Annotated in this window: 72 protein-coding genes and 1 riboswitch; of the genes, 57 read left to right on the top strand and 15 right to left on the bottom strand. The window is 32.5% G+C overall.

Translation table 11 applies throughout. The features are described 5' to 3' along the window. A partial coding sequence (locus RDK80_RS08485) for a carboxypeptidase regulatory-like domain-containing protein (RefSeq protein WP_308524027.1) occupies nt 1–3774 on the top strand: 3774 nt, incomplete at its 5' end. 78 nt (nt 3775–3852) lie between these two features. Here the strand turns inward: RDK80_RS08485 and RDK80_RS08480 are convergent. Further along, nucleotides 3853–4449, bottom strand: a complete 597-nt coding sequence (locus RDK80_RS08480) for a TetR/AcrR family transcriptional regulator (protein ID WP_094899530.1) — start codon at nt 4447–4449, stop codon at nt 3853–3855. A 244-nt stretch (nt 4450–4693) separates the two neighbouring features. On the opposite strand from RDK80_RS08480, the gene RDK80_RS08475 reads away from it, so the two are divergent. The 18 genes from RDK80_RS08475 (at nt 4694) to RDK80_RS08390 (ending at nt 29770) form a co-directional block, all read left to right on the top strand. Next, nucleotides 4694–5656, top strand: a complete 963-nt coding sequence (locus tag RDK80_RS08475; protein WP_216558853.1) for an ABC transporter permease — start codon at nt 4694–4696, stop codon at nt 5654–5656. A gap of 12 nt (nt 5657–5668) precedes the next feature. Then, nucleotides 5669–6526 (top strand): ABC transporter permease, encoded by an 858-nt coding sequence (locus RDK80_RS08470; RefSeq protein WP_094899531.1) that lies wholly within the window; start codon nt 5669–5671, stop codon nt 6524–6526. Between the two features lie 2 nt (nt 6527–6528). Continuing rightward, complete coding sequence (locus RDK80_RS08465) at nt 6529–7497, top strand: ABC transporter ATP-binding protein (RefSeq protein ID WP_094899532.1); 969 nt, start codon at nt 6529–6531, stop codon at nt 7495–7497. After that, nucleotides 7498–8487, top strand: a complete 990-nt coding sequence (locus RDK80_RS08460) for an oligopeptide/dipeptide ABC transporter ATP-binding protein (protein WP_308524026.1) — start codon at nt 7498–7500, stop codon at nt 8485–8487. Between the two features lie 19 nt (nt 8488–8506). Then, nucleotides 8507–10105: an ABC transporter substrate-binding protein gene (locus RDK80_RS08455; RefSeq protein WP_308524025.1), complete on the top strand. Its 1599-nt coding sequence runs from the start codon at nt 8507–8509 to the stop codon at nt 10103–10105. A gap of 69 nt (nt 10106–10174) precedes the next feature. Further along, entirely contained in the window at nt 10175–11563 is a 1389-nt protein-coding gene (locus tag RDK80_RS08450) for a M14 family zinc carboxypeptidase (RefSeq protein WP_216558865.1), read from the top strand. A gap of 13 nt (nt 11564–11576) precedes the next feature. Continuing rightward, nucleotides 11577–12728, top strand: coding sequence for an amidohydrolase family protein (locus RDK80_RS08445; protein WP_308524024.1), 1152 nt, complete (start codon nt 11577–11579; stop codon nt 12726–12728). After that, on the top strand, nt 12719–13870 hold the full coding sequence (locus tag RDK80_RS08440) for an amidohydrolase family protein (RefSeq protein ID WP_308524023.1): 1152 nt from the start codon (nt 12719–12721) through the stop codon (nt 13868–13870). Before RDK80_RS08445 ends, RDK80_RS08440 begins: the two co-directional genes overlap by 10 nt. 147 nt (nt 13871–14017) lie before the next feature. Beyond that, a complete protein-coding gene (locus tag RDK80_RS08435; protein WP_308524022.1) occupies nt 14018–15928 on the top strand; it encodes a helix-turn-helix domain-containing protein in 1911 nt (636 codons plus the stop codon). Continuing rightward, the gene (locus tag RDK80_RS08430; protein ID WP_308524021.1) at nt 15925–16617 is read left to right on the top strand and encodes a hypothetical protein; all 693 of its coding nucleotides are present in this window, start codon (nt 15925–15927) and stop codon (nt 16615–16617) included. Before RDK80_RS08435 ends, RDK80_RS08430 begins: the two co-directional genes overlap by 4 nt. Nucleotides 16618–16783: 166 nt before the next feature. Beyond that, nucleotides 16784–17749, top strand: coding sequence for a PepSY domain-containing protein (locus RDK80_RS08425; protein ID WP_216558880.1), 966 nt, complete (start codon nt 16784–16786; stop codon nt 17747–17749). A 307-nt stretch (nt 17750–18056) separates the two neighbouring features. Beyond that, complete coding sequence (locus RDK80_RS08420; RefSeq protein WP_308524020.1) at nt 18057–19139, top strand: extracellular solute-binding protein; 1083 nt, start codon at nt 18057–18059, stop codon at nt 19137–19139. Beyond that, complete coding sequence (locus tag RDK80_RS08415; RefSeq protein ID WP_308524028.1) at nt 19129–20793, top strand: iron ABC transporter permease; 1665 nt, start codon at nt 19129–19131, stop codon at nt 20791–20793. The genes RDK80_RS08420 and RDK80_RS08415 overlap by 11 nt, the downstream gene beginning before the upstream one ends. Before the next feature lie 2 nt (nt 20794–20795). Beyond that, a complete protein-coding gene (locus RDK80_RS08410; protein ID WP_308524019.1) occupies nt 20796–21743 on the top strand; it encodes an ABC transporter ATP-binding protein in 948 nt (315 codons plus the stop codon). A gap of 32 nt (nt 21744–21775) precedes the next feature. Next, nucleotides 21776–22939, top strand: coding sequence for a MalY/PatB family protein (locus RDK80_RS08405; RefSeq protein WP_094899543.1), 1164 nt, complete (start codon nt 21776–21778; stop codon nt 22937–22939). Nucleotides 22940–23138: 199 nt separating this feature from the next. Further along, on the top strand, nt 23139–25142 hold the full coding sequence (locus RDK80_RS08400) for a methyl-accepting chemotaxis protein (RefSeq protein WP_308524018.1): 2004 nt from the start codon (nt 23139–23141) through the stop codon (nt 25140–25142). Nucleotides 25143–25459: 317 nt separating this feature from the next. After that, a complete protein-coding gene (locus RDK80_RS08395) occupies nt 25460–27520 on the top strand; it encodes a 5'-nucleotidase C-terminal domain-containing protein (RefSeq protein ID WP_308524017.1) in 2061 nt (686 codons plus the stop codon). A gap of 246 nt (nt 27521–27766) precedes the next feature. Then, nucleotides 27767–29770 (top strand): methyl-accepting chemotaxis protein, encoded by a 2004-nt coding sequence (locus RDK80_RS08390; protein ID WP_308524016.1) that lies wholly within the window; start codon nt 27767–27769, stop codon nt 29768–29770. A gap of 42 nt (nt 29771–29812) precedes the next feature. On the opposite strand, the gene RDK80_RS08385 is transcribed toward RDK80_RS08390, so the two are convergent. Next, nucleotides 29813–31537: a SpaA isopeptide-forming pilin-related protein gene (locus RDK80_RS08385; RefSeq protein WP_308524015.1), complete on the bottom strand. Its 1725-nt coding sequence runs from the start codon at nt 31535–31537 to the stop codon at nt 29813–29815. Nucleotides 31538–31690: 153 nt separating this feature from the next. Then, nucleotides 31691–31775: riboswitch (cyclic di-GMP riboswitch) on the bottom strand. 198 nt (nt 31776–31973) lie between these two features. Between RDK80_RS08385 and RDK80_RS08380 the strand changes: the two genes are divergently transcribed. The 4 genes from RDK80_RS08380 to RDK80_RS08365 all read left to right on the top strand — a co-directional run bounded on the left by RDK80_RS08380 (nt 31974) and on the right by RDK80_RS08365 (nt 38134). Continuing rightward, a complete protein-coding gene (locus RDK80_RS08380) occupies nt 31974–33800 on the top strand; it encodes a 5'-nucleotidase C-terminal domain-containing protein (protein WP_216558902.1) in 1827 nt (608 codons plus the stop codon). 144 nt (nt 33801–33944) lie between these two features. Then, nucleotides 33945–34796 (top strand): transposase, encoded by an 852-nt coding sequence (locus tag RDK80_RS08375; RefSeq protein ID WP_308524014.1) that lies wholly within the window; start codon nt 33945–33947, stop codon nt 34794–34796. Nucleotides 34797–34809: 13 nt separating this feature from the next. Continuing rightward, nucleotides 34810–36465 (top strand): M20/M25/M40 family metallo-hydrolase, encoded by a 1656-nt coding sequence (locus RDK80_RS08370; RefSeq protein ID WP_308524013.1) that lies wholly within the window; start codon nt 34810–34812, stop codon nt 36463–36465. Between the two features lie 13 nt (nt 36466–36478). Beyond that, entirely contained in the window at nt 36479–38134 is a 1656-nt protein-coding gene (locus tag RDK80_RS08365) for a PucR family transcriptional regulator ligand-binding domain-containing protein (protein ID WP_308524012.1), read from the top strand. Nucleotides 38135–38190: 56 nt separating this feature from the next. On the opposite strand, the gene allE is transcribed toward RDK80_RS08365, so the two are convergent. Then, on the bottom strand, nt 38191–38955 hold the full coding sequence (gene allE / locus RDK80_RS08360; protein ID WP_256311149.1) for a (S)-ureidoglycine aminohydrolase: 765 nt from the start codon (nt 38953–38955) through the stop codon (nt 38191–38193). Nucleotides 38956–39147: 192 nt separating this feature from the next. Between allE and RDK80_RS08355 the strand changes: the two genes are divergently transcribed. The 10 genes from RDK80_RS08355 (at nt 39148) to RDK80_RS08310 (ending at nt 53029) form a co-directional block, all read left to right on the top strand. Continuing rightward, nucleotides 39148–40386, top strand: a complete 1239-nt coding sequence (locus RDK80_RS08355; RefSeq protein WP_308524011.1) for a dicarboxylate/amino acid:cation symporter — start codon at nt 39148–39150, stop codon at nt 40384–40386. Between the two features lie 172 nt (nt 40387–40558). After that, complete coding sequence (locus RDK80_RS08350; RefSeq protein WP_094899553.1) at nt 40559–40906, top strand: cupin domain-containing protein; 348 nt, start codon at nt 40559–40561, stop codon at nt 40904–40906. A gap of 28 nt (nt 40907–40934) precedes the next feature. Continuing rightward, on the top strand, nt 40935–42074 hold the full coding sequence (locus RDK80_RS08345) for an alanine--glyoxylate aminotransferase family protein (RefSeq protein WP_308524010.1): 1140 nt from the start codon (nt 40935–40937) through the stop codon (nt 42072–42074). A 197-nt stretch (nt 42075–42271) separates the two neighbouring features. Beyond that, entirely contained in the window at nt 42272–43510 is a 1239-nt protein-coding gene (allC, locus tag RDK80_RS08340) for an allantoate deiminase (protein WP_308524009.1), read from the top strand. A 257-nt stretch (nt 43511–43767) separates the two neighbouring features. Beyond that, nucleotides 43768–45126 carry an allantoinase AllB gene (allB, locus tag RDK80_RS08335; protein ID WP_308524008.1) on the top strand — a complete coding sequence of 453 codons (1359 nt, stop codon included), beginning with the start codon at nt 43768–43770 and terminating at the stop codon, nt 45124–45126. 15 nt (nt 45127–45141) lie between these two features. Continuing rightward, nucleotides 45142–46506 carry an NCS1 family transporter gene (locus RDK80_RS08330; RefSeq protein WP_094899557.1) on the top strand — a complete coding sequence of 455 codons (1365 nt, stop codon included), beginning with the start codon at nt 45142–45144 and terminating at the stop codon, nt 46504–46506. 563 nt (nt 46507–47069) lie between these two features. Next, nucleotides 47070–48284: an alanine--glyoxylate aminotransferase family protein gene (locus tag RDK80_RS08325; protein ID WP_308524007.1), complete on the top strand. Its 1215-nt coding sequence runs from the start codon at nt 47070–47072 to the stop codon at nt 48282–48284. Between the two features lie 299 nt (nt 48285–48583). Continuing rightward, nucleotides 48584–49924 (top strand): NCS1 family transporter, encoded by a 1341-nt coding sequence (locus RDK80_RS08320; RefSeq protein WP_308524006.1) that lies wholly within the window; start codon nt 48584–48586, stop codon nt 49922–49924. Between the two features lie 38 nt (nt 49925–49962). Further along, nucleotides 49963–51309: an allantoinase AllB gene (gene allB / locus RDK80_RS08315; protein ID WP_308524005.1), complete on the top strand. Its 1347-nt coding sequence runs from the start codon at nt 49963–49965 to the stop codon at nt 51307–51309. A 91-nt stretch (nt 51310–51400) separates the two neighbouring features. Then, entirely contained in the window at nt 51401–53029 is a 1629-nt protein-coding gene (locus RDK80_RS08310) for an amidohydrolase (protein WP_201259664.1), read from the top strand. 109 nt (nt 53030–53138) lie between these two features. On the opposite strand, the gene RDK80_RS08305 is transcribed toward RDK80_RS08310, so the two are convergent. Continuing rightward, a complete protein-coding gene (locus RDK80_RS08305; protein WP_308524004.1) occupies nt 53139–55220 on the bottom strand; it encodes a methyl-accepting chemotaxis protein in 2082 nt (693 codons plus the stop codon). 401 nt (nt 55221–55621) lie between these two features. Between RDK80_RS08305 and RDK80_RS08300 the strand changes: the two genes are divergently transcribed. The 8 genes from RDK80_RS08300 (at nt 55622) to murJ (RDK80_RS08265) (ending at nt 65480) form a co-directional block, all read left to right on the top strand. Next, nucleotides 55622–56782, top strand: a complete 1161-nt coding sequence (locus RDK80_RS08300; RefSeq protein ID WP_094899561.1) for an ABC transporter substrate-binding protein — start codon at nt 55622–55624, stop codon at nt 56780–56782. Nucleotides 56783–56805: 23 nt separating this feature from the next. Further along, nucleotides 56806–57699, top strand: a complete 894-nt coding sequence (locus RDK80_RS08295; RefSeq protein WP_094899562.1) for a branched-chain amino acid ABC transporter permease — start codon at nt 56806–56808, stop codon at nt 57697–57699. Nucleotides 57700–57702: 3 nt separating this feature from the next. Next, entirely contained in the window at nt 57703–58767 is a 1065-nt protein-coding gene (locus tag RDK80_RS08290; protein ID WP_216558929.1) for a branched-chain amino acid ABC transporter permease, read from the top strand. Beyond that, complete coding sequence (locus RDK80_RS08285; RefSeq protein ID WP_308524003.1) at nt 58754–59521, top strand: ABC transporter ATP-binding protein; 768 nt, start codon at nt 58754–58756, stop codon at nt 59519–59521. Before RDK80_RS08290 ends, RDK80_RS08285 begins: the two co-directional genes overlap by 14 nt. Next, a complete protein-coding gene (locus RDK80_RS08280) occupies nt 59521–60231 on the top strand; it encodes an ABC transporter ATP-binding protein (protein WP_216558932.1) in 711 nt (236 codons plus the stop codon). The genes RDK80_RS08285 and RDK80_RS08280 overlap by 1 nt, the downstream gene beginning before the upstream one ends. A gap of 395 nt (nt 60232–60626) precedes the next feature. After that, entirely contained in the window at nt 60627–61499 is an 873-nt protein-coding gene (locus RDK80_RS08275) for a protease complex subunit PrcB family protein (protein WP_308524002.1), read from the top strand. A 422-nt stretch (nt 61500–61921) separates the two neighbouring features. Then, on the top strand, nt 61922–63958 hold the full coding sequence (locus tag RDK80_RS08270) for an EAL domain-containing protein (protein WP_308524001.1): 2037 nt from the start codon (nt 61922–61924) through the stop codon (nt 63956–63958). Beyond that, the gene (gene murJ, locus RDK80_RS08265) at nt 63951–65480 is read left to right on the top strand and encodes a murein biosynthesis integral membrane protein MurJ (RefSeq protein ID WP_216558941.1); all 1530 of its coding nucleotides are present in this window, start codon (nt 63951–63953) and stop codon (nt 65478–65480) included. Before RDK80_RS08270 ends, murJ (RDK80_RS08265) begins: the two co-directional genes overlap by 8 nt. Nucleotides 65481–65617: 137 nt before the next feature. On the opposite strand, the gene RDK80_RS08260 is transcribed toward murJ (RDK80_RS08265), so the two are convergent. From RDK80_RS08260 to RDK80_RS08225, 8 genes are all read right to left on the bottom strand, one after another. Further along, a complete protein-coding gene (locus RDK80_RS08260; protein ID WP_308524000.1) occupies nt 65618–66580 on the bottom strand; it encodes an oligopeptide/dipeptide ABC transporter ATP-binding protein in 963 nt (320 codons plus the stop codon). Then, complete coding sequence (locus tag RDK80_RS08255; protein WP_308523999.1) at nt 66580–67581, bottom strand: ABC transporter ATP-binding protein; 1002 nt, start codon at nt 67579–67581, stop codon at nt 66580–66582. The genes RDK80_RS08260 and RDK80_RS08255 overlap by 1 nt, the downstream gene beginning before the upstream one ends. Before the next feature lie 12 nt (nt 67582–67593). Beyond that, entirely contained in the window at nt 67594–68550 is a 957-nt protein-coding gene (locus RDK80_RS08250) for an ABC transporter permease (protein WP_094899570.1), read from the bottom strand. After that, nucleotides 68550–69479 (bottom strand): ABC transporter permease, encoded by a 930-nt coding sequence (locus RDK80_RS08245; protein ID WP_308523998.1) that lies wholly within the window; start codon nt 69477–69479, stop codon nt 68550–68552. The genes RDK80_RS08250 and RDK80_RS08245 overlap by 1 nt, the downstream gene beginning before the upstream one ends. A gap of 132 nt (nt 69480–69611) precedes the next feature. Further along, on the bottom strand, nt 69612–71246 hold the full coding sequence (locus RDK80_RS08240) for a peptide ABC transporter substrate-binding protein (RefSeq protein ID WP_308523997.1): 1635 nt from the start codon (nt 71244–71246) through the stop codon (nt 69612–69614). Nucleotides 71247–71488: 242 nt separating this feature from the next. Then, entirely contained in the window at nt 71489–72565 is a 1077-nt protein-coding gene (locus RDK80_RS08235; RefSeq protein WP_094899577.1) for an endospore germination permease, read from the bottom strand. Between the two features lie 30 nt (nt 72566–72595). Then, the gene (locus tag RDK80_RS08230) at nt 72596–73747 is read right to left on the bottom strand and encodes a Ger(x)C family spore germination protein (RefSeq protein WP_158220006.1); all 1152 of its coding nucleotides are present in this window, start codon (nt 73745–73747) and stop codon (nt 72596–72598) included. After that, on the bottom strand, nt 73740–75230 hold the full coding sequence (locus RDK80_RS08225; RefSeq protein WP_308523996.1) for a spore germination protein: 1491 nt from the start codon (nt 75228–75230) through the stop codon (nt 73740–73742). The genes RDK80_RS08230 and RDK80_RS08225 overlap by 8 nt, the downstream gene beginning before the upstream one ends. Before the next feature lie 122 nt (nt 75231–75352). Between RDK80_RS08225 and murJ (RDK80_RS08220) the strand changes: the two genes are divergently transcribed. The 10 genes from murJ (RDK80_RS08220) (at nt 75353) to RDK80_RS08175 (ending at nt 87781) form a co-directional block, all read left to right on the top strand. Continuing rightward, nucleotides 75353–76870, top strand: coding sequence for a murein biosynthesis integral membrane protein MurJ (murJ, locus tag RDK80_RS08220; protein ID WP_308523995.1), 1518 nt, complete (start codon nt 75353–75355; stop codon nt 76868–76870). 143 nt (nt 76871–77013) lie between these two features. Next, nucleotides 77014–78297, top strand: coding sequence for a hypothetical protein (locus RDK80_RS08215; RefSeq protein WP_094899581.1), 1284 nt, complete (start codon nt 77014–77016; stop codon nt 78295–78297). Nucleotides 78298–78737: 440 nt separating this feature from the next. Further along, nucleotides 78738–79448, top strand: a complete 711-nt coding sequence (locus tag RDK80_RS08210) for a DUF5058 family protein (RefSeq protein ID WP_094899582.1) — start codon at nt 78738–78740, stop codon at nt 79446–79448. 20 nt (nt 79449–79468) lie between these two features. Further along, nucleotides 79469–80137 (top strand): hypothetical protein, encoded by a 669-nt coding sequence (locus RDK80_RS08205; protein WP_216558972.1) that lies wholly within the window; start codon nt 79469–79471, stop codon nt 80135–80137. A 44-nt stretch (nt 80138–80181) separates the two neighbouring features. Next, nucleotides 80182–81309: a M20/M25/M40 family metallo-hydrolase gene (locus RDK80_RS08200; RefSeq protein WP_094899584.1), complete on the top strand. Its 1128-nt coding sequence runs from the start codon at nt 80182–80184 to the stop codon at nt 81307–81309. A gap of 1 nt (nt 81310) precedes the next feature. Beyond that, nucleotides 81311–82651: an amidohydrolase gene (locus RDK80_RS08195; protein WP_308523994.1), complete on the top strand. Its 1341-nt coding sequence runs from the start codon at nt 81311–81313 to the stop codon at nt 82649–82651. Nucleotides 82652–82770: 119 nt separating this feature from the next. Further along, nucleotides 82771–83352 carry a LysM peptidoglycan-binding domain-containing protein gene (locus RDK80_RS08190; protein WP_256311181.1) on the top strand — a complete coding sequence of 194 codons (582 nt, stop codon included), beginning with the start codon at nt 82771–82773 and terminating at the stop codon, nt 83350–83352. A 182-nt stretch (nt 83353–83534) separates the two neighbouring features. Then, a complete protein-coding gene (locus RDK80_RS08185) occupies nt 83535–85133 on the top strand; it encodes a CTP synthase (RefSeq protein ID WP_308523993.1) in 1599 nt (532 codons plus the stop codon). A gap of 108 nt (nt 85134–85241) precedes the next feature. Beyond that, a complete protein-coding gene (locus tag RDK80_RS08180; protein WP_308523992.1) occupies nt 85242–87170 on the top strand; it encodes an S-layer homology domain-containing protein in 1929 nt (642 codons plus the stop codon). Between the two features lie 266 nt (nt 87171–87436). Beyond that, nucleotides 87437–87781 (top strand): FMN-binding protein, encoded by a 345-nt coding sequence (locus RDK80_RS08175; protein ID WP_256311184.1) that lies wholly within the window; start codon nt 87437–87439, stop codon nt 87779–87781. Between the two features lie 78 nt (nt 87782–87859). Here RDK80_RS08175 and RDK80_RS08170 read toward each other — a convergent pair whose 3' ends face one another. From RDK80_RS08170 to RDK80_RS08160, 3 genes are read right to left on the bottom strand one after another with little or no spacing between them, the layout of a single operon-like run. Beyond that, nucleotides 87860–89158: an ABC transporter permease gene (locus RDK80_RS08170; protein ID WP_308523991.1), complete on the bottom strand. Its 1299-nt coding sequence runs from the start codon at nt 89156–89158 to the stop codon at nt 87860–87862. Further along, nucleotides 89151–91244, bottom strand: coding sequence for a CARDB domain-containing protein (locus RDK80_RS08165; protein WP_308523990.1), 2094 nt, complete (start codon nt 91242–91244; stop codon nt 89151–89153). Before RDK80_RS08165 ends, RDK80_RS08170 begins: the two co-directional genes overlap by 8 nt. Continuing rightward, on the bottom strand, nt 91245–91958 hold the full coding sequence (locus tag RDK80_RS08160) for an ABC transporter ATP-binding protein (RefSeq protein WP_256311187.1): 714 nt from the start codon (nt 91956–91958) through the stop codon (nt 91245–91247). A 237-nt stretch (nt 91959–92195) separates the two neighbouring features. Between RDK80_RS08160 and RDK80_RS08155 the strand changes: the two genes are divergently transcribed. The 6 genes from RDK80_RS08155 (at nt 92196) to RDK80_RS08130 (ending at nt 102525) form a co-directional block, all read left to right on the top strand. Continuing rightward, complete coding sequence (locus tag RDK80_RS08155) at nt 92196–94898, top strand: PD-(D/E)XK nuclease family protein (RefSeq protein ID WP_308523989.1); 2703 nt, start codon at nt 92196–92198, stop codon at nt 94896–94898. Continuing rightward, on the top strand, nt 94888–95961 hold the full coding sequence (locus tag RDK80_RS08150; RefSeq protein ID WP_308523988.1) for a UvrD-helicase domain-containing protein: 1074 nt from the start codon (nt 94888–94890) through the stop codon (nt 95959–95961). Before RDK80_RS08155 ends, RDK80_RS08150 begins: the two co-directional genes overlap by 11 nt. Before the next feature lie 710 nt (nt 95962–96671). Then, nucleotides 96672–98525 (top strand): group II intron reverse transcriptase/maturase, encoded by a 1854-nt coding sequence (gene ltrA, locus RDK80_RS08145; RefSeq protein WP_308523987.1) that lies wholly within the window; start codon nt 96672–96674, stop codon nt 98523–98525. Between the two features lie 30 nt (nt 98526–98555). Further along, nucleotides 98556–101093: a 3'-5' exonuclease gene (locus RDK80_RS08140; protein ID WP_308523986.1), complete on the top strand. Its 2538-nt coding sequence runs from the start codon at nt 98556–98558 to the stop codon at nt 101091–101093. A gap of 83 nt (nt 101094–101176) precedes the next feature. Next, entirely contained in the window at nt 101177–101560 is a 384-nt protein-coding gene (locus tag RDK80_RS08135) for a hotdog domain-containing protein (RefSeq protein ID WP_256311190.1), read from the top strand. Nucleotides 101561–101706: 146 nt separating this feature from the next. Further along, entirely contained in the window at nt 101707–102525 is an 819-nt protein-coding gene (locus RDK80_RS08130) for a 3-keto-5-aminohexanoate cleavage protein (protein WP_256311191.1), read from the top strand. The last annotated feature ends 278 nt before the right edge of the window (nt 102526–102803 follow it).

Genomic DNA, 102803 nt, shown 5'->3' with positions numbered 1-102803 from the left:
TATAATATTTATCGCTCAGAAACATCAGGTGAAGGATATGTTAAGATAGGAGAAACTACTAGCAATAATTATCAAGATACTGAAGGAACTGTTGGAACAACATATTACTATGTATTAAATGCAGTAGATTTTTCTGGTAATATAAGTGGTTATGCACAAGAGGTATCCGCTGTTCCAGTGGAAGCACAGATTCTCTTTGGTACGGATTTTGAAAATGATAATGGTGGATTTGTAACAGGTATTACAGCTGGAACTGCTAATCCATGGGCATGGGGAGTGCCAACATCTGGACCTAATGCAGCATATTCAGGTGAAAAACTATGGGCTACTAATCTTGCAGGAAATTATGACCATAGAACTGATGCCTATATAGAAACTCCATCTATAGTGATACCAGAAGATAAAGATGGTATATTAATATTCAATCACTGGGTTGATATGGAAGGAACAACAACTCTATGGGATTATGGTCAAGTACAAATCTCTAAAGATAATGGAGCTACTTGGACCAATATAACTCCAGCAGCAGGTGGGAAATATGGAAGAAGAGTCCAAGAATGGGCTAATGAGGAAATAGTCCTAACAGGATATAGTGGAGAAACCATAAAATTAAGATTCTTCTTCCACTCAGATACTTCAGGAGTATATACTGGGTGGTATATTGATGATATATATGTTATGGGTATAGACCATGTGGAACCAGAGCCAATTGAAGGCGAAGAATTAATTTATGATGATGGAACGGCGGAAGATGCATTAGTATTAAATGCAGCAGGAAATGGGTTGGCAGTAAGATTTACTCCATCACAATTTGGAAAAGTTCAAGCTGCTAATATTTATCTATGGGGTAATGATTGGCCGACACCTGGAGGAAATAGATTAGGATTTGTTATTTATGATTCAAATGGTAATCAAGTAGGAACGCCTATGTATTTGAATAATTTAGTTAGAGGTGGATGGAATCTAATAGATCTTTCTGGCTTTAATTTCTCAACAGGTAGTGATTTCTATATATCAACTATGCAAGATGCGATTGGTGATAATAGTCCAGGAACTGGTCTAGATGATAACTCTACATCAGATTGGACCAAATCTTATCTGAATATTGGAGGACAATTAAGTCCATTAGCAGATGCAGGTGCAGACTATGAGGTAGCTGTAATGATTAGAGCCATTATGGACTACGATAATGCTGAACCAACAGTTGATAATCCTTTAATTAGGCCAGTAGCAAGGAAGAAATCAATGGGTAATGTGGATGCTGGTATGATGAGATTAGGGGAATTAGAAGTTGAAAAAGATGAGATTGATAAAGTAGATTATGTAGAACCAACAGCACCTGAGTATAGCTTGAAAGCAGAAGAAATGCTTAGAGCTAATAACTTTGAAACAATAGAAGATATAGAAGTTCAAAATATGCCAATGGTATTTGCAGGAATCCCAATATCTGATGCTGTAGTAACAGTATTGGAAACGGGAAGAAGTGTTAAAGTTGACCCTGTTACAGGTAAATTCTTTATGAGATCTCCAATTGGTGAATATACTCTAGTAGCAGAAGCTTATGGATATTATTCTAAGGAAGCCAGAGTAAATGTAGTTGAGGACCAAACTGCAAAATCAAACTTCATATTAGAACCTAAACCACAAGGAACTATTACAGGCAGAGTATTTGACAGATATTATGAAACTCCGGCAGCTTATGCTGTAGTAAGAGTAGTAGAAGATCCAAGAGTAGCACCAGTTACAGCTGATGCAGAGGGATATTTCGTAATTCCTAATGTTCTAGAGGGAACATATACACTTAAGGTAGTAGCAGATGGATTTGAGCCAGGAGAAACTACAGTAGATGTAGTTGGAAATGAAACAGTAGATGTAAATATAGGATTAAAGAGATTTGTAGGTTATGAAGACAATATAATCTATGATGATGGAACAGCTGAAAATGCATTAGTACTAAATGCAGCACCTAATGGATTGGCAGTAAGATTTACACCAGATCAATTTGGTAAAGTAAAAGGTACAAATATTTACTTCTGGGATACTTCATGGCCAAGTCCGGGAGGAAACAGAATAGGATTTACAATATATGGAATAGATGCAAATGGAAAACCATATAAAGTTGGAGAACCAATATTCCAAGATGTAGTTAGAGGGGCATGGAACTATATAGACCTATCAAGCTTTGGCTTCTCAACAGATAAAGACTTCTATATCTCAACAATCCAAGACACAGCAGGTACTCAGTGTCCAGGAACAGGTATAGACCAAAATTCACTATATGCAGATAGATCATATATGAATGTTGACGGAGAATTTAAATTAATAAGCTCTGAAGATATTGAAGGCGGATTGATGATTAGAGCAAGAATGGAATATGCAATGGATGTTCCGGCAATAACTAATTTAGCTCCAGAAAGCTATACAAATCAAGATACAATAAGAGTAGAAGGAAAGGTTACAGCAGATGGTAAGGTAAATGTATATGTAAACGATGTAAAGGCAACCTCAATAGATTCTGAGAATAGAGTATTTGCAGTAGAAGTACCTATACCAGAAGAAAGAAATACAATTAAGGTAACAGCTGAGTTGAATGGAATAGAAACAGAACCATCAGCATCAGTAGTGGTAATAAAAGATAAATTAGCACCAGTTTTAACAGTAGAAAAACCGTTAGACAATGCTAAGATAAAAGAAGAATCAGTTCATGTAATAGGTACTGTAACCGACAATATTGGTTTAGCGAAATTAGAGATAAATGATAAAGAGATATTAGTAGATGAATCTAATAGTTTCCATGAAAGATTGATGCTAGACCAAGGTGAAAATACTATTACTGTAAAAGCAACTGATGGAGCAGGAAATGTAACTACAGTTGTAAGAACTGTATTAGTAGAGTTAGAGTCACCAACTATTACAAATATCCAGCCATCAGAAGATATAGAACTTGGAGCAGGGGATGTATTAAGAGTTAGCTTCAATGCACCTACAGGAGGGCAAGGATATTTTAGAATAATGGTTCCATTTGGGTTACAAAGCAATGAAATAGGAATACCAATGACAGAAGAAGATGGATTATATACTGGAACTTGGACGGTGCCAGAAGAAACAGGAGCAGAAAATTTATTGATTGAAGTAGTATATAGAAATGAATATGGATACGAAATAACACAAATGGCAGAAGGAAAAGTTAAGATAATAGCAGGTGAAGGACCTGTTGATCCAGAACCAGGAAGAATTACAAATCTCCAGCCAACTGAAAATACTGAGCTTAGAAGTGATGAAACCTTAGAAATAAGCTTTAATGCACCAGCAGGAGGTAAAGCATATTATAGAATAATGCTTCCATTTGGACCTTCAGCTAATAGGCTTGGAAATGAAATGACAGAGGTTGAGCCAGGATTATATAAAGCAACATATAGAGCACATGAGGGAGTAGTAGCGTCAAACTTGCAAATAGAAGTAATATTTACAGGTGAAGATGGAGCTACATTAACAGAAGTAGCCAAAGGAAAGATAACATTAGTAGGAGATATAGAAGACCTTCCAGTTAGTGCAGTTATTATAGGTGATGAGGCTTTTGATACAGATTACCTAAATAATAACCCAAGAGCACAAGCTAAGCTAGTAGAGTGGTATAACTCGAACAATCCAGTTTATATTAAGCTTAACAATAACACTTTTATCACTGAGGACGGTGAAAAAGTATCAGTTGATGTATTACCAGAATTGCTACAATACTTTGATACAACAGGTATTAAGTTATATGCAAAATAAAATATAGATTTATATGACAAAATAGGACTATAACAAAAAATGTAAAGTAAAACGGAGTAGAGGACAATTAATTGTTCTCTACTCCGTTTTTAAAATTCCTTTAAGAAATAGTTCAGTATAATAATTTATCTTCATTTTAAGTTTTTCATTTACATCCGTTATATTGTTATCACGAAAATATATTAATATATTAAACATTGAAGTTGCATAGATATGGAAAATAAAATCTATGTCTACAGAGTCTTTTAGCTTGCCAGAGTTTTTAAGTTCCACTAGCTCGTCCATTACATTGCTATTTAATTCTTTGCTGTACTTGCCAAAGTAAAATTTCATCATAACTTCTATGGGTGCTCTGTACCAGGTACGATTAAATTCTATTTCCTCTGGAGTACATATTTCTTCGATAGGAATAACTTCGCTATTCATTAGAAAATATCCTGTCTTTTCTTTTTCTTTAGCATATATTTTTTTTTCAATATTACTTAATAGATATAAATAAAGGTCATCTTTATCATCAAAATATTTATAAAAGCTACCTATTGAAATTTCAGCCTTACCTGTTATGCTCCTAATGCTCACCTTTTCATATTCTTCGTTAGTAAATATTTCATAAGCCGCAAGAGTTATTTTTTCTTTTTTATCAGAAGGTAAGTTAAAAAACGTTTGCTTAGGCATGTTTTCCTCCTTTAATAAATAAAACTTTATTGTTTAACTAACATTATAGCAAATTATTAGGAAAAAAAAAGTAAAATTACTAAATTCTTTAGGGAATCTAAAAACTTAGAAAAGAAAAAATTTTCAAAAAAATAATTGACATAAAGACTTTATTATGTTATTGTGTTAATAACATTTTAGAGGTGAACAGGTTCACCATTGAACATTAAAGCGTTACATTACAAAAGAAATGGGAGGGAGTTAGGTGAAAAAATACATAGGAAAGAGAATTTTGACGGGGCTACTAACGATTCTTATAGTTTTTTCTATTAATTTTATAATTATTAGATTAGCCCCTGGGGATCCTATAAAGACTCTTATGGGAAAAGAAACTGATGATCCGGCACTGCGAGCTGCATTAGAACAAAAATATGGGTTGGACAAGCCGTTACCTACTCAATTTGTTGTTTATTTAAAAACCGCTTTAACTGGTGATTTGGGAACATCTATTATTTACAACAGGCCCGTAACGGAAATGATTTCTGAAAAGCTTTCTGCAACTATTTTACTAGTTTTAACTTCAGGCATACTATCCCTTATAATAGGTACATTAATGGGGATTGTAGCAGCAAGAAAAGAGGGGTCAATTATTGATGTTATTTTTTCAGGTTTTTCTTATATACTAAATTCTATGCCTTCCTTTTGGCTAGGGCTAATGCTCATTATCATATTTTCATCTGTTTTAAAACTACTTCCTACCTATGGAATGACAGACCCTAGAGCTTCTTATACTGGAATGGCTTATGTGATGGATGTAATGAAACATATGATACTTCCTGTAGGTACACTTTTATTGGTTGAGATTCCTCTTTATTTTAGAATTGCAAAGTCTTCTATTTTACAGGTCACCAATGAGGATTTTATTCTTACCTTAAGGGCTACGGGTATGAGTGAGAAAAAGATATTTAATAAATATATTTTTAGAAATGCTATTTTACCTACCATTACAATTTTTGGTATATCTATGGCTTATCTAATTACTGGAGTAGCTCTCATAGAAACTGTTTTTGCATGGCCTGGCACTGGTAGATTGGTACTTACAGCTATTACCCAGAGAGACTATCCTACTCTAATGGGAATATATCTTGTAATGTCAATTTCAGTTGCAGTTGTAATGATGATTGTAGATATTGTATACGCAGTATTCGACCCAAGAATTAGGTACTAAGGAGGGTTCATGATGAATATAAAGAAGGTTATTGATAGAGCTAAGAAAGTTATTATAAATGATAAACAGCTTATGTTTGGAGTCTTAGGAATTATTTTCCTTTTAGTAATTGTTATATTTGCACCATTTATTTCAAGTCAGGATCCATATTATTTTGGAGGAGATATATTAAATAAAGTTGGAGAAAACGGTCATATACTCGGGACCAATAAAATGGGTCAAGATGTTTACAGTATGATTATATATGGGACCAGAACCTCCCTTAAAGTAGCTGTTATTTCAGCTCTTATTTCTGGAATACTAGGAATTTTAATTGGAGGGATTGCAGGTTTCTTTGGCGGGAAAATAGATCAGATTGTATCTGAGATTATAAATATATTTATGATGCTTCCTACATTCTTTTTAATACTCCTTATTATTGCTTTGTTTGGTAATAGTATTATCAATGTAATGATTGTAATAGGATTTACTACTTGGCCAAGTAATGCAAAGCTTATGAGAGCCCAGGCATTATCATTGAGAGAAAGAACTTTCGTTAAGGCTGCTACTGCCATGGGTGAGACTAAAAGCCAGATACTATTTAAATATATTATTCCAAATGGTATATTCCCTGTTATAGCTAATACAACAGTTGGAATGTCAAATGCTATATTAACAGAAGCAGGCCTTAGCTTTCTAGGGCTTGGAGATCCTAATACTATTAGTTGGGGACAAATGATATATGAAGGGAAACCTTATATTACCAGTGCATGGTGGGTGGCAACTTATGCTGGAGTAGCTATTGTAATTACAGTAACTATATTTTATCTCTTAGGAGATGGATTAAACCATGTACTTAATCCTAAGCATATGACTAAAAGGGGTGTTTAAGGATGGAAAGTATATTAGATTTAAAGAATTTTAACGTTACCTATGTAAATAAACATAAAAGTGTATATGCTGTAAAAGATATAAGTTTCAAGATTCATAAAGGGGATTCTTTAGGTATTGTTGGTGAATCGGGTTCAGGAAAGTCTACTTTAGCTATGGCTTTGCTTAGACTTTTGCCCGATAGAAGTACGAAGATTTCAGGAGTTGCTGAATTTATAGGACGTGATTTAACTAAATTATCTGAAGAGGAACTTAAAAAGATTAGATGGAATGAATTATCTGTAGTTTTTCAAAAATCTATGAATTCTCTATCACCAGTTCATAGAATAGGTACTCAAGTAGAGGATATTTATAAGGTTCACCATCCTAAGGCTACTAAAAAAGAGATATTCGATAGAATTTCCAGTTTGCTTGAATTAGTTAATTTATCTGGAAGAGTATATAATCTATATCCCCACGAATTATCGGGAGGTATGCTTCAAAGAGTTTCTATTGCCATAAGCCTTATTCATAATCCAAAGTTATTGGTAATGGATGAAGCTACTACTGCTCTAGATGTTGTAACTCAGGGGCAAATACTTGATGAAGTGCTAAAGATGGAGAAGGATTTAGATATGACTAGGATTATGATCACTCATGATATGTCTGTAGTGGCCACATCTTGCAATAAGGTAGCCATTATGTATGCCGGAGAACTCATGGAAATAGGATATGTAAAAGATGTTCTAAAGGAACCATTACATCCATATACCAAAGGTTTATTATCTTCTTTTCCTTCACTTAAGGGAGATAAACTAAAATTAGAGGGAATAGGTGGATTTTTACCAGATTTATCTAAATTATATGATGGATGCGTCTTTGCTCCACGTTGTAAATATGTAACGGATAAGTGCAGAAGGGACAAGCCTGCCAAGTTAGAAATGAAGGATGGAAGAAATTTAAGCTGTCATCTATATGGAGGTGAGGAATAGATGGAAAAGAAAAGTTCCTATATAAAAATTGATGATGTATCTATGTGGTATCCCCTAAAGAGAGGCTTTAAAGGAGGGGTAAAGGGAAAACAGTGGGTAAAGGCTGTTGATGGTGTGTCTTTGGAGCTAGAAAAGGGAGAGGTACTTGGAGTTATTGGAGAGTCTGGATGTGGAAAATCTACTTTAGGTAGAATTCTTGCTAGACTTGAAAACCCTACTAAAGGAGACGTACTCATTGATGATATATCAACAGGGGAACTTATGAAAAACAATCCCAAGGATTTTAGAAGATTGGTACAAATTGTATTTCAAAATCCCTATGACTCTTTTACGCCTAGAGATACTATTGAAAAGATTTTAATGAGGCCTTTAGATATCCATTCTATTGGAAAGACATTAGATGAAAGAAGAAAAATTTGTTTAGAAACTTTAGAGTCTGGAGGATTACGGCCTGCAGAGGATATTATGAAAAGATATCCCCATGAATTATCAGGAGGACAATTGCAAAGGATATCTATTTTACGTGCCATGCTTCTTAACCCTAAGTTTATAATAGCTGATGAACCTGTTTCTATGTTAGATGTATCTGTAAGATCTGAAATCATAAATATGCTGCTGAAGCTAAGTAAGGAGAAAAATGCTGCTGTTATTTTTATTAGCCATGATATTGCTTTAACTAGATATATTTCTGATAAGGTAGCAGTTATGTATTTGGGAAAAGTTGTTGAATATGGGGATAGTGATACTGTGGTTAAAGATCCAAGGCACCCATATACTCAAACTTTGATTTCAAACTGCGGCTCTATTGATCCAGAAGAGATTATGAATAAGATAAATATTGAAGGAGAGCCACCTACACCTGTTAATCCAGGACCAGGCTGTTATTTTGCACCAAGATGTTTTAAGGCTACTGATGAGTGTTTCAAAAAATATCCTTCTACCTATGAAGTTTGGCCAGGTCATATGGTAGCTTGTGATAGATTAGACTAATTTGACAAGGAGGGTTAATATGAAGAGAAAGTTATTTTTAACAATCATAGCTTTAGTTCTAGTCACTGTAATGGTAATAGGATGTACTCCTAAGACTACAACTAATACTCCGTCTGAAGGTGAAAAAGGTGGAGAAAGTAAGCCGGGAAAAGAAAAGGTATTAATAGTAAGAGCTTCTGGAGATCCAATGTCTTTTAACCCAGATACTTTACCAGATGACAATGCCTATCCTATTGTACAGAATATATATAATAGGCTTGTTAAGCTAGATGCTAGTAAACAAATTATACCTGATTTAGCTACTAAGTGGGATGTAAGTGAGGATGGAAAGGCAATTACTTTTTACTTAAGAAAAGATGTGAAATGGCATGATGGTGAAAATGTAACTAGCGAGGATGTGAAATATACCTTTGACACAATAAAAGCTAATGAATCCTATTATATGAGTTCAAGATTATCCATAGTTGATTCTATTGATACTCCAGACGATTATACTGTTGTGTTTAATATGAATCAGGCAGATGTTTCCTTCATTGCTGATTTAGGTTGGTATGCTACTTTCATATTACCAGAGCATGTATATAATAATGGACAACCATGGGAAGAGAACCCAGCCTCCAAGAATCCTATAGGTTCTGGACCATTTAAATTCTCAGAGTTCAAACAAGGGGAAAGTATTACTTTGATTCCCAACCCTAACTATCATGAAGGTGCTCCAAAGCTAGATAAGATAATATTTTCCATTATTCCTGATGATGCCACTGCTGTTCAAGCATTGTTAAACGGTGATATAGATGTGTATGAAAATGTGCCATCAGCAAATGTAGCAGAAATGGAGGCAAATGGCAATATTAGATTGGCCTTAAATGAATATCCATCTCCTATGAGGATTATATTTAATTTAAAGGATAAGACCTTACAGGATGTGAATTTAAGAAAAGCTATAGCAACTGCCATCAATAAAGAAGAGATATCTCAAAAAATCTATAACGGAGTACAAAAACCAGAATATAATATGTATCCTTCGTTAATTGAATGGGTTTCAAATAGTGAAGAAACATCTCCTAGATTCAATATTGAAGAAGCCATAAAGATTTTAGAAGATGCTGGATACAAAAAAGATGCCAATGGTTTCTATGTAAGAGGCCTTACTATAGATGTATTTGAAGGCTCAGGATATCCTGATGCGGCTAAGCTAATGGAATCAACTTTAGCTAAAGCTGGTATAGAATTAAAGGTTCAGGTTCATGAGTATAATGCTTGGTTTGATAAAGTTGGGACACAGAGGGATTTTATGCTTGAGTTACAAGGTGGATTTATGGGACCAGATCCAGCTGCTTTACAGAAACGTTTTGGTACAGGTGTAGGAAGCAACTATGGTGAATACAGTAATAAAGAATTTGATGATTTGTTAGTTCAAGGAGCCTCTACTGGTGATCAAGCTAAGAGAGCCGAATATTATAAAAAAGCTCAAGCAATACTTGCTGAAGATCTTCCTTATATTCCAATAGTAGCATTTGCTGGATATGATGCTAATAATGTTCAATTTATTAATCTACCAATAGATGGTGCTGGAAAATGGGGATGGGCAGAATATACATTTACTGACTTAAAATAGTCTATTAATTTAAAAGGCTAATTGCATATCTTAAAGATATGTAATTAGCCTCCATTAGGAGGTTAAACAATGAAAAAGATATTTGATGATGTAATAAATAATATACCTGAATATAAGGAATTTTTAACTGTAGAGGAGATGGATGCTAGTAGTAAAAAATTAGCTGAAGAATTTCCAGAGATAGTAGAATTATTTGAGATGGGTAGAACTAGAGATAACCATCCATTGTATTGTCTAAAAATAGGTAATGGCTCTAATAATGCTCTTATGTTTGGATGTCCTCATCCAAATGAACCTATAGGAGCAATGATGCTTGAATATTTTACAAGAGAACTTGCTGAAAACAAGGATCTAAGGGATGAACTAGACTATACTTGGTATATAGTTAAATCATGGGATGCAGATGGTACAAAACTTAATGAAAACTGGTTCAAAGGACCTTTTACTTTATATAATTATGCAAGAAACTTCTTTAGACCAGCAGGTCATCAGCAGGTTGATTGGACTTTCCCCATAGATTATAAGAACTTACATTTTCATGATACTATTCCTGAAACTAAGGCTATGATGGACCTGATTGATAAAATCAAACCAAAGTTCATATATTCCTTACACAATGCAGGCTTTGGAGGCGTTTACTGGTATATATCCAGAGAAACTAGAGAGATTTATGATGATATGAGAAATGCTGCTAAAAAACAGGGTATTCCTCTTAATTTAGGAGAACCAGAAGCTCCCTATTGTGTAGCCTTTGATCCTGCAATTTATCAAGATTTAGGTATTCGCCAAAACTATGATTATTTGGAGAAGTATGGTATTTCTAATCCTGAGAGTGTAATTAAGGTAGGAACCTGTAGTGCAGACTATGCTAAGGAAGTTTGCGGAGCTTTTACCCTTCTAACGGAGCTGCCATATTTTTATGATAAAAGAATAAATGATTTATCACCATCTGATATAACTAGAAAAGATGCAGTTTTGAAGAGCATGGAATTTAGTCAAGAAGCAGATATTTTTATTAAAGAAACGTTAAATAGTGGAATTCAGTATATGGATAAAAAAAATCCTTTTAGATTGGCATTGGAAGCTTTTACTGATAATGATGAAAGTAATGAAGCCACTAAGAAAATGGTCAATGAAAATCCAGATTTTGCTAAGATAGCTACTGTGGCTGAAAAATTCGATAATTTATTAATCTCTAAATTCTATAAAATGTTGTCCTATGGTTTATTAGTTAGGGCTAATGAAATTGAACTGTTAAAGATGGAAAAAGATAATGAAGATGATTCTGAAAAGAAATTAATTTTACAAAAAGCCTTTAACAATGCAGAAGAGAGATTAAAGGAACTAAGTGAATTATTAGAAAAAGAAATTGATTATGAGGTTGTACCTATTAAGAAACTTGTGAGTATTCAGCTTGAATGTGGTCTATTAGTAGCAGATTATTTAAACAGAAACTAAGGGGGATAAACTGATGATTCTTATTAGAGGTGGAACTGTTCATGACGGAAAGGGAAATATATTAGAAGATGTAGATATTTTAATAGATGGTAGCCATATCAAAGATATTAGACATTCAATTGAAGTTTCTAATGACATTGAAATATTTGATGCTAGAGGAAAGGTAATATTTCCAGGATTTATAGAATCTCTCAATATATGGGGATGTAAAGGGCCTGGATGGGGAGATGATGACTTAAAGGAAGCTTCAGACCCTATTACTCCAGATATGAATGTGGTTTATTCTTTTGATCAGGATAGCATGCTGTTTCAAAGAGTTTTTGAATATGGAGTAACTAGTGCAGCTATCACACCTTCTACTTCCAATGTTTTAGGAGGATATGCAGCAGTATTTAAGACTTATGGAAAAAATCCTTATGAAATGCTGGTGAAAGAAAAGATAGGAATGGTATCCTCTGTAGCTACAGAGACAAAAAAGGTATATGGTACTCGCAATACTTGTCCTATGACTAGGATGGGTGCCTTTGCACTTTTAAAACAAGCAATTATAAAGGCTTTGGATTATAGGAATAATGATAATAAAGATTATGATTCTAAGTCTGATGCTCTGCAAAAATTAATAAATAGAGAAGTTCCGTTATTTGTAAACTGTAATACTAAATCTGAAATGGATGCTGTGGAATTAGCATTAAAGGATTTTCCTATAGATATTGTTTTTACAGGTGCTTTTGGTGTAAATCAAAATACTGGAAATATTATTGGAAACAAATTTAGTGTGATTTTGGGAGATTTAACTAATGCTATGTCCTCCGTAAATAGTAAAGTAGATTTTGAAGGAATAAAAAAACTTATGGAAAATGGAGTAGATATTGCTATTAGCTCCTGTGGTGATAATGTTTCATCAGGGAAGGAATCCTTATTGTGGAATGCTATATTATGTTATAAGTATGGTTTAAAGAGTAATGATGTACTTAGGATGATTACTTCTATTCCGGCTAAGATTCTCGGTGTAGACGATAGAATAGGGTCTATAGAAATCGGTAAGGATGCGGATATTATTATATGGACAGAAAATCCTATAGAAACTTATACAGCTAGAGTTGAAGCTGCATTTATCAATGGAGAAAATATCCTAAATTCTAGGAGGGTTGAATCATGCTGGTAATAAGGAATGCTAAAATATATACTTCTGCCAATAGGGTTATTGAAAAGGGTTATATTGTGATAGAAGATGGAAAAATTGTTGATGTGGGAGAAAATTTAGAATGGGATGCAGAAGATGTAATAGATGCTGATGGTCTTGTTGTAACTCCTGGTATAGTAGATGCCCATAGTCATATAGGCGGATTTGGTACAGATATGAGCGATCAGGATTTGAATGAAATGACTAAGAATTCTACTCCTGAAGTTGAAGCAGTTTATTCTATAGATACAAAATCAAATATGTTTGAGAGGGCTGTTAGATCAGGAATTACTACTTCTGCTATTGCTCCTGGAAGTGGTAATGTAGTAGGTGGACTTGTGTGTGCTGTCAAATCCTATGGACATAGTATAGAAGATATGTGTATTAAAAATCCAATAGCTTTAAAAATGGCCCTTGGAGGAAACCCTAAAGGAGTCTATGGAAAAAGAAACCAAATGCCTATGACTCGTATGGGAATTGCTAATGTAATGAGAGAAACCTTAATTAAAGGTCAAGAATATATGAGGAAAAAAGAAACTGCAAAGGATGATAAGTCAAAGGAACCTCCTTTTGATTTAGGACTAGAAAATGTATGTAGGGTTCTTAGAAAAGAGATTCCATTAAAAGTCCATTGTGAGCAATTTGATATGTTGACTACTATAAGAGTTGCTAAGGAATTTAATATAGACTTTACCTTAGATCATGCATGGGGTGCTAGTGACTATTATGATGATATTGTAAATTCAGGTTGTAAAGGAGTCATTTACGGACCTATAGGAGTGTTGCTTTTACCTGGTGAATGTGGAAAAATTGATATATTCAGCCTTGTAGAATTAGATAAAAGAGGAGTTCTATGTGCAATAATGACAGATGGGCCTATATTAAATCCTGATGTAATCTTTATTCAAGCTGGAGAAGTAGTTAGATTTGGAGGAGATATAGAAAGAGTAATCAATATGCTTACTATAAATCCAGCTAAAATAATTGGAGTTGATGATAGAGTAGGGTCAATTGAAAAGGGTAAAGACGCCGATTTAGTTATCTTCAAAGGTACTCCAGCATTAGATACTAATGCTACTGTAGTATATACAATGATCAATGGGAAGGTTGTTTACAACCAATAGGAAAGTTCGAAACTGAAAATAAGCTTGTTATAATAGGATAATATATTTAAGCCAGAGGATTCCCCCGCCTCTGGCTTAAATATATTATTTGATTTACTTAATCATTAAGAATATAATTAAATCATCAATATTTTTAGGAAGTGCAATATGAATTTTAGAAAATTACTTACGAATAATAAATTGCTAGTTAGATTGATAATTTCATATTTAATAACCTCTATTTTACTTATAAGTATTCTAATGGCTGCTGTATCCTATTTTGTGTCCTCCAGAACTAAGGCTAAGATCAATGAATCCCAAAGAGATTTAATGAGGCAGTCCTACAATACTGCCTATTATGCTTTGACAAATATCTATGGAGATTTTTATGTCCTATGGTCTAGAGATGAAGATATAAGGAGGACTCTACAGGGAACAAATATATCTGAAGAAGATATTAAAATAGCATCTAAGATCATAGACAATGCTGCATTTAAAGAGGATTTGGTTGACTCTGTATATATAATAAATAAGAAGGCTAATTTAATTATATCTAATATCTATCCTCCTCAACCCATAGAGACTTTCTATGATAAATCTTCTGTAGAACTATTTAATGACTTTGAAAAGCATTATAATTCATATAAAAATGAAGTATTCTTTCCAAGAAAAACCTCCTATAGTATCTACGGGACTAAATATAGCAAGGATTATATTTCTATTGTATATGCAGCAAATGATGAAGATGGTAAACTTGATTCAGGGATAATAGTTAATATTGACCAAAATAAATTGTCTAGTTTATTGAATACGGCTAATATAAAGGAAATTATGCTGATTGCGAATAGCGGAGGTAAGATTATATCAGATTCTCAAGGTGCAGGTTTTGCTAAATCTTTACCTAGAGGTGATATTTACAGAAGTATAGCTAATAATCCAAATGATGAAGATGGATTCACGGGAGAATATCTAGGAGAAAAATCTTTTATAACCTTTAAAAAGGCTGAGAATATAGGATTTGTATTTATTAGTATAGTACCTTATTCTTTAATAAAGGCTGAAACTACCCAGATAAACAGAATAATTGCTTTATTCTTTGTTATTGCAATGTTTATTAGTCTATTGGTCAGTATTTTTTCAGCTAAGAGGATCTATGAGCCTTTGGATAAACTCATAAAAAATATGAGGGAAAATCCATCTATAGATGATGTAGTTGGTGTAGATGAATATACCTTCTTAGGAGAGACCTATAATAGTCTTATATTAAAGAATGTAAGGTCTCATGTATCTAGGATATTTAATGGAAACTATAGTGATTCTGCTGAAAAGATTCTAGGTTTTTCAAAAGAGAAATTTTTAACTTTAGCTATTATAGCTGATGATTCCAATTCTTCTTTAGACCTTTTAGAAAAAGTACTTGATATTATGGAGATAAATGTTAAATGGGTGGGAGCTATTACTTCTTCAAATTCCATAAGTTGTGTAATCAATGAAGATGATTTTGATGATGGTAAAATAGAGAATATTATGGAGGAATTGGTTAATTTACAGGGACTTATAGTAGAGGATTTAGATATAACGGTTTCCATAGGAATAGGAACTGTTGTCAATAGCCTTGATAGTATTAAATTTAGCCATAGGTATGCTATATTGGCGGTTCAATATGCTATGTCTATTGGTGAAAACCAAGTAATATTATATAGTGAAATAGAAAATAGTAAAGTTGCTGCTTCTGTAAATAAGGACTCTATTGCAGATAAAATAGAGGAGTATGTATTGAACAACTTTACTAGACAAGACTTTTCTGTAGATGAAATAGCTGAGGAAGTAAATTTATCATTAGGATATATTAGACAAATTTTTAGATCTGAAAAGGGAGTCACTCTAAATGATTATATTATTAGTTGCAGGATAGATAAGGCTAAGGAGTTGCTAATCAATACAGATAATACTGCCAAAGATATTTCTGAAGCAGTAGGGTATTATGATAACAGATATTTTTATACTTTGTTTAAGAAGAAGGTTGGAATGACTACTGAGGAATTTAGAAAGCTACGAAAGGAGGAGTTGTCCAATTGAAAACAGATAATATAGTAAAAATACTTATAATATTAGTAATAATTTTATCTATAGGTCTTATAGCCACTACAATCAAGCTGACAACAATGGATAAGAGCATTGTAAATCAAGACACTCCAACAGTAGTTGATAAAAACTCGGGAGATATAGTGAAAAAACCAGAAGAACAAGGTAAAGAATTAGGAGAAAATAAAGCTGAATCTATTGAAGAAGAACAGCTTGAAGAAATTGGAAGCAATAGTTCAGATGATAATTCAAAGGATGATCCAAAGAGTAAAACAGAAGTGGCAGATAATAATCCGCCAAAAGAAAATAAACCTTCAAAAGAAGAAAAGCCTAAGAGTGATAAATCAAGTGACAAGGACAAGCCATATAAAGATAAGCCTAATAAAGATAAAAAGGATAAAAAGGACAAAAAAGATAAGAAGGATAAGAAGGATAAAAAAGATAAATCAAAAGAAGAAAAAGCAATAGTGAATTCTAAATATATATCCACAGATGAGGCAACAAAGATTGGATTAGATAAAGTAGGATCAGGGGCAAAATTAATTAAAATAGAATCAGATCTTGATGACAATCCACCAAAATATAATCTAGAAATTGTGTTAGGAAATTATGAATACGAAATAGAAATTCATGCTATAACTGGTGCAGTAATAGATTTTGAAAAAGATGAGATTGACGATTGAAACGTTGCAAATACTAGATATACAAAAAACAAACACAAGGATTCTATACATGTTGGATATCTAAAAAAGAAGGTTTTTAATAGTATTTGAACTTGTTGATAGTCATGAAAAATCATAGAATGAAATTAAGAAATAGAATTAAGAAAAAGATAAGGAGATGATTTTCATGACAAAGAAAACAATTAAAAAAACATTGCCTATTTTAGCAGGAGCATTAATTATATCCTTAACAACTCCTATTATTCCATCTAATTTATTGGCAGAGGCAAGTAAGGGTGTTAAAGTTTCTACTACTAAGGCTTTAAATAACAAAGGAGTAGTTAAGAAAATTCAAGACAAGAAGATAGTAGATAAGAAAGCTGAAGATAAGGTGAAAAGTGAAAGATATATTGGTTTGGAAAAAGCCATAGAAATTGCAATGAAAAAAGTTGATAAGAAGAAATCAGAAGTTACAGATTATGAGATTGCATTAACTTATGATGACCCTCATTATCTTATTGAAATAACTACCATAAATAATCCTAAGATTTATAAAATATATAAGGTAAAAGTTCATGGAACTACTGGAGAGATTAAAGATGTTCATGTAGATAAGATTAAAGATAAAGAATATAAGATTAAAACCAATAATGGAAGATTTATTTCAAAATATGAAGCTAAAATGATTGCATTAAAAGAGGTAAAGGATGAAAAAGCATTTATAACAGGCTTTGAAATTGAATTAGAAAAGAAAGTTCCCCATTATTTAATAGAAGTTAAAACCTCTAAATATAAGTATTTAATGAAGATTAATGCAGAAACTAAAGAGGTATTTGATTTAACAAAGGAAATAAAAGATAAAGATGATAAAGATGAATATTGTGGGCATGAGTATAAAATAAAAGGAAACTCTGATAAAATAAATAAAGATAAAAAGCCAGTAGTCGATGTAAAGTATATTACAGAGAAAGAAGCAATAAAAATTGCTTTAGATAAAATTGGTAGAGATGCAAAAGTTGAAGATATTGAATTTGAGAAGGATGATAATCCGCCAAAATATGAAATTGAAATGTATAATAAGGATTATGAATATGAAATAGAGATTCATGCCACAACTGGAGCAATATTAAAATTTGAAAGAGATGGAAAATAATAAATACAATATTTGTTTGTGCAGAATTTTTGTATAAATTCCCCTAATAGAACCCCTAGAGGACTTAAATCCTCTAGGGGTATTTTTTATAACGAATGGAAATTTCTATTTTTTATCTTTATAAGATTTGATTGAGGTTTAACCCTTAATATATGAGTTAGTTAGGTTGACAAATAAATCTTATAGTTATCACATTGTATAAAATATATCTATAGCTAGATAGAGTCTTATAGATAAACCTAATTTGACTTCAATATACCAGAATGATAGACTAATTTTGACAAATTTTGTACAAGGGGGAAATACGATGAAGAGAATAATAGCAATGTTGTTAATACTTGCTATGGTTTTTACATTTACAGGCTGTTCTAAGAAAGAAGCTATAGAAGATCCTAATACAACTCCAGTAGTTGGTGAAGATACTGAGAAAAAAGATGATGAAGTTGTAAATGATAAACCATTTGAAGGAACTACTTTAGAAGTTTTAGTGGCTTATGGCGGTGCTGAAAATTCATTTGATGCTTTTACTGAAAAAACAGGTATAAAGATTGAATGGTTAAGTATGTCAACCGGTTCAGCTCTTGCAAAGCTGCAAGCAGAAAATGGAAAGACTACTGCTGATATTTGGTTTGGCGGTGGAGTCGATAGTTATTTAAATGCTAGAGATGCAGGATATTTAGAAGCATATAAATCACCAGAAGTATCTGCTATAAATCCTCAATATTGTGATAAAGATGGATATTTCTCTGGATTAGCATTAGTTCCAGCTGGATTTATTGTAAATAATGATCTTCTTAAAGAAAAAGGCCTTGAAGCTCCTAAGACTTGGGAAGATTTAGCTGATCCAAAATATAAAGATGAAGTAATGATGGCTAACCCTGCAATATCAGGGACTAACTATGCTATAGTCAGTGGACTTATTCAAGCTTGGGGAGAAGAAAAGGCTTGGGATTATTTCAAACGACTTGACGAAAATATTCAATTCTACGCAAAGGGTGGTGGAGAGCCGCTTGAAAAGGTAGCAGCTGGTGAATTTGCAATAGGTGTTGTTGCTATTACTGGTGGCACTTTTGCTGCTGGAGATACTAATCCAACTAGCGTAGTTTATCCAGAAGATTTAATTCCATGGACTCCTGCACCAATAGGAATATTTAAAGCTACAGAAAACCTAGAGGCTGCAAAGGTATGTATAGATTGGTACTTGTCACAAGAAGGACAAACAATACTTAGAGAAGCAGATGCTAGAATCATGGCCAGAGATGATGTAGATGCTCCAGAATTAATGAGTGGATTAGATAAGAGTAAACTTATAGATTTTGATTTAGAATTAATGGGCAAAGACAGAGATACAATTCTTGAAAGATGGGGAGCTCTAGTTGGTGATAAATAGTAAAGATAAAAAAGGAAGAGTTGAATTTTCAACTCTTTCTTTTGACTATATAATAGATAAATTAATTTTATTTGCAGTAATTATAAGTTTACTCGTCTTTATCTTATATCCAATTGTAATGGTTATATCAACATCTGTATATCGAAATGGAGTTTTCTCATTTAATAATTATAAAAATTTATTGAACACTCAAAATCTTAAATTAATAAGAAATAGCCTATTTGTCTCAACCTTATCTTCAATACTTGGGACTTTTTTTGCATTATGCATTGCGATCTATACTTTTTTACAAAGAGGAAAGTTGAAAAAGATAATCCATCGATCTTTGATAATTACTATGATATCTCCTCCATTTGTTTCTGCTTTGGCATTGATTATGCTCTTTGGTCGTAGAGGAATTATAACCCATAATTTACTAGGACTTAGTGTTAACCCCTATGGCTGGCAAGGAATTGTTTTGCTTCAAACTATAGGACAAATATCTCTTGCATCTATGATGCTTATTTCTACATTAAATTCAATTGATTTGAGACAAATACTAGCATCTAGAGATTTAGGTGCTACACCTATGGAAACTTTGTTACATGTGATTTTACCTAGTATTTTTCCTGGCATTATGTCTGTTTTATTTTTACAGTTTACTATGAATTTAGCTGATTTTGGTACTCCAATTATTATAGGAGGAAAGTATAAGGTATTGGCTACAGAAGCATATATGACTATATTTTCAGCAGCAGACTTAGGAAAAGGTGCAGCGATATCTGTGCTCCTTATACCACCAGCCGTAATTGCATTTTATTTTTATCGCAAAAATATGGCTAAATTAGACAATTTATCTGATGGAACTAAAGCTGTTGGAGGAGATAATTATGAATTTAGCTTACCAATTGGATTTAGGTTTATACTTGGCTTAGTAACAGGAGTATTTTTTATCTTAATGATTTTAAAATACGGTAATATATTTCTATCTGCTATATCTACAAATTCATCTGGTAAGTTGGTATTTACTTTAGCACATTTTGAAAAAGTCAGATTTATGTATTTGCCATCCTTATATAGGAGTATTGTTCTTTCTGTAACCTCTGGTATTATTTCTTCAATAATAGGGATTTTATTATCATACTATACCCATAGAAGAAATATTCCTATGATGAAAAATATAGAATTTATTTCATCTCTACCATATATTATTCCTGGAATATTTTTTGGACTAGGTTATATTGTGGCTTTCAATAAAGAACCTTTATTATTGACAGGCACTTTCGCTATAGTAATACTAAATTGTACCTTTAGACATATATCGGTTTCAAACAAAGCTGCCAATGCTGCTTTTACAACGATTGATAAAAAGATTGAAGATGCAGCTAGAGATTTAGGAGCATCAAGATTTAGAATATTTTTAAGTATTATACTGCCTTTATTAAAATCCACATTCCTTACTAGCTTTATCAATACATTTACAGCCTGCATGACTACAGTAGGAGCTATAATTTTCTTAGTGTCGCCAAGAAATGTTGTAGCTAGTATTGAGATGTTTAAGGATATTTCAAATGGTCAATATGGCTTAGGAGCAGTAATGGCTAGTCTACTAATCATTATAACTGTTTCAGTCAATTTAATTGCTATGAGACTATTAAGTAAGGAGAGAGTGTAGCTATGTTTTTACAATTGAAAAATTTAACTAAGCTTTTTGATAAAGAAAATGGAGTTAAGAATTTTAATTTAGATGTAAAAGAGGGAGAGTTTATAACTATATTGGGACCTTCAGGATGTGGTAAAACTACTACCTTGAATTTATTAGGGGGATTTTTAAAACCAGATAGTGGAGAAATCTTGTTAGATGGAGGAAATATTACTAATCTTCCACCAGAGAAAAGACCAATCTCTACTGTTTTTCAAAGCTATGCTCTTTTTCCTCATATGAATGTAATAGAAAATGTAGCCTATGGCATTAGATTTTATCGTAAGGAAAAAAAGAGAAAAGCAATGGAAATAGCTAAGGAGTATATAGATATAGTAGGACTTGCAGGATATGAGAATAGTAGAGTCGGAAATTTAAGTGGAGGACAGCAGCAAAGAGTTGCTCTTGCTAGATCTATGGCTACCAATCCTAAGATTCTTCTGCTAGATGAACCTCTAAGCAATTTAGATGCAAGTCTTAGGGTTAGAATGCGTGAAGAATTAAAAGAACTTCAAAGAAGGTTTAAAATCACAATGATATTTGTTACCCATGATCAGTCTGAGGCACTTTGCTTATCTGATAAGATAGTTGTCATGGATAAGGGTAATATAGTACAAGTAGGCACTTCGAGGGAAGTTTATTTTTATCCTGTTAGTGAATATGTAGCATCTTTTGTTGGAAAGTCTAATTTATTAAATGAAGATGGTAAGACTTATATCATTAGACCAGAAGATATTAAGATTACGAAAGATATTAATGGGGAATATATAGTTAAAGATAAAATTTTTATGGGACAGCATACAGAGTATAAAATTACTAATGATAGACACTCATTAGATGTGAATCTATCAGGAAAGGAAAGTAGCGATTTTCAGATTGGAGATTTAGTTGGCATAGAAATAGAACATAGAATTAGTATATAAAATTTGAGAGTTTATAGGTGAGGTGTATAAAAATGAGTAGATCAAAATATAATTTTGATGAGGTAATTGATAGAAAATCTAGTAATTCCATAAAGTGGTCAGGCAATGATGATTTATTACCTATGTGGATAGCAGACATGGATTTTAAAGTTGCAGATGAAATATTGGAAGCTATGAAAAAGACAATAGACCATGGTATTATAGGGTATGATGATAGACCGGACTCTTTCTATGAATCTATAATTCAATGGGTAAGGACAAGGTACAATTGGGAGATTAAGAAGGAATGGTTAGTATTTACTCCTGGAGTAGTATCGGGCCTCAGTATTTCAGTAAATGCTTTTTCTAAAGAAGGAGATAAGGTAATAATCCAACCTCCTGTATATCCTCCTTTTTATTCAGTTATAGAGAATAATAATAGAATAGTAGAAGAAAATTCATTAAAAAATAATGGGAATAGATATGAAATTGATATTACTGATTTAGAGAATAAGATAGATGAAAAGACTAAGATGGTAATTATTTGTAACCCTCATAATCCAGTTGGTAGAGTATGGCAAAGAGAGGAGCTTGAAGCTTTTGGAAATTTATGTATAAAAAATAACATCATAATGGTATCAGATGATATACACTGCGACCTTGCTTTCAAAGGACATAAATATACTCCTTTAGCATCTATATCTGATGAGTTTGCCAATAATACGATAACTTTCATGGCTCCAAGTAAAACCTTTAATATTGCAGGATTATTTGCTTCTGTAGCTATTATACCTAATGAAGATTTAAGGAAACTTTATAATGGGATTATTGAGAATATTGGAATAGGTCATACTAATGGACTTTCTATAGTTGGTTTTGAAGCTGCTTATAAATATGGAAGTAGCTGGTTTAGTGAAGTCCTTAAATATATTGAGGATAATGCCGATTTTGCAGTTGATTATATAAGTAAAAATATTCCTGAAGTAAAGGTATACAAGCCTGAGGGAACGTTTTTGATGTGGTTGGATTTTAGTTCTTTGGGAAAAACCTCAGAAGAAATAGATAAACTTCTAATAAACAAGGGTAAAGTTCAACTAAATGATGGTACAACCTTTGGTATAGGAGGAGAAGGATTTTTTAGATTAAATATAGGCTGCCCGAGAAAAGTTTTGGAAGATGGGCTAAAAAGAATAAGAAAAGCTGTTCAGCAAGTTTAATAAATATTAGTTTTAATAGGAACCTTCAATGAGATATCATTGGAGGTTTTTTAAAATATTAAGATGTTTATATTCGAAATTAAAAATCTAGTCATTTAGTATGATTTATAATTATTTGCAAATTTTTCTAAAAATAAAGAGGATTTTGAGGATTGATGTCGAATATACCTTATATCATAAGAGAGAAAGGAAAGATAAAATGAAAATTAAAACTAAATTAATTCTATTCACTTTAATGATTTCTATTATTAGCATAATTTCTGTATCTATAATAAATTATGCAGTTTCCATCAGAGAGCTAGAAAAGGTAGTTAATTCTAATACTAACAGCATAGCAGCATTAACTACTCAAAAGCTAAATCAATGGATAGCAATACAAAAAGATTCTCTGGATGAAACGCTTAATAGTATATTGTATAACAATAACTATGAGCAAGAGTATTTGTATAGGTTTCTAGAAAGTCAAACTGAAAATAATCCAGGAAATGCATATTATATTGGATTGCCAGATAAAAGATTCATATCAGGTTCTGGATGGATACCACCAGCAGATTATGATGCAACTCAAAGAACGTGGTATAAGGAAGCAATTGGAATGGATGGAATATATATATCAAAGCCAGATATTGATGCTAGAACCGGAGATATGGTCATAACAGTATCAAAGGCAATTAAAAAGAGCGGCAGGGTAATAGGCGTTGTGGGATCTGATATTGCAATAGACTATTTAGTAGAAGTAGTGTCAAATGTAGAACTAGGGAAAGATTCCTATGCTTTTTTAATGGATGATGAAGGAAATATTATAACTCATTTAAATGAAGAATATAAGCCAACAGCAGATAAAGGGTATATAAATATAAAAGATATATTAGGTGGCAAACTTATAGATATAATGGGAAACAAGGAATTGTCCTTAAGAGAGAAGAGAATCACTGATTTCGATAATATCAGAAGATTTTGCTTTTTCGATGAAATCGAAGAATCTAGCTGGATGGTTGGATTGGCAGTATCAGAGAAGGAAACTTTAAAGGTGGTTTCACATGCCATTAATTTAACTTTAATTACTGTTGTGCTGTTACTTGTGGTAACGAGTATTCTATCCTTAACTGTGGGCAGTTCTATATCTAAACCAATCATTAATTCATCGCAGATTGCTGAAGAAATAAGTAACTTAAATTTATCTACTGGTATAGAAGAAATAAAGCTGAAACGTAAAGATGAGATAGGACAAATGTATCAGTCATTTGATAATACCATCAGAAAGTTAAAAATATTTATGAAAGATATGGATGGATCTATTAGGATAAATCATGAGGTTAATGAACAAACCTTAGAAAAGATTCATTACTTATTAGGACAAGCAGAAGATACTTCAGCTACAACAGAAGAATTATCAGCAGGTATGGAAGAAACATCTGCTACCACTATATCTATCAATGAATCATCACAGGAAATAGAAAAGGCATTATCAGACTTTGCTCAAAAAGTAGAGGAAGGTGCGAATACATCTAATGAAATAAGTGTAAAGGCAGATAAGCTAAGTCATCAGTTCATTAATGCTAAGGATAAGTCAATGGAGATATATTCTAATGCAAGAGAAGAGATAGCAAAGGCCATAGTTTCATCTAAAGAAGTAGAAAAAATAAATGTATTGTCAAATGCAATACTACAGATATCAGAGCAGACATCTCTTTTATCCTTAAATGCGGCAATAGAGGCAGCAAGAGCTGGAGAATCAGGAAGGGGATTTGCAGTAGTAGCAGATGAAATAAGAAAATTAGCTGAAAATTCTAATTCAACAGTGGGTGAGATACAAACTGTAACAGAAAGTATAACAAAATCAGTAGGAGAGTTGATAGAAAGAATATCCCTTGTAATGGATTTCTTAGAAAAAGATGTAACTAAGGATTATGAGTTAATGGTAGATGCAGTAAGTCAATATAGAGAAGATGGATCTCACTTAAATAATATAATCTCAGATCTTAGTGCAACAGCAGAAGAACTTGCAGCAACTGTAAATGAAATATCTATAGCTATTAAGGAAGTCTCTATTACTGTAGAAGAGTCAACTGTAGCCACTACAAATATTGCTGAGAAGAATATGAATATTGTAGAGGCAATAAATGATATAAGCGGAATAATTGAGAAGAATAAGGAGATATCTGATAAATTAGAAGAAATAGTTTCTCAGGTTAAGTTTTAGAATAATCCCTAGATAAACTAAATAACTACACTTTTGATGGACTTTAATCCTTAATGTATAAATTAGCTGGAATTGGGACCAAAAAGTGTAGTTATTTAATATTGAAGTAGGAGGTTCATCAGATATAGGCAATGTGGATTATTCGTGCCCTGCATTTCATCCTATTTTATTGTTAGTCTCTAATATATATAGATGCTGAGTTGACAACGAAAAATATATCTATTATCAATTGTGAGAAAATTTTGGAAAAAAAGAAGGATTATTAAATTCTATATAGAATATATTATATAACTAAATAAATCTAAGGAGGTAGACCTATGTTTTTAAAGAGCAAAAAAATCTATAGTCTATTATTAGCATTATTTATGGTATTGGGTATTATTATTCCATCAACTGCATTTGCTGATACTGAGACTATCAAGATTACAGTTTTAGGAACCACGGACCTACATGCTAATATTTATAACTGGTCCTATGAGGATGGTAAGGAAACAGAAGACTTTGGAATGGCTAAAGTTTATTCTGTTGTTGAAAAGGTAAGAGAAGAAAATCCAAATACAATCCTTATAGACAACGGTGATACTATTCAAGGTACTATACTATCTGATGATTTGTATAATTTTAACCTAGAATTAAAGCATCCAGTAATTGATGTAATGAATTTTATGAAGTATGATTCTATGACATTAGGAAATCACGAGTTTAATTTTGGATTAGAAATGGTAAAAAAAATTCAAGAGGAAGCAGGATTTCCAATCTTGGCTGCAAATGCAAATTATAAAGCTGATAACTCATATTTAGCTAAGCCATATATAATTAAAGAAGTAGCAGGAGTAAAAGTTGGAATTTTAGGACTTACAAATCCAAATATCCCAAGATGGGATGGACCTAAGGTAGAGGAGTTAAAATTTGCATCACCATTAGAATCAGCAGAAAAACATATTAAAGAGATGAAAGAGGAAGGGGTAGATTTAATAATCCTATCTACTCATATGGGATATACTGCCGAATATGGAGGAGACGGAGCAGACGAGATCATAGCTAAATTCCCTGAAGTAGCAGCTGTATTAACAGGACATGCTCATGTAACGGAAAAGCAAAAAGTAGGAAATACTTTAGTAGGGGCGGCTAGAAATGAAGGCAGACAGGTTGTTAGATTTGATTTTGAACTAACAAAAAAAGATGATAAATGGATAATTGGAGATAGTACAGTTGATATTATTGAAGTGAAAGAGTATGAAGCGTCTAAAGAATTAAAAGAATATGCAAAGGAATATCATAATAAGACATTAGAATTCTTAACAAAAGTAATTGGAACAGCTAGTGAAAACTTTGCCCCAGCATCAGAAATTCCAGGTATTCCGGAAGCTCAACTTAGAGACACAGGATTGATTGACCTTATCAATAATGTGCAACTTAAGGCAACAGGTGCAGATGTTGCTGGAGCAGCATTATTTGCATCAGGATCTAATTTAAGGGCTGGAGATTTAACCTATGCTAGTATATTTGAGATATATAAATATCCAAATACTTTAGTAGGAGTGGAAGTTACAGGAGCTGAATTAAAGGCCTATATGGAATGGTCAGCTGCATATTATAACACCTTTATTCCTGGAGATATTAACATAAGCTTTAATCCTAATATTAGAGTATATAATTATGATATGTTCCAGGGAGTAGATTATAAGATAGATTTATCTAAACCTGAGGGTGAAAGAATTGTAGATTTAAAATTTAAAGACGAATTAGTAAAAGATACTGATACTCTAAAATTAGCAATAAATAATTATAGATATGGTGGATTAAAGAACATGGGAATTATTAAAGGGGAGCCATATTTTGAATCAGATCCAAAGTCTCTTAGATCCTACATTGCTGATTATATAGCTGAAAATAAAACTATAGCACCCATAGTAGATAATAACTGGGAGGTTATAGGGGTAGATTTCAACCATCCATTAAGGGATTATATTATTGAACATGTTAAAGAAGGCAAGATTGAGATTCCTAAATCAGAGGATGGAAGGACTATAAATGTTAAGGCTATTAATGCCATAGAAATGATAAATGCAGGACTTATTCCAGAAGAAGTATTAAAGGCTAATAATATTAAAATAGAAGAGTCTACTGAAGAAACTCCAGCAGAAGAGCCAGTTCCTACTCCAGAAGTACCAGCAGTAGAGACACCAGCTCCTGCACCAGTACCACAGCCAGAAGTAAAACCAGTTTTAGCTCCACAAAAATATGTAGTAAAAGCCGGAGATGTTTTATGGAAAATAGCTAAACAATTTAATACCACTTGGGAAAAGTTAGCAGAATACAATAATTTAAAAAATCCACATTTAATCTTCCCAAATCAAGTAATATTGATTCCTTAATACAAATAAGGTTGCTTAACTAAGCTAGATCCATGTGATTTAGCTTAGTTTTTTATGGTTCATAAGAAAAATCCTAGTCTATTTTAATTGGAACTTGACCTAGAGTTTTAAGAAAAGGCTTTCTCGATGATTTGCTAGAAGTTTATTTATGAAAAACATCACAAGGTATCTTGATAAACTATTAAAGCATATAAACCGATATATAGGGTATATATATTTAAAATTAAATTAAGGGAGAGATAGTCTATGAAATTAAAAGGCAAGCTACTAATGTTTACAACATCAATTTGTATTATCTCAATTTTACTTATTTCAATTATTAACTATTCAGTATCTATAAAAAAACTTGAACAGGAAATTAATGAAAATGTTATATTAGAAGCACACCATACGGCACAAGAAGTTGATGGTTGGATAGCTTTACAAAAAAATACTTTAGGATCTATATTGAATTTGATTTTATACAATGATAATCATGAGGGGGATTATATGAGGGGAGTTGTGACAAAAATAACAGCTGATAATCCGGGCAATACCTATTATATAACTTATAGTAACAAAGAAACTTATTTTCCCATTGGTGTAAGTGTATCACCAGATTTTGATGGGACAACTAGACCTTGGTATACAGGTGCCATGGAAACTCAGGATTTTTACATCACTGAACCCTATATAGATGCTATAACTGGCGATATGGTAATTACTGTTTCTAAACAGTTTAAAACTAGTAGTGGAATGAAGGGTGTAATGGGAACAGATATATCTATTAACTATCTAGTAGATTTCATTGCTTCAGCTGACTATGGAAATGGGTCCTATGCTTTTTTATTAGATGATAAAGGAAATGTACTTACTCATTTAAATGATGAATTTAAACCCAATAAAGATGGCAGCTTCAAGAAGATAGATGAGCTATTAGAAGGGAAAATGGCAGATATTATAGGAAAAACGGGAATTAAAATCAAAGACAGGGCTATAAGGGATTTTGATGGTGTAGATAGACTCTTTTTCTATGGAGATATAGAAGAATCAAATTGGACAGTAGGAGTTGCTATAACGCAAGACAGTGTAATGGGCAGTATTAATCGCGTTATTTTACTTACTATATTAGCTGCAATATCTGTAATTATAATATCTATTATATTAGTTTTATATATGGCAAGTACTATAACCAGGCCTATTAGAGAATCTGTTGAAATTGCTGAGGATATATCCAATCTGAATCTATCTCAAGAGATTGAAGAAAAAGACTTAAAAAGAAAAGATGAAATGGGGCAAATGTATCAATCCTTTAATCTTATTATACAAAAATTGAGGGCATTTATGAAAGATATGGATGGATCTATTAGGATAAATCATGAGGTTAATGAACAAACCTTAGAAAAGGTTCATTACTTATTAGGACAAGCAGAGGATACTTCAGCTACAACAGAAGAATTATCTGCAGGAATGGAAGAAACATCTGCTACCACTATATCTATCAATGAATCATCACAGGAGATAGAAAGAGCATTATCAGATTTTGCTCAGAAAGTAGAAGAAGGTGCAAATACATCTAATGAAATAAGTGTGAAGGCAGATAAGCTAAGTCATCAATTCATTAATGCCAAGGATAAATCAATGGAGATATATTCTAATGCAAGAGAAGAAATAGAAAAGGCTATAGTTTCATCTAAAGAAGTAGAGAAAATAAATGTATTGTCAAATGCAATACTACAGATATCAGAGCAGACATCCCTTTTATCCTTAAATGCAGCTATAGAGGCAGCAAGGGCTGGAGAATCAGGAAGGGGATTTGCAGTAGTAGCAGATGAAATAAGAAAATTAGCTGAAAATTCTAATTCAACAGTGGGTGAGATACAAACTGTAACAGAAAGTATAACAAAATCAGTAGGAGAGTTGATAGAAAGAATATCCCTTGTAATGGATTTCTTAGAAAAAGATGTAACTAAGGATTATGAGTTAATGGTAGATGCAGTAAGTCAATATAGAGAAGATGGATCTCACTTAAATAATATAATCTCAGATCTTAGTGCAACAGCAGAAGAACTTGCAGCAACTGTAAATGAAATATCTATAGCTATTAAGGAAGTCTCTATTACTGTAGAAGAGTCAACTGTAGCCACTACAAATATTGCTGAGAAGAATATGAATATTGTAGAGGCAATAAATGATATAAGTGGAATAATTGAGAAGAATAAAGATATATCTGATAAGTTAGAAGAAATAGTTTCTCAGGTTAAGTTTTAATAGGGAGGAGCTAGGTAGTTTTACCTAGCTCCTTAACTTATCTTATTTTTTTCTTCTTATAAATTGACCTATAGCTAACAATAGACCACCAAATCCATAAAAAATATACTCTGATGTTGTTCCTGTTGCAGGCAGAGATGGTGCTGCTAATGGAACTGATTCTACAATTTCTATTTCCTCTTCAGGAAGGATTTCTTCTGATTCTATTTTTATTTCAGGTGCAGCTTCAGGAATTTCTTCTTCAATAATTACTTCTTCTTCAGGTGTTTCAGGTATAGCTTCAGGAATTTCCTCTTCTATAGTTTCCTCTTCATCTGGCGGGGGAGTATCATCATCTTCATCCGGTGGTGGATTATCGTCATCGTCGTCATCTTCTTCTGGTGTCTCAGGATTCTCTTCATCTGGATAATCTGCTATATTTGTAATATTCACTTTGAGTAGCCTATCTTCATTAGTAGTTTCTCTATTCAATACTAATGAAAGTCCAGAATTACTCATTCCTTTAATATATCCAGCTCTATCTAATTCATATAGTTTATAGAAACCTTCCCCCAGATCAGAGAAGAAGACAATTCCCGTTGATCCAGTTGTCTGCTCGGATATGAACTCTTCTATAGATTCATTTGTCTTGTAAAGTCTGAAGGCAAATCCACTTAAACCTGGTGTAGCATTTCTTGTATCTACTACATTTTTAATTACTTCTATTGTTCCTTTCCATTTTGGAGGAGTTTCATTATCCTTTTGGTTAGTAAAATCTACATTAGCTTCTACATCTTCTAATATAGAAACTTCCAAATTATTATCTGATGTTAAAGTGTATCCATTAGGGATATCAATTTCTTTAATCATATATTCACCAGGATTCAAGCCATCCACTGTTACCGAGCTGTTACCTACTATTGTAACAGTATCTAATAATGTCCATGCTTCTGATTCATTAAGGATATATATCTCAAATTCAAACTCAGTTCCATCTTCTATAATATTATCTTCAGGATCTATAACAAGTTTTTTAATAGTTATTTTACCTTTTGGATCTGATTCATCAGGAATTTTTCTGTTTTCTACTTCAATTTCAGCTATATAATCCTCATCGGCATCATCGGGAAGAATTATTGTTTTTCCATTGCCGATACTACTTAAATATCCATCTGGAATATCCTCTGTTAAGGTGTATTGACCTTCTTCTAATTCTGTAAACTCAATGATTCCTTCATCATCAGTTTCTTTGGTTTCTTCATATCCGTTTGGTCCTATAAGGGTGAAACTTATACCTTCTGGTGATTGAATATTATTTGGATCTGTAACTGTCTTGATTACCCTAACTTTGCCTATCCATGGTTCTTCTGGTATGTCTATAATAATGTTAAAAGAGTAATGGGATATTTCTGGTATATTACCTCCATTATTATCTGGGGATCTAAAACCAGATCTGCTGCTGCCTAAATTTTCATATAGTCTATAACCATTTCCACCCTTCACTGCTAAAGCATCAATCGATACATTGTTAGCCTCAAAGCTTAAATACTTTCCATCATCTGATAAAGTGAATTCTATCCAATATATGGAGTTAGTGTCATGGATTTTATTTCCATCCTTATCAAAATAGATTATTGTACTTTCTGGTGGATCAATTTTGAAATCAAAACCTGAGTCATTTCCTGGGTAGTCAGTTCCAGAATCAGCAAAGCTGATATTTGGTATTATTGATACTGCTAAACTTAGTACCAGTAAGAAAACGATGAACAATTTACTGTATTTCTTCATTTTTTTCACTCCTTTCATAAATATGGAAATATAATTATTATAGCTATAGTATGCTGAATCCCCTTCTATGCTATAAAATTGAAACAAAAACTATTATTATAGTAATATTTCTATAGCTGTCCAAAAATGCAGAAAGCTGCTATGTTTTACTAACATAGCAGCTGAACAATCATTACCATATGGTATTAGACTTCAAGCTTTGCGTCCCCACCTTTCGGTGGGTTTGCCTTTATTATGTTCAATTATATAATTTTATTTATATATATTATACCAACAACTATTAAGTTAAAACATAAAGTTGTTAAAAAAGAATTATTTTTGATATTTTGGATAAAATTTCAAAAACAAGGAGGATTTACGAAAAGTATGTAGAATAAGTTATATATAAAGTGTAATGGGTATGATTACACTAAGTAAAATTTAAGGGGGTTTATGTATGAAGTTTAGAAACAAAAGAATCGTTAGCTTGTTTTTATCATTAGCCCTAGTATTAGGTATAATGATGGGAGCAGCACCAGCAGCATTTGCTGAAGAAATAGCAAAGGTAACTGTGGACATTGTTTCCTTTAACGATTTTCATGGTAATGTAAAGGATTTAGGTAAAGATATTGGTATGGCCAAAATGATAGGTTACTCCAAAAAACTTTTAGAGCAAAATCCTAATACAGTATTTGTATCTGCTGGGGATCTCTATCAAGGTACAGCTATATCAAATCTTACTTATGGTGCTCCTGTATCTGCTATGATGAAGGCTATGGGAGTAGTTGCTTCAGCAGTAGGTAACCATGAGCTTGATTGGGGAGCAGAACATATGAAGGGTTGGGCAGAAGACGGAGGCTTTGATTTTTTAGCTACTAATATTGTAGATAAAAAAACTGGTAAGCCAGTAGAGTGGGCAAAACCTTATAAAATTGTGGAAAAAGGTAATATCAAAATAGCATTCTTAGGGTTAGCTCACCCAGATACAAGCACTCTTACAAAAGCTGAGCATGTAGAAGGATTAGAATTTACTGACCCAGTAGAAGCAGCAAAGACTTGGGTTAAATATTTACAAGAAGGTAAGGCGGAAGAAGGTACACCAGACGTTATAATAGCTCTTACACATCTTGACTCTGCACAAGATAAAGAAACTAAAGAAATTACAGGAAATGCAACAAAACTTGCCGATATAGAAGGAATAGATGGAATAATTTCTGGTCATAGCCATCTAACTGTAGCAGGTAAGGTAAAAGATGTTCCAGTGGTACAAGGATATAAAAATGGTCGTGGACTTGCAATACTATCTATAGAATTAGATAAAGATAATAAAGTAGTAGGCATAGAGCCGAAATATGACGACTTAGCTAGTAAGGCTGCTGATATTGTAGCAGACCCAGAAGGACAAAAGTTATTTGAAAAATTTGAATTAGAAGCTGGACCAATATTAGGTGAAGTAATTGGTGAAGCAGCAGAAGCTTTCACACATAATAGTAAAGAAGATAATGTTACTTTATTAGGAAGATGGTCATCAGAAGTTATGAAGGAAAAAGCTGGAGTTCAAGTAGCTATCCAAAATGGTGGAGGACTTAGAAGAACTCTAGAAAAAGGTGCTATCACAATGGGAGATATGTATGAAATTATGCCATTTGATAATGAATTAGTAACTTTAGAAATGACAGGGGCAGATTTAAAGAAAGCTATAGATCATGGTATATATAATCCAGAAGTAGGAAACGGACAATTTGCAGGTCTTATAGTAGAATTTGATAAAAATGCAGAATTCGAAAATAGAATTACAAAGATTAGTCTTGAAGATGGTACACCTATTGATATGGAAGCATATTACACAGTAGTTACAAATGACTTCCTTATAACAGGTGGAGATAAATATGATTTCTCAAAGGCTAAGAATATAGTAAATACTTATATACCGATTAGAGATGTATTAGTAGAAGCTATAAAAGAAGCTAAAGTAATTACACCAGTAGAAGTAGACTATTTAGCAGAAGTAGCAGCAGAAGCTCCAGTAGTAGAAGAGCCAGCTCCTACTCCAGAAGTGCCAGCAGTGGAGACACCAGCTCCTGCACCAGTACCAACTCCAGAGCCAGCACCACAGCCAGAAGTAAAACCAGTTTTAGCTCCACAAAAATATGTAGTAAAAGCTGGAGATGTTTTATGGAAAATAGCTAAACAATTTAATACTACTTGGGAAAAGTTAGCAGAATACAATAATTTAAAAAATCCACACCTAATCTTCCCAAATCAAGTAATATTAGTTCCTTAAAAAATAGTTTATAAAGATAATAAGTAACAAAAACGGTGCCAGGCACCGTTTTTGTTACTTATTTTAAATTTTATTAATAAAAATAGAGGATTTTAGAAATTTTTGTTGAATATATAATATAATATTATTGTAGGAGGGAGCATTGTGGGGAGAAAGCCGAGGATAGAATATTACGGTGCAATATATCATATTATTCATAGAGGAAATAACAAGGCTTTTATTTTTGAGGAAAATGAAGAAAAAATAGAACTATTAAAGATTATAGGTGAAATAAAAGAGATATTTGATTTTTACTTATTAGCTTATACTATAATGGACAATCACTATCATTTTGTCATAAAAACCCACAACATTTCTATAAGTCGGATAATGCATAGAATAAATACTAGATATGCTAAATATTATAATAAGAAAAAAGGAAGAACGGGCTCTCCATTTGAAGGGAGATATAGGAGCATTTTAGTTCAAAATGAGTCATATCTTATAAGATTAATAAGATATATACATAATAACCCAGTATATGCTAGTATCTGTAACTCCATGACTAAGTATAAATGGAGTTCAGATGTGTTTTATAGAATGAATGTAGGTAATTTAATAAATATTGAAGAATTATTAGAGATGTTTTCAGTAGATAGGCTACAAGCCATAAAAAAGTATGAGGAATTGATGGATGAACCTCCAGAGGATTATAAAATACTAAAAGAAGAATTTGAACAGGCAGAATTTATAGGTAATGGAGAATTTAAGGAAGCATTAAATAAAGAGAATAAGTTCCAAAAAACAATTTCTCTTGATGACATATTAAAATCAGTTTGTAAAATAGGGTCAGATTACGAATTAATTAAGGAGGGTTCCAGAAAAAGATATTTGGTGAAATATAAGCAGGAGTATGCTTATGAGGCATTACGACATGGATATACGACAGATGAAATAAGTAAAAATATAAATATTACAGGTGGGGCAATAAGAAAGATATTGTTTGGAACTAAATAAGGAGGGATATTTAATGTATTTGAGCTGTTATGATGAAGTGAAAAAGATAACGGAAGATCTTATCAGAGTGCCTAGTATAGTTAAAACTTCTGGTGAAAAAGAGTGTGCAAAAAAGATAATGGAATTTTATGACGAGTTATCATATTTTAAAGATAATCCAGAGTATCTACTTATGCAGCAAACAGAAAATGATGAGATTGAAAGATATAATGTAATAGCAATGGTAAGAGGAACAAAGGGAGAATCTAGAAGGACTCTATTACTTATGGGACATTTTGATACAGTAGGTGTAGATGATTTTGGCTCAATAAAGGAGCATGCATTTAACCCGGATATATTGCCAGAACTATTGAAAAAGCTGAATCTAGGTGATGATGTAAACAAGGATATAGATTCTGGTGAGTATATGTTTGGCAGAGGTGGATTAGATATGAAAGCTGGGGTAGCTTCTCATATGTATCTAATCAAATATTTTTCTGAACATCCAGAAGAATTGGATGGAAATATTATAGCCATGGCGGAGTGTGATGAGGAAGATAACTCTCATGGTGCAATATCATGCCTGAAGATATTGAAGGAATGGAAGGAAAAATATAATCTAGAATATATATCAGCTATAAATGCGGATTATTCTACGCCATACCATGAAAAAGATGAAAATAGATATGTATATTACGGGACCATAGGTAAAATGTTACCATCCTTTTATGTTACGGGAAAAGAAACTCATGTAGGACAAGCATTTGGAGGTCTAGATCCTAATTTAATAGTAGCTGAGATAACTAGATTAATGGATTTAAACCCAGATTTATGTGATGAAGCAGGGGGAGAAGTTACTATTCCTCCTATATCATTGAAACAGTCTGACTTCAAAGATATCTATACGGTTCAAACAGCAATTTCTGCTTATTCATATTATAATTTCTTTGTACACAGAATGAGTCCTGAAGACGTAATGAACAAGGTTAAGGGAAAGGCTGTAGAAGCTTTTGATAATGTTATTGAGTACTTAAACCATTCATACAAGAGATTCTGTGAAATAGGAGGGCATGTATATACAGAGCTGCCTTGGGAGACTAGAGTATATACTTGGGATGAGTTTTATAATGAATTAGCTACTATACATGGAGATAGATTTAAAATATATATTCATAATTTTGCTAAGGAATTAAATGAAAAAAATCCAGCTATGGATTTAAGAAAATTCAGCGTAACAGTAGTAGAGGAAGCTTGGAAATGGGCAGTAGATAAATCTCCTGCAATAATAATTTATTTCTCCTCAACATTTTGTGCTAGAATAGAGATGCTGGGAGAAAGCCCAAGGGAAAAGGCCCTAATGTCTTCCGTAGAAGAATCTATAAAATTTGTACAAGACTACTCTGATAAACCTATAGTAACAAAAATGTTCTATCCATTTATTTCAGATATGAGTTTTATGGGGATGAGTGATAGTAGAGAAAGTCTCAAGGTGTTGGAAAACAATATGCCTGCTTGGGGATCTAAATACAATCATCCTATAGACGAAATATTGGAGGTAGATGTGCCAGTAGTTAATATTGGGACCTATGGAAAAGATGGACATAAAATAACAGAAAGACTTCATATGAGATATACTTTTGAAAATATGACTAATATAACTTATAATACAATTAAGAGATTATTAGATTAAAGAGAGGTGTGTCATGGGCATACTACTTAGCAGATTAATGAAGATGCCTTGTTTTAAGAATGCAAAATTAGTGGCAGGAACAGTTGAGAATAAAAATACTTATGTAGAAGGTATTACAATAATAGAGAGGCCAGATATAGCTAACTGGATTAAAGGTGGAGAACTTCTCTTATCTAGCTTTTACTCAATTGACAAAAATATTGAGGCGCAAAAAATCTTAGTGACAGAATTGGCAGAAAAAAAAGCCGCTGCATTAATAATAAAAACCTCTAGATTTTTAACTACTATACCTGATGAAATAATAGATTTAGGAAATCAACTAGATTTTCCAATCATTGAAATATCAGGAGATACAAAATATATTGATATTACTTACCCAGTCATGGGAGAAATATTTAATGATCAGGTCAATAGATTAAATTATTATAAGGATTGCCACGAAAAATTTACCAAGCTATCACTTAAAATGAAGGGGATATCAGCTGTTGCAGAAACCCTTGGAGATTTAGTCGAAAATCCAGTAATAATATTAAATAATGAATTAACTCCAATAGCTTGGAATGATCCTAAATATAGAGATATAGATATAATTGATGATAATATTAAGGGCTTAGTAGAAAAGGATTATCCGGTTTATGGACTAAAGATGAAAATACCAAATACAAATGATACTATATACACTATGATAATAGAGCCGATTCAAGTGTTAAATGAAATAAGAGGATATTTAGGTGTACTTGAGAAAAACAGAATAATGGAGGAATTGGACTTTATTGCCTTAGAGAGTGCTGCAACTACATTGAAATTGGAGATGTTAAAAGATGTAGCAGTCACAGAAGTTGAATTGAAATATAAAGGTGATTTAATGGATGATTTGATAAATGAAAGAATAGATTCTATACAAAGCATCTATGATAGAGGCAATTTATTTGGTTGGAATTTAAAAAGATCATTTATAGTCACTCTCTTAAATATTAGTCAATATGAAAAATACATTAATAATAAGAAAAACTTAACTGAAGGATTACATCTATTGATGGATAAAATAAAGAAACGGATAGATAGAGTATCTTATTATTATACTACAGATTATATCTCTATAAATAAAGGAGACTATATAATAATGTTGTGGCCTATAGAAAAAGGAGCTAATTTAAGAAGTTCATATAATGCAATTAAAGAATTTGGACAGGAACTCAAAAGAGTAATCTTAGATGAAATAGGAAATATTGAGGTATCTATAGGCATTGGTGGATTAGCAGAAAATCCCTTAGAAATAGGTAAGTCTTATTCTGAGGCTAAGGATGCAGTAAATTTTGGATATAGGATATTTGGAAAGGATTTCATCACTACCTTTGAAGAATTAGGAATATATAAGCTTTTATGCAGATATGAGAATAGGGATGATTTGAAGAAATTTGTTCATCCATCTTTATGGATACTTAAAGAGTATGATAAAGATAAGAATAATGAACTTATAGATACTTTGGAAAAGTATTTACACTGCAATCTAAATGCAGTAAAAACTGCTGAAGAATTATTTGTTCATTATAAAACGGTATTATATAGACTAAATAGAATAAAGGAATTAACTAATTTAGATATAGAGAACAGGGCAAATATGCTTGAAATCGAAGTAGGACTCAAGATTCTTCGTATAATAAACTAAAGTAGCTTCCACATTGTGGAAGCTACTTTAGTTTATGCTGTTAATATCTAGTTATATTATATTTCAGGATCTCTGTTACAGTCTTTAGAGTAAACATATGAAAAAGGTTCATATCCTATAGCGTAAGTAGCTTGTTGTACATAAGGTCCCATCCATATGAAATCACCTTTTTTCACTGATACCCAATTATTATCTAAGTTATACATACCTTCACCAGACAGTAAATATGCTCCATGTTCTTGAACGTGAGTTTCAATGAATGGATGAGAGCCACCAGGCTGGAAGGTTAAAATATGGAAATTCATATCAAAGGATAAATCTGTTGGTAGTAAATCTATTAAAGTTACGTCTTCCATATCATCATAAAATATTGCTTCTAGGTTTTTAACGTTATTGCTTACAACCCATGGTTCTTTTATACCATCGGCAGGAATATATCTTTGTTTGTAAAGTACAAATTTTGTACCTTCCTTTGAATTATTTTCAATAATCATGGTGAGACTTGGCGGTGTATATACATATCCACCTTCAGTTAACTCATATTTAATTCCATCAACGATAACATCTAGGCTTCCTTCTACTACGTATACAAAGGTTTCAATACCATCCCCTCCGAAGCCCTTAGTATTTCTTCCTCCAGCTTCCATATTAATTAGATATTGAACAAAACTAGCACCTAGTTTTGGAGATGCAACCACACTAATTCTACACTTTTCAAAATGTGGAATAATATTATTAACAAGTCCTTCTGGTGTAATAAGAGCATAGCTACCATGTCTTATAATTGATCTACTACTTAATAAATCATTACGATAACCCATAATTTAATTCTCCTTTCAATCAATTTACATTAATTATATCATATATATATTATGAAATTTATTGCGGCAAAAACCTTTATCCATTGTTGATAAAAATAATACAGCTTTTTATCCTTAATGGACTGTAATAAAGATGTAGAATAGAAATGTGTCATAAAGTTAGATAAATAACAAACATTAGGAGGCGATATTATGAAGAAGTTAAATATGACAAACAAGATTATGATTGCAATGATTCTTGGAATGACAGCAGGGCTAATCATAGGTCCAGCTATTGGTCCAATAAAAGTAGTCGGAGATATTTTTCTTCGCTTAATCCAAATGTCAGTGGTGGTTCTAATAATGGGTGCAGTTATTGAAGCAGTAGGAAGCTTAGACCCTAAAGAACTTGGGAAATTAGGAGGTAAAATATTTGCTTGGTTTATGGGGCTAACTGCATTGGCGGCAGCTCTCGGCATAGGACTTGGATACATAGTTAAACCAGGGGCAGGATTGAATATGGATATGGGAACTACAACTATAACTGCTTCTCAGCAAACATTATCTGAAATGATAGTGGGTTTCTTCCCTACTAATATTATTGATGCTATGGCTAAGGCAAATATGATACAAGCAATTATATTCTCAATTTTATTTGGTCTATCATTAAGTGTAATTGGAAAACAAGATAAGGATAATGTAGTTCTCAATTTCATTAGACATTTCAATGTGGCAATTTTAAATGTTGTTAAAATGGTAATGAATCTCGCACCGATTGGAATTTTTGCATTATTAGCATGGGTTACTGGATCTATAGGTGTTAAAGTAATTATTCCACTAGCTAAGTTTTTAGGTAGTATGGCTATAGGGACCGTTATTTATATGATATTCTTAATCCTCATTTCTGCTGCATATGCCAAGGTTAGTCCTATGAGGTTAGCTAAACATCTTTGGAAGATGACAGTTGTTGCTTTTACTACGACTTCTTCTGCTATTACTCTTCCAACTAAAATGGAAGATAGTGAGATTAAGCTTGGAGTAAGCAAGAGAATTTCTAGATTAGTTAATCCTCTGGGAATGGCTCTTAATAGTAATGGATTATCACTTTATCTATCATTAGCTTGTGTTACGTTAGCACAATTTTTTGGTATGGAAATGTCAATAGCTGAATTAGTTAAGATAGTAGTATTATCAACTTTAGCTTGTTTAGGAACAGTTGTAGTGCCAGGTGGTGGTTTGGTTGCTCTTGCAACAGTTCTACCAGCAATGGGATTACCACCAGAAAGTATTGCATTACTAGCTGGTATAGATTGGTTCTCAGGGATGTTTAGAACTGTATTAAACGTAGATTGTGATGCTTTAGTTGCCATGATGATAGCAGTTGACGAAAAAGAGCTTGATTATGATATATTCAATGGTAAAAAAGTAATTACCAGTTCTAATACACAATAGGTTTTTAGAGAACCCTGAGTAATAATCCATATGGGTTGTGGCAAGGGGTTCTTTGTCATTGTTTATCCTTAATGGATAATTAATGCTATTTATATTTTCCAATATAAGAGAGCATGAAGATATATAATGATATTAGGTATGAAATATAAAATAAAATTAGAGAGGTGCAGAAATGATAAGAAGATCTAAGGATTATAATATAGAAGTAATCGACGGACTTAAAGGTGGAAAAGGTCATGTAACTGTAGTGAATTTCTTTGAGATGGAAGATTTTTTAGGTAAAGGAAGGCTCTATGGAAAATCAATTATAAAGCCAGGTAATTCTATTGGGTATCATACTCATGAAGGAGATCAGGAAGCATATTTTATATTAAAAGGTAAGGCATTATATAATGAGAATGGAGTAGAAACAATCCTCGAACCAGGAGATTTAGCTATCTGTAGAGATGGTGAATCTCATTCAATTGAATCAGCTGGAGAGGAAGATTTAGAGTATATTATGTTAATTCTATATAATTAATTTATAAAATATTAGGAGGTATATAGTTATGGTACAAAAATTAGTAGCAATACCAGGTCCAACACCTGTAGTAAGAAGTATTCAAAATGAAATGGGTAGAGAAACAGTTGCTTTTGGTGATCCAAACTTTATAAAAGATTATAAAGAATTGCTAAATGATATGATGGAATTATGGGATGCAACAGGTCAAGTTTTTGTAATAGCTGGTACAGGTACTATGTCAATGGAAATGGCAATAGCTAATACTATGAGATCTGGAGATAATATACTTATTGTATCTCATGGATTCTTTGGTAACAGATTTATTGAAATCTGTGAAAGAAGAGGTATTAATGTAGATGTGATTCAATCTGAATGGGGACAAATAATACCAGTTTCAGATATTGAAAAGAAACTGTCAGAAAAACATTACCATGCTATGACTGTAACTCATGTAGATACTTCAACAGGAGTTGCTGCTCCAGTAGCAGAAATTGGAGAGATGATGAAGAAATTCCCAGAAACTCTATATATTGTAGATGGAGTTTGTGCTACAGCAGGAGAACCAGAGAAATTAAATGCTATGAATATAGACGTTCTTTTAACAGGGTCACAGAAAGCATTTGGAGTATGCCCAGGATTAGCTATACTTTGGGCAAATGAAAAAGCATTAGCTAGAAGAAAATCATTTGGCATGATTCCAGATTATTATATTGACTTCGAAAAATGGATACCAATAATGGAAGATCCTTCAAAGTACTTTGCAACACCGGCAGTAAACCTTATTTGGGCTTTAAAGGAATCTGTAAATATAATCAAAAAAGAAGGTATTGAAAATAGATACCAAAGACATATTAAGTATGCAAAGGCTACACAAGCAGCTCTTGAATCTCTAGGATTTACTATTCTTGCAGATAAAGAACATAGAGCAGTTACTTTATCAAATGTATTGTATATGGATGGGATAAATGATGTAGAGTTCAGAAAGATATTGGCAGAAGAAGGTGCTGTAGTAGCAGGAGGACTTGCAGCTTATGCAGGTAAAATGTTCAGATTTGGACATATGGGTAATATAGATGAACACTATCTAGTGTCAGTTATGGGAGCTATTGAAAGAACTTTAATAAGATGTGGGATTGAAATCGAAGTTGGTAAAGGCGTAGGTACTTTATTAGGGAATTTAAGATAAAAGGTTGGATTTTGGAGTATCGTCTTATGGTGGTAAGCCATGGGACGATATTCTTTTAATGTTTTATATGATTTTGATAAGTTTTAGTGATTCTTTTATCCACAATAGATAATGAATTAGTTTAGTAAAGGTAATATATTAATAATAGAGTATTAAGATAGATTTTTCACAAATTTTTACGAAAGGAAGTGTCAAAAATGGATACTATAAAGCCGTTAGATCTGGAGAATGAAACTACCGATTTTATTGAATGGCTAAGTAAAATGGGAGAGAGCTCAGAGGGCGGTATCACTAGATTATTATATACAGATGTTTGGAAACAAACTCAGGAAGCACTGAAAGAACTATTAAAAGGAAAAGGATTTATAGCTTACTACGATGAAGTAGGTAATCTTTTCGCCAGACTAGAAGGAAGTACTTTTAAGGATGAAACTATATTGACAGGTTCTCATATAGATACAGTAGTAAATGGAGGAAAGCTGGATGGCCAGTTAGGCATAATAGGTGGAATTATTGCGATGGAATATCTAAAAGATACCTACGGACAACCAATCAGAAATATAGAAGTAGTAGCTATGGCAGAAGAGGAAGGAAGTCGCTTTCCATTTACATTCTGGGGTTCAAAGAATATAATAGGTTCAGTTAATAGAGAAATAGTAGCAGAGTTAAAAGACGAAGATGGAGTAGGATTCATCCAAGCTATGCATAATGCAGGATTTGACTTTAAAAACAGTAAAATTAGAGAAGATTTAAAGGCTTTTATCGAGCTTCATATAGAGCAAGGCGGAGTACTTGAAATAGAAAAAAAATCAATAGGAATAGTAGAGCATATAGTGGGACAAAAAAGATATATGATAGAAGTTGAAGGTGAGGCTAATCACGCAGGCACAACTCCTATGGGATATAGAAGAGATGCAATGAATGGAACAAGCAGAATGATATCAGAAATAATGGACCTTGCTGTAAATTATGGAGATCCATTAGTAGCTACTGTAGGTAAAGTAGAAGTAGTACCAAATACTACAAATGTTGTACCAGGAAAGGTAATATTTTCACTAGATGTAAGACATACAAACAAAGATGTAATGATTAAGTTTACAGATGAAGTAATAGAAAAACTTAAAGATATTGCTTCAAAGTTGGATTTGAAAATTAGTATAAATAATTATATGGATGGAGAACCAGTAGCTATGGATTCTAATCTTGTTAATACTATAAAAGAGCAATGTGAAGCAAAGGCTATAAATTATAAGCTAATGCATAGCGGAGCAGGTCATGATTCTCAAATATTTGCAGAGCATATACCAACAGCATTAATATTTGTACCAAGCCATAAAGGTATTAGCCATAATCCAGCTGAGTTTACAGAAGCAAAGGATTTAGTAGAAGGTATTAAAGTTTTAATAGAAACTTTATATAATTTAGCATATAAATAATAATATTAAATAAAATTATACTAAAATAACTTTCTTTTTAGTCCTAGAGTTAAAAGGAAAGTTATTTTATTTTAGAGTAAAGTATTAAGTCTTTATCTAATTTTTGATAAAGATTGGCTTTGAATTAATGGGATAAATCGATAAATTTTTTTTATCCATATAGGATAAACCCTAACTTTGTTAAAAATAATATAATGTTATTAAGTCATAAATATATACTTAATAATTATTTAATACTCTAAGAAAGAGGGGAGAGAATGTTTGATTTAATTGTAAAAAATGGTCAAGTGGTTACATCGCAAAGAATTTATAAGGCTGATATTTGTGTAAAAGATGGAAAAATAGCAGCAATAGTAGCACCAGAATCTGATATAGAAGCTAAAAAGGTTATCGATGCAGAGAGTAAATACATATTCCCAGGAGCTATAGATACCCATGCTCATCTAAATGATCCTGGATATACATGGAGAGAAGATTATGCCCATGGTACAGCGGCAGCAGCTGTTGGTGGAATAACTACTGTTATAGATATGCCTTTACAGAATGAACCAGCATTAACTAATGGCAAGATTTTTGATGATAAATACAATACTGTTTCACCAAATGCTTATGTGGATTATTGCTTTTGGGGAGGATTAGTAGACTATAATTTAAATTCCTTAGTTGAGCTAGATAAAAGAGGATGTGTGGCATTTAAATCTTTTATTGGACCAGTATCCCCAGATTATGTTTCCCTTACTATGGGACAAGTGAGAGAGGCACTTGAAATATTAAAAACTGCTGATGCAAGGGCAGGATTCCATTGTGAAGACTATTCTATTATTAAATGGGAAGAAGGAAGAGCAAAGAGAAAAGAAAAACAAACATGGGAGGACTTCCTAGACTCTCGTCCTCTAATAGCTGAAGTAATGGCTACTAAAAATATTATTGATTTAGCAAAAGAAGTAGGGACAAAGGTTCATATTTGTCATGTAAGTCATCCAGCAGTTGCAGAAGTTATTCAAAAAGCACAGCAAGAAGGTGTAGATGTTACAGGTGAGACTTGCAGCCATTATTTAACTTTCAATAGAGATGATGTTGTGAAGAATGGTAGCTTATTCAAATGTGCTCCACCATTAAGAGAGGCAGAGGCCGTTGAAAAAATGTGGGAATATGTAGATAATGGAACTTTAAGCTGTGTTAGTTCAGATCATTCTCCTTGTGCCCTTGAAGAAAAAGATGAAGATACTCATGGAATATTTGGTGCATGGGGTGGAATCAGTGGTATTCAAAATGTAATGCAAGTTACATTTAGCGAAGGAGTTGTTAAGAGAGGATATTCTCCAACCATATTAGCACGTACATTAAGTGAAGGACCGGCTAAGGCTTTTAGATTATATGGAAGAAAAGGTGCAATTGAAGTAGGCTTTGATGCAGATCTAGTAATTCTAGATCCAGAAAAGGAATGGGAGATTACACCAGAGTCTCTACAATATGTTAACAAAATCTCAGCATTTGTAGGATTAAAAGGAAAAGGGTTACCAGTTTGCACTATTTTAAGAGGAGAAGTTGTAGCAGAAGAAAATAATGTAGTTGGTAAAAAAGGTTATGGTCAATTAGTGAAAAAAGAAAATTAGGATGGAGGAAATAGGATGACTACAATGGAGAATAAAATGACCGAGATAGATCAAGTATATATTGACAGAGCTAAGCCAGAACTATTACCTACGAAAGAAAGAATAATGGATAATCTTTCTTATCTAGCAGCTTTCTTAGGAGGATGTGTTTCCATAGGAACTTTTTCCATGGGAGCTAGTTTGATTGGAGTTTTAAATTTAACTCAAGCAATTCTTGCTATGGCAATTGGATGTTCTGTTATAGCTATAGCACTTGTATTATCAGGGTCTGCAGGGCATAAATATGGGATACCTTTTACTGTTCAAGCTAGGAGTTCTTTTGGTTTCCGTGGAGTTAAAATACCAGGTTTCCTTAGAGGAATACCTGCAATTGTTTGGTTTGGATTTCAATCTTGGGTAGGTGCTGGAGCTATAAATGTAAGCTTAAAAACCTTAACAGGATTTGATAATTTGCCGATAGTATTTGTTCTTTTCACTGCATTACAAGTTATTCTAGCAATCAACGGATTTCACGGAATTAAATGGTTGGAAAATATATCTGTAGTCTTTATATTAGGAATTCTTGGTTATATGTTTTATACTGTATATACAAAATATGGAGTGGAGGTAGCGGCTACTATAACTAATATTAAAGGTACATGGGGACTGCCATTCTGGGGTGGAACTACTGCATTTTTAGGAATTTATTCAACAATGATTTTAAATGGGTCTGACTATTCCAGAGAGTTAAAAAGAGAAACTAAGCCAGCTATGACAGGAAGTCTTTATTGGTTATCTATTCTTCCAGCTACATTATTTATGGGATTAATTGGACTTATGGTTTCTGGAGCTACAGGTAATAATGATCCAGTGGCTGTATTTTCAACTGCTATGGATAATCAGTTTCTAACAATTATGACACTTATGTTTGTTGCATTTGCACAAGTTACAACAAATGTACTAAATAATATAGTTCCTCCTGTTTATGTACTTATGGATACATTCCATTTATCTTATAAGAAATCTGCAATTTTAGTTGGGATTTTGTCTATATGTACATTCCCATGGTTGTTAGTAAGACCAGAATCTGCAGGTGGATTGTCATTATTCGTTCAAATATATTCAGCATTCTTAGGACCTATATTTGCAGTACTTGTAGTAGATTACTTCATCATTAGAAAGAAAAAATTAAACTTGAACGATTATTATAATGCAGATGGAGCTTTTAAAGGAATCAACTGGGCTGGAGTTATAGCAATAATCGCTGGTTCAATAGTATCCTTATTCTTTGTTCAAATATCATGGTATGCAAGTTTATTACCAACAGGGCTATTATATTATTTCCTAATGAAAAATATGAAGAAAGCTGCTCCATTTAGAAAAGGAACTATTTTCGAATAAATGTAATTGTTATAGATGAAATCATTCAGCTTTGATTTTTCAGAGTTGCTTACTTTTTCGAAGATATCTAATTAACACTTAACAAAACCATAAAAGCTTCATCTTAAGTAATCTACTTAGGATGGGGCTTTTTATATAAGTTATTATCCACTTAGGATATAAGAGATATGATTTCTTTATCAACATTTGATAGGTAATTTAGCTGCATTTTATAGAATAATGGAAATAAGGGTAAAGATAAGGCTATTTCTTTATTTAATATGTGTATATGAGGAGAAGTTGTAGATAAATTAGTGGATAGATTAAAGACAGGTGATGAATTATCCATAAAAATCTTTGATTTAGAAGATGTTAATATTTTTGATCTCACATTTTCAGTTTATGGATGGAAGGAAAATTTAGCAAAATAGTTAAGGAAACTTGAATAAGTTTTATCGTGGAGGATAAACATGCTGTCTTAAGTTCAGCAATGAGACTAATAAAAATTGGACATATGTCAGGAATGGGTACATTGAGAGAGATATTATTAGGAGATGTTTCTAAATATTAAGGGAGGAATCTATATGTATAAAGAGTTGGTAATACCACAAAGAACTATAATGACACCTGGTCCTGCGGAAGCAGAACCAAGAGTGTTAAGGATTATGGGTGCACCAATATTAGGTCAATATGATCCTAATTTCTTACAAATAATGGATGAAACAATGGAATTAACAAGATATATATTCCAAACTGAAAATCATCAAGCTTTCCCAGTAGATGGAACTGCTAGAGCAGGAATAGAGGCTGTAATTTCAAGTATAATAGAACCTAATGATAAGGTTTATATCCCCATATTCGGTAGATTTGGTCATCTTATGACAGAGCTATCTAGAAGAGCTGGAGGAGACGTATATACGACAGAAATTGAATGGGGTAAAACCTATGAGTTTGAAGATTTGAAAAATGAAATAATAAAAGTAAATCCTAAGGTAGTAGCAGTAGTTCATGGAGAAACTTCAACTGGTCGTATGCAGCCCTTAGAAGAATTAGGTAAATTTTGTCGTGAAAACGACATTCTGTTAGTAGTCGATGCAGTAGCTACCTTGACAGGTACAGAATTTAAGACTGATGACTGGAATATAGACGCTGTTATTACTGGAACACAAAAGTGTTTATCAGTACCTACAGGGATGGCACCTTTAACATATAATGAAAGAGTAGAAAAGATATTAAGTGAAAGGAAAAAAATTGAGCAAGGATTACAGATAGATTCGTATAATGACAGGATGATAAGTTCAAATTACCTAGATTTAAGCCAGATACAAGAATATTGGAGTCCAACTAGACTAAATCATCATACAGAGTCAACTTCTATGTTATATGCCCTAAGGGAAGGACTTAGAATAATCAAAGAGGAAGGACTTGAGGCTAGAATTGCTCGTCATGCATTAAATGAGAAAGCACTGGTAGCAGGTATAGAAGCTATGGGACTTCATATATTTGGTGATAAGGTAAATAAATTGCCAACAGTAACATGCGTATATGTACCAGAAGGAATCAAAGAGGATGAAATTCGTAAGAGAATGATAGAAGATTTTGGGGTGGAGATAGCAGCAGCCTTTGGCTCTTTATCAGGTAAGATATGGAGGATAGGTTCCATGGGATATGGTAGTCGTAAGGAGAATATACTAAAAGTACTTTCTGCCTTGGAAACTTCTTTAATTAGAAATGGAGCTATTGTAAATAGAGGAGAAGCTTTACAAGCAGCTTTAGATGTATATGAGGAGAAAAGATAGAATTAAGATAAAATAAGTATCATCTATGGTGCCTGGCACCATAGATGATACTTATTTTATCTTGACGCTTTCTCAGTATGAAACAGTGAAAAACTTGATTATTTTATTGTCAAAAATTCCCTTTGCATTAATGGGATAAATTGGAAAAATTCTTTTATCTATATAGGATAAACAAAAGATTGTTAAAAATAATATAATGTTATTAAGTAAAATAAAAAAGGAGGAAATAGGGTCTCATAAGTTGTGTGTAAAATTTTATATGCTTTTATTCAAACGAATAGTAATTGGGGGGTTGGACAATGAGTACAGTAGATAATACTATTTTAGATGATATTGGTCATGATGGACAGGATGAATCCTTATATCCTGTGAAGGAACGTATTTTAGATAACTGGTCTTATTTGTTTGCATGGTTAGGTGGTTGCGTATCAATAGGTACATTTACTTTAGGCTCAAGTATGACTCATGAACTTAATATTATTCAAGCATTAGTAGCTATGTTTATAGGGGCAACAGTTGTGGCAGTTGGATTGGTATTTAATGGTAAATTTAGTCACAAATATGGTGTTCCTTATACTATTCAACTTAGATCTGCTTTTGGTATAAAAGGATCTAAGCTGCCTGGATTTATAAGAGGGGTTCCAGCTATAATATGGTTTGGTTTTCAATCATGGGTAGGAGCATCAGCTATTAATATGGTATCATATTCATTATTCGGGTATCAAAACCAAGTGTTATTTTTTATACTTTTTCAGTTAATACAAATTGCTTTAGCAACTACAGGATTTAAGGGAATAAAATGGCTAGAAAACATAGGGTCAATATTTATTCTACTGACACTTACTTATATGTTCTTTAGTGTAATAAATAAATATGGTGCAGTAATTTCTTCAGAGATAATAAACTTCAAGGGTTCATGGGGATTGCCTTTCTGGGGTGGAGTTACAGCATTTACTGGGGTTAACTGTACAGTGCTTCTAAATGTAGGAGACTATGTAAGAAACTACAAGCAAGGAACAAAACCTGCAATTACAGGATTAATATATTGGGCAGCTATATTACCAATAACTATATTCATGGGTATGATAGGACTTATAGTATCAACTGCTACTGGAATGGCTAATCCAATAGATGTATTCTCGTCAGCAGTAGACAATCAATTCTTAGTAATTGTAACGATGATATTCATAGCAGCAGCACAGATTACTACTAATGTTTTGAACAATATATTACCTCCTTCATATGTATTGATGGATACATTTAAACTTTCCTTCAAAAAATCTGCTATAATTGTTGGATTACTTTCATTTGCTACATTTCCATGGAAGTTAATTAGTCCAGAGTCAGCAGCAGGACTTAATCTATTTGTACAAGCGTACTCAGCATTTTTAGGACCAATATTTGCAGTACTTATAGTTGATTACTTCTTTATTAAAAAAGAAAAAATTAATTTGGCAGATTTATATAATGAAGAAGGACCTTTTAAAGGAATAAATTGGGCAGCAATTATTGCTATTGCAGTAGGTGCAATTGTAGCTCTATTAGAAGTAAGATTATCATGGTATGCAAGTCTGCCACCTACAGCATTAACATATTATATTTTAATGAAAAAAATGCCATCAGCAAAAACCTACTGGTAAAAATCTAGAAATCTAAGGTTATATAGGAGGAGAATATTATGAGTAAATATGATTTAATCATTCGTAATGGTATAGTAGTAACAGATGAATCAGTGGGAAAACTAGATATTGCTGTAGCTGATGGGGTAGTAGTAGAATTGAAGCCTGAAATAACTGGTATTGCCATAGAGGAAATAGATGCTCATGGGAGATATATATTGCCAGGTGGTTATGATTGTCATGTTCATTTTAATGAACCAGGTCGTACAAATTGGGAATCATTACTTACTGGCACATCTTCTCTTGCAGCTGGAGGAATGACCTCATTTACAGATATGCCGCTTAATTCAACACCTGTAACAACAAATGGAGAGAATTTTGATTTAAAACTTGAGGCAGCTAAGAGAAATTCGCTTGTTGATTATAGCTTCTGGGGTGGATTAACACCTAATAATTTAGAAAATCTAGAAGAATTAGCAGAAAGAGGAGTAGTTGGCTTTAAAGCCTTTACATGTTTTAGCGGTCTGGAAGAATTTGAAGGTGCAGACGATTGGACATTATACAAGGGTATGGAAATCGCTGCTAAACTGGGATTACCAGTATCAGTGCATGCTGAAAATAGGGACATAACAAATAAACTAACAGACAAGTTTATAAAAGAAGGTAAAACTACACCTAGGGATTTCCTAAACTCTAGACCAGAGATTTCAGAAATTGAAGCTGTTCAAAGAGTTATATTATTTGCTGAAGAAACAAAGTGTAAACTTCATATTGCCCATATTAGTACTGCAAGAGGAGTTCAGCTAGTTGTTGAAGCTAGAAAAAAAGGTATAGATGTAACCTGTGAAACTGTTTCTCAATATTTAACATTTACAGAAGATGATTTAGAAGGATTAGGGGCAATAGGGAAATGCTGTCCACCTCTTAGAGCAAAGGACACAAAAGAAAAACTATGGGGACATGTTCTTGTAGGGAATGTGGATATAGTTTGCTCAGATCATTCACCAGCACCATTTGAATTAAAGAAAGATAGCAACTTCTTCAAGGTATGGGGAGGAATATCAGGCTGTCAATCTACAATGAATGTAATGCTTACTGAAGGATATCATAATAGAGGACTATCACTTATAGATGTTTTCAAACTTATATCACTAAATCCAGCAGAAAGATTTGGAATAAAAAATAAAGGTGCAATAAAAATAGGATATGATGCGGATGTGGTTTTAGTTGACTTAAATGAAAGTTTTGTCTTAAAAAATGAGGATTTATTTTATATGCATAAAGTAAGTCCGCTTGTAGGATTGAACTTTAAAGGAAAGATTGCACGAACAATTCTTAGAGGAAAGACTATATTCCAAGATGGGAAAATAGTATCTGAACCTATAGGAAAATTTTTGAGACCTTAATATATTAAAATAACTTTAGATTTTGGTTACCTTAATCTAAAGTTATTTTAGTTTTTTGTAGTATAATATAATTATATAAGGAGGGGATTTAGTGGACTTAATATTAATAAATGGGAAAATCTATACTATGGATGAAGAAAGAAATATGTTCGAATCCATTGCAGTGAAGGAGGATATTATCCAAAAAGTTGGTAGGACTCAGGAAATAATATCACTTAAGACAGATAATACAATAGTTTATGATTTAAAAGGCAAAGTTGTTGTACCTGGATTTAATGACAGCCATATGCATTTATTAAGTTATGGACATTCTTTAAAAAGGATAGATCTTGTAGGAACTAATTCTATAGATGACATAAGTAATAGGATTAGGAGAGCTATTGAAGAGAAGTGTATAGAAAAAGGAGAATGGATTAATGGCAGAGGCTGGAATCAGGATTACTTTCAGGGAGAAAAAAGATTTCCAACAAGATATGATTTAGATAACATATCTTTAGATCATCCTATTTTAATCGGAAGGGCATGCGGACATATTGTTGTAGTAAATAGTAAGGCATTAGAATTATTAAATATAACAAAAGACACACCACAAGTAAATGGAGGCCATTTTGATTTAGATGAGAAGGGAGAGCCTTTAGGTATATTTAGGGAAAATGCCGTTGGATTAGTATACGGTAATCTTCCAAGCCCTACAATAGAAGAGATAAAAGATATGATGGTAGATGCTATTAGAGATATGAATAGATGTGGTATTACTTCTGTTGGAACTGACGATTTAGGTGCATTTTCAGATGGAGATTACGAGAAAGTAATATTAGCATACCAAGAGTTAAAAGAAGAAAATAAATTGAAAATGAGGATATATGAGCAGTGTTTAATTCCTGATATAGATGAATTGCAAGGATTTATAGAAAAAGGGTATAGAACTTCTTGGGGTGATAGATTTTTTAAAATAGGACCTTTGAAATTGTTGATAGATGGTTCTTTAGGTGCTAGGACCGCAGCTTTAGTTGAACCTTACTCTGATGATACTAATACAAAAGGAATAACTACTATTAGTCAAAAAGAATTAGATGCTATAGTAGATTTAGCTAATAGCAATAATATGCAAACAGCAATCCATGGCATAGGAGATAAGGCCATGTATATGGCTTTTGAAAGTATGGAAAAAGCTCTGAGTAAGAATCCTAAAGAAGATCATCGTCATGGTATAGTTCATTGTCAGATAACTGATGAAGAGCTTCTGGAAAAGTTTTCAGAATTAAAAGCAATAGCTTATATACAGCCTATATTTTTAGATTATGATTGGAAAATTGTAAAGGATAGGGTTGGAGAGGATAGGGAAAAAACTTCATATAATTGGAAATCTATGTTAGACAGAAATGTACCTATAGCCTGTGGGTCCGACTCTCCAGTTGAGACATTTAATGTGTTGAAGGGAATATATGAAGCTGTTACTAGAAAAGATCTAGAGGGAAATCCTGCTGGAGGATGGTTGCCAAATCAAAAGTTAACAGTTGAAGAGGCAGTATATGGCTATACCATGGGAGGAGCTTATGCTTCCTTTGAAGAAAATATAAAGGGATCATTAGAAGAGGGAAAGCTTGCAGATATGGTTATATTGTCGAAAGATATATTTAATATAGAAGAAGATAGTATAAAGGATGTAGATGTGGTAGCTACCATATTTGGGGGAGAAATAGTATTTGAAAATAAGTAACAAAAACGGTGGCCGTCCCAGCCGCCATATATAGTTAGTTAGAAATAGATTCTCTATATAACTATAAAATCTAGGTGGCTGAGGTTGCACCGTTTTTGTTACTTATTAATTATAATTTTATATTTCTAAATATTTCTTGTAGATTATCAGCTAATCTAGCTAAGGAATCTGTAGATCCAGTGATTTCATCCATAGATGCCATTTGTTCCTCAGTTGCTGAGTAAACATTATAGATTTGTTCAGCTACTTCATGTGATATGGATTCTGCCGTTTGAATGGAATTCACTACTTCATCTATACTGCTACCAACATTGGTTATAGCTCTTGCACTTTTAGACATACCTGAATTCATATCATCAATAATCTTGGCTATATAATCAAAGGTTTTTTTAGTGTCATTAACTTTTTTTATCCCTTTGTTTACCTCTTCGTTACTAAATTCCATATGGCGGCTTGTATCTATTATTAGATCATGATTGTTTTTAATGATATCATTGATTTCATCTGTAGAGTCTTTAGTTTGGTCAGCAAGTTTTCTAATTTCATCAGCCACTACAGAAAATCCTTTTCCGGCTTCCCCAGCCCTTGCTGCTTCTATAGCTGCATTTAGAGCAAGTAAATTTGTTTGTTCTGCTATGTTTTGGATAACTATTAAAATTTCATCCATTTTTTTAGAGCTATTGTTTATATCCTCAAGATAAAGCTTTACTTTATTAGTGCTATCTTTTATATTGTCCATTTGTTCTATTACTTCATCTACAGCTTTTTTACCCTTATCTGTATTTTCAAAGGCTTCTTTACTAAGTTTTTCTACTAATGTGCTTTCATCTAATGCAATTGTAAATTGGTTCAATACATTGTTCATTTCAGTTGATACTTTGAGTATTTCTTGTAACTGAACATGAGATTTTTCAGATATATTATTGGCAGATTCAGCTATAGACGTGGAGGCGGCTGAAGATTCTTCCGTTATGGCAGCCAACTCTTGAGATGATGCTGCTACAAGCTGAGAAGAGCTCTGAGTTTCAATAGCGAATCCTTTTATACTATCGATTACCTTTTGGATAGCCTGTGCCATAATTCCAAGTTCATCTTCTCTATTTAGAACTTTTTTATCTATGGTAAATGTTAAATCTAGCTCTGATAAATGCTTCGTTTTATTGCTCATATCAATAATTTTATCGATTATTCCACGATTAATAAGATATGATAAAGCTAAGCCAATAATTAATAATATGCTTCCAATAGTAATCAAAGTTTTTTTCAAGGAATTTAAGTCTTTTAAGATTTCATTTTCAGTGATATTTACGATGATTGTCCACCCTTTAGATGGAATAGGTGCATATCCTAAATGAATAATTTTACCATCTTCTTCATATTGCCCAACTCCAGATTCTTTTTTTCCTATATTTTCTATTATCTTTTCTACATCTGACTTAGAACTCGCTGATACTCTTTCAGTCAAGGTGTTGAAACTAACCTTAGTCTCAAATCCGCCATTAGTGGCACTAGACACAGTTGTATCACTGGTAGCACCAGATACTACAGTTGGATGAGAAACAATATCTATATCTTCGTTTAAAAGATAAGCAAAGCCAGTATCGCCAATTCTAATATCACTCGCTAAACCATAAAATTCATTTGCATCCTTAAAAGCTATGATTACTCCTACTATTTTGTTATTAAATTTGATCGGGGTGGAAATGGCTACATCCATATTTTTAGATTGGCTATTATAGAATGGTTGAGAAAAATATGATTTACCATTATTGGCTATTTTGAAATAGTCATAATTTAATACAGCTACGGTATTATTATTGTCTAAGATTAAATTTCCTCTTGTATCTGCAATGCCAATACCTGTTAACCCTAATCTACCTTTTTCAACTTTAAGTAATTCTAATTTTTCCTCCCATGGTATGCTAGGATCTCCTAAAAATTCAAAGTTCCCTAGAGGCTCTATGGAAGAAATATACATTTGTATTCTTGACTCTACAATGTTTGCAGAATCAATTGCTTTGTTTAGTAATAATTCTTCCGATGAATTAATTAGAGAATTTTTAGCAATGAGATATGTAGTAGTACCTACAATGGCGGAGAATGTAACAATGATTAGTGTAAGGGTTAACATTAAAGCGGTTCCAATACTTTTTCTTTTCTTTTTCTTAGTTTTGTCTTTAGTTTGAATCACATTATTCACTCCTCGTGGCAATGTATTATATCGAGTATTATTATACCCTATATTTTCCAGTTGGTCACATACTAAATTTCAATTATAGATATAATTAATTTAAATAAGTTAGATATAAGAGATTAATCAAGTAGGATATAACAGATTTTTCAAATAATAAAATAGTTTCAAAAAATTGATAAAAGTTACGCAATTGACTTTATCACAACTAAGTGATATACTGATAGAATAATAAAGGCTTCTATTTAAACTAAATACATTAAGGAAGCCTTTTTTGAAACCCATTTAAGTCAAGTTCAAATTAAAAGGTGACATAATAATTCCTGCAAACTTTAAATTATTTATGTATTTAGGGCGTGTAATCATTCATGCCTTTAATAAAATAAAAGGGAGGAATTTAAATGAAGAAAAAGGCATTTTTATTTATTTTGTCAGCAATTTTAGTGCTAGGGTTATTAGCAGGATGTGGCACAAAACAAACATCTGGCTCAGATAGCGATGTTATTAAAATAGGCGTATTTGAACCTATGACTGGTGCTAGTGCAGCTGGTGGAGAGATGACAGTAGAAGGTATTAAGCTAGCTAATGAAAAATTGGGAACAGTATTAGGCAAAAAAGTAGACTTAGTTATAGTAGATAATAAATCGGATAAGGTTGAAGCAGCAAATGCGGCATCAAGACTTATTGATAAGGACAAAGTAGTTGCAATCATTGGTAGCTACGGCAGTTCATTATCCATGGCAGCGGGAGATATCGTTAAAGCTGCACAGATTCCAGCAGTAGGTTGTTCACCTACTAACCCACTTGTTACTTTAAATAATGATTATTATTTTAGAGTATGTTTCATTGATCCATTCCAAGGTACAGTTATGGCTAACTATGCATTTAAAGACTTAGGTGCAAAGAAAGCAGCTATAATACAAGACGTACAGCAAGATTATTCCGTAGGACTTTCCACATATTTTGAACAAGCTTTTATAGAATTAACTGGCTCTGCAGATTCTATAGTTGGTAAAACTTCTTATAATACAGGAGATCAAGACTTCTCAGCTCAACTTACTAATATCAAATCATTAAATCCAGATGTAATATTTGCTCCAGGAAATTATGGTGAATCAGCATTATTGATTAAGCAAGCAAGAGACTTAGGCATTACAGCTCCTATACTTGGTGGAGATACTTGGGAAGCTCCAGAATTTATAGAAATAGGTGGAGCGGCAGTAGAAGGGGCAGTATATAGTACTCACTTTACATCAGAGTCTCCTGTAACTGAGGTATCTAAGACTTTCCTAGAAGATTATAAAGCTAAATACGGTAAAGAAGCCAATGCTTTTGCAGCTCTAGGTTACGATGCTTATATGGTAATTATAGATGCTATTGAAAAGGCTGGCTCAACAGATTCAGTTGTTATAAGAGATAAGATTGCAGCAACTAAGGACTTTGTAGGTTCAACTGGAGTTATTACTTTAGATGAAAATGGAGATGCTGTTAAATCTGCAGTCATAAATCAAGTTAAAGATGGCAAGTTTGTTTACTTAACAACAGTAGAACCAATAAAATAAAAGGACTAAATGGAGGAATTATGATGAGCATACAAGAATTTTCACAACATATGGCTAATGGTATTTCCTTAGGAAGTCTTTATGCTCTAATTGCTATTGGATATACTATGGTTTATGGAATATTAAGGCTTATAAACTTTGCCCATGGAGATATTTTTATGCTAGGTGTATATTTGACTTATTATGGTATAGCATATACTCCAATACCTTGGTATATAGTATTTATACTTTCCTCAGTTATTACTGGAATTTTGGGATTAATGTTAGAAAGACTTGCTTATAAACCTTTAAGGGGTTCACCGAGAATTACCATTCTTATATCTGCTATAGGAGCGTCATTCTTATTACAAAACCTAGGCGTATTAGTATTTGGAGGGAGGCCTAAGGCCTTCCCAACCCCTGAAATTTTTGATAAAGTAGCGAATATTGGAGGAGTTTCAATATCACTTGTAAACTTTATAATCCCCATAGTTACAGTAATTCTTTTGATTGGTTTAAATTTCTTCATTCAAAAGACAAGAACTGGTATGGCAATGAGAGCATTATCTAAGGACTACGAAGCAGCTAGCTTAATGGGAATAAATATTAATGGAACAATATCTACTACTTTCTTTATAGGTTCATTTTTAGCAGCTGTAGGTGGTATTATGTGGGGAATAAAATATCCTCAACTTATGCCTCATATGGGCGTATTACCTGGACTTAAATGCTTTATAGCAGCAGTAATTGGAGGAATAGGGAATATTACTGGTGCAGTTCTAGGAGGATTTATTCTAGGGCTGGGTGAGATACTCCTTATAGCATTTTTACCTGAACTAACAGGCTATAGAGATGCATTTGCCTTTATACTACTGATTATAATACTTCTTGTTAAACCAACAGGTTTAATGGGAGAAAAAATAGCGGAGAAGGTGTAGCCTATGAAGAAGAATAAATTGCTTTTTAATATATCATTAATAGTAATAGCCTTAGTTGGATTGTTTTTTCTAAATATTTATTTAGACAATTATCAAGTTACAATCATAAATCTTTGTGCAATATATATAATACTTGCTTTAAGTATGAATCTAATTAATGGTTTTACAGGATTATTTTCTTTGGGACATGCAGGTTTTATGGCAATAGGAGCCTATACTGTGGCTATCCTTACTATGCCTACAGCAGCTAAGGAAATGAATTTCTACATGAAACCAATGATGCCAGTGCTTTTAAATCTTAATATGTCATTTATCTTTGCATTAATTATGGGTGGATTAATGGCAGCTTTATTTGGATTTTTAATTGGTGCTCCAGTATTAAAATTGACCGATGACTATCTAGCTATTGCAACTTTAGGATTTTCAGAGATTATTAGAGTTGTAATTATCAATCTTCAAAGTATAACCAATGGTTCCCTAGGACTTAAAGGAATACCAAAATTACTCATAAATGAGAGGGTATCTGAACTTTTTGGAGTATCACAAAGAACTAATCTCCTATGGGCTTGGGGTATAGCTATTCTTACTATTGTATTTATGAAGCTATTGATGAAAGGTAGCTATGGTAAAGCATTCAAAGCAATTCGTGAAGACGAGATTGCTGCTAGATCTATGGGTATCAATTTATTTAAACATAAGGTAATGAGCTTTACTATTGGTTCATTTTTTGCGGGGATTGGAGGAGGCCTATTAGCAGCATCTTTGGGAACAATAGATCCAACCTTATTTAAATTTGCCCTTACTTTCAACATTCTTCTAATGGTCGTATTAGGTGGTATGGGAAATATAAATGGTACTGCTGTAGCAGCAGTTGTAATTACTATAGCAATGGAGGCTCTTAGATTCTTAGATGAGTCTATGAATCTAGGATTTGTTACAACACCTGCATTACCAGGTCTTAGAATGGTAGTATTTTCGCTGATTCTAATGTTAGTAGTTATATTTAAAAAGGACGGATTTATAAAAAACACCCTAGGGAAAGTGAGGGGTAGATATGCTAAAAATTGATAATGTAACTATGAGATTTGGTGGGATTATTGCAGTAAACAACTTTACGGCAGATATTAAAGACGGAGAAATTGTTGGACTAATTGGACCTAATGGGGCAGGGAAAACTACTGTATTTAATGTGGTTACAGGAGTATATAAGCCAACAGAGGGGCAAGTCATTTTTAATCCTGGAGGAAGTGAAGGGATAATATCCGACCTTCGACCAGATCAAATAGCAAAGCTTGGCATATGTCGTACTTTCCAAAACATTAGATTATTCAAAGAACTATCAGTTCTTGATAATGTATTTATAGGAAACCATTTAAGACTTAAATCAGGTATATTTTCTTCTGTATTGAGATTGCCAAATTACAACAGAGAAGAAAGGAAGATGATGGAGAAAGCTAAATACTTACTTCAAAAGGTAGGTTTATATGAAGAGAAAGAAGAGAAAGCGTTTTCTCTTCCTTATGGTAAACAAAGACGATTAGAAATAGCTAGAGCTTTAGCAACAGACCCAAAGCTGCTTTTATTAGATGAGCCGGCAGCAGGAATGAATCCTCAAGAGACTCAGGAATTAATGGAGTTTATTGGTGATATAAAAAATGAATTTGACTTAACCATATTTTTGATAGAACATCACATGGAAGTTGTTATGGGAATCTGTGAAAAGATATTTGTATTAGATTATGGAATTTCAATAGCAGAAGGTAATCCAGGAGAGATCCAAAACAACTCTAGAGTTATTGAAGCTTATTTGGGGGTGGAATAATGCTTACTATAAAAAATCTTCATGTTAGTTATGGGGGCATTAAGGCCCTAAGAGGTATAAATATTAATATCGAGGAAAATAAAATAGTTACCTTAATAGGTGCAAATGGAGCAGGAAAGTCTTCTACCCTAAGAGCTATTATGAATTTGGTGAAAAAAGAGGATGGAAAAGTAGAATATGATGGAGATGATTTAACTAACCTTAAGACAATGGATATAGTAAAGAAAGGTATAGCTTTATCTCCTGAAGGGAGAAGGGTATTTGCTAATCTTACTGTAGAAGAAAATCTGATTCTTGGGGCCTATACAAGACGTGATATGGCTGAGATAAAGAAAGATATGGATAAGGTATATGATCTATTTCCTAGATTAAAGGAAAGGTCTTGGCAAAAATCAGGAACTCTTTCTGGTGGAGAACAGCAGATGCTTGCCGTAGGAAGGGCTATGATGATAAGACCAAAGGTATTAATGTTAGATGAACCCTCATTAGGATTAGCTCCATTACTGGTTAAAGATATATTTGATATCATAAAGGAAATTCACAGCCAAGGAAATACGATCCTATTGGTTGAACAAAATGCGAAGAAGGCTCTAGAAATAGCTGATTATGCCTATGTTTTAGAGACAGGATCCTTGGTGCTTGAAGGACCAGGTCAGGAGCTATTAAATGATGAAAAAGTAAAAACTGCATATTTAGGAGAAGCAAAATGACAATTGACAATGCACAGTGCATAATTCACAATTAAAGAAATAAAATAAGATTCTTCGCATTGCTCAGAATGACAGATGTAGCGCTTGTCATTTAGAGTGTAGCGAAGGATCTTTTTTGTAATCATAATGTAACTACTTTTTCACTTTATTGGGGTATAATAAAAATACAATGCACGATGCACGGTTCACAATTCACAATTAAAAGATTTAAAACATAGAAATTCTATTTGATTTAGATGAAACACTGTATTTATGATAGTAGAAAGGGTTTTAGGGTTTTCAATTGTGAATTAGGTGAACAAACTAAGCGAAGAACACAAAATTGAGATTCGCAATTTTGGTTCCCTGCTTATGTGCATTGTGAACTGTCAATTGATTACGAGGGGGATGATTATGTGAAAAAGTTGGTATCAGTAGTTTTAATAATATTGATTCTTTCAACAAATGTGGTTGCTTTTGCTAATATAGATGAAAAGCTAGCTAATCATTGGTCTAAGGATATTATTGAAAAAGGATTTCTAGCTTACTATTTTCCATATTTAGCAAAGGAGAGTTTTGATAAATTTAATCCTGATGAATATATCTTGAAAAAGGACTTTGAATTATCCCTAGCTTCTTTATCTAAGGATTATGGCTTAGATACTAGTACGAATAATGTTGGCATATATGAAGTTTTAACTAGAGAAGAGATAGTAGAGCTTATTGGTAGTAAATTAGTATCAATGGATACAATAAAATACGAAAATCAAGAACTTCCCTTTCAAGATATTAATACTATGAATAAAAATAGCATAGAATTACTAAGGATATTATTTAATTTGAAGATTATTAGTGGTGTTTCAAATACAAGTTTTGCACCAGATAAAAAACTCACTCAGGCTGAAGCCATAATAATCTTGCAAAGATTGAAAGGAGTACTGGAGGCAATGAGAGGACTAAAGGAAATATCATTCAATATTACTGGGATTGTTCAATCTTATAATGCAGAAGAGTCAATAATAGTAAAAGAAGAAACAGACAATGTATTAGTAACTATTACTAAACAATTTCCAACACCTGGATATTCCTTGGATGTTGAAAAAATACTAAGAGATAAGTATGAATACAAGGTTTTTCTAAATATCAAATCACCTAAGGAAGGCAGCATATTGCCGCAAGTCATTACTTATAAAACCATGACTTTAGAAATCAATAAGAATCAATTGATGGGATCTTCGCCATATGTCTTTACTGTAGAAGGACTAGAAAGCAATCTATTGAATCAATAGATTGCTTTTTTTTATGACCTAACACAATGAACGATAGTGAGTTGATGTAGGTCAAACGCAACGAACGCCAAATTCATGCGAGCGAAGTGAGCAAATGAATTTGTGCAGTGAGACTGCGTAAAATGACCTAACACAATGAACGATAGTGAGTTGATGTAGGTCAAACGCACCTACGCTGTCCGTTTTGTCTACAATTCGCTATGCTCATTGGACAAAAAGGCAACGAACGCCAACCTTAATATAGAATTTATCATTAGGAGTGTCCGCTAGGACCAAATTCATGCGGGTGAAGCGAGCAAATGAATTTGTGCAGTGAGACTGCGGAAAATTTAATAATAACTCGACAAAATGAGATAATAGATGACACTAAGAAATAATTTTGATACAATTACTATGAATACAAGATTATAGTAGGGTGATAAATGGTGAGAGTTGGGAAAAGAGATTTAAAGGATTTATTAAATTTAAAAGATTTGCTACCTAAGAAAGAAGCTCTAAGGATTTCTATTATATATTTTATATTAAGCTTTATTTGGATACAATTTTCGGATGAATTCTTTTATAAGATTATAGGAAATACAAGTAAGTACAAGGATATTCAGAAATATAAGGGATGGACCTTTATATTTTTAACGACTGTTTTAATTTATTTTTCAATATATGAAAGATTAAAAAAGGCTAAAGATATGGGAATTGCATTACATAAAAGCATGGAAGAATTATCTGCTACAACAGAAGGACTTCTAACTACTCAAGAAAAATTGAATAGAGAACAAATATTATCTGAGAATATATTTAAAAATTCTACATTAATAATTTTCACTTGGAATTTAGATGGCAGCATAATAAGTTTTAATCCTTATGGAGAAAAGGTTACAGGATATAAGGAAGAGGAGATAATAGGGAAATCTTGGATTGACTTATTTTTATATGAGGATGAGAAGCCAAAGGTAAAAGGATTAGTAGAATACCTTAAGAGTGGAAGGTCTATAAAGAACAGTATAGGAGATGTATGGAGATCTAAGGACAATAGAATTATTGAACTTATATGGACAGACTCTCCCATATACGATGAAGATGGAAATGTGACTCAGATAATTTCTTTTGGGACGGATATAACAGACCATAAGAAACTTTTGAGAAGGCTGAATGAACTAGCATACTACGATACCTTAACTGGACTTCCCAATAGGATTATGCTAAAAAATGAGGCGGGTAAATTAATAAAAGATGCGAAACTTAACAATATCAGATTAGGTTTTCTATATATAGATATAGACAACTTTACACAGATAAATGATACTTTAGGTCATGATGCAGGAGATGATTTTTTAATTCATTTGGCTAAGATATTAAAAGAAGAAAATAAAGATGGAAATATTTTAGCTAAACTAAGTGAGGATGAATATGCTATTATTCTATATAATGTAGAAGATAGAGATGATATAATTAGAAAGACAGAGTATATTCTAAAGGAAATTAGGAAACCGTGGTGCATTGATAAAGAGGAGTTTATTATATCAGCAAGTATAGGAATATCTATTTTTCCTCATAATGGAGATAATTACTCTGATCTAATGAGATCAGCCAATATGGCAATGTATAATATAAAGAGCAAAGGTAAAAACGGATATGCATTCTATGAGGCGGAAATGGGTAAGAGGATAGCTGATAATACCTTTATGATCAATCAAGTAAGAAGGGCTATTGAAGAGGAGCAATTTACTTTACATTATCAACCAGTTATTAATATGGAAGACAATACAATATATGGAGCAGAATGTTTAATTAGATGGTATCATCCAGAAAAGGGCTATATCCCACCAATGGATTATATACCTTTAATAGAAGAGACAGGTCAAATATTTGATGTTACATCATTGATTTTAAAAATGGCATTTAATCAAAAGAAGCTCTTAAATGAAAAAGGATATTCATACCTTAAGTTATCGGTGAATATTTCAAATAAATCTCTTATAAAAGGTGGTTTAGACAATGAAATAGTTAAACTTTTAGAGGAATATAAAATAAAACCTGAAGAAATTACAATAGAAATTACAGAAACATCTTTCATGGGAAATTTAGAGGGCTGTATTTATACTTTAACAAAATTAGAAGAATTAGGCATAGAAATAGCACTAGACGATTTTGGAACAGGTTATTCTTCTTTAGCACAATTAAAGAGACTTCCTATTCATAATGTAAAAATGGATCAAGAATTCATTAAGACTATGAAGAAGAATAGTGAAGAAGAGGTTGTGGTCAAATCCATAATAGAGCTAGCTCATACATTAGGACTAAAGATAATAGCAGAGGGTATAGAGACTAAGGAACAGCAAGAAATACTTTTAGAAAGTAAATGTGATTTGGGTCAAGGGTATTATCTCGGTAAACCTATGAATGCAGAATCATTCCAAAATATGTTAATGATGAATAAAAGGGTGAATATAAATGAGTAAGAAACGAGAACTTGCGCAATCAGCAGCAATGATTTCCATATTTACACTATTATCAAAGGCCTTAGGATTTGTTAGAGAAGTCATGATAGCCAATAGATTTGGTTCTGGTAAGGAGACAGATACTTATTTCGTAGCTATTACAGCTACAGTGATTATAATGAGCACATTAGGTGCTGCCTTAAATACTACGTTAATACCTATATTTTCTGAAATAGGAGAAAAGTACGGGAAAAAGGGTAAACTAAAATATTTGAATAATATTTTCAATATAGTATTAATAATTACTATTCTTATAGTTATACTAGGATATATATTTTCTCCTATGGTAATTAAAATATTGGCTAAAGGTTTCCAAGATGAACAATTTGATTTAGCTGTGACACTAAATAGAATAGGACTTCCTATAGCAATACTCCTAGGATTTTATTGTGTATTTTCAGGAATACTTCATAGTAGCCAAATATTTGGACCACCAGCTATATCAGGGTTGCCATATAACTTTGTGTTTTTAATCTATTTATTTTTCTTTGCAAAGGATTCCAATGTAATTACCTTAATGATAATATCGGTAATAGCTGCATTTGCCCAATTCTTAATATTGGTACCAGCAGTTAATCATATGGGATATAAATATAAATTTGAAATAAATCTAAGGGATAAGTATTTAAAAAAGGCAATAGTTTTAACGCTACCAGTACTTATTGGATCAGCAGTTCAACAGATAAATGTAATTATAGATAAGACCCTTGCATCGAATCTAATAGAAGGTAGTATATCGGCTCTTAGCTATGCTTCAAAGATTAATGATATGGTCATAGCAGTATTTATTATGGCTATAACTACAGTAATATTTCCAATGTTATCTCAAGCATTTTCTCAAAATAATAATGAAAAGGTAAAGGAAATCTTGGGGCAAGGAATTAATATTATCCTAATTATAACAGTACCAGCTACAATAGGAATACTTGTACTGGCAGAACCAGCAGTGTATCTGTTTTTTCAAAGAAATGCATTTGATGAACTGGCAACATATATGACCAGTCAAGCTCTTATATATTATTCTGTAGGACTAATAGGTTCATCTTTGCGTTTAATGTTAAACAGGGTATATTATTCCTTACAAGACACAAAAACTCCTATGATAAATGGGATGATAGCAGTAGTTATAAATTTAGTATTAAATTTAATACTTGTAAAACCTATGGCGCATAGTGGTTTAGCCTTAGCTACTAGTATATCAGCCACTGTAACGACCATTATGTTATTCTTAAGTCTAAGAAAGAAAATAGGAGCAATAGGTTTAACAAAATACTTAATTTGTTTTATAAAAACCCTCGCAGCTTCACTTGTAATGGGACTAGTAGTATTTTTAATATATTACAAGCTAGGAGCTATTATAGCAACAACAAAGATTATGAAGATGTTGTTATTGCTAATATCAGTAGCTGTTGGAGTAGTAGTATATTTTGTTTTATGTGTTTTATTTAAAGTGAAAGAGTTAAGAATTATACTGAAAAGATAAAAGTCTAATTCACAATTCACAGTTCACAATTAAAAAACCAAGATCCTTCACTTTTCTCATGGTGACAAATACCTGTCATTCTGAACTCAGTGAAGAATCTTGGTTTTAATCTTTTTATCTTTTTAATTGTGCATTGTCTAAATCTTTCCCGCCCTATGGCATGCTGCAAAATGTCCTGGTCTTATTTCTTCAAAGGTAGGAGTTACTTCTCTACATTTGTCTATGGAATAAGAACATCTATCTACAAATCTACAGCCTTCTTTAGGATTAATTGGACTTGGTACGTCTCCCTCTAACATAATCCTTTTCCTATTTCTTTGAATATCTGGATCTGGTATTGGTATTGCCGAAAGTAATGCTCTTGTATATGGATGGATAGGATTTTCATAGAGTTCTTCAGATTTTGCTAACTCCATCATATGACCTAAGTACATTACACCAACTCTATCAGATATATATCTTACCATGGACAAGTCATGGGCTATAAACATATAGGTTAGACCAAGTTTTTCCTGCAATTCTTTTAATAGGTTAACTACTTGGGCCTGAATGGATACGTCTAGGGCTGAAATAGGCTCATCACATACAATGAATTTTGGATTTAAAGCTAGTGCTCTTGCAATTCCAATTCTTTGTCTCTGTCCGCCAGAGAACTCATGAGGGAAACGCATAGCATGTTCTTCATTTAATCCTACTAACTTTAATAACTCTACTACTCTTTCTCTACGTTCAACTTTATCTTTATAGGCATGATGGATATCTAATGGTTCCGCAACTATTTCTTCTACGGTCATTCTTGGATTTAAGGAAGCATAGGGGTCTTGGAATATCATTTGAAAGTTCTTTCTAACCTCTTGCATCTTATGTCTAGAAAGTTCATAGATATTTTGCCCATTAAATATTAATTCTCCATCTGTAGGGTCATATAATCTTATTATAGTTCTACCAGCAGTAGATTTACCGCAGCCAGACTCTCCAACAAGACCAAAGGTTTCTCCTGGATATATATCAAAGCTAATACCGTCTACAGCCTTTAGCATTCCTTCGCCTACATCAAAATGCTTTTTAATATTTCTTACAGATATTAAAGGTTCAGCCATTATGCTTCACTCCCTTCAGCGACTTTAGCCATAGGATGGTTTAACCAACAACGGCTTTGGTGTGTATCACTATGATTATCAAACTCAGGTATATGATTTTTACAAACCTTCAGTGCATAATCACACCTATCATAGAAGGAGCAGCCTTTAGGAGGTATATATAAATCTGGTGGTGTTCCTTCAATTGAGTGAAGGGGTTCCTCTCTAGACATATCTAAACGAGGAACTGAAGCTAAAAGTTTCTTAGTATAAGGGTGTTTAGTATTTTTAAATATTTCTTCAGTAGTACCTTCTTCAACAATTTGTCCCGCATACATAACGATTACTCTATCACTCATATCTGCTACAATTCCTAGGTCATGAGTAATTAGAATAATAGACATATCTAATTTTTGTTGTATTTCTCTCATAAGTTCCAGAATCTGAGCTTGTACAGTAACATCAAGGGCAGTAGTAGGTTCATCGGCAATCAATAATTTAGGAGCAGATACCATTGCAAGAGCTATCATTACCCTTTGTCTCATACCACCAGAGAATTCATGGGGATATTGATTGATTCTTTTCTCTGGCTGAGGTACTGCTACTAGATTTAACATTTCAATAGCTTTTTTCCTTGCTTCTTCTTTTGATAATTTTCGATGTTTTACAAGACCTTCAACAATTTGTTTTCCAATTTTCATAGTTGGGTTCAGAGAGGTCATAGGGTCTTGGAATACCATGGAAATTTCATTGCCACGAATAGCTTGCATTTCTTTATCTGATTTTTTTAATAGGTTATTACCATCAAATATTATTTCTCCATTTTTAAAGAAAGCAGGTGGCATAGGTAATAACTGCATTATGGAGTTAGCAGTAACAGATTTGCCACAGCCAGATTCTCCAACTATAGCTACAGTTTCAGATTTACCTACATTAAAGCTAATATCACGAACGGCTTCAACCTCTCCAAAGAAAGTCTTAAAGGATACAGATAAATTCTTAACTTCTAATATTTTTTCCATTTTTCCACCTCTTTATTTACGTAGTCTTGGGTCTAATGAATCACGAAGGCCGTCTCCTAGTACGTTAAAAGCAAACATAATAAGAGAAATAAATATTGCTGGTATAATTATTTGATAAGCATTTCCAACTGCAAGACCTGCCAATCCATCACTAGCTAAGGAGCCAAGACTTGATTTTGGTGCTTGTAGTCCTAGACCCAAAAAGCTAAGAGTTGCCTCTGCAAATATTGCTCTAGGAATAGTAAGTGTTACATTTACCAAAATAGGGCCTAAGGTATTTGGGATTATATGTTTTTGGAGTATCCATCCCTTTGATGCTCCTAAGGATTCAGCAGCTAATGAATATTCAGATTCTTTTAATTGAAGCACCTGACCCCTGACTAAAATTGCCATTGGTACCCAGTCTGTAAGGGTCATGGCTAATATTAGTACAAATAAAGATGTACCAGAACCTTCATTGGCGAAGACTACTGATAAAAGGATTACAATAAGTAAATAAGGTATGCTATAAACAATTTCTGCAATACGCATCATAATGGCATCTACACGTCTTGTAGCTATACCAGAGATTCCTCCATATAATACACCGACAGTAAAGTCTATGACTGCAGCTAATATTCCAATTATTAGAGAATACCTAGTTCCATACCAAGTTCTTGTAAATAGGTCTCTTCCTAGTTCGTCTGTACCAAACCAGTGGGTGCTATTAGGATGTAAATTAATCTTGTTGTAGTTCTGTTCAAAATAACTAAAACCGTTTATGAATGGTCCTACGATAGACATTAAAATCATAAGTACTATTATTATAAGGCCTGTCATTGCCAATTTATTTTGCTTTAATCTACGCCATACATCAGGCCAATATTTTATACTGGGACGCCTGATTTTTTCTGCATTCCTATCCTCATGGGATGCAGGTTCAAACATATCTGGAGTTAAATTTTTAGTTAAATTAGTTTGAGTTTCCATTAGCGTCCCTCCTGTGTAAGCTTGATACGTGGATCAACAAACATATAAGCTATATCTACAATTAAAAGCATAATGATTAAAATGATTGAATAAAAAATAGTTGTACCCATGATTAATGTATAGTCCCTGTTACTAATAGAGTTAACAAAGAACATTCCAAGACCAGGAATACCAAATATCTTTTCAATTACAAAGCTACCTACCAAAAGGTTGGAAACCAAAGTACCAAGTACAGAAATAATAGGTAGTATTGCATTTCTAAAGGCATGTTTTAAAACCACAATAGCCTTAGATATTCCCTTTGACTTAGCTGTTTTAATATAGTCTTGTCCTAGAACTTCTAACATACTAGAACGCATAAGCCTTGCAATATAAGCTAAAGGCATAAGGGATAATGCTATAGATGGAAGTATAGTATGACTAAATGTACCCCATCCTCCAATTGGTAGCCAACTAACATTTTTAGCTATAAACTGTATAAAGACAGTACCCATTATAAAACTTGGTACGGAAATACCTAAGATGGCTATGACCATAGAAAAGTAATCAGGCCATTTATTTTGATTTAGAGCTGCAAGAGCTCCTAGTGCTGGTCCAAATATTAATGCAATAATAAGGGCTTGCGCTCCAATACGAGCAGAAACTGGGAATCCTCTATTAATCATATCATTAACAGTTTCAACCCTTGATTTCATTGAATCTCCAAAATCTCCTCTTACAACTTTTCCTAGATATATAAAATATTGTTCTGTTTTAGGCTTATCAAGACCATATTTTTGCTGCAAGTTTTCATAAACTACCTTGGGCATTTTACCTTCCTTCATAAAGGGATTACCTGGCACAGAGTGCATCAATAAAAAGGTAATAGTAATAATTGCCCAAAGTGTGATAAGTGACATAAAAAGTCTTTTTAAAAGATATTTTGCCATTTTATCCCTCTTTCTGTTTGAATTAAAAAGGAAAATCGGAGGCTAAGCACGGCGATTTTCCTTCCTTAATAACTTTCGATTGTCAACCATTAATTCTCAATTGTGAAATGTGCATTGTGAATTGTGAATTGACTATTTATTCATATCTGCATAAATGAAATATGGATATCTATTAAGTGGCTTAAATACATCAGTCACATATGATTTTTGGGCATATGGCTGAGTATAGTGATAGATTGGCAATACTGGCATATTATCCATTAATATCTTCTCTGCTTGACGCATAGCTTCCATACGAACTTCTTGATCAGTAGTTGATTTTGCTTTAGCTACCAATGCATCGTATTCAGCATTGTTAAACTTAGCATCGTTGAAACTAGAACTACTTACCCAAAGATCTACGAAAGTCATAGGGTCAACATAGTCTCCAGTCCAACCTGCACGGGAAATTTGGAAATCTCCAGCTTTTTCTCTATCAAGCTTAACTTGGAAATCTACATTTTCAAGTTGAACTTCAATACCTAGATTAGCTCTCCACATTTCTTGAATTGCTTGGGCAATTTTTTTATGGCCCTCAGAAGTATTGTAAAGAATAGCAAATTGGCTGAAATCTCCTGCTTTATATCCTGATTCAGTTAATCCTTCTTGGAATAACTTTTTAGCTTCTGTTAGATTAAACTCAACTAGCTTACCAGCTGCATCTCTATATTCTTTGTTATTTTCATCAAGCATACCGAAAGGTACTACACCTTCAGCAGGTACTTGTCCGCCTTGAGCTATCTTATCAACTATTGTTTGTCTGTCTATAGCCATAGCTAGAGCTTTTCTAATTTTAACATTGTCAAAAGGTTTAATCTTAGTATTGAAATTGTAATAATAAGTTGCAACGTCTCCACCTATTACAAGTTCAGGATTATTTTGAGCCTTCATTTGTGCCACAACTGCTTGAGGTAGAGGAGTTAGAAAATCAAATTCTCCACCTTCATATTTTTGCCATGCTGTATTTTCATCATCTAATATAGCAAAATCGATACCGTCTAATTTAACATTTGCAGCATCATAATAATTTTCATTTTTCATTACAACAATCTTTGCATTATGCACCCATTCAGTTAATTTGAAAGGTCCATTAGATACATAAGTTGAAGGATTTTTTGCCCAATCAGGGTTAGCTTCTACCACTTTTTGGTTAACTGGGAAATAAGTGTAGAAAGAAGTTAACTCCAAGAAATAAGCAGTAGGTGCTTCTAGTGTGACTTCAAGAGTTTTATCATCAAGAGCCTTTACCCCTACTTCGTCAACTGAACCAGCACCTGTATTATATGCTTCACCACCTTTTAAATAGTAGAATTGATAAGCATATTCTGCTGCCAAATTTGGATCTAATGCTCGTTTCCAAGAATATTCAAAGTCGTGAGCAGTTACAGGATCTCCATTAGACCATTTAATACCATCACGGAGTGTAAAAGTATAGGTAACTTCATCATCTGCTAAAGTATACTCTTTAGCCATGCCAGGTACCATGGTACCATCTGGAGAATGCTTAAATAGACCCTCAAATATATGGTCCAGAACCCAAGATTCATGTGTACCTTGTGCTAGTGCTGGGTCTAATGTACCAGGTTCACTAGAATTATTTGTTCTTAAAATCTTTTTCGTTGGTTTATTTCCAGTATCTTTAGGTGTATCTGCTGATTTAGAACAAGCAGTAAATACCATTACTGTTACAAGAAGTAAAGATACTAAAATTAAAAATTTTTTGTTCATTCAATTGCCTCCCTATTTAGTCATGTAAAGTAGTGAACTTTTATTTTAAATTTTAGCACATATTATGTAAACCATCAATGGAAATACATGGTATAAAGAGGTGAGAGACTAAAGTATGAAGGTGATAGGTCAAAATCTATCATAGTATGATTACATCATTATTTGATGGTTGTCCAGCAATGAAAAAGATATAAAGGGAAGAGCAATATGAGGAATAAAATAGATAGTTTTCCAAAAAGACATTAATAATGACCTTTTCTCATTGAACCTACAATCAGCGTCAATATAGGAATTACAAATTGGAAAGGTATAACATAGTATTTGTATACATTGATGAATTTAAACATTTCCATAGTATCACTATAAATAAGCCTAGAAAAAATAATCATTAAAATACAGAGGATAATAGAGGTATTTCTAATATTTTTTAAATTAAAAAGTTTAATTATTCCAAGACAAGAAGCATATAGGCAAACTGCTATTTTGATAAAGCTACATAACAATAAATTTATTGAAATAATAATTTCTATTCTTTGAACAAAACCATTAATGTGTATCAGTGAAGTAGCATAATGGGAAGGAAAATAAATATTATATAGGTTAGGAAATCCAAGTAATAGAATATTTCTAAAAGTAGCGATTAGAAGTAGAAAACCACCTATGAGGATACCACTGATATAAATCTTAGTAGTATCTTTATTATTATTTAAAGTCCCCAAAAAAACCATAAACACAACGGTTTCAGCAAAAGGAAAAGTAAGTAGGGAATATCCATTGCTTATTACAGGCTTCCAGCCATTATATAGTATTGGCTGAATATATGAATAATTAAATTGAGGAATAGCTAGTATAAAAGTGGCAGAAATCATTATTACAATAAGTGGCAGAACTAATTTTGTCCATGTGGCTAGTACAGAAAATCCCGCATTAATAGCATATAAGGATAGAAGCCCTATAAAAATAGCTGGAATATATTGAGGGGTTTCTGGTAAAGAAACTACTTGAATATATTCAGTTGCATTTCTTATGTCAATAGCTCCAAGATGAAAAAAGTAAAATGTATAGACGAAAATAAAAAACTTTCCAAAAAAATTTCCATAGACCTTTGGCAATATATCTAATAACCCAGTGCCTGGAAAAATTAGAGCTAACTTTCCATAGATAAATGATAAGGGAATGGCCATGAACATAGCCATTAAAAGAGAGATCCAAGTATCTTCCATGGCTTCAGAGCTTCCGCTAATAAGCAGGGAAGTTCCAAGAACAAACATAACTATTGATGATATAAACTGAGAGTTTGAAATATTCTCTGTTTTCATTAACCTCACCGACCTTTGAATTAATTTAAGCTAGTGCATCCTGATAATATCGGATAAATGTCCACTGCTTCTAATATGAACGTCTACATCTATTTTTACATCTAAATCTTTAAAGATTTCACCCCAATTATCATCAATTTCCTTCCAAAGTTTGGGATTTTTTTTCTTTACTATACTTCCAAAACCAAATATATCTAATCCAAAATCTTTTTGCATATTATTTATTAGTTTTGAAATATTATTTTTTAGAAATTCTTCAGCAGTATATTTAATATGTTGAATATTAGATTCCTTCAAAATATTTATAGGAGTATCTGATTCTCCAATAGCTACTTCTGTTTTAATTTTTATATGCATAGAAAGTTTATCATTAGAAACAACAGGAGTAATTTTGGTCTTATTTTTGAAGATTTCTAAAGTTACATTGTCTAATGTAGTATTATCGGTTATGTCAATAGTAAGAAGACCACCTTCAATTTTGTCTCTTACAAATAGATAATATTTAACATCTTCTAAATCCATAAATCCAGCCAATTTATCTTTATTTAAAATAGCTCCTCCAGATAAGGCCATGGTTTGTTTTCCTTCATTAAATACCATATCCACAGTAGGAATTACTGCGCTAATTCCTTTATTAGAGATAGCATTTGTTAGCTCAGAAGCAAGAACATTAGGAACTTGAGATAATCTGTTGTTTGAAGTAATCATGTTTTCTATTTCAAAGGATCGTATTTTGGTAGATAAACTTTGTAAACTTAGTATCTCCTTCGCAGTGGGAGTTTTTGAAATTAGGAGATATAAAGTAAGTCTAGGCTCAGCATCTCTTACTATCCAGTCTAAAATAGGAATAATACCATCTTTAGCTACATCTTCACTAATTATCACAGTAGTGGCATGGCTCCAATATGGAGGCTTAGCAGAGATGTTAATCATATTTCTTACACATTCAAAAACACTTTCTCCATATGATTGCATTCTTATAGAGTCAAATTTTGGCTCTCTAATAGATGCAGATATATCTATTACTTCTGCTGTCATTTCGTATCCTTTACCTGAACTGACTTTATCAATGGCCATACCTGATATAAGAGCCAATTTTTCGATTTCCCTGTAGTTCCAGCATCCTGTAGTTAAAACTGCAATTAAAAGTATAAATAACGTAAACAGAAAAACTTTATTCATTTTTTTTACCTCCATTGCTTCGGATAGGGTCTTTATCTGCAATATGTTCAGGCCTAAATATCATATACCATCTAGGTGCTCTAACACCTGTGTCCTTCAGAGCCTGCATATTGAAAGTAGTCAAATTCGTCATAAATGGTATACCAAAAGATTTAAGTTTTAGTAAATGAATGAGGACAAATGCCATTCCTACTATGTAACCATATAATCCAAGTACTGCTGAAAGTAAGATTAGGGCTATTTTAATAAAGAGTGAAGCTGCTCCAAGGGCAGGAGTTATAAGACTAGTAATACCTGATAGTCCAACTACAATTACAATGGGAGCACTTACAAATCTTGCATCTACAGCTGCTGAACCAAGAACTAAAGCACCTACAATACTTAAAGCCTCGCCAATATAAGCAGGCATACGAGTTCCTGCTTCACGAAGTATTTCGAATACGATTAATAACCCAATAAGTTCAAAAACAGTAGGCAAAGGTACTCCTAACCTAGAAGCATATATACTCATAATTAGAGGTGTAGGGATCATTTCTTGATGATAAGTAACTAAGGCTAGATATATAGCAGGTATACTTATGGTTAAAATAAAACCTAATAAACGAATAATTCTATTTATAGAGGAAAAGTAATAGTTTAAATAATAATCATCACCAGATTGAAAAACCTCAATAAAAAGAAAAGGCAGAGTCATAACTACTGGGGAACCATCTACGAAAAGCAGTATTCTTCCCTCTAATAATTTTGCCATAGCTACATCAGGCTTTTCAGTTGTAGAAGTAGTTTCAAATAAAGAAAAAGGCTGCTTGTCAATATATTCTTGAATATACTTTACATCTAAAACACCGTCTATACTAATATTATTGAGCTGAGAATATAAGGTAGATAAAATTTCTTCGCTGGCCAGACCCTCAATATAACATATACAAAGCTTTGTATATGTTATTTCTCCAAGGGTCATAAATTTAAATTTTAAATTATTTGTTCTAGCTTTCCTTCTAATTAAAGACAGATTTATAATCAGAGACTCAGTAAAACCTTCCCTTGGACCACGGAGTACCTTTTCTACAGTAGGTTCTTGGATAGCACGAGTTCTCCATCCTTTGCTTCCAATAATAATTCCTTCTGAGAAGTTTTGTAAAAATAATATAGTATCTCCATCTATAATTGCGTTAATAAGATTTAAGACACTAGTGGTTTTTTCACATTGAGGTGAAATTATAACTTGGCTTTGTAAATAATCCACTAAATCTAATTTAGAGGATTCAATAATGCTATTAGTAATAGGTTTAATTATACTTTCATTTATAATATTGTCATCTACCATACCATCAATAAAAAGAATACAGCATTCCACACTATGGTCATTCCTATTTTCAAATTTTCTTAGTCTGAGGGTATCATCGTCTTTAAATATTTCTTTTATTATATTTATATTTTTATCCATAGAAGAAGACAGATGGTATTTTTCAAAACTATTCATAATTATTACACCCTTATAACAAAAATATTAAAATCAGTTCTAATTAGTTTTACCTAATAAGGGGTAAATATGCTATAATTAGCAAGAAAAAAATTTAATATATAACAGCAAGGGTGAAAGATATGAAAAACATAGGCACTATGAAAAGCAGTACATTATATATTATCTATTTTGGAATAGTAACTAAGATATTGTTATTCATTAAAGATATTCTTACTGCATCAAAAATTGGAGTAAACTATAAAATGGATTCATATTTATTGGCTTTAAGTACTATTATGTTAATTACAAAGATAGTAGGGGATGGATTAATTGTAGCTATTATACCTGTACTACAAGAAATACAAGAAAAACACGGAGAGAAAAGAAGAATAGAATGTACTAATAATTTAGTAAATGTTACAGTAATACTTTCGTTTATCCTTATTATTATGGGATATTTATTAGCGCCAAAGATAATCATGATATTTGGTCCAGGATTTAAAGGAGTAGAACTAGAAAAAACCATTTTTTTATATAGAGTGGGTTTACCTATTATAATGGTGTCATGGATAAGGTCAATAGGAGGAGGATTTTTACAGGCAGATCATGCTTTTAGGGCAGGTGCAAAGGGAGGAGTTTCCAATGTATTAGTGTATATTATTTATTTAATATTCTTTGCAGAGAAATTTAATTTAACAGGACTTATGATAGCTGGAATTATAGCAGTTATCTCTCAGATATATATTCTCCTAAGGACAATGGAAAAGCATGGTTATAAATATGCATGGAAACTGGATCTAAAGGATAAATATTTATTAAAGGTGGTTAAATTTTTATTGCCTATATTAATAGGGGTAGGAGTTAACGAGTTGAATAATTCAATAGATAATGCAATAGCTTCTACACTTCCAATTGGTAGTATTGCAGAATTAAGCTATGCCAATGAGATAGTCAATTTATTTTTAGGTTTATTTATAACAGCAATAGTTACAGTTATATTCCCAGTTTTATCCGAGAGCCATAGTAAAAAAGACATAGAAAATCTGAAGGCAGGAATAAACCATGGAATAGTTGTTTTATTAAAGATAGCAATCCCAGTATCTATTATATTAATGACAATGGCAGAGCCAATAGTCAAGATAGTTTTTGAAAGAGGGGCTTTTAATGCGGAGGCATCATTTTTTACGGCTGCTGCATTAGGATATTATGCTATGGGGCTTACAAGTATGGCACTTATACCTTTAATTACTAGAGCATATTATTCAATACACGATATGAAGACTCCAGTTGTTATTAGTATTTTGGCTCTTGTGGTGAATATAATTATAGATTTAACTTTAGCTCCAATTATGGGAGCAAGTGGTATAGCATTAGGAACTAGTGCTTCTGTTATATTATCCTCGATAATAGGAATATATGATTTAAATCGAAGGCTACAATTTACAGAAAGAAAAGATATTAGAGGAATATTAGTAAAGTTTTCAGTTGCAGCAGTTATTATGACAACTGGTATACTCCTTACCTATGGAGCCTTTGCAACATCTCTAGATAATGTTTTTTTATACAATGTAATTACCGTAGGACTTTCCATTGCAGTTGGATTAGGTTTATATATATTGGTATGTAAAGTTTTGGAACCCATGACCTTATATTATTAAAATTTAGGATATGTTCTATAAAATATCTCTTAATGGTACTTTTATAATATCTATGTTAGAATAAGCTTTAGAAAACATCTAATTGATAGATTTTAATTTCCTTTTTATATACTAGATAAATTCATTTGGGAGGATACAGAAGGATGAGAATTGCTATAATGGGAGCTTCGGATTCAGTAGAGAAAATATATAAAGTTCTATCTCAAGAGGAAAAGAATATAGAATTTATTAAATATGCCGAAGATGAAATAAAAAAACTTATAGAAATAGCAAGAAATATTGATACTGGAATAGATGGTATATTTTTGACTGGAATAGGTGTTTATTCGGAGCTTTCTTCACAAATAAGATTTGAACAGCCAGTCGTATATACAGAAAGAGGTATAATAGGTATTATTAAAGCTATGTGCGAATTTCGTATGGATTGGAAAGATATTAAAAATGCAAGAATTGCTTTAGATATAATTGAGGAAAAAGATTTACTTGATGTATTTAATGAGTTTAATATAGAAGTCAAAAGTTATGATATTCAAAAATATTTACCTTCTAAGAATGAAGAGGACTATATAAAATATTATCTAGAAAAGTATGAGGAGAAACAAATTGATTGTATCTTTACATCTTTTGGATATATATATAATTATTTAAAAAATCATGATATTCCTGTTTATAGAATACAAGCAACGAATATTGATATTAAAAATCGATTTACTGAATTAAAGAATAGTATCAGATTAAAAAATATGAATGAACGTGTAACTCAAATACAGGTTATTCAAGTAGTTGAGAAGAATGGTGAACTTTATAATAGTATAGAGGGACAGTTTCAATTAGAAGAAGAAATTCTAATGTATTCTAAAGAGATTGAAGGAATGATGCAGACTATTAATACAAATGAATATCTTATTATATCGAATAAAGGTGCCTTATTGAGCCGAGAGAATATAAATTCTTTATCTAAGATAGTAAATAATTGTAAGTTAAATAATATTATACTTGGCATAGGAATAGGTGAAGGTGTAACTCTTTATCAATCTGAAATAAATGCAAGAAATGCCTTAAGGAAGAGTATTTCTGAAAAACAAGGTAATATTTATTTTTATGATGGAGAAAACGTAGTAGGTCCAATTCTTAGAGAAAGTCAAATTAAATACAAAAATTTAGCAGATAAAAAAACTCTACAATTATCTAAAGAAATTGGAATTAGTTACCAATATATTGAAAAAATTAATGGTGTAATAAATAAGTTAGGTAGAGATGAATTTACAAGTCAAGAACTCTCTGAAATCCTTTCTATAAGTGAACGTAGTGCGAATCGTATTCTAAAAAATATCATAGATAAGGGATACGGTGAGGAATCAAACTTGGAGAATTCATTAGGTGCTGGTAGACCCCGTCGTAAGATTAAAATCAAGCTAAAGCCATAGGATATATTTAAAACTCTAATTATTTTATTGATTAGAGTTTTTATAATGTAAGAAATATAAAGGATTATTGACAATTATAAAAAAATGTAATACAATTTAGACAATTAAGGACCTATTTAGGACACGAATGATAAATAATTATCACTTGGTTTTTCATTAGTAGCTTATATTTTATAGAATACTCCTATGAAAAAACATTTTCATTTTCCAAACTAAAGAGTTGTTAAATATTATAAAAGGAAGTGATAAGAAACATAATATATTAAATGAAGATTTAATTGATTAACCAATTTTGCTAACAATGAATACAGAAATTTTATAAAATTGATACTGAATTATAGTAGTTTGGAATATTTAAATGTGTCAAAGAGTATTTCTAAAAATTAAGATATGATTTAAATTAAGTAATTCTACAATTAATGAAAAGGTGGAGGTAAAAGATGGGACAAACAAATCATTTATTTTATGCAAATCACCCTATTATGTGGATTGTATCAATAATTGGTATATCCATTATATTAATCCAATCTGTATTAATAACTAGAAAATCAATTAAAGCTGGTTTAGATATGGGAATGGATCATTCTAGGATAAAAAAAGGTATTAAAACAAGTGCTATTGGCAGTGTAGGTCCAGCACTAGGAGTTGTGGGAAGTCTATTAGCCTTATTAGTTACTATGGGATCCCCTGTATCTGCATTTAGATTAAGTATAATTGGTGGATCTAACTTTGAGGCAATGGCAGCTAATTTTGGGGCTCAAGCCTTAGGATCAGAACTTTCTACTAATATGACTCCTGTTGTATTTACAAATGCTTTATGGACAATGGCATTAGGATCAATTGGATGGATAATATTTGTATATTTATTTGCACATAGAATGGATAAGGTAAATAACCTGTTAACTAGCGGAAGAAAGGCATTATTGCCAGCAGTGAGTGTAGGTGCTATGCTTGGATCTTTTGCCTATTTTAATGTGGGTAATTATTTAAAAGTTAAGACAAATCCAGATATAACGGTTTCAGCAATTTCAGGTCTAATTATTATGATTATTTGTTTGAAGTTAGGAGAAAAGAAATTCACTTGGTTAAAAGAATGGGCTCTAACAATTGCAATGTTTGGAGGAGCAATTATTGGAACTTTAACATTTTAGAGTATAGGAGGACTATATAGATGAACATTTATGATGAATATATTAAAGATATTACAAAGATTGGTAGATTTACTATGCTTCTTGGGCTTGTTGTAAGTTTCCTTCCTCCAGCAGTTATGACTTGGGGATTTGGATTTAATCCTGGACTTGGAGCAATTATAGCTGGAGCAATTTCTCAGATATCGGTTTCGGGAGCTTTTTATTTTAGTGAACCTATTAGTTATTTTCCCATTGTAGGTAGAGCTGGATTATATATGGGATTTCTATCAGGGAATTTGGTAAACATGAGAATACCAGCAGCAGTATCAGCTTTAGAAGGATCAGGTTATAAATCTGGTACTGATGAAGGAGCAATTATGGGAACTATAGGAATCGGAGTTTCTATATGGGTTGGAATTGTATTTTTATTATTAGCTGTATTTGCTGGGCAAACTGTTTTATCTGCATTGCCTGAATCCTTTATGAAAATGTTATCGCTAATTATTCCTGCATTATTTGGTGGAGTTTTTGCTCAATTTGCAATAAAGTCACCAAAAACTGGTGCGTTTGCTCTTACAATTGCTTTCATAATGACAAAAATTGTAGCTTTTATTCCAGGTCAGCCATCATTTATAGTTACTTTAGTAGCAGTATTTTCAACAATTGCGTTTGCTAAAAATCAATTAAGTAAGCAAATAGATAATAAATAAATCTAAGTAAGTTACTAATAAATAAATATTAGGAGGTCATAGTCTTGAATAAAGAAAGATTATTAAACAACCTAGTTGAGATGTTAAAGATTCATTCACCTTCAAAAAAAGAAGGAAAGTATGCAAGCTATCTTGTTGAACTGCTAGAGGGAATGGGGGCATCAATATACTTGGATGAAGGATATTTACAATATGGTGGAGACTCACCTTCAATCATAGCTAAGTTTTCTGGTGACATAGAAGGTGATGGAATTACACTTGCTGCCCATATGGATGTAATAGAACCTAATTTAGATGTAGAGCCAATAATAGAAGATAATATTATTAGAACTAATGGAACTACTACATTAGGTGGAGATGATAAAGGCGGAATAGCGAGCATTATAGAAGTTTTAAGGACTATTAAAGAAGAGAAGATATCACACAAAGACATTTATGTTGTTTTAACACCTTGTGAAGAAGTAGGTATGCTTGGTGCAAAACATTTTAATTGGGAAAAAGTTCCTAAAGACATGATGCCTTCAAAAAATATGGTAGTTGTAGATAATGCTGGAGCTGCTGGAATTATTGCACATTCTGCTCCAAGTAAGTATGATATTGAAATTAATTTTCAAGGTAGAAAAGCCCATGCCGGAATAGAGCCTGAAAAGGGTATAAATGCTATTAGCCTTGCGTCTTATGCTTTATCTCGTATGGATATAGGCAGAATAGATGATTTGACTACATCAAATATTTCCACAATAAGCTCTGAATTCCCTTCAAATGTAGTTCCGGATATGTGTAGAGTTACTGGGGAGGTAAGAAGTCATTCAGAAGAAAGAATTCTAGAAATTATTGAATCCTATAAAAAGATATGTGAAGATGCAGTCGAAAAATTAGGCGGAATATATAAATTTGACTATAAATGTGATTATCCGGTATTGAAACCAAAGGATGATTTGAGTTTTGCCAAAGAATTCTCTAAAATATATGAAGAAATTAATGTCCCTGCTGAACTTAAGGTGATTGGAGGAGGATCAGATAGCAATATATTTGCTAAACAAGGATTTAATTCAATTATTATTGGAGTTGGAATGTATAAGGTGCATACTGTTGATGAGTATTTAGAGATTGATGAGCTATTTAAAACAACAGAGGCGATTATTAGATATATAAAAAAGGATGAACAGTAAAATGGGCATTGAAAAAGAAAAAATGAAATCTAAAGTAATTTCTGCGATTGAGGAAAATCGAAACTTGATTTTCGATATAGGTAGAAAGATTTATCAAAATCCAGAACTTGGCTATAAGGAATTTGAAACTACAAAACTTGTTAAAGAATTTTTCAAGAATGAATTAAATCTTAATGTAGTTGATAATATTGCCTATACCGGTTGCAAAGCTCAAATAAATGAAGATAAATCTGGCCCAAAGATTGCAGTTTTAGGTGAACTAGATGGTATAGTTTGTAATGGTCATCAAGATGCTTTAGATTCAGGAGCTTCACACACTTGCGGACATAACATACAGATTGCAGGAATGTTGGCTGTGGCAATTGGACTTATAAAGTCAGATGTATATAAGGAATTAGATGGCAAAATTGATTTTATTGCAACACCTGCAGAAGAATTTGTAGAACTGGATTACAGAAATAAACTTAAGGAAAAAGGAATTATCAAATATTTTGGGGGAAAACAAGAATTAATAAGAAATGGCACCTTTGATGATGTTGATATTTCCATTATGTTTCATGTTCTAGATACAGGAGATAAAAAGGTATTGGTTGGTCCAGTAAGTAACGGATTTATTGGAAAGGATGTTAGGTTTATTGGTAGAGAGGCTCATGCAGGTAATGCTCAGCACAAAGGAGTAAATGCACTGAATGCAGCATTATTAGCCATGAATAATATTAATGCTCAAAAAGAGACATTCCTAGATAGTGATAAAGTAAGGATTCATCCAATCATAACAAAGGGTGGAGACATTGTAAATGTAGTACCAGCAGATGTGCGAATGGAATCATATACAAGAGCGAGAACCGTACAAGCAATGATAGATGCCAATGAAAAGGTTAATAGGTCATTGATTGCTGGAGCCATGGCTGTAGGTGCAAATATTGAAATCAAGGAATTACCAGGATATTTGCCAATGCTAAAACATCAAAATATGGAAGTGATATTATTTAAGAATCTGTTAAGTCTTGGAATTCCCCAAGATGATATAATACAAGGAGGAGATTTTACAGGCTCCTTTGATTTAGGTGATGTATCCCATATTATGCCGACTTTACATCCTATGTTCGGTGGCATAAGGGGAGAACTTCATTCAAAAGAATATTGTATAGTTGATGAGGAGTACCTCTATCTGGAGCCAGCTAAGGCATTAGCTTTAACCATAATAGATTTGCTCTTTGATAATGCAAAAGAAGCTAAGAATATCCTTAAAGATTTTGTTCCCGCTATGACAAAAGAAGAATACCTTAGTTTTATGGATTCAAATGATAAGATCATAAAAAAGGAGTTTTTAGATAAATAGATTTACATTTTAAAAGGAGTTTTCCTTATTATTAGACTCATTTCCTTCTCATTTGGAACCTATCGTTTTTATTTGAATATAATATATTGAGTTATAATTCAAATAAGGGAGGTTAAACCATGGAAATTAATCAAATAACATGCCCTACAGGATCAACACCATATATTATAAAAGCAGGAGATACATTCTTCCAAATAGCTAGAACCTTTGGAATATCTCTTAATGCTTTAATAGCAGCTAACCCTGGGGTAGATCCAAATAGATTGTTTATTGGTCAAGTAATTTGTGTACCAACAGCTGCTCCACCGCCACCTATATCTAGCTGTCCTACTTTAAGTATTGGCAGTAGAGGAGCTTCAGTAGCACAACTTCAAGAACTTCTAAGGAATGCAGGATTTAATCCAGGAGCTATAGATGGTATCTTCGGCACTGGAACACAGGCAGCCGTTATAGCATTCCAAAGAAGTAGAAATCTTGTACCTGATGGAATAGTGGGTAGAATGACATGGACTGCACTTGGTGTAAATTGTGCTCCGACTACAACCTGTCCTCCAGGAACATTTGCCTATACAGTTAGAGCAGGAGATACTTTCTTTACTCTTGCACAAAGATTTAACACTACAGTAGATGCTATTCAACGTGCTAATCCAACTGTGAATCCAAATAGCCTACAAATAGGTCAGGTAATTTGCATACCTTAATCTAAAAATTAATTAGATGATATAAGCTAGGGATATTCTCAAAACTGATGTTGAGAATATCCCTTTGTCTGTTTTATTCACCTTTTTGTAACCATCTAAATAATTGACATATTTTTTTATATAAGATAAACTAATAGGATAGAATATAATTGAAAGAGTTATTTTGAGGAGGTTTTGTTAAAGTGTCCACTAAGTATATATTCGTTACAGGTGGAGTAGTTTCATCCTTAGGTAAAGGTATTACAGCTGCTAGTTTAGGGCAGCTTTTAAAGAGCAGAGGACTTAAGGTTACTATTCAAAAATTTGATCCATATATAAATGTTGATCCAGGGACTATGAGCCCTTATCAACATGGTGAAGTGTTTGTTACCGACGATGGTGCAGAAACAGATTTAGATTTAGGTCATTATGAGAGATTTATTGATGTAAATTTGAGTAAATATAGTTCGGTAACTTCTGGTAAGATTTATTGGTCTGTACTTAACAAAGAGAGAAAGGGGGAATACAACGGTAGAACTGTTCAGGTAATTCCTCATATTACAAATGAAATCAAAGAAAGAATTATAAGAGCATCTAAGGAAAGAGATGTAGATATTGTAATCACTGAGATAGGTGGAACTGTAGGAGATATAGAATCCTTACCTTTTTTAGAAGCTATTAGACAAATAAAATATGATGTAGGCAAAGAAAATGTAATGTATATCCATGTAACTCTAGTACCGTTTTTATCTAAGGCGGGAGAGTTAAAAACTAAGCCTACACAACATAGCGTGAAGGAGCTTAGAGGCCTTGGTATTCAGCCTGATGTACTTATTTGTAGGACAGAGGTTCCTCTAGCTAGGGATTTGAGGGAGAAAATTGCTTTATTCTGTGACTTAGCTCCATCAGAAGTCATCGAAAATAGCGATGCTTCTACTATATATGAGATTCCTCTAATGTTAGAGAGAGAAGGTCTTCCGCAATTAGTCATAGATCATCTTAATTTAAAATGTGGAGAACTAGATTTATCTGAGTGGAATGAAATCGTTGATAGAGTAAATAATCCACAGGGTAAGGTGAAAATTGCTTTAGTAGGTAAATATGTTGAATTAAAAGATGCTTATATTTCTGTATCCGAGTCCTTAAATCATGGTGCCATAGCAAATAATGTGGAAGTTGAGATTAAGTGGATACATGCTGAGGAAATAAACAACGATAATTGTAATGAGTTATTGTCTGATGTAGATGGAATTTTAGTTCCAGGCGGATTTGGTGATAGGGGAGTAGAAGGTAAGATATCAGCTATTAAATATGCAAGAGAAAATAAGATTCCTTATTTAGGCATATGTTTAGGTATGCAGTTAGCTGTTATAGAATTTGCTAGAAATGTAGCAAATCTCAAAGGGGCTCATAGCTCTGAACTTAATTCAAGCACCGACTATCCAGTAATAGATTTGATGCCAGAGCAAAAGGATATAGATACTCTTGGTGGAACCATGAGATTAGGTTTATATCCATGTAAGATTAAAGAGGATACTAAGGCTTTTGAAATATATAATGATGAAATTATATATGAAAGACATAGACATAGATATGAGTTTAATAATGAATATCGGGATAAGCTAGAGGAAGAAGGACTTATTATATCTGGGGTATCTCCTGATGAAAGATTAGTTGAGATGATTGAATTAAAAGATCATCCTTGGTTTGTAGCAGTTCAATATCATCCAGAATTTAAGTCTAGACCAACAAAAGCTCATCCATTGTTTAGAGAATTTATTAAGGCAGCGATAAAAAGATAGTGAATAGTTAATAGTGAAGAGTGAATAGTTTTAAGTAAAGATTTAGAGTCTTTTAAACTATTCACTATTAGTTATTAGTTATTCACTAAATAAAAGGGGGGGCTATATGTGAAAATTAGAAAAGGTTGGAAAAAGGGAGTTACTACAATTTTAGCTTCAGCAATATTAGTATCATCTATCCCAAGCTATGGTGCAGCACCTAGATTTAAAGATGTACCTACTACTCATTGGGGTTATAACTACATTGAAGAGATGGCAAGCTTAGGATATATAAAAGGTATTGGTGATGGGACTAAATTTGATCCAGAGGGAAAACTTAATTTTGATGCAGCTATGAGCTTATTGGCTAGGTTAACTAATCCTACAACAACAGAGAAAAATAATGCTTCCTATGCTTATAATGCTTTATTGAATGAACTTAAGATAGAAGATTGGGCTAAGGAAGGACTAGCTATAGCTTTATATAAAAATATAATTACAGAATCACAACTAAGAACTGCCAGTAAAAATGGACAAATCAAAAAGCCAATTAGTAAAATAAATACCTGTGAATATTTAGTTAAAGCTATGGGTTTAGAAGATACTGCTAAAAACAAACAAATAGTATCATTGACTTATAAAGATGTAATGAGTATGTCTGCTATTCAAACTAAATATGTATCTGTTTTAATAGATGTTGGAGTATTAGATCCTAAGGGACAAGGAGACGGTACATTTGGTCCTAATACTCAACTGACAAGAGCTGTAATGGCTAAGATGATGTCCACAGCTTATGATTATATGAAAGGCAATCCTACAACGCCAACAACTCCTACTATTCCTACTACTCCTGAAACGCCAAAGGATGAGACTGAGACGTTGAGAACTGTAATGATAAAGATTTCAGATGTAGGAGTATATAAATTCTTAATGGTAGAAGATGTTCGCGGTGGAGAAGTTGCCTATCAAGTAATGAATAACACATCTATAACTGTAGATGGAAAGGCAACTACTTATCTTGGATTAGCCGAAGGGCAAGAAGTAGAGTTGAGTATTAAGAAGGGGACTAAAGAACTTATATCAGTTAAAGCAACATCCCTTGAAGAAGAAATATCAGGTAAGATAAAATATTTAAACTCTTCTACATCTAAAATCACTGTGGAATATACAGAGGATAAGAAGACTATATCTAAAGACTTTACTGTAGACAAAGATGCAGATATATATTTAGATGGTAAGTCGGTATATTTGAAGAATTTAAAAGAAGGAGATTTAGTAGAGTTAAAGATTAAAAATGGAGTAATATATGATATTGAAGCTGAGAGTAAAGAAAAGAAGGTAGAAGGTATCATAAAGGAAATAACTCCTGTTAAAGATAGTAGAGATAAAGAATATAATATCACTATAGTTGATTCTAAAGATAACACATATAAGTTTTTAATCGATAGTAAAACTTATATAACTAGGAACAGTAGAGTGGTAAAGCCAGAGGATTTAAAGTTAAAGGATGAAGCTTATATCATAGCTGAATACGATGTGGTTAAGGATATAGAGGCAAAAGTAGTTAAGAAGAACATTAAGGGTCAAATTCGAGGACTAAATATTGCATTTAATCAAAATACGGAAGTAACTATTTTAAATCAAGAAACTAAGAAGGAAGAAAGATACATTTTAGGCAAAGATGTGTATATTAGAGTTGACAGAGTAATTACAAATTCTCGTGACTTGAGTGTAGGCCATTATGTAGAAGTAGTGACAGAAGGCGATGAAATTGTTGAAATAGAGGCAGATTCTAAGGGTCTAGAAGCAAGTATGTTAGGTAAGATACAATATATTAATTCTAGAACTAGGGAGATAACTCTATTAATTGAAAATTTTGATTTAGATAGCTCAAAATATGGTGATGAAATAGCAGTCTATGTTAAATCAGATGTAGTAGTTGCTGATAGAAACCTAAAGTCAATATCTTTTTTAGATTTACGAAGAGGAGATAGGATAAATGTAATTGGTAGCTATGATGGTTTTTCATTTATAGCAAATACTATACAATTGAGATAATATTAAACTAATTAAAATAGTCCAGTGGGTTGTAGATTCAAACCACTGGACTATTTTTTATAGTAGATAGGAAGCTCTACTTTTGTCTTTTTATTTTAACAACTTGATTAAAGGAGTTCTAAGGAATCACCTCCAAATGCTTCTCTTGGAGGCTTTTTCTTATTATACTTAAAAGAAAATGGAAATTTTTCATAATTTGTTATATAATGATATATGTGTGGCATATCTTAAAATATGCTAAATATGCAAAAAAGGGGGTAGAGAAGATGAAGAAGTCAATATTGGCAGTTGCTCTAGTTTTAGCTATGATGCTTACTTTAGTTGGCTGTGGTGAAAAGGCTCCAGTATATAATGATAGTACATATGAGGGTACTGGGCAAGGAAATAATGGAGATATCACAGTTTCAGTAGAAGTAAAGGATGGAAAGATTGCAGATGTAGAGGTAGTATCTCATGAAGAGACAGAAGGAATCTGTGAGCCTGCAATAGAACAAGTACCTGAAAGTATAGTAGAGAAAAATTCAACAGAAGTTGATACAGTATCAGGAGCTACTAATACTAGTAACGGTATTATAGAAGCTGTAAATGCCGCACTTGAAGGTGCGAAATAATAAATAGAATAAAAAAGGCTGCTTTCCTATAGGAAAGCAGCCTTTTACGAAGAGAGACTAAGTAGTCTCTTTTTTAGTCTATTCTGTTCTTATAGCTTCCAATGCGGATAAGTTCATAGCACGTCTAGCTGGGAAGTATCCTGACATTATTCCTATAAGGGCTGAGAATCCCATGGCAGCAAAGATTAACCATATTGGGATTATAGATATCTTTGTAGCTCCATAGGCACCTATAGCCTGACCAAATTGTCCACTAAATTTATTTATAAGGAAGGATATCAAATAGGAAAATCCTACTCCAAAAACACCTCCCGTGAGGCCTATAAGTGCCGATTCAAATAAGAATAGTCTCTTTATATCCTTAAGGGAAGCACCTATTACCTTCATTACTCCAATTTCTTTAGTTCTTTCATATATGCTCATTACCATGGTATTTGTAATACCTATAGCTGCTACTAGGAGTGATACTGCACCGATACCACCTAGTACAGCTTGGATTACTGCAGCTTGTTTTTTCATGGATTCTAGCTCATCGTTCAAACTATAGGCTTCATATCCCATTTCTTTGATTTGTTTTTGAACTTCCTGAACATTTTTCATATCGTTGACTTTAACATCTACTTTATTATATCCAGTTTCTTTTTTTCTGCCTGGTTGAGGTTTTTGATTTTCAGCTTTTTCTTTTTCTTTTAGAAGTTTTTGTACTTCTGTAATAGGCATATATATTCCATATCCTGTTTGCCAATCACCCTCAGTTAATACACCTGCAACCTTAATTTTATATTCTTTATAGCTTGGTTTCTTCTCTCCAGGACTAGACCAACCATAATTTGGGTCTAAGGTAAGGGTCATTCTATCTTTCATAAGGTTTATTTTTGGTTCTCTCCAAACCCTTGACTTCGGTTCATAGAAACTATCTTTCATTCGCCCGCCAAATACTACTGTTAACTCATCATTTTTACTTAGGAGTCTGCCTTCTGCTACTTCGAATCCAAAGGCTTCCATAGAATCAGGATCTATTCCTCTAATAGGAGCATTGGATAGGTATCTCCCATTAATTATGGAACCATGGGCTTCTAGCATTGGACTTACAGCTGCAACATTAGGTATTAATTTAAATGAGGCTACAGCTTTGTCATCTAAGACTGCTTGCTTTTGTCCAGGCTGTTCCACCCAACTCTTTTGAACATTTATAGTAGTCAAGCTGCCCCATTGAGCTATTTGCTCTTCAAAGGATTTACTCATTCCAAAGCCAAGGCTAAGCATTACTATAATGGAGCTAGCTCCTATGATTACTCCAAGGACTGTAAGAAAGGTTCTTAGTTTTCTTCTCCACAGATTTTTTATTCCCATTCTAAATAAGTCTAAATTACTCATCTAGGGCCATTTCCTTTTCTTTTTTCTTTTTCTTGTAGAAAATAAAACCTCCTACTCCAGCTCCTATGATTACTAAACTAATCCATAGCCATTTAGATTTGAGAATTCCCTTGATTCCACCAGATTTCATATCATCTGGAGGTGGCATTTCACCAGGGAATTCCTCCATTGGAGGCATTTCTGTTACATTTAGTGTAAATTCTTTTCTTAGTTCTTGCTTCTGACCTGTGGAGTCTTCGTAGGTAAAGAGTACAGCACCTGTTAATTCACCAGGTTGAGATGGTATTACCATTCCTTCAAAAAATTCACTACTACCACTATCGAAATTACCAACATAATAGCTTCCGTTTTCAGTTTGGAAATCTCCTTCTAATTTGACCATCATATTGTATAGAGTGACTTTACCAGTATTATAGAACTCCAATGATACTGGTAGTGGCTGACCTACCATTGCATCAGGATAAAGCTGTAATTCTGCAGTTTCTAGTCTTGATTGTTGGACTACAGGAACTCCAATTAACTCAATATCTTTTAATTCAGTACCTTCACTATCTTCGTATTCAAAGTTTGCTGTTATAGTATGAGTCTTTGCAATGGCATCTGGTACAGTAAACATAGTAATAGTTTTTTCAACTCTACCTTTAGGTGGTATGGAGTCGATATAGAAAGTATTTGAGCTATCTACTGGTGTAAATGCAGAATTACCGGCCTTTTCAGTATCCTTGGTAGCACCAGATTCTGCTGTTAAAAATATTTTTATGTTTTTTACAGCCTTATTGCTAGAAGTATTATAGAAGGAAAGAGTCATCTCAAAATTTTCTCCAGCTTTAACAAGTTGTGGCTGGAAACTATATTTATCTATGATTAGCTTTGGTTTGCCCTTAGTAGAATCTCCAGTTTCTGGTGCTACGACAAATACACCTACGAATTGTTCAACTGTATCTTCTTTTCCTAAATCATCTACATATTTTACTGTAATTTTAATAGGATAGTTTTTAGTTTCAGAGGCTTTTGTAGTTAAAAATTTAAAATTAACTTTTTCTGTAGCACCTTTAGCCAAGGAGTTAAGCTTTATAGTGCTTACTGTCTTAGGTACTACTCCACTTTGGTCTTCACTGCTAGCTGTGATGACCACATTCTTTGCATCTGCTTGCCCTTGATTTCTTATATCAAAACTTATATCTACTTCTTTATTTTGACCAATGGAGCCTGTAGGAGAAACTAAGTTCTCTATTATTAGATTAGAAGATTGACCTTTATTTCCAGCAACAGTTATAAAGAAGTTACTCTTATCTTGTATAGCTTGGTTTTTTGCATCCTTATAGGATAAGTCTAATTTTAGCTCATAGCTTCCACCTGCTAATGTTTTTGAAGATTTCAATTCAAAATATATATAGGTTTTCTTGCCAGATTCTAGAGATTGAACTGTCTTATAGTTTACACCGTTTGCTAATGTAAATCCTTCATTGGTTAGACCTTCTAGAGTTACTCTTAGATCCTTTGCAATGGCACTGCCTATATTTCCTATCTCAAAGCCTACGGCAATAGTTTCCCCTGCATTAACAGTAGAAGAAGGCATGATATCTACTCTATTGACTACTAATTGTGGTGAAGTCTTATCTTGTGCCACTCTGATGTTGATATTTTCTGTTAATGTGAATTTTTGTGGTTGTACATATTCTCTAGACCCATCTTCTTTATCAATATAATATCCTTCATTATAATAAGTTATATTTAGTGGTAATGAATAATTTTTACCATCAGCTGATTCATCTACTTTTACTCTAAAAGATAAGGTTCCTGTACTGCCATCCCTAAGATTTCTAATACTATCATGTGAAGAGCCATCGACATAAACTACTCCAGTGGATTCACCACTTAAGCTTCCAGAAATATTAGTTGCATAACCATTTCCAGTATTTGTAAGTTGCACTGATACAGAGACAGTTTCTCCTGCCTTTGCAGTATAGGTATTTGAATTACTGATTACTAAATTAGGATTTCCTTCACCATAGGCAAATCCTATATTTGGCACTTGAAGTATAACTAATAATACTGCTAAAAAAATACTTAAAACTCTTTTCATCTAATTTACTGCCCCCTTTATTATGTTTTCATTTTCTGTAATCTTTTCTATATGTCCATCCCTTAGATATACTACCCTATGTGCATAATCAGCGATCTCTACATCGTGAGTTACTATAATTAGGGTTTGTTTAAATTCGTAAGCCATTCCAGTGATTAGATTCATAATCTCAAGTGTAGTTCTTGTATCTAGATTTCCTGTAGGCTCGTCAGCAAATACTATTTGTGGCTTACCTACAAATGCTCTTGCAATACTTACCCTTTGCTGTTGTCCACCACTCATCTCAGAAGGTTTATGGTGAAGTCTTTTTTCTAGTCCTACATCAATTAACATTTGTTTTGCCATCTTCTCTCTTTTAGCTTTTGGTATCCCTTGGAAAGTAAGACCTAGACTTACATTTTCTAAAGCTGAAAGAGTAGGGATTAGATTATAGGATTGAAATACAAAGCCTACATATTTTTGACGAAATTTAGTTACATCTCTTTCATTCATCTTGTGTATTGGATACTTGCCTATGGTAATTTCACCCTTGGTGGGTTTTTCTAAACCTGCCATCATGTTCAATAGTGTAGACTTACCAGATCCAGATGTACCAAGTAAACATATAAATTCTTCTTTTCTAATGGATAGAGATACATTATCAAGGGCAATAATTTTTTCATCTCCCATTCTATATACCTTTCTTAAATTGTTTAATACAATTAGATCCTCCAAAAATTAGCTCACCCCCATGTAATTATTGCTAACTCCATTTTACCATAATATAGTTTATTAAATAGTTACAATATTATTAAAGTTTGTATACCTATCTTACAGTTTTGTAAGAAGCGGTGAAGGCACATATATGGCTGAAGTTGACTTTTAGGAGTCTATATTTTTGTTAAATTAAAGGATTTTTATTTTTTATGTCGAATATTTATATACCATAAGGAGATAGAAGAGGGTGAAGGTATGAAACTTATAGAATTAAGGGAATTTTGTAAAGAAAATATTTTAGATGAAAAGATATTTATAGTTCCAACAAGGACCATAGGAATGCAAATCGTAAATAAGATGGCTAGAGATGGCTATCCTTCTATAAATCTTAGGACAGTGACTCCACAGGGCTTAGCCTTTGAGATATGTGAAGAATATATTGCAAATAACAATAAATTGATAATTGACGATATTCTAGGAAACAATTTGATCATAGGCATACTTAAGGATTTATCTAAGTTAGATTCAGACAGTTTTTTCTTCAGACCAAATCTAATAGATTCAAAAACTGCTGAAGAAGTATATAAGGTAATAATGGAGTTAAAATACAGTGGATTAGAACATTTTCCAGAAGTAAAGAATCTAGACAAGATATATATGGAATACAAAGCTAGACTAAAGAAATTAAATGCTGTAGATTACTGTGACATAATTATTGAAGCATCAAATTCATCAAATATAAATCTATATCAGGAAAAGAAAATAGCTATAGCATCTAATATTGAATTTAATAATGTGGAAGAAATATTATTTAAGAAATTCAAAAATTGCACAAGGATTAAAATGCCTGTTAAATCAGTTGAAGGTCATCCAAAGAATTATTATTATAAAGAAGATTCAGGAAAGGCAGAATTTGAAAATAAGAATATTAAGTTTTATGAAGGCTATGGAACAAAGGAAGAAATAGGGATTATTTTAGAGGACATCAAGAGAAAAAGAATCCCACTTGATGAAGTAGTTATAGCATATACCAATAGTAAATATGTCAATTTGATTAATATTGAATTGGACATACATAGAATACCTGGAAACTTTGGTGGAGGTTTAAATATTGAATCCAGCAGTGTTTATAGATTTATAAATACTATTTTTGCATGGGCTGTAAATTATTATAATATAAAGGAAATAAGACCTATTTTTATCAATGATGACATTAAAATAGATAAATTTTCTGCCCCTGAAATGTACGAAGAACTAGTAGAATGTAAGATTGTATCCTTAAAGGAAAACTATGATAGAGTATTAAGATTAGAAGATGATACTAATAAAGACATAGAAAGAGATAAGAATTTAAATGAATTTCAAGTAGAGAAAAGAATTTGGCTTAAAGAATTTTTTAAAGGGCTATTTGAAGCTATACCAAGAGATGAGTATATTAGATTTGATCAATGTATTCCAAAGTTTATGAGCTTAATAACAAGGTATGTAAAGAATGTAAATAAATATGATGGAGCTGCAAAACAGGTAGTCTTAGAAACTCTGGATAAAATTGGAGATATTAATATGGAAGTTAGTAGGCATGAGTATTTTGATATAGTTCTATCCTATATTAAACAAAGCAAGATACTTAGATCCCAACCTCAGCCGGGAAGTATATTTATTACAAGTTTTAAAAGCGCAGGATATACGGGAAGAAAGAATCTTTATTTAATAGGATTAGATAGTACTAGTTTATCTAATAAGGTAGTAGAATCACCTATTCTGCTTGATACGACCAAAACTAGAATATCTGACAAGATTTCCTTTGCAAATGATAATTATGAATATAAAAAGTATAAGGTAAAAGAATTATTAACGGCTGATTTTGAGAACATATCCATAGGTTATTCAAACTTCGATACGGTCAACATAAAAGTACAATCGCCATCTCAAATATATAATGAGTTAAAGGATATAATGGGAGAAAGAAAACAAGAGAAATATGAGGAAAAGAAAAGAGTAATTCAAGGGAGAGATATGGTTAAATCTGCAACCTCACTGGAGACCTTGGCTGAATGCCCTAGGAAATTTTATCTTAAAAATATAATGGGCTTAAGTGCTAAAGAAGATGTAGATATTAGAGTTGATAGATGGCTTGATGGAGTAACAAAGGGCATCATAGTACATGAAGTGTTAGATAGTTATTTTAATTTAAATGAAGAAGAACAGACTAAAGAGAAAATAGTGGAATTAGTGGAGAAACAGTGTATTGAATCAGCAAAGGATAATGTCTGTCTGCTTCAAGAGATATATCTAAGAGAAAAACAAAATTTAATAAATGCATGTCAAAATATAGTAGATATTGCAAATAATGATAGTGAATGGATAGTACTAGTAAATGAATTATCCTTTGGAGATAAAAGAGGGAAGAATAATAAAATATTTGGTGTACTTCCTAAACAGAGGATAGATATTATGGGATTAGAATTAGATATATCAGGATCTATAGACAGGGTGGATATAAATAATATAGATAAGAATGTATTCAGAATTGTGGATTATAAAACAGGAAGTATGGATAACTTTGAAAAAAGATTAAGGTTTTCCACAGGTAGAGGTAAAAATAAAGACTACAATTATTCAGAAACACAAAAACTTCAGTATTATATTTATAAAAAAACATTAGAGAAAATATTAGAATCTAAAAAAGATATATCCTTAAGACCAGAAGTATGCAAATTTACTTATATATTTGAAGGGCACGAAAAGAATGGGGTTATTGATTTAGATTTCAGTGAAGAATTTATAAATGTAATAGAAAATAGAATAAAGACTTTATTAGATATGGATATATTAGAGGAACAATCTCAAGTAATATTTGATTCAAAGGGTATATGCAGATATTGCGATTATAGTCCTATATGTATGGTGGACAAGGGTTTAACTAAGGTAGAAGAGGAGGGAGGATATGATAAATAAAGAGGAACTAATAAGAGAAGAAATGAAAAAGAGAGAAGAAATAATAAAGATCTTTGATAAAAATTATCTTTTAGAAGCAGGAGCTGGTGCAGGAAAGACCACTATAATTGTGCAACGGATTATCAATCATATTATTACATCAGAAATAAATCCTGCTAATTTAGTAGCAATTACATTTACTAAAGCAGCGGCAACTGAATTAGCAGAAAGGATTCAATTAAATGCTCTGGAATATCTTAAAGGAGAAACTAATCCAGAAATAATTCAAAGGCTCAAAGCCGTAGATAAGATATTTATCGGAACTATACACTCCTTTTGTGAGTTAATTTTAAGAGAAATGCCCTTTGATGCTGACATCACTCCAAATTACCAAATAATAGAAGATGATGAAGAGTTCCATAATGAAATATGGTATAGGTTTTTAAGGGATAAAGAGAAAGAATATAAAAAGATTATAGATTTACTGTCAAAGGTAAATATTGATTATAAAGAATTGAGAAGTAAGGCAATTTTAGCTCTTGAAAATCCGGACATTAGATTTAGTGGCTATGAAGATGATGATTATAAATTTGAGGAAATCGAAAAGGAATTTGAAGATATAAAGAAGGATTATGGGTATTTAAATATAGAGCCTTTTAAGAATAATTCTAATCTAGCGAAACTGTTTCGCTCCATATTAGAAGAAAAACAAAGTCTAATAAATTATCTAGATAGTATTCTAAAGGAATATGGTAAGGAAGAGTTTGATATAGAAGGGATATTTGAAAAAGTTATTGCTAAAAAGTACTGGAACTTAGATAATGCTCATGAATATAAGAATTTAATCGAAGGAATTTATGGTATATATTATAAACTAAATGCTATGGTATATAATTATTGCACAGAGTTTATCAATATGGCTGTAGATTATAAAAAAGAAAGATATCGAGGGAAACTTACCTTCAATGAGCTATTGTATAGGGCTTCTAAATTAATTAAGGAATCTCCATCAGCTAGAAAACATTTTAAAAATAAATATAAACATTTCTATATAGATGAGTTTCAAGATAGTGCGACACGTTAGTAGCTGAAAAGGCTATTCACCATCATTAGATGGGAGAACTTACATTCCGAGGTATCAAATGAAGGAGTAACGCCCTGAAGGGTCCCATTAATCCTCCGAATAGCGTCGGATTTGCAAGAATGAAGATGTTATGAGCTCGGTGAAGTCGGCTGAGAGTTGCCCTAAGTAAGAGCAATCTTACAGGAACAATGTCCAGAGGTGGATGTCGCAACCTATAGGTCGGATGTCTATAAAATGCTCATGGTGAGAATCGTATACTATTAAAAGGTATACTGACGAAATCCCGAATGAAAGGGTCTAAAGGAATAGATATCAGAAATGGTATTCTTACTATTGTAAGGTTAGTGAGGTAAAGTAAAAAGTTGTCTTTATGAAATACCTTATAGTGTTACAGGCACTATCAAGCTAACAGGCTCAGAGGGAAACCTAAAAGCATATGCAAAGATAGGAATGTAGGAACGTGGTAAGCCAGTGACAAGGAGAGCTTGCCCTCGATGAATTGTTGATAAGGAAAGGCGAAACTTGCTATAACTTATCTTAACGCTGGTGAAAGTAGTGGCACAGTACCAATGAAGCGATGATAATAAGTCGTGGAGGGATAGCCACAAGTCGAAGTATACACGAAAATTTAAAAGTGCAATATTCATTAGGTTCGAGTATGACTAAAAGAAACGAAAACCAATTCGAAAGATAAGGTGATTAGTTGACTGATGACGACAGGGAAAAATACGAAGAAAAAGAAAAAACTAAGAAACAATGAATATTATGATTTACAAGGTATGTTTGATGACTTATATGACAAGAGCAAAAGAAATTACAACTTTACAAAACTCTTGGAACTAATTACAGATGACAGAAATATTCAATTAGCCTACAGAAATATAAAGAGAAACAAAGGTAGCAAAACAAAAGGCACAAATGAAAATACGATAGTAGAAATAGCTGAAAACGAACCACAAAAGCTTGTGAATTACGTTAAGGGAAGATTAAGTAACTATAAACCGCATCCAGTTAGAAGAGTAGAAATACCAAAACCTACTGGTGGAATAAGACCGTTGGGAATTCCAACGATAGAGGATAGATTAATACAGCAATGTATATTGCAAATATTAGAACCTATCTGTGAAGCCAAATTTTATAACCATAGTTATGGATTCAGACCTAACAGGAGTGCCCATCACGCAATTTCAAGAGCCATGACATTAGCAAATATAAACAAACTACATTATGTAGTTGATATAGACATTAAAGGGTTCTTCGATAATGTAAATCATGGAAAGCTTCTTAAGCAAATGTGGACTCTGGGCATAAGGGATAAAAGATTGGTTTCAATTATCTCCAAAATGCTTAAAGCTGAAATAAAAGGTGTGGGAATACCTGATAAAGGTACACCACAAGGAGGAATTATCTCTCCATTACTATCAAATATAGTGCTGAATGAATTAGATTGGTGGATAGCAAGTCAATGGGAGAATTTAAAAACCAGAAGTAAACTTGTAACCAACAAAAAGAAGCCAGGCGGGAAAATTATTATAGATAAAGCCCCTAAGTACTTGGCTCTTAGAAAAACCAATCTTAAAGAAATGTTTATCGTAAGATACGCAGACGATTTTAAAATATTCTGTAGAGACTATGATACAGCAGTAAAAGCTTTTGAGGCTACTAAACAGTGGTTAAAAGAGAGATTAGGATTAGACATTAGTCCTGAAAAATCAAAAATCACAAATTTGAACAAAAACTATACTGAATTCTTAGGTATAAGACTTAAAGTAGTTCCCAAAGGTGAAAAGTATGTAGTTAAATCCTATATGAGTTACAAAGCAAAAGAGAAAGTTATCAAACAATTTAGAAGTAGTATTAAAAGGATGCAAAAATCGCAATTAAAAACTGATGTCAATAAGTTTAATGCCTCAATTTTAGGCAGACAACAGTATTATAGCGTAGCAACACATGTATCCAAAGACTTCGCACAAATCGATTTCTTAGTCAAAAAGAACCTTAAAAACCGAACAAGTAAAATACGAACAAAAAGTGGTGCAATTACAAAGGCATATACAAAATTCTATAGCGACCATAAAGGTAAAAAGATATTCTTGCTTGGACAGATAATCTTCCCAATATCATTGGTAAAAACAAAACCTCCATGGAACTTTTCACAAGAAATATGTGACTATACGGAGGAAGGTAGAAGGTTAATACATGCACAGCTAAACAAAATAAATATCAGAGTATTAAATTACCTGATGTACAACCCAGTAAGAGATGAAAGTATTGAATATAATGATAATAGAATCTCACTATACTGTGGACAAAATGGAAAATGTGCAATAACTGGAAGACCATTGGAAATAGGAGATATGGAAGTCCATCATAAGAAGCCAAGAGAATTAGGCGGAACAGACGCATATGAGAACTTAACCTTTATATTAAAGAATTGCCATAAATTAATACACGCCACTAATACAGAGACTATTGAAAAATATTTCAAGTTATTAAATCTTAACAAAAAAGAAATAGATAAAATTAACAAACTTCGTATAAAAGTCGGTAATTGTACCATTTAAATAAGTAATGTATATTCGATGGAACGCTGTATGACGGGAAACTGTCACGTACAGTGTGGAGCGGGGGAAAAGTCGGAGATAATATCAAAGATTTACCTATCGCTATCAGATCCTATGCAGGCTGAATTAGTGCTTCACTTGACTGATAAAGAAGTTGAGTATAATGGTGTAAAGCGTTGGCAGGATTGTAAACCTGTACCAGGTTCCTTATTTGTAGTAGGTGATCCCAAACAATCTATATATAGATTTAGAAGAGCAGATATTACAATATATAATCAAGTAAAAGAAATAATATCAAATAATGGAGAGGTAGTACATTTAGATATTAATTTTAGGTCATCTGATGATATATGTAATTGGATAGAATCTACATTTAGGAATAAAGATAATATTGGCTTTGGATTTGATGAATATTCTACTGATGTGCAGGCTGGATTCACAGGTATATTGAGCTTATGGAATAACGAAGATTTAGAAGGACAAATAGTAAAAGGAACTTATAAATACAATTATCCAGAAAAGGAAGATCAAGAATATGTGGCTAATATTGTAGAAGATATCTTAAGGAATTACTATATTACTGAAAAGGTTAGAAAAAGAAAAGAAGAAATAATAGATGGGGAGAAGGATTATTATAATATCAATAGAAAAGTAAAAGAAGGAGATATAATGATCCTCACAAAGACTAATGAGGAAACGGGATTTTATCTTAAATCATTGAAGGATAGAGGTATATCTGCTGTATTGGCAGGAGAGAAAAACCTTGGAGACACTAGAGAGGTTTTGAATCTATTTATTTTGATAGATTCCTTAGTTGATTATAGAGATAATATAAAAGTAGTATCAGCTTTGAGAAATTCCTTTTATTTAGATTTAGAAACTATAGAATTGTTTATGGAGGATAATAAAAATTTATCACAATTTATTTTCTTCAGAAATAAGATTGATGAAATTAAACACTTAAGTATTAAAAAGGCATTTAGCCATATGAATGAAATTGTTGATTTATCAAGAAAACTTAACCCAATAGCCTTTATTGAAAGAGTTGTAGAGAGTCAGATTGGTGTTTATGATATTCATAGACAATATGAGAGATTGGAAAGAAGAGATGCGGATTCTGCTCTTAGGCAAACTATAGAAATTTTAAAATTGAAAAACTGTGGCAGTATATATGAAATAAGAGAAGAATTAAAAAAAATAACAAGGGATAAGGTAAATTATGAATTGCCTATAAGTAAAGAAGAAGCAGAGAATGCTGTAAGAATAATGAATATTCATAAATCAAAGGGTTTGGAAGCTAATATAGTTATACTAGTTGGTGCACATAAAAAAAGAACTGTTTCTTCTAATACTCACTATGTTCAAAAGGATGAGAATAATAGAAGTATTGGGTTCATAGTTTATGCAGGAAGCCATAATATCCTTGGACCAAAAGAAATGGAAAGAAAAGAGAGAGAAAAACTCTTTATGGAAGCAGAAGTTGACAGACTTTTATATGTAGCAGCTACTAGGGGAAAATCAGTATTGATTGTAGCTGATGCTATTGATGAGAGAAGTTTCTTATATCCTCTATCTAAAAATATAAATAAGGAAATAAAGCTAGAAAATGAAATAGAAACTAAAATAAAAGATTTAATGATATCTGAAGAAAAGAAAAGAGAATTAGATATCACTAAGGATTTAAGAATAATAAAAGAGATATCTAGTCCTAGCTATTTAAAAGTTACGCCATCCCAGTTTGAATTAGGGAGAGATGATGTTAGAGAATCTGGTTACGAGAGGAAAAGGAAAATATATATAAGCCCTAGACTTAGAAATACTAGAATATTAAAACCGAAGGTTATGGGGCCTAGGGGTAAGATATATGGCAGCATTATACATAGAGCCATAGAAATTCTAATTAAGAAAAGTAATAAATTAAATAATGTTAGTGAAGATGTTATTGATTATGCTTTAAATATATCAATTAATGAAGGTATGGACAATTTAGAAATTAATAAAACAAATATTGGATTATTCTATTCTATTGCTAATAATAGAGTTGAAGAAATACTTAATATTGCAATTGAAAAAGGAAACAAAGGGGCTAGGGACATAATTAAAAGAAAGATTTATAAATATGCCAGAAAAATATTAAATAATTTTATAAACAATGAAGATATCTTAGAACTTTTTAGAAATGCAAAGAAAGTATTTCCTGAATTATCCTTCACCATAGCAATAGATGAGAAGAACGAAGCTGCTTTAAATAGGATATTAAGCTTTTTATTTAAAGATGAGACTAAACTTGCAGAGAAAGGTAATAAAACCATACTTATTAATGGAACAATGGATTTGGTAATTCAGTCTGAGAATGATAATTGGACAATCATTGATTATAAGACAGATGTTTGCTTTAGTAAAGATATGGATAGAAAGCTTAGGAGAGATTATACTTCACAATTAGAGGGTTATAAAATATTATTTGAAGAGATCATGAGAGATAAAAATATAAAAGTAGATAATTTATTGTTTTATTCAACATTTAATGATAGAGTAATTGATATATATGGTAAGGTATTGATTTAATAACAGTATAGATTCAATATCTTGTTACTATATTATCAATATGATATAATAAATCCAAATACATAAGCAATGGAGGGGACATTATGGAAAAGGCAATGATTAGACTTAGAATGAGTACTCAAGATGCTCATTATGGTGGGAATTTAGTAGACGGTGCTAGAATGTTGGCGTTATTTGGAGATGTAGCTACAGAATTACTTATTAGACATGACGGGGATGAAGGACTATTTGTAGCTTATGACAAGGTAGAATTTACAGCTCCAGTATATGCAGGAGATTATATCGAGGCAGTAGGAGAAATTGTAAAGGTAGGGAATACTTCTAGAAAAATGGTATTTGAAGCTAGAAAGGTTATAATACCTAGACCAGATATTAGTCCATCAGCTTGTGATGTACTAGAAGAACCAGTAGTAGTTTGTAGAGCAGAGGGAACTTGTTTAGTTCCAAAAGACAAGAAAAGAAAATAGTAAAAAATAAAACAAATGCACAATTCACGATGCACAATGCACAACTATGAAAGCAGTTAATTAGGGAAAGAGACCCGAAAAACGTGCCCTAACAATTGTGAATTGTGAATTGTTAATTGTTAATTGAATAATAGGGGGGCGTTTATATGGAAAAATTAATTATCACTGCTGCTATTTGTGGTGCGGAAGTAACTAAGGAGCACAATCCGGCGGTTCCTTATACTGTAGAGGAAATTGGTAGAGAAGCAGAAGCAGCATATAAGGCTGGGGCAAGTATAATTCACCTTCATGTTAGAGAAGATGATGGTACTCCAACTCAAGATAAAGCTAGATTTAAAGCTTGTATGGATGAAATCTATAAGAGATGTCCTGATGTTATTATCCAACCTTCTACAGGTGGCGCAGTTGGTATGACTGACGAAGAAAGGCTTCAACCAACAGAACTAGGGCCAGAAATGGCAACTTTAGATTGTGGTACTTGTAACTTTGGCGGGGATGAAGTATTTGTAAATACTGAAAATACTATTAAAAACTTTGGCAGACTTATGATTGAAAGAGGAGTTAAGCCAGAGGTAGAAGTATTTGATAAGGGTATGGTTGACTATGCAATCAAATATGCTAAGCAAGGCTTCATAAAAGAGCCAATGCACTTTGATTTTGTATTAGGTGTGCAAATGGCTGCAACTGTTAGAGATTTATCATTTATGGTAGATAGTATTCCAGCAGGATCCACTTGGACTGTAGCAGGAATAGGTAGACATGAATTCCCATTAGCAGCAGTTGCTATTACTATGGGAGGACATGTTAGAGTAGGTTTTGAAGATAATGTATATATAGAAAAGGGAGTATTAGCTAAGTCAAATGGTGAATTAGTTGAAAAGGTTGTAAGAATAGCTAAAGAACTAGGTAGAGAAATAGCTACTCCAGATGAAGCAAGAGAAATATTAGGATTAAAGAAGAGATAGATAATTGAGTAAGTATCAAAATTAGTGGCCGTTTTAGTTAATCAATATGCTAAAGGTTAAGGCTGTACTGATTTTGATACTTATTTTTATTTAATTAATATTGAAAGACAAATATCTTCTATGATATTATTAGGGCAAGGCAATCGATATGCAGGGTGTGATACCATCTCATTTCATAAAAGAAAGGAGGTGGTGTGATATGAGTACATTTCAAGCAATCTCTTTAATTTATCAAGACCTAATTTTTAAAAATAGGTAATTAAGGAGAAATGAATATA

It is taken from the genome of uncultured Tissierella sp., from assembly GCF_902479755.1.
GTDB lineage: Bacteria > Bacillota > Clostridia > Tissierellales > Tissierellaceae > Tissierella > Tissierella carlieri.
The sequence above is the reverse complement of the archived record's forward strand: the minus strand, read 5'-3'. Positions and strand labels throughout refer to the sequence as shown.

What these genes read in the sequence shown, in the direction of transcription:
- RDK80_RS08480 (WP_094899530.1), bottom strand. Translation starts at nt 4,449, where the DNA reads ATGCCTAAGCAAACGTTTTTTAACTTACCTTCTGATAAAAAAGAAAAA.
- RDK80_RS08470 (WP_094899531.1), top strand. Translation starts at nt 5,669, where the DNA reads ATGAATATAAAGAAGGTTATTGATAGAGCTAAGAAAGTTATTATAAAT.
- RDK80_RS08465 (WP_094899532.1), top strand. Translation starts at nt 6,529, where the DNA reads ATGGAAAGTATATTAGATTTAAAGAATTTTAACGTTACCTATGTAAAT.
- RDK80_RS08460 (WP_308524026.1), top strand. Translation starts at nt 7,498, where the DNA reads ATGGAAAAGAAAAGTTCCTATATAAAAATTGATGATGTATCTATGTGG.
- RDK80_RS08455 (WP_308524025.1), top strand. Translation starts at nt 8,507, where the DNA reads ATGAAGAGAAAGTTATTTTTAACAATCATAGCTTTAGTTCTAGTCACT.
- RDK80_RS08450 (WP_216558865.1), top strand. Translation starts at nt 10,175, where the DNA reads ATGAAAAAGATATTTGATGATGTAATAAATAATATACCTGAATATAAG.
- RDK80_RS08445 (WP_308524024.1), top strand. Translation starts at nt 11,577, where the DNA reads ATGATTCTTATTAGAGGTGGAACTGTTCATGACGGAAAGGGAAATATA.
- RDK80_RS08440 (WP_308524023.1), top strand. Translation starts at nt 12,719, where the DNA reads ATGCTGGTAATAAGGAATGCTAAAATATATACTTCTGCCAATAGGGTT.
- RDK80_RS08435 (WP_308524022.1), top strand. Translation starts at nt 14,018, where the DNA reads ATGAATTTTAGAAAATTACTTACGAATAATAAATTGCTAGTTAGATTG.
- RDK80_RS08425 (WP_216558880.1), top strand. Translation starts at nt 16,784, where the DNA reads ATGACAAAGAAAACAATTAAAAAAACATTGCCTATTTTAGCAGGAGCA.
- RDK80_RS08420 (WP_308524020.1), top strand. Translation starts at nt 18,057, where the DNA reads ATGAAGAGAATAATAGCAATGTTGTTAATACTTGCTATGGTTTTTACA.
- RDK80_RS08410 (WP_308524019.1), top strand. Translation starts at nt 20,796, where the DNA reads ATGTTTTTACAATTGAAAAATTTAACTAAGCTTTTTGATAAAGAAAAT.
- RDK80_RS08405 (WP_094899543.1), top strand. Translation starts at nt 21,776, where the DNA reads ATGAGTAGATCAAAATATAATTTTGATGAGGTAATTGATAGAAAATCT.
- RDK80_RS08400 (WP_308524018.1), top strand. Translation starts at nt 23,139, where the DNA reads ATGAAAATTAAAACTAAATTAATTCTATTCACTTTAATGATTTCTATT.
- RDK80_RS08395 (WP_308524017.1), top strand. Translation starts at nt 25,460, where the DNA reads ATGTTTTTAAAGAGCAAAAAAATCTATAGTCTATTATTAGCATTATTT.
- RDK80_RS08390 (WP_308524016.1), top strand. Translation starts at nt 27,767, where the DNA reads ATGAAATTAAAAGGCAAGCTACTAATGTTTACAACATCAATTTGTATT.
- RDK80_RS08385 (WP_308524015.1), bottom strand. Translation starts at nt 31,537, where the DNA reads ATGAAGAAATACAGTAAATTGTTCATCGTTTTCTTACTGGTACTAAGT.
- RDK80_RS08380 (WP_216558902.1), top strand. Translation starts at nt 31,974, where the DNA reads ATGAAGTTTAGAAACAAAAGAATCGTTAGCTTGTTTTTATCATTAGCC.
- RDK80_RS08370 (WP_308524013.1), top strand. Translation starts at nt 34,810, where the DNA reads ATGTATTTGAGCTGTTATGATGAAGTGAAAAAGATAACGGAAGATCTT.
- RDK80_RS08365 (WP_308524012.1), top strand. Translation starts at nt 36,479, where the DNA reads ATGGGCATACTACTTAGCAGATTAATGAAGATGCCTTGTTTTAAGAAT.
- allE (WP_256311149.1), bottom strand. Translation starts at nt 38,955, where the DNA reads ATGGGTTATCGTAATGATTTATTAAGTAGTAGATCAATTATAAGACAT.
- RDK80_RS08355 (WP_308524011.1), top strand. Translation starts at nt 39,148, where the DNA reads ATGAAGAAGTTAAATATGACAAACAAGATTATGATTGCAATGATTCTT.
- RDK80_RS08350 (WP_094899553.1), top strand. Translation starts at nt 40,559, where the DNA reads ATGATAAGAAGATCTAAGGATTATAATATAGAAGTAATCGACGGACTT.
- RDK80_RS08345 (WP_308524010.1), top strand. Translation starts at nt 40,935, where the DNA reads ATGGTACAAAAATTAGTAGCAATACCAGGTCCAACACCTGTAGTAAGA.
- allC (WP_308524009.1), top strand. Translation starts at nt 42,272, where the DNA reads ATGGATACTATAAAGCCGTTAGATCTGGAGAATGAAACTACCGATTTT.
- allB (WP_308524008.1), top strand. Translation starts at nt 43,768, where the DNA reads ATGTTTGATTTAATTGTAAAAAATGGTCAAGTGGTTACATCGCAAAGA.
- RDK80_RS08330 (WP_094899557.1), top strand. Translation starts at nt 45,142, where the DNA reads ATGACTACAATGGAGAATAAAATGACCGAGATAGATCAAGTATATATT.
- RDK80_RS08325 (WP_308524007.1), top strand. Translation starts at nt 47,070, where the DNA reads ATGTATAAAGAGTTGGTAATACCACAAAGAACTATAATGACACCTGGT.
- RDK80_RS08320 (WP_308524006.1), top strand. Translation starts at nt 48,584, where the DNA reads ATGAGTACAGTAGATAATACTATTTTAGATGATATTGGTCATGATGGA.
- allB (WP_308524005.1), top strand. Translation starts at nt 49,963, where the DNA reads ATGAGTAAATATGATTTAATCATTCGTAATGGTATAGTAGTAACAGAT.
- RDK80_RS08300 (WP_094899561.1), top strand. Translation starts at nt 55,622, where the DNA reads ATGAAGAAAAAGGCATTTTTATTTATTTTGTCAGCAATTTTAGTGCTA.
- RDK80_RS08295 (WP_094899562.1), top strand. Translation starts at nt 56,806, where the DNA reads ATGAGCATACAAGAATTTTCACAACATATGGCTAATGGTATTTCCTTA.
- RDK80_RS08290 (WP_216558929.1), top strand. Translation starts at nt 57,703, where the DNA reads ATGAAGAAGAATAAATTGCTTTTTAATATATCATTAATAGTAATAGCC.
- RDK80_RS08285 (WP_308524003.1), top strand. Translation starts at nt 58,754, where the DNA reads ATGCTAAAAATTGATAATGTAACTATGAGATTTGGTGGGATTATTGCA.
- RDK80_RS08280 (WP_216558932.1), top strand. Translation starts at nt 59,521, where the DNA reads ATGCTTACTATAAAAAATCTTCATGTTAGTTATGGGGGCATTAAGGCC.
- RDK80_RS08270 (WP_308524001.1), top strand. Translation starts at nt 61,922, where the DNA reads ATGGTGAGAGTTGGGAAAAGAGATTTAAAGGATTTATTAAATTTAAAA.
- murJ (WP_216558941.1), top strand. Translation starts at nt 63,951, where the DNA reads ATGAGTAAGAAACGAGAACTTGCGCAATCAGCAGCAATGATTTCCATA.
- RDK80_RS08260 (WP_308524000.1), bottom strand. Translation starts at nt 66,580, where the DNA reads ATGGCTGAACCTTTAATATCTGTAAGAAATATTAAAAAGCATTTTGAT.
- RDK80_RS08255 (WP_308523999.1), bottom strand. Translation starts at nt 67,581, where the DNA reads ATGGAAAAAATATTAGAAGTTAAGAATTTATCTGTATCCTTTAAGACT.
- RDK80_RS08250 (WP_094899570.1), bottom strand. Translation starts at nt 68,550, where the DNA reads ATGGAAACTCAAACTAATTTAACTAAAAATTTAACTCCAGATATGTTT.
- RDK80_RS08245 (WP_308523998.1), bottom strand. Translation starts at nt 69,479, where the DNA reads ATGGCAAAATATCTTTTAAAAAGACTTTTTATGTCACTTATCACACTT.
- RDK80_RS08240 (WP_308523997.1), bottom strand. Translation starts at nt 71,246, where the DNA reads ATGAACAAAAAATTTTTAATTTTAGTATCTTTACTTCTTGTAACAGTA.
- RDK80_RS08235 (WP_094899577.1), bottom strand. Translation starts at nt 72,565, where the DNA reads ATGAAAACAGAGAATATTTCAAACTCTCAGTTTATATCATCAATAGTT.
- RDK80_RS08230 (WP_158220006.1), bottom strand. Translation starts at nt 73,747, where the DNA reads ATGAATAAAGTTTTTCTGTTTACGTTATTTATACTTTTAATTGCAGTT.
- RDK80_RS08225 (WP_308523996.1), bottom strand. Translation starts at nt 75,230, where the DNA reads ATGAATAGTTTTGAAAAATACCATCTGTCTTCTTCTATGGATAAAAAT.
- murJ (WP_308523995.1), top strand. Translation starts at nt 75,353, where the DNA reads ATGAAAAACATAGGCACTATGAAAAGCAGTACATTATATATTATCTAT.
- RDK80_RS08215 (WP_094899581.1), top strand. Translation starts at nt 77,014, where the DNA reads ATGAGAATTGCTATAATGGGAGCTTCGGATTCAGTAGAGAAAATATAT.
- RDK80_RS08210 (WP_094899582.1), top strand. Translation starts at nt 78,738, where the DNA reads ATGGGACAAACAAATCATTTATTTTATGCAAATCACCCTATTATGTGG.
- RDK80_RS08205 (WP_216558972.1), top strand. Translation starts at nt 79,469, where the DNA reads ATGAACATTTATGATGAATATATTAAAGATATTACAAAGATTGGTAGA.
- RDK80_RS08195 (WP_308523994.1), top strand. Translation starts at nt 81,311, where the DNA reads ATGGGCATTGAAAAAGAAAAAATGAAATCTAAAGTAATTTCTGCGATT.
- RDK80_RS08190 (WP_256311181.1), top strand. Translation starts at nt 82,771, where the DNA reads ATGGAAATTAATCAAATAACATGCCCTACAGGATCAACACCATATATT.
- RDK80_RS08175 (WP_256311184.1), top strand. Translation starts at nt 87,437, where the DNA reads ATGAAGAAGTCAATATTGGCAGTTGCTCTAGTTTTAGCTATGATGCTT.
- RDK80_RS08170 (WP_308523991.1), bottom strand. Translation starts at nt 89,158, where the DNA reads ATGAGTAATTTAGACTTATTTAGAATGGGAATAAAAAATCTGTGGAGA.
- RDK80_RS08165 (WP_308523990.1), bottom strand. Translation starts at nt 91,244, where the DNA reads ATGAAAAGAGTTTTAAGTATTTTTTTAGCAGTATTATTAGTTATACTT.
- RDK80_RS08155 (WP_308523989.1), top strand. Translation starts at nt 92,196, where the DNA reads ATGAAACTTATAGAATTAAGGGAATTTTGTAAAGAAAATATTTTAGAT.
- RDK80_RS08150 (WP_308523988.1), top strand. Translation starts at nt 94,888, where the DNA reads ATGATAAATAAAGAGGAACTAATAAGAGAAGAAATGAAAAAGAGAGAA.
- ltrA (WP_308523987.1), top strand. Translation starts at nt 96,672, where the DNA reads ATGACGACAGGGAAAAATACGAAGAAAAAGAAAAAACTAAGAAACAAT.
- RDK80_RS08140 (WP_308523986.1), top strand. Translation starts at nt 98,556, where the DNA reads ATGACGGGAAACTGTCACGTACAGTGTGGAGCGGGGGAAAAGTCGGAG.
- RDK80_RS08135 (WP_256311190.1), top strand. Translation starts at nt 101,177, where the DNA reads ATGGAAAAGGCAATGATTAGACTTAGAATGAGTACTCAAGATGCTCAT.
- RDK80_RS08130 (WP_256311191.1), top strand. Translation starts at nt 101,707, where the DNA reads ATGGAAAAATTAATTATCACTGCTGCTATTTGTGGTGCGGAAGTAACT.